The organism is Ignavibacteria bacterium, from assembly GCA_015709655.1.
In the GTDB taxonomy this organism is placed as follows: domain Bacteria; phylum Bacteroidota; class Ignavibacteria; order Kapaibacteriales; family Kapaibacteriaceae; genus OLB6.
In genome coordinates this window covers 288358-403700 of record CP054181.1, presented here as the reverse complement: position 1 = coordinate 403700, position 115343 = coordinate 288358, and the positions used below count along the sequence as shown (strand labels likewise).

The following is a 115343-nucleotide window of genomic DNA, read 5'->3' as shown; positions in this document are numbered from 1 at the left end:
TAAGTTTTTCATACGCCCGATACAGGTCACCAATGCCATGTGGTCGGATATAGGCACAGTCAAGCTGGTAGGTGCCGCGTGCAGCATACACCGTTAATCGTCCGCCCACAACAACCTGCATCCCGTCAGTAGGGACAAAATCCAGTAGCCGGGTTTTCCACATAACGCAGGCAATACTTGCATCACCGTCCTTCAGCGTAAAATACCGATGTCCGCTGGTATGTTGTTTGTAATTACTAATTTCTCCAACAACCAGGAGAGTGCTGAACGTGGTTTCTAAAACACTCTTAACAACCGTTGTTAGGTCAGAAACAGTAAGTACGTCAGTAGGTTCCCATGCGTTTGCCATACACAAAGGTAGAACGAAGATGCCGGTTGATGTCAGCTTTGGTGCAATTTTGTGGTTGCCGGTTAATTTCAAAATAAAGGCAGAGTTATGATTGGAATTGGATTTGATGTTCATAAGCTGGTAGAGGAGCGTCCGCTGGTCCTGGCAGGTGTTACCATTCCCTCGGAAAAAGGGGCTCTGGCCCACAGCGACGGTGATGTGATTTTGCATGCACTCTGTGATGCACTCCTGGGAGCGATGGGGGCCGGTGATATCGGCGATCATTTTCCGGATACCGATCCGCAGTGGAAGGGGGCAAGCAGCTCTGTTTTTGTTCATCACGTAACCTTGCTTATGCAGGAGCGCGGGTTGGTCATTGTGAATATTGACTGTACGCTTGTACTGCAGGAACCAAAAATCGCTGCGTATAAACACGAGATGAAATCAGCGATTGCTGCACTGTGTTCAATTCCTGAATCGAGAGTTAATATTAAGGCAACGACGAATGAACACCTGGGGTATGTGGGACGTAACGAGGGTGTTCATGCCTTTGTTGTCTGTGAATTACAGAAGCTATGACCGTACTTCGGATACCGGCGGTGGTTGTATTGATGGTACTGTGGACAGTGCTCGGTCTAGTGACTGCACGAGCGTATGCAGCAGACGGTACTCCGCTGCAATGGCATACGCATGCAGCTTGGAGTGCACAGGTACAGCCTGCCGGTAACGATTTGCTGGTTCTTCGCTTTCAACCCGCATGGCAAACTGCCGATCCGGTATTGTCAGTGATTAATGTGGAGGGAAAGGTCCTGCAGTCAGCCGGCAAAGGTTCGCATTTCCGCGCAGCCGTATGGAATAACGGGAAGATTGTTGCAATCCGCCAGATCGGACAGAACAACGAAGTTATTGTGTATTCGCAGTCATTCAGGGTACTGTATCGGCAGATTCTTCCGGTTGCATCAGCAACGGATTTCGGCGAGCAGCCCGCCGTTATGTCAGCCGGTACCGTGGTGGTGATAAAACTCGGCAGGCAGTTGTACACAATTCAGCCGCATACAGCAAACCCCGAAGTGCAACTCTTTGAGCAAAATGTTATCGGGTTCGGACCGGCAGACGGCAGGTGGCTTTTTGCTGCCGTCCATGAGGTAGGGGGCTTGGCCTACGTGAGCGTTGTGGATACGGCAATGCGTCGGCGGCTAACGTCGCACATCCCGGTCTCGTCAAGGGCATTTGTTGGCACGGCTGCTGACCGCGTTGTGGTTGTTCAACCGGTTGATGATGAGCACAGCAGCCAGGTCTCGATTGTAGATCCGTACACGTCGGACGTGCGTACGGTCTCGGTTCCGGTTAGGGCAGAATGCGTGACCTGGTATTCATCTGGCGGAATGCTCTACCTGGCTGCCGTCCGGAATAATAATGGACGGGAGTTTTTGTCCGTGGCTGCGCAGGAAGGCTTGGGACGTTTGCTAACATCAGGCTTGCTGTTGCCTCCCGATAATGGACCGGTTGAAAAAATAACGTCGTTTAATGATACGTTGTGCATCCTTTATCCCCGTAACGTTGTGAGTGTTGCTCACGGACGCATCCTGTCCAACGATGATGTTGATCTAGAGCTTGGGCCGGCAGCTTTGGTACAATATACACCCCACGGTCTGCTACTAACCACTCGTGTTGCCTCTGCACTGTTTGTGCAGGAGCCGGTTCCTCTCTGGTGGCTTTGGAGTACAGTCTCAACCGTTGGGCCCTACGTTATTCCCGGGATATTATTATTGGTTATCATCCTATTGGCGGGTAGGCTAAGGCAACAGAAGCGCTTCCTTGGAGCCATGCTCCAGGTTCCGGGTAATGGCCTGGTTCTTGTGCTGGATGATGCAGGCAGGTTACTACAAACAAACGAAAAGGCCGCATCCCTGCTGCGTTTGTCTGCAAAAGTACCTATGGGACGGCTTTACCTTGCCTATATGCGCCATTCCGGTGTACAGGTGCTGCAGCAATTCGTAACGGAAGCATTAGATGCGCGAAAGCCCCTTTCCGAAAAAGTAAGTATTAATGATGACGATGATCTGCGAGATTATATGGTTACTGCACAGCCGTTATGGGGTTCGTTCGGACGATTACGCGGGATGGTGATAACGGGAATTGATATTTCGGAAGAACTGGAACGCCGCAGACTTGTTAACTGGGCCCAGTTGGCTCATGATATGCAAACAAATCTTTCAACAATTCGGCTGAATGCTGAACAGATGGTTGGTGAGTTTGACGGACGTCCGGCAGACAGGATACGCCGAATTTTATTTCAGACTGAGGTGCTGATTCAGCGCGTTCGCGACCTTGTGAGTGTTGGGCGCTCTGAAGCAATTCAGCGCATACCGGTTCACACAGCTGAGTTCTGTACACAGCTTCGGCATGAATTTGATCCGGTAATGTTCCCTCATGTGGAGTTTGTGATGAAACTGCGGGGAACCATGATCAACATTGATCGTCTGAAAATGTCGCGTGCTGTGCGCAACGCAATCGAAAACGCAATCAAAAGTTTGCGCGGTAAGAACGGCACGGTTGAAATATCTACATGGTTTGACCGGTTAAACGTGTATTTTAAGGTCGCTGATACCGGTGTTGGTATGGATACCTTAACATTGGAGAACATGATGAAGCCATACTACACAACAGCGAAAGACGGTACCGGGTCGGGCATTGGTACCATGATTATGCAGCATGTTACGCACTTACATGGTGGCTCGATTCGGGTTACCAGTGAACCCGGCCAGGGAACTCAGGTTGTATTCAGAATTCCACGATAATGGTTGTAGTTATTCACGAAGCAGATGAACACCAGAACAGACCACCTTGCCACACCTGATGCCTTTGCCGGTAAACGCATTGCAGCGTTGGACTATGGTGAGGCACGTATTGGTGTTGCAGTGTGCGATGAAATGCATATCGTTGTGAGTACGCGTCCGGTTGTTGTCAATAACAATGACGTATTTTCCGCGCTAACCCAACGGTTTACTGAAGACCGGATAGATGTTGTCCTGGTGGGCATGCCATATCGGCTTGACGATGTGAAAACTGAAATCATGAAATCAATTGAAGTTTTTGTTGAACAACTTCGGCAATACATCACGCAACCGGTATACGTAGTTGACGAAGCATATTCAACGCAACGAGCCCGACACATAATGGAAGAATCAGGGATGAAACAAAAGAAGCGGAGAAAAAAAGGAACAAAGGATGTTGTTGCGGCTGCGGTGATTCTTCGGGACTTCATCGAGGAGTATCGGTCATGATTGGTTGGCCCCATATAGCCACAGTGTGTGTGTTGCTCCTTTGGCCGATAGTCCTGCCGGCACAATCAGGGAATACGAGGTCAGGAAGAGTATATCAGGACCCGGATCGGCAGGTATATGCCGAAGCATTTGGAGTACCAAAAGCGGGTACCGACAGTACAAATATTTATGTTCTGTTTAAGGTATCGAATGACGTACTTACCTTCACGAAGAACACCGATCACTCTGACCCTCAAGGTAATTTTGTTGCACCGATTGCATTAAACATCGAGGTTCGTGATTCCCTTGGTGTTATTCGCAAACGTGTGCGATGGAGCAATAGCACCTATGCTTCAACGTTTGATGAGACCAATAGCCGCAATCAATATTCTTCGGGATGGCAGATGATAACAGTGGCCTGCGGACTACACACCGTTGCACTTGAAGTAGTACAAAACAAGATAAATCTTCCTACGAAAGTTATTATTGACTCAGTTGCAAGTCCAACATGCCGCGATCAAACATCCCGTCAGCTTATCCTTGGTGTACCGGAACCCGGAGAACCCCGGGATTCCTACCGACCATTTATTCAAAACGGGAATGCTGAGTTTATACCACACGATGCATACGGTTTTTTACCCGTGCGCGACAGCATCCCAGCTCACTATTCGGTTTCGATTCGGCAACAACCCTATGGTGGCAATCAGATTCGCTGGTGGAGTGTTGCCAGCTATGAGTGGCAGGGGATGAGTACGCCTAACGTACGCCTCGACGTTTCAGGCACCGGTGGAGGATCTGAGCCGCGTTTGCATCTTGTACCCGACAGTACGGGAGGGGGCTTTGGATATCTTCAAATTCCGTTTCCGGTTACGGCACTCGTTCCCGCCGAATACACCGTGACCGTTGTACGTGAAAACAGTACCGATTCGGTGCATATTCCGGTACACGTTGTCTGGAATACTATGCCTCAGTCGCTTCGGAATCTCAACGATGCAATACAATTGCTACGGTACACCGCAGCCGAAACTGATATCAGGAACATTGATAACGGGACCGATGTGGAGCGCCGTGAAAACCTGATGGACTGGTGGCGGGGGCAGGACCCTACGCCGCGAACATCCTATAACGAACGATTGTACGAATACTATCGCCGGGCCGACTATGCACGCCTACGATATGCTACCGTTCAGGAACCCGATGGTGCCAAAACAGAGCGAGGGAAAATCTATATTTTGTTCGGTCCGCCAACGTCGGTTGCTACAAAGATGAATGCTCAGAATTCAGCTACGGAGATGTGGACGTATTCTAACAGTGTGGCAAAAGCGTTTGTGTTTGAAGTTGACGAGCGTGGGTACTACAAGCTGGTTGCCATTGATAAAACCAAGTAGGTATGGGAGTATCGGGTGTTTCTGAGTTTCGGGGAGACTACTGTAATGGCTCCCATTCATCACCACCACACGGGGGTTCGTTGGAGGTGACGTGAACGTCAAGGACTGTGCATAACTGATTTGTTGGGTTAAAGTGTCGGCACGACCCGCAAAGCGTGTTTTCCTGCAGTACACGTACGTCCTCGTTAAACCGCCGGTACTGGAGCCAGGCAGGATACGCCCCAAGGCCCCAGGCAGCCAGTGTAACTGCCGTCCACCACCATCCCGTACCACGGTACTGATCGTTGAAAAGCATTGCCAGAAATAAAATCAGCGTAAGCCGAAACAAGGCTGCCGCGACAATGCTGCCGGTTGTGTAGTACGGACGTTCAGTTTCACCCTCGGGAGGCGTTACACGCAGCAGGAAGAGATCTACAATTTCAGACAGCGTTGATTTGGACATAGTGATCTTTCATGTGGACGAAAAAACGACGAAAAACAGGAATCCGGTGGCCATTCAACCGATACACTGACGATTTGGTGGCTCACAAAGTACAGAAGCTGGGCATGAATAGTATTATTTTTCAGGGTGAAACGTTAACAGCACAGTGCAACTTTAACATGAACTCTCGTACAAAACATGGCAATAATTCAACTACTCCCCGAATACCTTGCTAATCAGATTGCCGCCGGCGAAGTAGTGCAACGTCCCGACAGTGTAGTTAAGGAATTAGTCGAAAATGCTCTCGACTCAGGAGCTACGGCGATCAGCGTTGTGGTGCGTGGTGCCGGGAAGCAGGCAATCCATGTGATTGATAATGGGCATGGTATGGACCAGGATGACCTTGCGATGTGCGTGGTGCGTCATGCAACGAGTAAAATCAGGAGTGAGAAGGATTTGCATGCAATCGCTACGCTCGGATTTCGTGGTGAAGCTCTGGCTTCGATTGCTGCCGTTGCTGATGTGGAAATTCGTACCTGTAAATCTACTGAGCCCGGAAGCACCGGGTATAAGCTTATGTCGCGGCCCGGATCACCGCCACAGATTAGTACAGACAATGTTCAGCCGGGGACTCAAATTCTTGTACGTAACCTATTTTACAATGTTCCGGCTCGACGAAAGTTTCTTAAGAGTGACCTTACGGAATTCAGGCATATCAGCGAGGCAATGCAGAGAGTAGCTCTGTCCCGCCCGGACGTACGATTTACGTTTCATGATGCTGATGTTCTTGTGTTTGATGTTCATCCGGCCGATTTGCACCACCGTACCATGGAGATACTTGGGATTGAACACCCCCAAGACCTTGTTGCAGTTCATGGCAGCGAGTGTGGAATTACGATTTCCGGCTTTGTTGGTACCCCCAGAATGGCTCGTCAGAGCAGAAGCGGTCAGTACCTGTTTCTCAATAGCCGGCCAATCGTCAGCCGGCCACTTGCACACGCAGTACTGTCGGCGTATGAACATTTACTGGGAAGCGGACAGCGTCCGGTATTTGTCCTTCATATCGAGGTGGATCCCAGCCATGTTGATGTAAACGTTCATCCGCAGAAGCATGAGGTAAAGTTCGAGGATGAACGCCAGGTGTACCTGGTTGTTCAGCAAGCCGTATCGAAAGCCCTGAAATCTTTGAGCATCATACCAGACTACGTAACCGATCTTCCGCTTGCCTCAAGCCCCTTACAATCACTGTCCGGCGTCACCGATAGGTCAGCGCCCACCTTTGTAAACAGATTTACCGGTGAGATACACACCGCCGGCGTGCCGTCTGGAAGATTTGATGGGATTGGCAGTGGTGCGAAGGCAGCACCAAACCGACCTCAGTGGTCGGCTGAAGCTCAGTCAGCCTTATTCGAAGAGCCTGCGGTATTGCCGTTTCTGCAGTCAGGCGGACAGTACATTGTAACCACGCATTCTGACGGAATCATGATTATTGATCAGAATGCCGCACATCAGAGGATTTTGTACGAACGAGCTCTATCAGCCGAAAAAAAAGAATCTGCTGCTGAGCAGGCACTGTTGTTTTCGGTGCGGGTTAGCCTTGCACCTGCCGAAACCACTGTGTTGAAGGAATATCATGAACAATTTACTCAGCTTGGATTTCGGGTTGAGGTGATTGACTCAACAACGGCTGAGGTTCATGCAGTACCGTCAGAAGTACAACCCGGTACGGAAAGTGAAACAATAAAAAAAATGATTGAATCACTACGGGCATTGGGACAGGTACCGCGTGAGCGGCGTCCGGACGGTATTGCCCTTGTGTATGCAGAATCGCAGGCAATCCGGCGGGGAATTCGGTTAAGTTCCGAAGAGATGCGTTCAATGCATCGCAGTCTGCTTGGTTGTGATGTACCGCATTTAGCTCCTGACGGAACGCCGACCTTTATAATTCTTAGTAACGATGAAATTGCACACCGACTAAAGTAAACACCTGTATGATCATCCGTAATATTCTCGTGCTTTTCATCCTGCTTGTATTCGTTGTGAACGCTGTAGCACAGGATAAAGATGAAGACCTGGAGATTTTGTTTTCATGGTTGCCCGGAATGTATTCTAATGCCTCTCAGGTCCGACATGATACCACGACTGCACCTTCTGACCTGTACATCCGCCGGATTTGGGATCAGCGCACTGACGGTGCCTGGTTCCTGGTTGACCGTTCAGTGGAAGCAGGGCAGTCTGAACGTCAAAAGCTACTATGGATGATTCACCGCGTTGAGGAAGGGATGATCGAGGTACTGGAGTACCAGCCCGCTGCCACTTCCTCTTCAGATGCGTCATGGCCGGATTCGCTCTTTGCAGATACCCTGAATCCCGAGAAGATAACGTTGCAAAGGGGCTGTGAGTTGTATCTGCAGTTTACAGGCGAGGCCTTCACAGGCCAAATACAAGGTCTGGCATGTAGGAACAGCAACACGAGTATCGCATACATTGTGATGGAAATCGATATTCGGTCGTTTGGATCCAGTTTTTGGCAACGCGGTTATAATGCTGCCGGCGAACAAGTGTACGGCAGGAAGAAATCGCCATATTACTATGAGCGACGTATTCATGAACACATCGGAGACGTACCGGACGACGTCCCAGCCCACGGAATACCCGGTCAGCCTCATAAGCAGGACAATTGAATCAAATAAAATTCGGCAACTTGCCCTGCAGTGGCTAACTTTGTTGGTGTTTAAACGAAAAGGGGAGCTATGTCAGTTCAACACTATGCTTTAATATTAGGCGCCTCGAGCGGGTTTGGCAAGGCAACTGCACTAAAACTTGCAAGCCAGGGCTTTGGCATCTTTGGGGTACACCTGGATCGTGCCGCAGGCATGAAGAATGTTGAAGAGCTGAAGCAGTCGCTCACAGACCTGAACGTACCCTACACGTTTTGGAATGTCAATGCCGTCGATCCCGCACAACGTGTTCAGATTGTAGCTGAAATCTCGGATCATTTCAGCAAAAACCCTGAGAGTACAATCCGCCTGCTGATGCATTCCCTGGCATTTGGTACCCTAAAGCCGTTCGTGGCTGCCGATCCGTCCCAAGCCCTAACGCAGAAGAATATTGAAATGACGATGGATGTTATGGCAAATTCGCTGATTTATTGGACTCAGGATGTTGTGCGTGCCGGGTTAATGAAGCCCGGAGGCCGTGTTCTTGGGTTAACAAGTGCTGGCAGTACACGTGTTTTGCCGTCGTACGGTGCGGTGAGTGCCGCAAAAGCCGCCCTTGAAAGCTACTGCCGGCAGCTTTCATTAGAGCTCACACCCTATGGGATTACTGCCAACACCATCCGCGCCGGTGTGACCCATACACCTGCCCTTGAAAAGATTCCGGGTAACGATATCATCATGGCTAATGCTCTCATGCGAAATCCAAACCACAGGCTTACAAGACCGGAAGATGTGGCCCGGGTAATATCCATGCTGGTGCGTGATGAAGCACAGTGGATGAATGGCAATGTTATTGGCGTGGACGGTGGTGAAGATGCAGTTGATCTGACGTGGTGGAAACCCGAAAGTGGTTCGTGATCACCTCAACCGTAATTTCTTTTATAAATCGGTGAGTGTAGTTAAAAATGCCTCAATGTCCCTGATGTCAGCGTCGGAAAGGGGCTTTGGTGTCGGTACATAATACCTCTCACCGTTTTTGTACTGCTGCAGAACGGCATGCAGTGTAGCAGCTGTCCCGTCGTGGAAATATGGTGGGCTAACCGCAACATTCCGTAACGATGGCACCTTAATATCTGTTCTGGCCTGGATACGGTTACGGTGAGCTGCTGATGGAGGTCCCGAGAACACCAGGTGATTGGTGAAGAGTGCATCAGAATGGCATTGTACGCACCCTGCCGATCCGTAAAACAACTTTATCCCCCGCCTTTCCGCCATGCTGAATTCGGAAAAGTTCTTTTGTTGGTATGCTGCATCGAATTTAGAACTAAACGCTGGCAGACTTCGAACAAAAACCGAGATGGCCCGAGTGAGCACCCATGGATCAAAGGGTCGGTCGTAGGCAGCAAGGCTCATTGCCTGGACATCGGGATTGGCATTGAACCGGTCAACAACGTCCAGGATATTCATGTGGAACTCATTTTCTTCCTGGAGCGGGACCAGAACGTGCATTTCGAGTGTTGGGACGGTGGCCGCTCGGAGTAAGCCGGGCTCGAAGGCTGCGTACACAATAGACGGAGAGTTGGATGTTCCGACCCGGCCTAATGTTCCGCGGCTTACGGGGGTTGTATCGGCAAAGGCAAAGTTCTCAAGGTGGCAGCTGGCGCAGCTAACATCGTTGCCTTCGGATAGAAGAGTTGAGTTGAACAACAGCTTTCCAAGCGCAAGCCGCTCCGGAGTGGGTTCGTTATCAGGTGGGTGCCGTAGGGTTGGTATCGTCATCACCGGCAAATACTGCATTGGATCTTCAGGCTGCGTTAACGGTGCACAGGCCGAAATTAATAAGAAAAGTGATATACCGCCGGCGGTACGCACTGCACTATTCCACCTTGATGACAGTTCCACTTGCCATTCGCCTGCCGGATGCGTGCAAGGATACATTGTACATACCACAGGGCAGCATTGCTATTGGAATAGCTGCTCCGCACGTATATGGCTGGTGTACATGCATTATACCTGCAATGTCAGTGATAACGAGTGTGATTTCGTTAGAACCGACGTCCCCGCATAACTCGCTGCCAACCACCACAACATCGTGGGTTGGGTTTGGCCACAGGAACAGTGGCATTGGTGGCACGTCGTGCACTGACTCAGTTGATGGCTTCTCCCAAACGATCGTTGCCATGTTTTCTGCCATCGTACGTGCTTCGCCTTCCGAGCTGTGGTTAATAATACCTTGCTCAGCCGCAATATTCCTGAGTAAACGATGAACCTGAAGACTGAGCGTAAGGACTACGGTGTCGCCAGACTTGCCAACTGATGGTTCAATGGTAACAGTGCGGTACAGCTCATCACCGGCGGCATGAATTTCAAAATGCTTCTCTTCGGAGCCCTGTGACCATGCTGTTCCTTCGAGGGCAATAAACCGGTAACCCGCAGACCAGCCCCAGTGCATTGAAGGGTTCTGGTGTGCCAGCGGGTGGCCAGGCGGATAGGTTGACGGATCGAGGTGGTTCCGGCCGGCAGGAACGCCGATGCCGAACGTTATGCTCCTGATTTGTTCAGTGATGTTAAGGTCAGCAAGATAATATCTTGTTTGTTTTGACAGGTTAAACAGGATTGTTGACAATGGCACGGCAACAGTATTCCCATCCGATGTTGTTATCGAATAGTCTGACGTGTAAAATTCAAAACGTTGAATAGTGGCAAAGCGATTTCCATCCGGTCTGCGGGTTTCACCGTCAGGAAGGTTGAACTGCTTGTCAGTCTCTGCTGAGTCTTGCCAGAATATTGGTTGAAACTCTATTATTACGGGGATGGCAAGAGCGGGAACAGACAGTGCAGTACAGAACAGAGCCAAAAAAAGTCCCGTTACATACCAAAGGTGATTTTGCCTATTCATTGGGTGCATGGAATAAATAGAGGAGTGGATAATTAGTCAATCAATTGATGTTCCGCCAGCCAGTCATCGTTGTGGTGTTTGGTTAGATACCGTTCTCCGGTATCAGCAATAATCACAACTACAACCGCTGAATCGGGAAGTGACTTTGCAACCCGCAAGGCACATGTTACGTTCATTCCGCTGCTTCCGCCGCAGAAGATACCTTCTTCTCTTGTAAGGCGACGTGCCATTGCAAAGCTTTCGCGGTCCGTAATGTTATGAATCTCATCAATGAGCGATAAATCCAGGTTGTGTGGGATACGTTCCTGTCCGACACCTTCAACCAGATAGGGTAAAGGCTCACCGATGACGCCGGTTTCTTTGAACGATTTTACTCCCGATCCAACAGGATCTGCGGCAATCACCCGAATTGATGGATTCTGTTCCTTTAGGTATCTGGCAGTACCTGAAATCGTCCCGCCAGTACCGATCCCTGCAACGTAATGGGTAACCATACCATTGGTATCTGACCATATTTCGGGTCCCGTGGTTGCATAGTGAGCAAGTGCATTTGCCGGATTGTCGTACTGATTAAAAATATGAGCATTCGGCGTCTCTGCTGCCATACGGGTGGCAACGTTCACGTAGTAATCCGGACTATCCGCCGGTGCCAGGCTACTCACGATTTTCACGTCGGCGCCAAGAGCTTTTAGGTAGCGTACCCGTTCCTGCGATGCTTTGTCGGTTGTAACAAACAGACATGGATAACCTTTTTGGGTGGCAGCAAGTGCGATGCCGATACCTGTGTTGCCGCTTGTAGGCTCAATAATCAGATCGCCGGGTGAGAGTTTCCCTTCGCGCTCGGCAGCTTCGATCATCGCGATTCCGATTCTGTCTTTGATTGAACCGCCGGGGTTCTTGCTTTCCATTTTGGCAAGGACGGTTGCGGCAATTCCGCTTGTAACCTTTGTGAGTTTTAAAAGGGGAGTATTGCCTACAAGTTCAAGAATAGAGTGTTTAACGTTCATTGTAAAAAAAAGAGAATAGTGATCAAGTTTGATAGTACATCGACGTTTTAGCTGATAGCTTCCTCCAGAAGCTGTCTGCCATAAACCTGCGCATATTCACCGTTGAGGCTGAGGAGTTCATCGTGAGTTCCGTATTCAGTCACCATACCATCGTGTAAAACCATGATATGATCGCAGTGGCGCAGTGCAGAAACACGGTGTGATACCACAAAAGTAGTGCGGTCACTCATAATGTGCCGTAGCTGCTCAAGGATTTTATGCTCTGTATGCGTATCGACGGCCGACAAGGCATCGTCGAGAATTAAGATGGCAGGATTAGTCAGGAGTGCTCGTGCAAGTGAAGTCCGTTGTTTTTGTCCGCCACTCAGCGTAATGCCACGTTCGCCCACCATCGTCCGGGTGCCGTGTTCCATGTATTCAAGGTCTCCGCTTAACAGTGAACTCATAATGGCACGTTCAGTTTGTTGCGTGTTGGCATCGGGATCGCCAAACTTCACATTATTCTCGATAGTGTCGGAAAATAGGAAGCTTTCTTGCGGGACTACGGCAATATGTTTTCTGAGGACAGCAAGCGGGATTGTTCGTATGTCATGTCCGTCAATCGTTATCGTGCCACTGGTTACGGTATACAGTCGTGGTATTAGGTTTACAAAAGAGCTCTTACCACTGCCAACGCTACCCATAATTCCAAGTGAAGCCCCTGTTGGTACTTCAACGGACACGTTCTTCAGAGCATCACGATGCACATAAGAAGGTGAGAATGGGTTTGGATAGCGGAGCGTAACATTAGAAAAACGAACGTGTCCACTCAGGCGGGTAATCGAGTAATTTGTGTTGTCATCATCGGTGATGTCGGATCCAGAATCGAGAATCACGCCAAGGCGTCCTAAACTTGCAGCACCTCTTTGAATCATACCGGTTACCCATCCAATAGCTCCAACCGGCCAGATTAGCTGATTCAGGTAAATAAAAAACTGAGTCAGATCACCAACCGTAATGGCATGATTAACCACGCGGTAACCGCCGTAGCCAACAACAACGATATAGGAGAGGTTAAAGAGAACAGTCATAGCAGGCATCATCAAGGACTGTACTCGTGCCAGGTTCATGCTCTTCCGATAATAGTCCTTGCTTGTACGTGCAAAATGTTTAGAATCCGATTCTTCCAGTGTATATGCCTTGACTACGCGGATACCCGAAAATGCTTCCTGGGCATGGGTGGTAACATGCTCGTACTGCTCCTGGACAATCTTATATCGGCTATGGATTTTTTTTCCGATACTGAAGGTAGCCCACGAGATGAACGGTACGGGAATAACGATGGCAAGTGTTAGCCATCCGTCAATACTCAACATCCAGCTTAACGCAAAAATGAACGTAGTAACGGTATTGGCCGTGTACATGATAGCAGGCCCGATAAACTCGCGTACCGAGCCGATATCGTTTGAAAAATGTGCCAGCAAAGAGCCGGTGCTTCTGCCATGAAAAAACGTCTGACTCTGCCGGCTGAGGGCGCTCACAAAGTCGTTGCGAAGGTCTTCTTCAACCAGTCGCGACATTAGAATAATTGTTCTGCGTGTGGCGAACATACCAAGCCCGGAGCCGATCGTGAGGAGCAGAATCTGAGCGATGAGAATCAGAATATCAGATTGGGTGTAAGCATCAGCCCGAAGGGCATCCACGGCCCTGCCAACCATGTGGGGAATGGTGGTGCTGCAGATGTTGCTAACGGTAATGAATATCAGACCCCATGCGATCTTTGAGCGATACCGCAGCAGGTAAGGCTTTAACCGTGCCAGATGTGCCAGCATTGCGGCCAGGTCTCAGGCTATGGTTATTTGATTGCAGAGGTACACGTTCTGTATTGCATGGAGCAGTGCAATTCCGTCGTGCATTGGCTTTTGGAATGCCTTCCGACCCGAGATCAGCCCCATACCGCCTGCTCTTTTATTGACAACAGCCGTTGTTACTGCTTCCGAAAGATCGTTACTACCACTTGCACCGCCACTGTTAATTAGGCCGATTTTCCCCATATAGCAGTTGGCAACCTGGTATCGTGTAAGGTCGATGGGGTGGTCAGTGGCAAGTTCTGTGTACATACGCTCGTCCAATTTCCCGTACGAGCTTCCACCCATATTCATTGCTTTAAACCCACCGTTATTTTCAGGAAGTTTTTGTTTAATAATGTCTGCCTGAATTGTTACCCCTAAATGATTTGCCTGTCCGGTAAGATCTGCCGAAACATGGTAGTCTTTGTCGGCTTTAAAGTGACTGTTTCGTAAGTAACACCACAAAATGGTGGCCATTCCCAGCTCATGTGCAAGCGCAAAGGCTTCGGCAATCTCAACAATCTGACGGGAGCTTTCTTCAGATCCAAAATAGATTGTGGCTCCAATAGCTGCAGCACCCATGTCGGCGGCTTGTTTAACAGTTCCGAACAAAATCTGATCGTAAGAATTGGGATACGTTAGGAGCTGGTTGTGGTTGATCTTAACAACATAAGGAAATTTATGAGCGTATTTGCGACTGGTAGCAGCCAGTACGCCAAACGTAGATGCAACGGCATTGCATCCGCCTTCAATTGCCAGCCGAATGATATTCTCGGGGTCGAAGTACAGCGGGTTTTTCGCAAACGAGGCACCTGCACTGTGTTCAACTCCCTGATCAACAGGGAGTATGCTTACGTATCCGGTGTTTGCCAGCCGGCCTGTTTGATGTATCCAGTGAAGATTATGGAGTACGGCCGAGGAGCGATTGCTCTGACCGAATGTGGCGTCAACACTGTTGGCAGACGGAAGGTGCAGTAACCCTTTGTCAATTGTTGTACAAATGTGGTTTAACAGGTAGTCGGCCTGCGTCCCGAGCTGCTTTACGATGGTTTCAAACATGGCTGTGGTATTGATGGTTGCAGTATTAGGAGAGTGCAAAGTTACGGACTACGCGTTTGCCCTGCGTATGGCAAAGCCCCTTACCTGACAATCAGTAGTGGCCGGACTGCATTGTACGGACCACTTTCCATTCGAAGAAAGTAATGTCCGTTTGCAAGGTGCGAAACGTCAAGGGTCAGTTCGTGATCGCCCGGAGGCAGGATGGGAGTTTGCACTTCGAACACCTGGTTCCCTATGTTGTCAGTAATAACAAAGCGGGATGAACATGTAATGCCGGTGCTGTAACGAAGTATGGTACCCCGGTGTACGGGGTTTGGCTGTGGATTCGAAAACGAGAACCGGCTGCCGGCAACTGTGATAATCCGGCCGTCGGGAAAGCAGGTGGCATCAACACGGTATCGGTGGACGCCGCCTTGGGTGTGAACGCAGTTCGGAGTGACGTCGGCAAGAACCCGAATTTCGTGTTCACGCTGCGCTGTGATGTACGGGTCGAAAATGATATTCAACAGAAGCCCGTTCTCCAGGGTTGTACTGGTTGGTGTTCCGTGAAGAGTTACCGAACCGGGTATTACGTTGGTAACATCAAACGTCCACCCGTTCGGAGTTTCACCAACAGAGCGAAAGCCCAGAAACTCCGCAGGATAGGAGACTGTGATATCTACTGCAGTAACCGGAACGCCGTGCATTGAACCCATGCTGCTGTAAACGGGAACGGTAAATGGTGTTCCGACTACAATGGTGCTGCCATTGCCGGGGGTTACTGTTGCTGATGTGCTAAAGCCGCGGCCTAAGGCGTTAACAACAAGGTCCAGATTCTGATTGTTGTTGTAGCGACACGAAAGTGCATATACTCCGTCATCGGGAGGCGAAAAGCGGACAGTAATTGTCTGCGACATACCGGGTGCAAGCCAGAATGGTCCGCCGGGAGTAACAGAAAAGGCATGAACATCACCGGACAAAACCGGCATCAAGCAATATAGCGTATCGGTTGGATGTGGGTTGGTAATTGTTAAACTTTGCGATGAATCCCGACACGAGAAAACAGACTGGAAATCGATAGGTGCCAGACTGCTTTTATCAAATCCTACACCTGTTACAGCAACAGCGGTTTGAGCGTACGGCGTTATTGGCTCGGGACCCGGCTTGGCATCATGCTCGATGATTACGGTATCACGACGTCCTCCGGGTGCCTGTGCCGTAAACGATACTTCCAAATGGAGTTTTTCACCCGGTGGCAGGGTAAGCGGAAACGTAGGCCAGTTAATTGCCGTGAAGTCCGGTACCAGTCCTTCAAGGTGTATGGCAAAGAGTGTTAAGGGGCTTGAGGTATCGGTATTGCTGATGACAACGAAGCCATTTGGACGTGCTGTGCTGCCCACGGTGACTGCCGGGAAGTCATAGCCAGTTGCACTGATTGCGGGTAAAAAGCCATAGCCAGTGGCATTCGAGGTTAGCGGGGCTGTTTGGCCGGTTACGGTGACATTAAGAACTGTAGTATGTAGTCCACGTTCCTGCGGTGAGAACCGCACTGCTATACTGCGCTGTTCACCGGGTTGCAACTCAATAGGGAGCGAAACGCCGTCAATAATATAGGCAATGTTGGGGCTTGCCGGAGACTCCGGCGTAATTGCCATTATCAATGCCGGCTGTGTTGCAAGGTTACGAATAAAAATGCTGTCATAAATAACATTACCAACACGATGTCTGCCGAAGTCAACATTCGTAATTGAGAGCCTGGGTTCCACAACATCGACTGACAGCGTCGTTACCGGGGTTTCGCATTCGGGGGGCAATCCGTACTGTACGGTTAACGTCTGCTGTCCAATCGTTAGCGGGTTTACCGAAATCTCCAAACTCAGACATTGCGAGGGTTTGAGCACAAAGGGACCACCACCCTTTGTAATCGACATGTTATCGGAGCCGGATGCAGTAACAGTTCCGCTAAGGGGAACAGGTCCGTTGTTGCACAGAACATTGGCAACCGAAAATGTACGTGCGCTGATACCAGCAGCGATGCCTCCCAGCAACACCGTAGGCACTGATTCCCACTTGCATGGTGCAATTCCGTCTGCGCTGACGAATAGGGTTGCATGCGTGTTACACGATCCCGTGATTTCAAGGAAGGCTTCCTCATGCCGTATTCCTCCGGGAGTGTAGACCAGTTCAACCGACACGCATTCACCTGGCTGCAGGCGTATGTTCTCGAGCCGGCTTTGGAGTACGAATTGTGCAGAATCGGTCCCGCGGATTTGTGTTGTTACGATCTCTACGGTATATATGCCGGTATTGCACAGTATAGAACTAAACGATTTAGCAGAAGATGCACCATGTGGTGTTGGGTCCATGATCACCGTATCTGTCTGGAATGAAAGCTCGGGCATTTGTATGGTAAAATCGCTGTCTGAGCGTGCTGAATTTGCATGGATTGAGGCATACTTCGACGCAAAGACATCAGTTTTGCCTGAAGCAGTAAGATTTTTGGGTGGTGGACTAAAGCGTTTTGTGTTGTAGAATGTTCCCGCCTGGTAAATATTACCCTTGCTATCCGTTGCTTCCATAGCCTGCATTACAAAACCATCAGGCGGAAGTCCTTCGTTAAAGGTGGCAAAGCCCCTTTCATCATAGATGGCATAGTAATTCCGAATATCATTGGGTTCAAGGTAGTATGGGTTGCTGGCAGCGGGCAATCCGTTGTCCTTTGTGCCCACCCGTAGGTATCGTGAGAATGTACCCGTGACGAGAATCTCGGGTTTACCACCGGAATTGTATCGGATACCAATTCCAGTGGTATTAGCATTAACGGTGTCGGGTGAAGCAAGCGTTTCGTTATACCCGCTGCCAGCACGTTTCCAGACGATATTTAAGTTCCTGTCGAGTTTATAAATAAACATATTTGATTTAAACTCGGAGGAATAGAATATCGGGTCACGGTTGAATTCGGCTCTTGGATTGGTATAGAATCCGGTAACGTACACATTGCCATCAGCATCGGTTACGCATCCCGTGATTTGATCGTTACTGACACTAATCCCCATAAGGTGCATGAGTTTTTGTACCACGCCAAGGGTATCGAGCCTACAAAGGAAGCCATCGATGTTATTGGGTGTAGAATTAAGCGTGGTAGTACCGAATTTAGCCTGACCTTCGAACCATCCGGTAACGAAAACCGCATTGTCATCGGGTGAAACAGCGATTGAAGAAGCAACCTCCGAGCCTGTTCCGCCATACTGGTAAGCCCATTCGTACAGTGGAGCTACAGAGACCCGAATACGGTATGTATTTCCAGGCTGAGGAGGCAGCCAACGATATGTTAGATTGGTGGCATCATTGGTAATCATCTCCCAGCTGTTTCCGCTGTTACTGCTGTACTCTAACCGAACAGGTGTTGTTGGGAGTACACCGCTCCAGCTTATCGTGATTGTATCGCATGCCGAAAATACTTCGCCGCCGATGGGGTGGTTAAGCATAACAAACCCTTGTCCGCCTACCAGTTCGATATTTGGCGGGCACGGGGTTCCGAGCAATGAGAGCCGGGCTTGCCTGAATACCTGTTGTGATCCTTGTGTAAATCTGACCCGTATTGAAGTTTTCTCGCCGGGTTTTAAGGTAAAGGGTGTAAAAATGCTCCCCGTGCCGCGTCCCCAGTCAGCAACAGAAAAGTAGGTATCCGGATCGATAGTATAACCTGTTACGGTTAGCGGCACCCCGGTAGCCTGGACTACAACGTCAGCCTGTGACGTTCGACCGGTGTCGGGATTTCCGCAGAACAGCACTGGGAAGTTGATGAGTGTGCCGCCAACGCTTTCTGGGGGCGTTGTATAGGTTGCTTCAGCGGTAGGGGAACCGTACGTTTTTAATGTGATTGTTGCGGTTCTGTTTCTGTCTTCTGCTTTGCACACAACCGGGCTTACCCATGACAAGGTACACGTTTCTGTTGACTGAGTCTCCAGAGCGAGGTAGCTGAATAAATCAATGAGTTCAGTTTCTTTGGCAACAATGGACTTTCCGCCGGTTGCACTTGCGAAAGCCGCAATGGTAGCGTGAGTATTCCGTTCCATTAGGGTCACGCTGTAAAAGCGAATCCCGCTGGAACGTAGTATAGGAATATTCTGGGTGATAAACTTATTTTCATCTTCGATGACGGGATTCGGGTGACCGTCAGTTAAAAAGAAAACGTAGCGTGGCAGTGACGGCGGGCGCTGCTTGAAGAGTTCGTAAATGTTGTTGCCAGGGTCTTCGAATGGTTTTCTGTAGTCGGTGGATGACTGAGGTTCCATTTTATTCAGGGTGTCGAGGATAACCCGAGGATTATTTGTCCAGGGCGTCGACACTTCAAAATCACCCGAAAACGTTGTCAGCATAACGCGGGTTTCACCCGTAAAACGAATTTTGTTTACGAAGGCCGCAAGAGCCTGTTGTGCATACTTAAAGCGTATCGTTCCATTTACATCGTCCCGCATTGACTGTGAACGATCCAGGATGATCATGATACTGACTTCTGTTTGAGTTTTTGTGGTTGAGCAGTCGTTTGAAATTGTAGCCGACAGATTTGCTGTGGTTCCGGACTGTGTTGACTCGATAATCTGAAACTGGTCTGCCCTTAGCCCGGTAAGAATATTGCCGGAGGCATCGTAGGCGATGTAATCTGCGGTGATGACGGGAAACTTGTCGGCATTCACATTGAAAACAGTTAAGGACTGTGCGTCTACACCCGTGACGTGAGCCATTGTCAGCAGAGCACCAACAATAAATTTTATGATCAGCGGTGTAGCGGCCTGGCGTTTCATCGTATCATTCTTGAGTTCTGAACAGGGGACAGATCATTCGGGATTAAAAAAAGGGGCTCGAATTTACCCGAGCCCCCTACCATGATTACATTGTGAAAGGTTTCATTAGCGAACAACGGAAAGAATTTGTGAACCGACAAACGGACCACTGATCATGCGCAGCGTGTAAAGTCCGCTGCCAATCGTTGACACATCCAGATCGAGAGCATATTCGCCCCCTTCCAGTACAGGCGTTGTTATGCTCCGAACGATATTCCCAAGATAATCCACAACTTCAAACAGAGTGGAGCATTGTACTCCGGTTGAATAGTTAATGACAGCAACATCTGCGGCCGGATTGGGTCTCGGCGTTGAAATCGAGAATGCAGTTCTGCCAATGGTGATCAGCCGTCCTTCGGAATAGCAGACCTGGGTTACCGGGTACGAGTGTGTATCACCTGAGGCGATCACGCAGGTTGGAGTAACCGTTGCTGACACGGTGATCTGATGGCTATGATCTGCCGTCAGGAATGGGTTCATGGTTGCAGTAACGATCATCCCATTCACGAGAGTTGAGCCAACATCAGAAACACCTTCAAGAACGACCGTTCCGGGAGCCTGACCAGACGGTACAAAGGACCATCCAGGCTGGGTTGCGCTTACCGAGCTAAAAGATAAAAATTCAGATGGATAGTCAAGGGTAATCTTAACACCTGTTACCCGGACACCCTGCATGTCGCCAATAGTTACCATCACCGGGATAGCAAATGGTTTACCTACATTAATCGGCTGTGACGGTCCCAGCGTAAATGCTGCATTGGTGGTAATCCCTGTACCCATGGCGTTAACAATCAAGTCGAGTGATTGGTTGTTGGGATAGGTAAAGGTAGCACTGAACACGCCGGCAGATGGAGGAGCAAAATCAATCGTGACAGTTTGGGATTCGCCCGGGTTAATTGTAAATGAACCTGATGGTGAGGCTGTAAAGGCAACCACATCACCCGTGACAACGGGGGAGTTACAGATAAGCGGTGTTGACGGGTTTGGGTTTGTGATTGTAACCGTAACCGATTTTGTTGTACACGTTAGCACATTACCAAAAGCAACAGGCGGAAGAGAACTTTGATCGATGCCGATCCCAATTACCTGAACTGTTGTTGTGGCGTATGGAGGAATAGCATCGGGCCCCGTTTTGGCATCGTGCGAGATTACAACGTCGTCCACTCTTGTTCCGGCGGCCTGAGCTGTAAACGATACTTCAAGCTGGAGATTACCTCCCACGGGAATAGTAACCGGAAAAATCGGCCAGTTCACAGCAGTGAAATCAGGAACCAGTCCTGATAGCTGCACATCGCCAATAAGCAGAGGGCTGTCCGAATCGGTGTTCTCGATGCGGACGTAGCCGTTGGGCGTTGCCGTTTGCCCAACGGTAACTGCCGGGAATGTATGTCCTGCAGCATTGATTGCAGGCAGGAACCCAATCCCAGTAGCTGTTGAAACAAGTGGTGCGCTTTGCCCGGCAACTGTTGCAGACAAGCTGGTTGAATGTGGTCCGCGAGATACAGGTGTAAAGACGACGCCGATAGTTTTCCGTTCACCGGAGTTAAGAACCAGCGACGAGGGAAGTCCTGATATCTGGAATGCAAGGTTAGTATTCGATGCATCGGACGGCGTGAAATTCGTAATCGTAACTGGTTGGGTTGACTGATTCTCAATAAAAATACTGTCATTCACCACCGTGCCAACCCGGTGCCGTCCAAAATCTACACTCGTAATGCTTACCTTCGGTTCAACCACTTCAATTCGGATTGAAGTATTCGGAACACCGCACTCCGAAGCCAGGTTATAAGCAAGCGTAATATTTTGACTGCCCGCCGTGTTGGGAGCAACGGTTACCTGGATTGAATGGCATGCATTGGGTGCAAGGGTAAAGTTGCCGCCTCCGGATGTAATAACAATGTCGGGCGATCCGGTACTTGAAAGAATACCTGAAAGCGGGAGCGGACCCTTGTTGCAAATAACACTATCAATCGTATAAATCTTTTGGGCAGCACCTAGGGCAATCTTTCCAAGGTCAACAACCGACTGAGCTTCCCACAAACATGGAGCAAGACCAACGGCCTCAACCGTAAGGCGTGCCAGCGTATTACATGTGCCACGCACTTCAAGGACAGCAGTGCGTGTGTTGATACCACTTGGTGTAAATACAAATTCCAGAGACAAACACTCACCGGGTTTAATACGTACCTTCTGAAGATTCCCCTGTAATCCAAAGTCAGATGCATTAGCTCCGGTGAACGTGGCCGAGACAATCTCAACAACAAAATTGCCGGTGTTGCACAGGATCGCCGGGAAGGATTTTGCTGACGTTTGCCCTTGCGCTGTGGGCTCCATGGTTACGCTGCCGGCAGAAAATGTTAATTCCGGTGACGAAACTGAGAAGTCTTTATCAGACTGTGCGCTGCTGGCAGGGGTGGACCCATGCTTCGAGAGGTAGGCATCGCTGTTTCCACGGCTTGTCAGCGTTGTTGCGGGTGGGGAGAAGGTCTTGTTACCGGTAAATGATCCGGTCTCGTAGCTGTATCCTTTTGAATCATTAACCTTCATGGACTGCATGGTGAATGCGGCAGGAGGAATACCTTCAGCAAAGGTAGCGTTCCCGCTGGCATCATAGGTTGCGTAGTAGTCACGAAGCGTATTGTTTGTGTACCGGCTACTTTCTGCCCTGCCGCCTCCGCTGGTATAGCCAACCATAACATAGCGGGCAAACTTGCCACGAACTGCAATAAGCGGGTATCCATTTACATCGTACCGGATACCAATACCTGTACTGTTGGCATTTGCAATATTGCCGCCGTATCCTTTACCGGTGCGCCCCCACTCAAGATTGAGGTTCTTGTCGAATTTATAAACGAACATGTTGCGCACGTCGCCAGGTGCAAGATTCAGAGGCAGTCCGTCAAACGTGGCACTGGTGGAGGTGTAGTATCCGGTTACATAGATGTTACCGTCTTTATCCGTTATGCATCCCGTTACCCTTTCGTCGCCTGTACCGTCATTTCCTTTAAGATGCATAAACCTGTTCAGTGAACCATTGGCATCATACACACATAGGTAACCATCGATATTGCCAACCTGATTGTTTACTGTAGTGGTCCCAAACTTACCCGGACCATCGAACCAACCGGTTGTGTAAACAAACAAGTCATTGGGTGCAATTGCAACCGAGGTTGCAGAATCCACGCCGGTACTTCCAATCTGCTCTACCCACTGATATTGCGGGGTAGGGGCCACAGACACCCGAATACGGTACTTGGTCCCCGGACCCGGGGCAACCCACTTATACGTCAGCCCCGTAGCATCATTCGAAATAATCTTCCAGGTTGCACCTGCATCATCGCTGTACTCGATCCGAACAGGAGTAGTAGGAAGGACGCCTGACCAGCCGATGACGACGGTATCGCAGGTTGAAAACAGTTCTCCGCCGGTGGGTGAGTTCAACAGGATGAATCCCTGGCCGCCAACAAGATCAATCGTTGGCGGACACGGCGTGCCCAGCAATTGCAATTGCGATTGACGGAAGATTTGTTGTGTTCCTTGAGTAAACTCAACCTTGACAATAACTTTTTGTCCCGGATTCAATGTGAACGGAGTAAACGTTGATCCGCTACCCCGGCCCCAGTCAACAACTTTAAAATAACCCGTAGGAACGATATTAAACCCGGTTACATTCAGTGGTGCCCCCGTTGCCTCGATGGTCACGCTTGCCTGTGATGACTTCGTCGGTGCCGGGTCGCCGCAGAAAAGCACAGGGAAGTCGATTTTTGTCCCACCGATACTCTTGGCAGGTGTTGTATAGCTAATTGTTGCCGTTGGGTTATTAAACTTGTTTAGTCGGACAACCGCCGTTCTGTTCCTTGCGTCTTCACGGCAGGCGTATGGGCTTATCCACGAAAGCTGACAGATCTCGCGGATCTGTGTTTCTAAGGCAAGGTAATTGAACAGGTCAACCAGTTCAGACTCCTTTGCTACAATTGCCTTACCTCCGGTAGCCTTGGCAAACGACTCAAGGGTTACATGGGTAAATGGCTCCATGAGGGTAACACTAAAGAAGCGGATTCCATTTTGCTGAAGTTTCGGGACATTCTCGTTGATGAACTTAATCTCGTTGGGAATGGTAGGGTTAGGATGCCCGTCAGTTAAAAAGAATACATACCGCGGAATTGACGGCGGACGCTGCGCAAATAAGTCGTAAATAGTGCTGCCTTCATTTTCAAACGGTATAACGTAGTTTGTTACCGTGGTGGGTTGCATCTTGGATAAGGTATCCGTGATGACCTTGGGGTCGTTTGTCCACGGTGTAGAAACCTCGAAATCGCCGGCGAACGTTGTGAGTATTACCCGGGTTTCACCGTTAAACTTGATTTTGTTAACAAATGCAGTGAGTGCTTCCTGAGCGTATTTGAACCGTGCCTTCCCATTCACAAGGTCCCGCATTGACTGAGAGCGGTCAAGCACAAGCAGGATGCTGGCTTCCGGCTCAGTTGTCCGCGTAAAGCAATCATGAGTAATTGTTGGGGTTAGATCTACCGGGGCCCCGTTCAATGGAGTTTCGGTTATCTGAAAATCAGCAGCTGTTAAGCCGGTAATGGCAGTGCCAATATTATCAAATGCAATATAATCGGCAGTGATTTTGGGATATGCATCGGTATTGACGTTGAAAACATTAATCGTCTGAGCATGTACACCGATAATACAGATCAATGCCCAGATCCCCAATATCCCGGTTCGTTGTGCAACGCTGTATAACCTTTTCATCATGATACCTTTCAATTTTTTATTCTCTCTTTCATGTTAGCGCCTGAACAGCGTGGTCCAGCATCCGTAAAGATTTATTCGTTGCATCCAGCTCGGCTCGCACACCTAAGGGAAGCGTGAGTTTGCTTTTTACGTGGCCGAACGGTAAACCGTACACCACGGGAATACCCAGGTCGGCTGTTCGGTCCTGTAGGACACGCATCAGCGAGTGCGGCGGATATGAGATTGACTTTTCCTTTGCCTCGCAGTTACGAAAGTTCCCAAAGGCAATTCCGGCGCACACCTGAAGCTTTCCGGCTAGCCAAAGATGGGTTAGCATCCTGTCTATCTGATACGGTTCTTCGTTGATTTCTTCAAGGAACAGAATTGCGCCGCGGGTATTGATTTCGTAATTGGTTCCCAGTGTAGCAGCTACAACGGCCAGATTCCCGCCGGTCAGACGTCCGCGCGCAACGCCCGGCGTGATTGTTGTGATCTTCGGACTTGAAAATTCTGGCGTCGTTTCGTCTGATGACGCTTGCAAGACTTCCTTGAAAGAGTTGAGTGTAAAGGAGTCAAACGTTGACGTAGCAACTGGTCCGTGGAACGTAACAACATGTCCCAGCTGGTTAGCCGAGATCAATAGCGCTGTAATGTCGCTAAACCCGACAATAGGCTTCCGGGCCTGACCGATAGACTTGTAATCCAACATTGGTAAAATGCGCATGACACCATAACCACCTCGTGCGCAGATAATAGCATCGATTTCAGGATTTTCGATGAACTCCATAAACTCATCAGCCCGATCCTGGTCGGGTGCCGACAGATACCCGATACTCTTCTGAATGTTTCTTCCCATCACCGGTGTGTAGCCTTCACTCAGACACAGCTTCTCAAAAACACGAAGTTCGTTGACAGAAACCCCACTGGCAGGACATGCCACACCAATTCGTGCTCCAGCTTGTAAACCCTTTGGTAATACAAACTTAGACGAGGCTTTGTCAGCACTCTTTGATGCCGGTACAGTAACTCCTGCTGACCCTAGCGCAGGTACAGCAGTCGAAGCCAGAATGGTGGTTATGAAACTTCGGCGTTGCACAAAGAAAACCTAGAAAACATTAGAAGTTACGGACATACAAAATACGAAGAAGTTGGTTATGACCATTCATTAGCACGGTATTAATCCATATACAATAACTCAAATGAAGATAAAAGGTTACGTGTACAGAGCAATACGTTTTCCACCTCTACCAATTGTTTTTCGGCACTCGTGGTACAACTCGTATATTCGTGTTACGGAAAGGTGCAAGAGTGGTTGAATTGGCACGCCTGGAAAGCGTGTGTACCGGAAACGGTACCGCGGGTTCGAATCCCGCCCTTTCCGCTCAGAATATCAAAGATTTGTATGTACAGAGCGCTTCAGTACCTCGGTGACAGTCAGACTGACGGGGCTGATACTCAGCTCTTTTGTGTTGCAGAATGACAGCAGGAAAAAAACACTCTTTCCGGTGGATTGTGGGGCTTGGAGTGTTCGGGCTTGTTGTTCTGATTTTCCTCTTCGCATTTGTGTGGCGCTTACTCAACCCGCCGGTATCGCCGTATGTGGAATCCGGTGAGCAGCACAGCGTTATTCAAATGGATATCGTAAACGCATCCAATGTGAACGGTGGGGCACGAACAACGATGCGTTTCCTGCGTGACAGAGGGTTTGATGTGGTTGACTTAAGTACTCAGACGCCACCGGTTGTATCCTCGATGATCATCGACAGGCTTGGCGACAGGCAGAGCGCTCTGAAAGTGGCACATGTCCTTGGTATTGCTGATTCTCTTGTGGTTAGTAGCATTGACACCATGCTTTTTGTAAATGTGACTGTTTTACTTGGCAAAGATCTTTATAACTTAACACCCTTTCAATGACACAGAGGAAAATAACCAAACCCAGAACGTCAAAAGGCAGGGCAGTACTCTGCGCCCGCCTGGCAGCAGAAAAACAGGCAACAGATATTTTGCTCCTTGATATGTCGGATATCGATTCGTCTCCGGCGGAGTTTTTTGTGATTGGCACTGTAAACAGCGAAACACAAATGCGCGCTGTTACAGACCATGTCCAGCGCCAGCTGAGAGAAGCCCGCCTTGGCTCGCCTCGTGTAGATGGCACGCACGCGTCGTCATGGATGGTGCTGGATTACTTTGATGTTGTTGTTCATATCATGACGCATGAAGCACGTGTACACTATAATCTTGAACGTCTCTGGGGTGATGCTAAGCCGTACGGCATTACCGAATCAGGTGTTGCAAAAGCCCTTAAAGAGATACCGCGGAGGACAGGAGAAAAATGACGTTAAAGAGTTTGGTTGAAAACGATGTTCGCCGGGCCGTTCTCCGGGTGGGTGGGGCTGCCGAAACACCGATTCATTTTGAAATTCCGCGGCAGCAGGGCCATGGCCATCTAAGCAGCACAATTGCCATGAGCCTTGCAAAGGACCTTCGCAAGGCACCGCGCATGATTGCCCAGGAAATAGTAGATGCACTGGGTACGATCCCGATGGTAGAATCTGTACAGGTGGCTGGTGCCGGTTTCCTGAATATCACATTCACTCCGGAGGCATTCCATACGGTTTTAACAGATCTTGCTCTATCTAAAGGAGAGATTGGTCAAAATAGTATAGGAATGGGCCGCACCGTCAACGTTGAATACGTCAGCGCCAATCCTACCGGCCCACTTCATGCCGGCCATGGCAGGAACTGCGCCCTGGGCGATACCATCGCAAACATCCTGCAGTGGTCAGGTTATACAGTGACGCGGGAGTACTACTTCAACAATGCCGGAAATCAGATGAATAAGCTGGGAGAGAGCATTGCTGCCCGGCTGTGCGAACAGCTTGGCAAGCCTGAAGTACTGCCGTTCCCCGAAGATGGGTATCATGGTGAATACATTGTGACAATTGCGAAAGAACTTGCTGATAGGAAGGGCAACGAACTGAATTCCGTGATTGATTCCGGAAATATGACCGATCTCAAAGCGGTTGCACGAAAAGCCGGCGAGGAATGGTGTTTTCAGGCAATAAAGAAAACACTCCAAACTCTGAATATTAATCATGATGTTTACTTTAATGAAGATTCACTCTACTCGTCGGGTCGGGTTGAGCAGACAATTCAGCAACTAAGAAATCGTAATCTTGCTTATGATAAGGACGGAGCAGTATGGTTTGCCTTGTCCGCTCTTCCCGATGACGGCCGCAAAACTGAACGTCAGGATAAAGTGATCGTTAAAAGCTCCGGTGAACCCACCTACCGACTCCCCGATATTGCCTACCACGTTCAAAAGCTGGAAAGGGGCTTTGATGTTCTTGTTGACATCTTTGGTGCCGATCATATTGCTACCATCCCGGATGTTCTGGCAGGCGTGCAGGCACTGGGCTTTGATGCCGGCAGAGTGCGCGTGGTAATCCATCAGATGGTAACGTTCATGGAGGACGGAGAGGTTGTTAAATTCTCAAAGCGGAGCGGAAAGAGTTTTACCCTTGATGATCTTATCGATGAGGTGGGAGCCGATGTTGTACGGTTTTTCTTCGTGATGCGGGCACCCGGTACACATTTGGATTTCGACCTAGATCTTGCAAAGGAAGAGGGCGAGAAAAATCCTGTTTTCTACCTGCAATATGCCCATGCCCGGATATGTTCAATTTTGCGCAAGGCTCCGGGAGGTGCAGCACCTGCTATTACTGGCGTTTCACTCAAAGGACTTACCCATGCCAGAGAAATCGAGCTGATCACTCTGCTCAGCAGATTTCAGGAAGTAGTGGAGCGGGCAGCCGAAAGCCTGGAGCCGCACATCGTTGCTGAGTACCTTCGCGATTTGGCTGCCACATATCATCAGTTTTATCATGACTGCCGCATTCTGGGTTCGGGTGACGATACGGAACCTGCACGACTTATCCTGGCGGATGTTACGCGACGCGCTCTGAAAAACGGACTGACGATACTGGGCGTGACTGCACCCGAGAGCATGTAGTGAAAACAGCAGGTACGGCGTAGAGGGAAGATTCAGCTCCGGACTATCTGCTTTTCCATTTGATCGAACAACCGATTGACGGGAACTGGTCGCCCGAGACCGGCTGTCCATTGAGAAGACTGCTGATAGCATCGTACATATCGGCACCCGTTACAGGCATGCCGTTGCCCGGTGTACTGGCGTCAAACCGACCTCGATATACGCACCGGTTCTCGGCATCAAAAATGTAGAGATCCGGGGTACACTCCGCCTGAAATGCTCGTGCTACGGCCTGTGATTCGTCAACGAGGTACGGAAACCGGAAGCCATGCGCCGTGGCAAATTCCTTCATCTTCTCCGGCGAATCATCGGGATATTGTACGCTGTCATTTGAACATACGGCAATAACCCGTATGCCGCTTTTTTGTGCCAAATGCGCAAAACGTACAAATTCGGAGATAATATGGTGAACGTACGGACAGTGGTTGCAGATAAAGGCAACAACAGTAGCCACAGCGGGCTTGTCCGGCAGCGACACAATGCCTTCGCATAGTACATCGTACAATGCAAATTCCGGCATTTTTGTGCCAAGAGGCATCATTGAAGAGGTAGCAGCCATACCGGAAAAATACACACATACGTGCCACCGGCAACATCTGAATTTACTCCGTGTCGTGGCTGCTTGTGCCATTTTTGAATTCGGCTGACCAGCAAATCTGTTGTACAACTGAAAAACTGAACCACACGAACATCACACAGGAGATACCGATTCTATGACTCGCGATTATTACTACACAGTTGATACCAATGGAAACCTCTGGCTGGATTCTGTGCTGCAGGATGACCCAAACTTCCTTGATTACTTTTTTCGCAGAATTGCGCCGGTTGCAACGGACCACTATCCCGACTTCCCGTATGTGTCACGATGCGGAAATGAAATGAACTACGTGCGGCCTGCTGATACACCAATTGTCTTTAATCGCTTTGATGGAACAAAGCTGTATTACGCCGGATCCCTGAATGTGATGTTCCGGCCTGACAAACTATACTACACCGGTGATGGCGTGCTGTACCACGCTGCCCCTGTTGGCGGTGTTGGAAGGCTGGTCCCGCAGATTGCAATGGACCTTGCAGGAAATATCGAACCCTGGGGACCATGGTATGCATACCGGAAGAACGACCGCTGCGTTGTTCCAATTCTGCGCCTGGATCAGGCAGATAACTACACTGTGCTCTGGCCTAAGGATGAAAGTCAGTGCATTGCCTGCGGTGGCAACAATCCCCACGGATTTGGTCTGACGTTTTTTTTCGATACGTATGCCGGAGAGGTGTTTAGCTTCGTGCGCCCTACTGTTCGGATGCAGGGTTCACTGAATATTGTCCACGGCGGATTCGTGTCGCTCCTGCTTGACGAAACCATGGGCAAGTGTTTAAGCGTTCAGGGTGTACGGGCACCCACGGCACAGCTGAACGTGAGGTTCCATAAGCCTATGCTGATTGGCACCGAGTACAGACTACGTGCCAGAATCACTGAACAACGCGGACGTAAAAATCTGGTTCACGGGGAAATACGACTGGGCGATGATCCGTCGGTACTTATAGCAGAGGCATCAGCCTTGTTCATTACTCTACAAAATTAGCATTGTGAATCAGAATAGTATCCTTGTCTTTTCAGTTGTTGTTGGTCTGATTTTCGTGGTTGCGGACGTTTACGTGCTGTATTCGTTCCGGCAGTTCATTCGTAAACAGTCATACAGTCCGTGGTGGTATCGCTGCATGTGGATGTTGTCGGCGGTTGCCCTGGCAATGTACGTAGTTGTAGCCTGGCGCCGACACCTGTTCAGGATTGACGGAATTGATCTGAAGCTGTTCATGGCTGTTTCCCTATGGTATGTACCGAAGTTACCTGTTGCGCTGGTCATCGGAATAGTTTCCATGGTACGCGGACTTCGGAAGCTGCTCAGGTCAAAGGAAACTCAGGTTGTACCAGATAAGAAGCGGGAAGACATGGTTCTTATTAGCCGGCGCAAGCTGCTTGGCAGCACAGCATGGGGGATGGCTTCGGTACCGTTTGCTGTTATGGCCAATGGTATGATCAGAACTGTTTACGACTTTACAGTTGTTCATCACGATCTTGTTCTGAACTCACTACCTCCCGGCCTGATTGGTTATAAGATTGTTCAGATCAGTGATATTCATGCAGGGTCGTTCCTAAGCAGCGATCCGTTCCAGGAAGTACGTCGAATCGTTGATTCAATCAATCCGAATTTGGTTGTGATCACCGGGGACTTCGTGAACGCCGTACCCGATGAACTGTTGATTGTACAGCAGGCACTGAAGAAAATGGCTGCCAATTTCCCGGTATATGCTACTCTTGGGAATCATGATCATTACAATACGGCTGATGATCACGCCAGGCTTATTCAACGTATTCGAGGCTACGGCATTGACCTCCTGAATAACGAGCACCGGCTGATTGGTGAGGGGGCTGACCGCTTCGTGCTTGCCGGCATCGATAACGTTGGGTTCAGACAGAACTACGGCAATATCGGACGGGCATTACAAGGCGTACCTCCTGATTCACTAACGATGCTGCTGGCACATGATCCTACCTTCTGGGATAAAGCCGTAGTTGGTAAGCAGCCAGTTGATGTTATGCTGAGCGGGCATACTCACGGTGGTCAGGTGGCACTCAACGTTATGGGGTTCACCGTGTCACCGGCAAATTTCGTCTATGAACAGGTTGCTGGTCTGTACAAAAAAGGGAATCAGCTTCTCTATGTAAACAGTGGCATCGGAACAGTAGGCCCGCCGGTGCGGATTGGCGTGCCACCGGAAATAACGGTGTTTACACTGAAATCAGCGTTGAAGATGTCATCAGCAAATGCATAAATTTGCTTACTATGTGTGCAGGTAGGTAATTGCTGTGGAAACCAGCATGCGTACGCCCAGCTCCAAAGCCCCTTCATCCGGATTAAACTGCGGATGGTGTAAGCCAGGCATCTCGTCCTGATGGTGCGGACGTACTCCAAGCATCCAGAAACATGACGGGATTTGCAGAGCATAGTATGCAAAGTCTTCAGCCCACATTTTGGGTTCAAACTCTCGGACATGGTGTTCACCTACAAGGTGCAGTGCTGTAGAGCGTGCCAGCTGAGTAGCAGTCGGATGATTTACTAATGCAGGATAACCGCGGTTAATGTCAATTTCCCCCTCGCACCCGTACAGCCGGCAGTATTCACGTGTATGGTGCTCCAGCAATGCCCACGCCTCGTGGCGCCATTCCTGACTAAAGGACCGCAGTGTTCCAAGCATGGATACGGTTTCTGGTATTACGTTAAAGGCAGTGCCACCATGGATTGATGTTACGGTGAGCACTGTTTGATACAGCGGATTTCGGAAACGGGCAAACACTCCCTGAAGGTGATGAACCAGTCCGGCTGCCGCATACAACGGGTCAGCAGATTTATGTGGCTGTGCAGCATGGGCTCCGCGACCTCGCACCGTCCAGGTAAGCTCATCGGCTGAAGCCATCATGGCACCGTCTGCAAATGACAATACGCCTGCCGGTGAGTCCGGATCGGCATGCTGGGCAAACATCATCTCAGGTCGTGGATTATCCAAGCCACCCTCGGCAAGGATAAGGCTTGCACCTCCGGGAGTTTTCTCTTCACCGGGCTGGAACACCAGAACAACAGTTCCGGGAAGCGTCTGCTCCAGCCCCTTTAATACACGAGCTGCTCCAAGCAACATGGCAGTGTGCATGTCATGTCCGCATGCATGCATCACTCCATCGGTCTCCGACGCAAAATCAAGTCCTGTGGCTTCGGTAATTGGCAATGCATCGATATCTGCTCTGAGGCCAACGCACTTTGGACCGCTGCCGATATAGGCAATGGTGCCTGTTTCGGCAATCGGCCTAAAGGGAATTTCAAGGGTTTCAAGGCGTTTACGGATATAGTCGGCTGTCTTGAATTCCTGAAAACTCAGTTCAGGGTGTTGGTGCAGAATTCGTCGGGTTTGCTGCAGCTCGTACACTACATCGGGAGTGATACTGCCGGCAACCATGGAACTGAACGAGACCGAACTACGAATCATAGAGTGCATCTCCTTGTAAGCGGATACTTGTGATTACGGGGCCATCGTGTTCGATGGTCACATGTAGCAGACGCCTGCTTGGCGGTCTGAGCGTAACGGAGTCCGAGGTACGCCCCTGTCGCCACAACGCTATTGCTGAAGCCACGGCACCCGTTCCGCATGCACCGGTAATTGCTTCAACACCCCGTTCAAACGTAGCGATGTTTACAATGTTGTCGTCGTCAACCTCGATCAGGTTTACATTAACGCCACGCGGAAAGAACTCATGGCGGCGCAGAGCTTTTGTCAGTGTTTCCGCACCAAACTCGGTCATACTCACCACAACATGGTCGCTCCCATTATCAACGTAGTACACGGTAACGGGGATATCCCGCAGAGCACCTGGCGAGAATACGTGTTCTGATACCGGTGGGGGGAGTTTAATAGTAATCGTGGGGCTGCCGTCAGGCACTGCATCGATAGCTGCCATGTATTGGCGTGAATTAAGCGTAAACGGCAGCCAGGTATTGTTTACGCGGGTGTCCATATCGCAGGCAAATCGAACAGCACATCGGGCACCATTGCCACAGAGCATTCCGCCCGAGCCGTCAGGATTGTAAAACACGCAACTAAATGAATCAAGGTCGGGCTGAACAACAATCACGCCTTCAACGGCGGCCCCGTCAGCCCGGCGGTACAGGCTGAGCAGTTGCGGGATGCGTTCGCCGGCGGTATCGGTAGTGAGTCCGTCCCGCAGGGCCACCGTGGACGTTGCAACAAGGAAGGTGTTGCCGGCACCCGACATGTGGTTCCAGGAATCAGGATTTGGTGAGTTCATTGTTGGTAGGGCGCCATAGCGCTGAGATAAAACAAATACCGTTATACAGTTTGCAGGTGTTCAATGAGAGCCGCGTGAATGTGTCCGTTCGTTGCAACGATGCTGTTATCCGAAAGCACGAAGGGGATTCCGTCGTAATGGGTAACCGTTCCGCCTGCTTCCGTTACCAGGAGGACGCCGGCTGCCATATCCCATGTATTCAGTCTGGCTTCCCAGAAGCCGTCGAATCGTCCGGCGGCAGTGTAGGCCAGGTCGAGAGCCGCCGACCCCAGACGCCGGATGGGAATGCCCATGCGCAGGACAGCAGATAGCTGTTCGATGCAGTTCAGCGGATCGTCGGCAACATTGTATGGGAAGCCGGTAACCAACATACTCTCAGGCAGCGTGGTTGTGTCTGATACCCGGATCGGAGTTCCATTTAGCATAGCCCCCTTACCCCTTACCGCAGTGAACAATTCATGGACTATTGGCTGGTGTATAACGCCCAGCGAAATATGACCATCAATAACCGCAGCAATACTCACGCAGAAAATCGGTATTCCATGGGCAAAATTCACCGTTCCGTCAAGCGGGTCAACAACCCAGGTACATGAGTTCCGGGCATTGCTGCCTGACCCTTCCTCGCCAATGAAGCCGCTTCCGGGAACCAGGTTTGAGAGCTCGGTAAACAGGAACTCTTCCACGCGCACATCATACTCGGTGACAAGGTTGTGCACTCCCTGCTTGTTGCGTACCGAAAATGCTGTCCCAAAGCCATCACTCAGGATCTTGCCCGCCTTTTTGATGATCGCCTCTACGGATGAAGTCAGTGTCTGTTCCATGCGTTGCAAAGCTACAGTGCTCCGGCCTTCATAACATCATTGGTACTAAAATCACGTATTTTTGCACCTTCATGAAGCAGAATCGTATTTCAGCTCTTATCGTAATCTTGTTTATTGGTGTTGTCTCGTTCGCCAGTGCACAAAGGGGCTCTACCTTTACCAAGCCGAGATTTATTCCCAAGGGTCCGTATGAATACGACACCACCAATACCGAAAAAGGTATAAAGCTGGCTGAATCGTCGGTTGGACTTCTAACGCGAGAAGTTAATCCCAAGGAGTACCGGATTGGTGCCGGTGATGTGGTAAGCATCTCAATCGGGACGATTTCACCACTCCATTACTCCATTGCAGTCAGCTCAGAAGGTAACCTGGTGATACCGGGTGTTGCCGTTATCAATGTTAAAGATGTAACGCTTGACAGTGCCAAGAAGGCGGTTCGTGAGGCAGCCGGTAAAATTTACGCCGGAGCCTCCGTTGATGTGTCGCTGCAACGTCTCAGGCAGTTTAAGGTGTACGTCCTTGGTGCTGTTGCCATGCCATCGGTTGTTGTTGCTACGCCGGCCGACCATGTTTTTGATGTTATTGAACGTGCCGGAGGTATTCTTGATACCGGTGCAATCCGAGGCATTATGCTCATTCGAGAGGGAACCAGTGAGCCGGAGTACGTAGACTTGCAGCGGTTCCTTGCCTATGGGTACAGTGAAGCCAACCCCACCGTGCAGGGAGGGGACAGAATTGTTGTACCGCTGCGTAATACAAAGGACGTGATCAGTATTTCAGGCGAAGTGGTGGCGCAGGGCGAGTATCTGTATATGCCCGGTGACTCTCTGTCAACACTGATACGAATGGCCGGCGGGCTTCTGGCATCGGCACGCCTGGACTCAGTTGTGGTGGTACGGATGCGTCCGCAAGGCCAGGACTACGACGAAATTTATCTTGATCTTACACAGTGGCGCGACCTGCAGTTCAGTGACACCTCTCTTCCCGGCGATATCGCACTCCATACCGGTGACAGGGTGTACGTACGGGCAATCCCGAAGTGGAACGAACGGGCAGAGGTTGTGGTTGACGGTGAAGTGGTGTATCCCGGTCGATTTGCCATTATTCCCAACGTAACGCGGCTGACTGACGTGATCCGGATGGCAGGGGGCTTTACAGAACAAGCCTCACTTGAAGACGCCGTGGTTATCCGCGTGAGCGAAATGAAGATAGAGGATAAGGAATATGAGCGTCTTAAACCACTCCCGCCATCGGAAATGAGCAAGGGTGAACTTCAGTACTATCGTACCAAGAGCCGGGAAGTGAAAGGTGTGATGTCTGTTAGCTTCCCCGATCTTTTCCTTCGCGGGAACCATGATAATGACCCTGTGATGCGAAATCATGACAGTATTCTGGTTCCCATCCGAAATGTTTATATCAATGTTTCGGGGTCTGTTCGCCGTCCAGGCCGGATTATGTATCAGCCAGGTCTAAAGTATCTGGACTATATTAATCTGGCAGGGGGCTATGGTTTCAGAGCAGATATGGACGCAACGCTGGTTATCAAGGTAAAAGGTGATCAGTTTCCGGCAGACTCGGAAAACTACACGCTTGAACCCGGTGATAATATTCTGGTACTGGATGAACCGGAAATTAAGTTTATTGACGTCTTTACCCAGGCATTGACGATAGCTGCTCAGTTAGTAACGATTGTTGGTGTTGTACTTACCATTGTAAGGCTGCAGTAAGATGGCATCAATCAAACCTGACAACTCATTGGCTTCAGCGTATAGAGCATCATTCTGTTTATACTGGCGTGTTTGCGCCGTTGCTGTTGGCGTTGTATTACTGGTTACGCTTTTTGTTCCGTACCGTTACAGATCGTACACCTCGATTATGCCGTCGGACGAAAAGGAAACCACCACCGGCTTGTCTGCCTTGCTGCAGTCCAGCCCGTTAAGTCTTGGTTCGATGAGTGGCAGCTCAAAGCAGTCGCTGGTTTATGCGGAGCTTCTACAGTCACGATCGCTGGTAGAAAAGGTGGTGGACAGTTTAAAGCTCACGGACAGTGAACTGTTCGCCGGACTTACCCGTGACGAGATTGTGGAGAACATCCAGGACCACATGGATGTTGAAACCAGAAAAACGGGCAGTGTTGTTATTACGGTGGAAGTGGCTTCGGCCTGGCTTCCGCTTTTAAATGGTACCGCCGAGCAGGCCCGTGAAGCATCGGCACGGATTGCAAATGCAGCGCGCCAGGTGCTTGACAAACTGAACCGGGATCGGGCCACGACGAAGGCACGGACAACCCGTGCGTACATCGAGCGTGTTCTTGCCCGGACGAAGCTGGAGATTGACTCCCTGCAAGGGAAGAAACAGGAATTTCAAACTGAAAACAAGGTAATAGCTCTTGACGAGCAGATGGTAGCATTGGTTAATAACGCTGTTACAATCGGAACTGAGTTGGCAACGGCTGAACTCGAATTGTCGTTGGCAAAGCAGGACTTTGCGCGAAATTCTCCGCAAATTGAATATCTGGAAAAGAAAATCTCGACACTGAAGAGCCAATATGACAAAGTTCAGAAGGGAGGCTTGGTGCAGGGAGATGAGTTTTCGATTCCGTTCAACAAGGTTCCTGCCTTAACACGAACCTATACCAATCTGCTACGTGACCTGAAGATAAAGGAACAGATTAATGTGTACCTTGAAACGCAGCGTATGGAGCAGGTTATTCAGGAGGCGCGTGATATCCCGAGTTTGGTAGTCCTGGATGTTGCCGTACCGCCCAAGAAGCGATCGTCGCCGCCAAGGCTCCTGGCCGTAATTGTAACAATGCTTCTTGTTACCCTTGGCTTTGTGATTGCCGTTCCCGTGAAAAACAGTCTTACGGTGCAGCGAGACCAATAGCACCGATCCATTATTAATTCCTGCCTACCCCAGAAACTTGTTTGCTTCCTGACGGATCGCGTCGGCAAGTTTTTTTACATGTAAATTCGATGACTGTTCGGACAGTGGAACGTAGCGTTCCAGCGTGTTTCGCAGGTACACCAGCGGATTGCGTTTCAGGTTAAAGCTCAGGCATCGGATATTGTCAAGTCGTGCGGCAAGTTTGATGGTCAGGCAGTCATCGCTGGCCGTACGCAGTCTTTCTACAAATTCCAGGTCAACCTTGTCGGGGTCAAGAGTCGCGCGATTAAGGTCCTTAGTCAGGGTTTCAACAACGTATGCAACATATCCGCCGAAATTGTATTCAAGGACTCCACGGGTGATGGTGTCACTATCTTCCAGAACATCATGCAGGAAGGCCGAGATCAGCATGTCTTCGTCAAACAATCCCAGCTCGTCCATTAAAATCAGGGCCGTACGGGCACAGTGATTAAAGTATGCCGTCCCGTCATTACGGGTTTGGTGTTCATGAACGCTACGCGCCATTTCGTATGCGTCCAGGACCCTGTTGGTAGCAAGCAGTCTGCCGCGTTCAGTTAAACGGGCAGCGAGCTCGTGAATGCTTAGCCCCTTTTGATTATATGATTGATGTTCCGGCCTTAGCATAGTGTTGCACTTGACGTACGGCAAAATAACCGTTTCTTGACTTATTTGCACTATTGATCGGTTGCAGCAATCAACTCGCGTGCGCTCTGCAATGCTGTTTCGGTAACAGTGGTACCGCTCAGTAAGCGGGCTACTTCAACCTCGGCGTCGCTGCCGTGAATTGATTCTGCAGTTACAGTTGTCTCCACAGTACCTTCGTGTTTTGATACCCGAATCAGGTTATGTGCAAGCGATGCGATCTGAGGCAGGTGAGTGATACAGATCATTTGGGTTGTTGCGGACAGTTGTCGTATAAGGTGACCTACGTGGCGTGCAACCTTGCCGCTGATACCGGTATCAATCTCGTCAAACACGATGGTGCCAACGGCCTGACTGCCGGCGAGCGCCGATTTTAACGCCAGCATGTATCGCGACAGTTCACCGCCTGATGCGGTGCGGCGTATGGGTTTGGGCTGCTCTGTAGCCGTAGGTGCCAGCAGGAATTCAACTGTGTCGCTTCCACTTCGGCCAAGTGCCGACTCCGTGAGGGATACGGTAGCAGTGGCAGAGGTCATTCCCATTTGTTGTACCATTGTGGTGAGGATGGCCGATAGTTTCCTTGCTGCTTTCTGCCGCGATGTACTCAGTTTTTTTGCAGCCCGGGCTGCTTCGGCCAACTTCTCACGATAGAGAACATTTGCATCGGCAAGCTGCTGATCTACGTCTGCAAGCACCTCAAGCTTTGATTCGGCTTCCTGCAGCAATGCAAGTGCCTCCGGTACAGAGCCGTACCGCCGGACCAGACGTTGCAGTACTGCCAAGCGGTTTCGCTGCTGTTCGATAAGAGCAGGGTTAAGTTCAAGACCCTCCACAATGTCGGAAAGTAAACCAGCTGTTTCCCTGCAGCTGGTGAGAGCCGATTGCAATTCGGGCATCATTTCGGCAATGCGAGTATCGAAGTCACTCAGCCGCGTAAGATGTTCGATAGCGGTGTGCAGCGATGATGCAGCCGAGCCGGCATCCCCGTCAAGGGCTTCTTTTGCACCGGCAGCAAGGCTGACGATGTGTTCTCTGTGTTCGAGTTTGTTTAAAACTGCTTCAAGTTCTTCGGTTTCTCCTGGTACGGGAGCTATAGCACCAATGTGCTCGATAATTTCGGTACAGCTCAAACGAACTCTGTCGGCATCCTGCTTGAGCTGCTCCAGCCCGGCAACACTACGCTTTGCGGATTGCGCTGCTTCCCAAGCCACATACATTGACTCTAACAATGCTTCGTGCAGTGCAAACTCATCCAGGATGCTGGTATGGTGCTGAGGGCTGAGCAAACCCTGGGTATCGTGCTGACCATGAAACTCCATCACGATGTTGCCAAATGCTCGCATGACCGCGGCCTGCACAGGAGTATCATTGATAAAACACCGTGATGAGGTTGCGGTAATTTCACGGCGTGTAATAACCGATTCTCCCTGTGAATCGAGTTCGTTGTTGCGCAGAAATTCTTCAACAACCGGAAATGTGCCAACCCGAAACACTGCTTCAACAACAGCTTTCTTCTGTCCTACTCGCACAGTATCGGGCGATGTCCGTTCACCCAGTGCGCAGAGCAGTGCGTCAATAATGATGCTTTTTCCCGCACCTGTTTCACCGATAAAGGCCGTAAAGCCGGCCGAAAACTCCAACTCGATATGGTCAATAAGAGCAAAGTTGCGTACGGAAAGACTCTGAAGCATAACGCAACATATTTAAATGCGGGTTATTCTGCGCTGAAACAGCTTGATTGCACCATAAATGATACCGGCGAACAATACAAAGCCAACAATGGGATGGGTTTCCTGTCCAATAACGATAGCAGAAATTGTCAGCACAAACGTACAAACCGTTAACAATGAAATCCACACAGCAGCCATAGTATTCTCAGGGAGTTGGTTGAGTAGTACAAATTACGGGATCACACAGATACTGCGAATATCGCTGATTAAACGTTGCAAGCATCTCCGGAGTAAGTTTTACCTGGAGAGTTGTTCCGTTCTCATCGTCGGTACGCAATAAAACCTCTGAATCGCGGTACAACTTTGCAATATAGGCAGCATCGGAATATGGGATGCAGACGGTGCGGGTAACGCTGAGTGTGTCTGCAACGCGCTGAATCGCATCAGTAAGTGCATCCAGGTTAAATCCCGTTAGTGCCGACGTAAAGACGGCATCGGGGTATGAAGCCTGCAGGTCCATGAGCGCATACGGATCAGTTATGCAGTCAATTTTATTGAATACCAAAATCGTGGGATGATGAGTGATGCCAATATTTTTTAACGTTTCGTTTACTACCATGATATGGTCAGCAGAATGGCCCGCAGCAGCGTCCACCACATGGATGATGATGTCAGATTCAATCGCTTCTGCCAGGGTGGTCCTGAACGAAGCTACCAACTGCGGGGGCAGCTTCCGGATAAAGCCAACAGTATCCGATAGCAGGACTCTTTTACCTGACGGGAGGTCAAGGGACCGCACCGTGGTGTCGAGCGTTGCAAACAATCTGTCTTCTACCAGCACATCAGCATTGGTTAACGCACGCATCAGCGAGCTTTTCCCGGCATTGGTATAACCCACCAGTGCACACCGAGTGATGTTTTCACGCCCCTTACGCTGGACGGACCGTTGGACGTTGATCTGTGCCAGCTTTTCCTTCAGGCGTTGTATCCTGGTCCGAAACATGCGCCTGTCGGTTTCAATCTGGGTTTCACCCGGACCCTTGGTGCCAACGCCACCGTACTGTTTGGACAGGTGCGTCCACATCCGTGTAAGGCGTGGCATCAGGTATTCGAGCTGGGCCAGCTCTACCTGTGTTCTGCTTTCAAGGCTTCTGGCGTGCGAAGCAAAGATGTCCAAGATCACCCCGGTACGGTCGAGGATTTTAACATTCAGCTCCTTCTCCAGATTCCGTACCTGTACGGGTGACAGCTCGTCGTCGAACACAACCATCTGCACGTTTTCATCGTCAATCAGACCTCGCAGTTCTTCCAGCTTACCCTTTCCGATGCATGTTGCACCGTCAGGCCTGTCGCGTTCCTGATACATCCGTAGTGCAACATCGGCACCCGCCGTGTCGAGCAGTAGTTCAAGCTCGTCAAGATGCTCCGAAACCACGTCGGGATCAGCCCCTTTCCGTACCACGGCAATAATGATGGCACGTTCGCGGGGAGCATTTCCAATATCGTGAAGAATTGCAGTCATAGCCTGGAGTGAGCAAACCTACCAAACCGACCGTAGTTTTGGATGTGTTGCGAATGAATCATAGTGTGCTTTTCTGCTGTTTTGTTGTTGTTATCGTCAGCCTTTGCCATCCGGCATTAGCCCAGCGCGAACCAATCATCCTTGAGTATGCCGACAGCTTGGTTGGCTCGGGTGGCCCCGGTTACGGTATTCGGGAGTTTTGGGGAAATGTACGGTTCCGACACGGAAATGTGACGGTTTCGTGTGATCATGCCATTCATAACCCGGCCTTGAATAGCGTGATGCTTAGGGGCAGAGCCGTTATCCGGCAGCAGGATTTGCGTATCGAAGCTCCTGAAGCAAAATATGACGGGAATACTTCAATAGCCACGGCATGGGGCGGTATTGCCGTTTTTGATGGTAACCGTACCATCCGGTCACGCTCCGGTGACTATGCAATGAAGTCAACCATTGGTGTGTTTCGTGATAGCGTAGTGGCGTGGAATGACAGTGGTGTTGTGTGGTCTGACATTGCCTGGTTAAACAGGAGTACAAACCGCACCACAGCATCCGGACACGTTGTCCTCATCGATACCGTATCACGCTTTATTGCCTGTGCCGACAGTCTGGACAATAACCTGCAGGCGCAATATTCACGGCTGATAGGGAATTCAACGGCATGGACATGGAAGGAAGGGGGCTCTGACACCATGCAGATTGATGCTGACACCTTAAACCGATCCATGGCTGACAACAGGATAACGGCCCGCGGACGAGCGTCAATACTGGGGGCATCGGTGGCAGCACGAGGGAATTCAATTACTTATGCCGCAGCCGATTCTGTAATCACAATCGAACATGACCCTGTAATCTGGGCAGACAGCTCACAACTGTATGCGCACATCATTACGCTGCATATACTGCAGCAACATCTTGACCGTGTGGTTGGTTCCGGTGAGGCTTTCCTTGTTAGCAGGACGGACACGCTACGACCAGACCGGTATAATCAGGTTGCCAGTGACTACATCACGTTGCTCTTTACGGATGCTGAACTCCGTGAGCTTATTGCCGTTGGCAATGCCCGCTCGATAACCTTTGGAGGCGAACAGGAAAACGGTGATGGAGTAGCATTGTTCCAGGCAGACACAATAAAGGCCTATACCCGGGATAACGAACTCAGTGATGTTTTCTGGCTGGGCGCTGTTGAAGGTGAACACCATCCTGAACCGGTGATACAGCAGAAACCTGAACCCTACCGCTTGAATGATTTTCGCTGGCGTACCGATGTTCCCGTGCCCAAGCCCCTTCCCAGACCCATTCTTGAGCTCAAGCACCGCAGGATCACAGGTACACCACCATTGCTGAACGGTACTGCCGCAGAGAGAAAATAAAATTGCGGGGATCGGTAACCTAAATAGCATACTTATGGTTATCATGCTATTATTGCCATTACTGAATAAACAGGAACTGCATGTGATTTGGCGGTATTGGGGAAGTTTCGTTCTACTGTGGTGCTGTCTGCAGGTGGCTGTGGCGTCGGCACAAGTTGAGCGTGTACTGCCACGTAAAAATGCGGGGACTCTGGAGGGAACGTCGTTCGTTGTTGGTTTTTTACAGAACGAAGTACTCCTGAACACAACAGCCCCCCTGCTGAAGATATTTGTCAGCTCCCAATACGATGCCAAGGTAACGATTACGTATCCGACGGGTTTCGTGGAAACTCTGTTTGTGAAAGCCTTTGGTGTGGGCTCGGTTACACTTCCGTTTATGTACGAGAACGTTGCGAGTGAATCTCCACAACGGCTTGGTATTTTCATTTCCAGCGACGTACCAATCGTGGTGTACGCCTTAAATACCCGGGCTGCATCTACCGATACCTACACGGCAATACCAATTAAGAGCTTGGGTAAGAACTACTATTCGGTATGCCAGCCCAATGACCGGTACTCAAACGCCTACATCGACCCGTCACTGGCTGCCATCCGGACCGGCGAATTCATGGTCATTGCCACCGAAGACAATACCACTGTTGAAATTACGCCCGCTCAGATGACCGAACTGGGTCGGCAGGCAAGAAAACCCTTTACCGTTACCCTAAACAAGTCAGAATGCTATCTGGTGAAAGGGAAGCCAACGCCGCTCGGAACCGGTGACCTTAGTGGCAGCAGGGTGAAAGCAGACAAGCCTGTTGCTATGCTATCCGGTCACGTTAGGGCAAGCATCCCTACGGTTGAAACCAACAGCAAGGACCATCTTGTTGAAATGCTGCCACCCGTAGAAGTCTGGAATAGCGAATACGTAGCACAGCCGTTTTCAGTCGTGCGGGGTACCAATCTGGTGCGGCTTATTGCGGGCACCGATGACGTTGACGTAACAGTAACAACATCGAAGCGGACGTTTAGCCAGAAGCTGGCACTGGCTGGTGACTGGGTGGACATTACGCTGGACGAACCCACATACTACGCCAGCAGTAAGCCATTCCTGGCAGTACAGTTTATGCCCAGTAAACAGGAACTGCTTACCCAGCCTGAAACTGCAAACGGCGATCCGGCCATGGTTGTGCTGCCGGCGGTTGGACAGTACCTGAGCAGAGCAACGTTCCGTTTTCCGGAACTCATTACACAAACCGGTATCGAAAACCAGCAGTTTCATTATTACGTAAACATTGTTGCCGAACCTGAAGCACTGGCTACTCTGAGGATTGACACACGTCTGGTTACTGAAATCGAACCGATGATACAGTGGCAGACCGTGCCGGGAACATCATTTCACTGGGCCAATATCAGACTCCCGATGGGAACCTACACCATGTCGTCGGATGAAGGACGCTTTGGTGCCATAATGTACGGTATGTCGTACGCCGACTCGTACGCCAATATTTTGGGTGCGTTGTACGATAAGGAGCCACAGGATGAGCTGACACCGCCCCAATATGCCTTACAGGTTGAATGCGGTACCCTTCGCGGATCGGTGACCGACGTGGGAAAAAAGTTCGGTCCAAAGCTTACTGAAGTTAAGGTGCAGACTGACCGATGCGTAAACTATTCCTGGGCTCTGAGTCCGCCAACCGATGACACTGGAACAACACCGATCGACGCCTGGGTTCAAGATCCGTGGAAAGACGGTCGGTTTGTGGTTCATGCGTACGACAGTTTGGGAAACGGTAAGGAATGGCTGTTTGACTACGAAGCTCCCTCATTTATCCTGCCGGACAGTATTCTGGTCGAGGCAAGACAAAAACCAATTGACTGTGTTCGGGTGCCGATTATCAATCCCGACTCTACAAAACAAGTTATAAAAAACATTGTTATTGCTGGTGACCCTGCGCTGGCAATCCGTACCAATTACGTATGGCCTGACACAGTTCACGGACCCGACACCCTGTGGGTGGAAGTGTGTTACCAGGGTAGTGTTGCCGGTCATTCAGCAGCAGCCCGCTTGATTGTTGAGTTTGACTGTTCATTAAAAAAGGAGATCCCTGTTACAGGATACCCCTTGGCTGACGTTCAGGCTTCAGGCCACAACTTTGGCTCTGTGCGCATAGGAGATACAAGCTGTGCCAGGGTGGCAATTGTAAACCCCGGAGCTGTTGACATAGTTGTAACCGGCTATCTGCCCGGGCAGCCAGCAGGCGATTTTACCATTGACACAGCCGGTGTATTTCCGGCAACCATTGCGCCCGGTGACACCCTTTGGCTACGTGCCTGCTTTACGCCTTTGCGCGGAGGTATGGCCCAGCGTACCGATACAGCCCTTGTACAAGACCTTCCAAAGCAAACCATAACCGTTATTGGAAAGGGCACAAGGCCACGTGTTCCGCCCATTATTGTTGATTTTGGGAAAGTTGGTGTTGGCACTCAGGCAGATACGACCGTCATGCTTATGAACACGGGCGACGCAACCTGCCGGGTCCATGCCGTGCTGGATTCAGCCGCAACTGGCTTTAGCTTCCCCGGACTACAACTGCCGGCCTTCCTGAACCCGTCGGCCGCACAACCGTTGCTCATCCGGTTTCAGCCCCTACGAGGCGGACTGTATCGTGACTCAATTCCATTGCAGGTTAACTGGAACGGTCATGAAGCCACCTATATCCTTGTTATGGGTGAAGGCGTCGGCCCGGAAATAACCACATACAATGTTGACCTGGGAACGATTACCATAAACACCGTCAAGGATACTACAGTAACAGTGCTTGTTGCCGCAGGAACAGCACCGTTAATAGTAACATCAGTTAATATCGTTAGCTCAGGTACCAGTGATATCTATCCCAATTTCCCTCCGTATCCAGGAACATATCAGCCGGGTGAACGTCAGGCCATCTATGTTGAGTTCCGCCCAACCCGTACCGGTTATCACGAACAGATTTTCGAAGTACGGAGTAATGGTTTTGCAACCCCAGGAACGCCAAGTCCGAACATCAAAATTTACGGTGTGGCAGTTGACCCGCAGGTGGTTGAATTGCAGGGACAGCTTGATGCAAACCAATCGATTGAAGCCTGTACCAATGATACCGTAGCCGTGCGTGTGACCAATACCGGGACCCAGCCTGTACAGGTGCAATCGTTCCGGGCTACACTTGACGGTGATGTACTTGTGGATACTTCATACGCAGGGTACGTAATTCTCCCCGGAGCCAAGGATACCATTGCCATACCGCTGGTTGTTTCAGCAGACAATGCAGGTTTGCTTGCTTATACGCTCATGTATGACGGCGGGAGGGTACTGGCAGACACTCAGTTGTTAACCATTTATGCGGTGCCCCCTACGGTTGATCTGTTCATACCCAAGAACGTCAGTCCCGGTCAGAGCACACCCGTTACGATTAAAATCCAATCATCAGTTGTTAGAAGTCTTGCAGAGCCCCTTACTGTTACCGTGAAATACGAAGCAGACAAGTGGCAGACCGCAACGGCGACCGTAACTGCAGACATTACAGATGTAAGCGGTATCAGGCAGGTCACTGTGCCTGTGATCGACTCAAACAGTACACTCCGGCTGGAAGTTCCTGACAGCGTGCTATCGCCCTATACCGTAACAATTGAGCTTAAGGGGCAGACGCTCTGGAGCAATCCCGCACCGTATGGGTTTGCAGTATCCGCCGAAGCCAATCACTGTGCCGATGCAAAACAACAAGGCATAGCCGCAACAATAAACGTTTGTGCCGGGTCGCTACGAATGGTGCGCATCGGGGCGCTCGGGCAGGCAGTTATTCAGCTGGACGAACATCCGGTACAAAATGAGCTCCGCCTGAACATTGATGCATCAAAAACAATGATAATTGGCCTGGATCTCGTAGATTTACATGGAGTTCGAACACCACTTGTTTACAATTTGGCGTTGGAAAAAGGAAAACATCATTGTATATTTTCAGTTGCCCGACAGACAAGTGGTTTGTATGGCTTAGTTTTGAAGCACGAGGTTGGGGAAACGATGCTCCCAATCTTGATTGTTAAATAACATCACGGAAGTTCACATGAGAATTTTTTGGGGTACTGTTTTAGTTCTGGTAACTCTTACCACAACGGCCTGGGCGCAGAACGAGCTGGCAAATCCGCTTATACCTGCTAAATCTAAACCGCGTATTTATATAGGACCGGTAGCAGGGGTAAACAGGTCTATGCACGCCTCCGGTTTTCAGTCAGTTGCTGGAGATGTATTGTGTCCGGACTTTACGCACGGTTCAGGAAACGGTTACTACTTTGGGCTTAGCGCCGAGTACCTCCTGGGCTCCCCGAAAGATAGTAAGTCATCGATTATTGCCCGTGTTGTTTACAGCTACTTACCGGCGTATTACGAAGAGCAGGGCGACAATCTCCCGTCACTCTCTCCCGACGGACAGGTTGTAAATTCATCGGTGCGGCACGTAGCTGAAATCAACTATACCGTTGTTGACTTGGAGGCGATTTACAAGCTGAACCTGTTTAATTCCAATTTTGGGATTGTTGTTGGTCCCACGGTTGGCATGGTTCTCAGTGCAGACAGGGAACAGCGTATGGAGTTGGTAGAACCGATTACTAGCGTATTTGATTCATCCCTGTTTAATCCCGGTGATGTGGAGTACATCAATAATGGCCGGGCTATTATTACCGGTCGGGATGATATTCCGGATAAGTCGTCAATCCGCGTAGCTGTTAAGGCCGGAGCACAGTATGAACTGCCAATTGGCCGATTACTGCTGGTTCCCTGCATCTACTACAATTTTGGTATTACCGAGGTAAGTCCGTCGGCCAACCTTCGCATTAATGCACTCCAGGCAGGCATTGATCTGCGATTTGCTATCTAGTAGTTGGAGCATTTGTGGTCACCATGGCGGTCAGCGTACGTTTTGGGTAAAACCAGGACCGACGGGTGTTTTTTGTGTACTGCAGCCTGCTGTGACCAACCATCAGTGGAAAATCTTGTTATTGGTGTAACAACGCACACTGTAGCGATGTTGAACCGATATCCCTACAATGCTGGTCACCTTTTGATTGCCCCGCGACAGCACTGTGCCAACATAGCAGACCTGGAGTCAGAAGCCGCAGCCGACCTCATGAGCATGCTTCAGTCCTGTGTGCAGGCAATTCAAAGTTCAATGCATCCTCATGCTGTGAACATCGGAGCAAATCTGGGCAAGGATGCCGGCGCCGGAGTACCGGATCATCTGCATTTTCATATCGTTCCCCGTTGGCATGCTGATACGAATTTTATGACGGTGCTGTCAGAAACCAGGGTTATCAACGAATCGCTAGCCCAAACCTGGGCTATACTGCACGAGGCTTGGGAAAACGGCAACCGCCGTATCGAGCCGTAGGCGGCCCTCCCAGTTGTTCGTTTATGGCAAAAGGAATTGCACCACGACGCAGGTTTAGCCAGAATTTTCTGACAGATGTGCGCGTTGCTCAGCGCATTGTGTCGGAGCTTACTATCACGCCCGATGACACGGTTATCGAAATTGGTCCGGGAACGGGTGCCCTTACAAAGTGGCTGGCAGCCTCACCCGCTAAACGGATAATAGCGATTGATGCCGATGAACGTGCGATTGAGCATTGCAGCCGGCAACCCTGGGTTACGCCACGTTGTATGTTCATACAGGCAGACGTACGTTTGGTAAACCTGGCTGACCTGCTGTCAGGAGAAAAGGCTGTCCTGGTGGGAAATCTGCCGTATAACATCACATCTGAACTGGTTTTCTGGATCCTTGATAACCAGGAGCACCTGACCCGTGCCGTCATCATGGTTCAGCTTGAAGTGGCCCGCCGCCTTGTAGCGCCAGAAGGAAGCAAGGAGTATGGAATTCAGAGTGTGGCAGTAAGGCAGGGGGCTAAGCCAAATCTGCTGTTTACCGTTAAACCCGGATCTTTTTTTCCAGCACCATCCGTTCAGTCTGCCGTTGTTCGATTCCTGCTCCATCCTCATCCTCTTCCCGATTCTCTTATTCCCGGGTTTCGAGAATTTGTTCGGGCGGCATTTAGTATGCGACGAAAGCTTGCTTCAAATACTCTTAAACACTGGCTGGCTATCCAAAATATCAAACAAGATCTCCAACGCGATGTAATTAAAGAGTTTAGGCTTTCTGAGAGGCGTCCGGAAACAATCTCTCCAGTTGAGTATATCAAGATTTTTTGTCGGCTCGTGGGGGTATCTTTAAACACATAAAACAGGTCTTCCGGCTGTCAGGAGAGTGGTATTCTTGCCAGGCTGTGTAACAAGGACCGTAGACTTGAGAAAAATAACTTTTTTATAAACTGTAACTAAATACCTTTACCATGTAGTTTATTGTGGGATACAGAAAGGAAAAACGCTGATCAAGGTATCAAGGATTTTGTTGGGGGAATTGAGTGATACAACGGCAACCGAGTTAAATGGAATTTTCAACAAGTACTTGAAAAATGTGTACGTACGGATTATTCGTGTACATTAGCAACTAGAATACTATCGAGTATACCACAGGTTGTAAACAAAGTAATAAGCATCTGCATTTTCATAATACGTGGAAAAATTTTCATGGTTTTATTTGTAACCACAATACGGGTATTTCTGATTGCCCTTATAACTACAACCGCCGGACTCCGGGTGGCTGCACAGGTTCAAGATTCAGTGAAGGAAAGTAGTCCGCTTATACCTGTTAAATCTCAATCGCGTATTTATGTTGGACCGGTAGCAGGGGGAAACAGGTCAATGTACGCCTCCGGTATTAAGTCAGTTGCTGGAGCTGTATTGTGTCCGGGCTTTACGCACGGTTCAGGGAACGGATACTACGTTGGGCTTAGCGCCGAGTACCTCCTGGGCTCCCCGAAAGATAGTAAGTCATCGATTATTGCCCGTGTTGTTTACAACTACTTACCGGCGTATTACGAAGAGAAGGGCGACAATCTCCCGTCACTCTCTCCCGACGGACAGGATGTAAATTCATCGGTGCGCCACGTAGCTGAAATCAAATATACCGTTGTTGACTTGGAGGCGATTTACAAGCTGAACCTGTTTAATTCCAATTTTGGGATTGTTGTTGGCCCCACGGTTGGCATGGTTCTCAGTGCAGACAGGGAAGAGGGTATGGAGCTGGTAGAACCGATTACTAGCGTATTTGATTCATCCCTGTTTAATCCCGGTGATGTGGAGTACATCAATAATGGCCGGGCTATTATTACCGGTCGGGATGATATTCCGGATAAGTCGTCAATCCGAGTAGCTGTTAAAGCCGGAGTACAGTATGAACTGCCGATTGGCCGATTACTGCTGGTTCCCTGCATCTACTACAATTATGGCATTACCGAGGTAGGTCCGTCTGCCAACATTCGCATTGATGCACTCCAGGCAGGCATTGATCTGCGTTTTGTACTTTAGCGGTTGGAGCATTTGTGGTTACCATGGCGGTCAGCGTACGTTTTGGGTAAAACCAGGACCGACGGGTGTTTTTTATGTACTGCAGCCTGCTGTGACCAACCATCAGTGGAAAATCGTGTTATTGGCGTAACAACGCACACTGTAGCGATGTTGAACTGCTATCCCTACAATGCGGGTCGTCTGTTCGATTGTTGCTTCATCCTCATCCTCTTCCCAATTCTCTTATTCCCGGGTTCCGTGAATTTGTTCGGGCGGCATTTAGTATGCGACGAAAGCTTGCTTCAAATACTCTTAAACACTGGCCGGCTATCCAAAATATCAAGCAAGATGTCCAACTCGATGTAATTAAAGAGTTTAGGCTTTCGGATAGGCGTCCAGAAACAATCTCTCCGGCTGACTATATCAAGATTTTTAGCCGGCTCCTGGGGGTATCTTTAAACTCATAACGCAGGTCTTCCGGCTGTCAGGAGAGTGGTACTCTTGCTCAGGTTGTGTAACAAGGTCCACAGGTATGAGAAAAAAAAACAACTTTTTTCAAAAAAACTGTAACCGAATACCTTTACCGTAGTTAAAGTTAAATAGGGTACAGGAAGTAAAAAACAATGATTAAGTTATCCAGTATTTTGTTGGGGGAATAAAGTGAAACAACGGCAACCGAGCTAAATAGAATTTTCAACAAGTACTTGAAAAATGTGTACGTAAGCATTTTTCGTGTATATTAATAACTGGATTACAAACGAGTGTAATACAGGTTGTAAACAAAGTAATAAACATCTTCATTTTCACAATACGTGGAGAAACATCCATGAAATTTTTTGTAATCACAATACGGGTATTTCTGATTGCCCTTATTGCTACAACCGCCGGACTCCAGGTGGCAGCCCAGGTACAAGATCAAGTGAAGGAAACCAAGGGGACGATGGGGCTGGTAGAAGGCAGGCGTTACATGGTGGCATTCCCTCAGGTATGGGCCAGTCCATCTGAGAAACCAACACCAACGCCTATGCTTCTGTATATTTCATCCAAGGTGAAGGCAACGGTCACTGTTTCCACTCCGTCGGAAATTAATTCTGCGGTTCGGATACAGCGTACAATTACGCTTAAGCCGAACGAAGTGTACAAGCTTTCGATTCCGATATCACTGATGAGTGAACAGAGTGAGATGCGGACCGGATACGGTATTCAGGTGGTTGGTGACAAGCCGATTTCGGTATATACATACCAGGCCTGGAACGGTAACGGTGAATTAGCCCGTCATCTGCCGATTGAAGCATGGGGTAAGAATTATTACACCATGAACTTCTATCAGGACAAGTATGCAACCGGTTATGAAAAGATGCGTCCAAGCCAGATTCTGGTTATTGCCGCATACGACAACACAATTGTAAATTATACGCCCACCTGGGATACCGAAGGTGGCATGGAAACCCCATCGGTTCCGGCAAACTCATCACAACAGATAGTTTTAAACCGTGGTGATACATATTTGATTAAAGCACGTGTTGTTCCTGAACTTACCAAGGAATTTAAGTCAGACCTCAGTGGAACCTGGATTCGTGCAACCCGTCCGGTAGGTGTTATCTCGGGTCACACCAAGGTAGCAATTATGCGTTATCCTGACGTATTACCGCCAACCGGTATGTATGCAACCGAAGCACACTTTGTGCGGAACAACGTACATGATGCCATGCTGCCGTTTGAAATGGCAGGGACGAAGTTTGTTACAATCCCCTGTATGTACACCTCGACCCGTGTAACCGGCAAGGCTGCATCTGATATCGGGATTGATGATGACCGTGGTGATGTTATCCGCGTGATTGCACTTGAAGATGGAACCACAATTTCTGCAATGCGCCAGGATGGTTCCGGACTGATGAAGAAATGGCTGATAAACCGTGGTGAAACCCGTCTGGAAACCGCACTTGAAGTTGCAACCTATTGGGAAAGTGATAAGCCGATCCTGATGGGACAGTATGGAAAGTCGTACGCTAAAGTACTTCCACCTGCGATTCAGCAAAAAGGTGATGCCACACAGGGTCACCCGACTGTAGAAAGCGGTATGCCCATGTTGCAGTACATTCCGTCAGTTGACCGCTGGGCCAACTACGGCGTGTTCTCTTCTCCTGAAGGAATGGATAACTTCTTTAACATCGTGTTTAAAACAACCGATCTTGGCAATATTAAAGTTGACGGGCGCGCTCTGGCTTCGGCTTTCGGCGGTGCAATGCGTCCGCTCCAGGGAACCGAATACTCCTATATCCGTACCCCGATTGCCGTCGGTGATCACGTTGTTGAAAGTGTTAATGACAATGTTAAATGGGCTGCATGGACCTATGGCTCACTTGACGGTTTAGAGCAAGGTCGTGCATATGGCACACCGATCACTGTTGACCTGGCCATTGCCTGCGACGATTCACTTGCAGTAACCGAAAAGCTCCTCTGCGGTGATGTTGATGGTGTAGGAAAAATCCTTCCTGAAGGTATCACCTGCGGTTCGATTTTTGCCGTGTATGCTGATAACCTAGTGAACTATGAATTCATTGAAGACCCAGAATTTTCTTCCGGCGATAAAGAAGTTAAATTCACACTTAAGGTTATTGATAAAACAAAGGATGCTTCCGGTACGGTTCGCGTTGTTTCCCGCTCTGGTAAATACGTAGAAAAAACCTATACCTATGTATCTGACAAGTTTGACTTCTCACCAAAGAAAATTGACTTCGGGACGATACCGTTCAATACCCCTGCATGCAAAGATGTTACAATTCGTAACCTCAGACTGGATGCTCCGCTCACGGTTGTTGATCTGCGGACAAAGTACTTCCCGGGCGTTTACAGCATTTCACCAAAATCGTTTGTGATTCCGCCAGGCGGCGAACAAGTGGTTAACATTTGTGCCACCATAACGGATACCCGAGAAAAACTGGACACCTTGCTGGTTAAACTTGAATGCTACGAGGCTCCAGCTACAGAGCTACGTGTTCGTGGTGATGAACCTACGATTTTTGTTACCGACCAAACATGGGTTAACGTTCCGTCAAGCCATCCGGGTATTCCGAAGGAAGTTGAAATTATTAACGGTGGTAAGGTTGATCTGATTATCACAGGCTACGATGAAGCCCTGGTCGCCAGCCAGAACCACTTCTTCAACTTTGAAACAAAGCAAGGCGCTCCGCTCAAATCGGTCTTCCCACTCACACTGACAACGGGTCAGCGGTATGCGTTTAATGTTACCTATTCGCCACAAGGTGATGCCGTCAGTCAGCACACCCTTGACGTACCGTTCTTCTCGAACGCCCTGGTTGTTGACTCGATTGCAGTTCTCAAAGGTAATGGCGTAACAACTGATATTTATGCAACAGCAACGCCTTGGAATGTTCGTGTTCTGGATAATGTACAGAGCAACCAGGGAATCACTCAGTACACTCAGGAAGTTTCCTTCTCGAACGCAGGCTCACAAGCCGTAACGTTTGATCAACCGTATATCGAAGGTCCGGATGCTGCATCGTTCAAGATCGTTGACAACGGTAATACGGGTGGCTTCCCGATTCAGTTGATTGGATCAAACCAAAATCAGAAAGAACGCTATATCACGATTGCATTTGTTCCAACCGAACAGGCAAACCGTGGTGCCGAACGCAACAATTACGCTGCAACCCTGGTATTCCCCAATAGCAGCAGTAACAGCAAGTATGAAGTAGCACTGAATGGAATTGCATGGCAGCCACACGTAAAGGGTGCCGATCATGACTACGGTTCGTTCCAGGCCGGCGATCCGGTGGCTACCGCAACAATTACGCTGGTAAATGAGAACTATCAGGATGTAACCAACCCAACATCGGGCGATACAAAGGGTACACATGCCGTTACCATCACCGGTATTCGTCTTCTTGACCCAGCAGCTGGATTCGTGGTTGACTACGGTCCAACACCAGCAACACCGTTCATCCTTCAGCCGGGTGAAACACGCGACATTACCGTTAGCTTTAACCCGGCACTGGCAGGAACGTTTACGACCAACTACGAAGTTCTCACACAACCGTCAGATATGACTGATGGAGCAGCTCCATATACTCCGTCCTACAAACTCACGGCTGTAGTTGCCGGAGGCGACTTTACCGTACAAGGCAGCAATGCCGAACAGTATGTGTTTAACGCTAAAGACATGACGATTACAATTCGCCATACCGAAGCAACAACACGTCGCTTTAACATTGCTACGCCTTCCGGTCTTGATGGCTCACGCTTTACGGTTGCCGAGCAATATATTGATGTACCTCCGGGTGTTACCGGAACTGTTCATGTTACCTTTATCCCTGATTACATCACCAAGCTGCGCAATGGTCAAGATCCGTCGTACCTGCAGTCACCAAAGGCACAAAGCCAAGGTCTGAAACTGCGCGGAAATGCGTTCTCGACTGACGTTGAAATCACGGATGCCGTTAATGGTAAGAAACAGGTTGCCACATTAACAGGTGATGGTCTGTTCCTTGAAACAACAAACTTTGTTGGCACTACGTACCAGGTATCAGTAGCAAAATCAATTGATATTCCGATCGAACTGAAAGCCGTACCGGAAGCCCTTGATGTTGCAAACCTTACTGAACTGCGCATCAGGATTTCCTACGATGCCAACATCGTTCGTCCGCGCCTGAATGCAATCATTACCGATGGTACGCAACTGCAGGGTGGCCGAGTCCTTACCGCAACCCAGGTTCTGCCCAATATGATTGAGCTGGATATCGAAACGGCTCAGCCGATTACAAGCGCCGGCGGACCACTCTTCAAGCTTACCTTTGACTCGTACCTTGGTAAGAGCGCAGATCCGGCAAATCCGTTTATCTCGCCAATTAACATTTACACCTATCCTGTAGACTTCAACAACTCAGATGGCGTTGGCAAGAGTGATCAGTATGTGCTCTTCCACGATGAACCGGGTAAGTTGGAAGTTCTGCAAGACTGCGCCAAGAACCTGCGTCTGGTACAACTGTCATCGGCACGCTTCTCAATCAAACCGATTGCCCCCAACCCAGTTAGCGGTTCGGCAGTCATTAACTACTCGATTGGCTTGCCGGGTGCCACACGCATCGCTCTCTATAATGCGTCAGGTGTCCATGTTATGGATCTTGTAAACGAAAATCTTGCCGCCGGTGAATATGAACTCACACTTGATGTTACGGCACTTCCCGCCGGCACATACTTCTATCGTGTGATTTCCGGACCATATATCAGCGATGACCAAGTGCTGACTGTAGTGCGGTAAATAAGCATACAACTCGAAAACCAAGCCCCTTTCCATTTCTATGATGGAAGGGGGCTTTTCTTTAATGGGCAGATAGGCCGATACCGCACGATACACCTTGTAAACACAAGGTGCGATATGCTAATTTGCATGTATGAGAATGGTATCAGCAGTTGCGTTGCTTTGTCTGGCATTGGCCTCCACGCAGCTAACGGCTCAGCAGATTAGCTGGACACCTGAAATCCCTGGCAACCTGGTTAGGGTGTCGGTTGATGTGAGCCCACGATTCGCCCGACTCGGCCTTGTTGCAGGTACGCATGACCTGTTTGTTCCGCCAGGGTGGACGGCGCGTATCTTTTATGCCGGACAGGAGCTTAAAAAACCACGGTTCCTTGCCTGGGGACCCGACTCGGTGCTGTATGTAGCCAATATGTCGGGCAGTACGGTGCTGGCTTTTCCTGACCTGGATCGCGACGGCCTTGCCGATACGTGCATCGTTGCCACAAAGGTTCCCGGCAGTACCTCTTCGATAACATTCTACCGTGACACTCTTTTTGCAGGAAGCGAATCAGGAATAACCAAGTATTGGCGTTCCAAAGCCACAGGCTATGTTTTTGATAAAAGCACAGTGATTGTTGATAAAACCCAACAGCCTAATCAGCTGGGCGGAAATCATAAAACCCGGACCGTTGTTGCCGATACTAACAATTATTATCTCTACTTAAGCGTAGGCTCACGCGGTAATGCCGATAGGGAAGCAGACCGGGCACTGATCGAACGGTATAACTGGGACGGGTCAGGTCGGAAAGTAATAGCCACCGGTGTACGCAATGCTGTAGGCCTTACCTTGCATCCCCGAACAGGAACGGTGTGGGCTAATAATAATGGGAGTGACCAACAGGGGAATAATATTCCGCCGGAATTTATCGATATCGTTCGCGATGGCGGTTTTTACGGGTATCCATTTGCTTATCACGATCATAACTGGATGGATTTAACACATTCAGCCTATAAAGATATCCTGCCGGTTACGGCAAACGATTCTGCCGCCGTTGCCTCAATGGTGAAGGCAGCAGCCCTGATTACGGCTCACTCTGCTCCTATGCAAATGCAGTTTGCTCATGACGGGATGCCTGAGAATTATCGTAACGGACTCTTTGTAGCACTCCGCGGTTCGTGGAACCGCACTCCGGTTAGCGGTACGAAGGTGGTTTTTCTGACGTTTGACGGCGATGCCGATACGGTTGCCAATAGCGTACAGGATTTCTGCACCAACTTTATTCTTGACTCTACAAAATCCGATAGTCGCTGGGCACGCCCCGTAGGGCTTGCTCTGGCAGCAGACGGCTCTGTTTTTATTACAAGCGATGATGTAAAACAATTTATTGTCAAGCTTACACCACCACAAACATCCTCTGTGCAGGACACGTGGAATAACTCTGACCTCCGGATCAGTCCCAATCCTGCCGGAACCTTGCTTCACATTGCATCCCCAATAAAAACCGAACAAATAGTATCAATATTCAGCTATGTTGGGACGCTTGTGCTTCGTTCGGTCATAAACAGTGATGGCGATATCAATATCTCCGGTTTACCGGCCGGACACTATGTTGTTATCAGCCAGTCTGGCGGCCAAATCCGCAGAGCGATACTATCTGTTGTGCGGTAGTCATCGCAGACCCCCGCCGTTGTTCCAACTGATGTCGTAATCGGGCACCGATTGTCTCCCGGTAGCTGCATTGATCGAATACATCGGTTAGCCATTCGACTAACGCACCTGGCGTTTCTGTTACGCGCAGTAGGCCCATGGTGTGAAACTGTACGGCGTCGGCAGACCTGCTGATATTAGGGCCGCATGCGATAGGCACGCCAAACGCTGCAGGCTCGGTTACGCTATGTACGCCGGCTCCGAAGCCTCCGCCCACGAAGGCAGCATCAGCTATTGCATATAAACCAAGCAACATACCAACCGAGTCAACCACAATGGCGGACCTGCTGTTATCGGTGACAGCCGATAAGGGGACGGCATTAAACCGCTGACACAAGCGTTTCACGGCATTTGGCGTTGGCTCGTGGGGAACCAGAATCAGCCGAAGGCTGGATGTCCAGTCAGGTCTGCGGCTACCGAGTGTGTCTAGTGCACTTAGCAGGAGATCTTCGTCGGCTGACCATGTACTGCCTGCAATCAGCGTAATCCCCGACCACTCCTTATCCAGAAATTGAATCCCGACAGGATGCTCTGCGCGCTCCAGCACGACGTCGGTCCGCGTGTCGGCCACAACCCGAAGCTCCGTACTACTGTCCTGCAGCATAGATGCAAAACCATCGGCATGGTGTTGGTTTACAGCGTTGATTTGAGTGAAGTGGCAGTAGGTATCTTTTATCCACGACCTAAGAATTGCTGAGTTCCACGCAGATGGAATAGTTGCATTAACGAGAAGCATCGGCACGGATTGCCGCGATGCCTCTACCACCATATTACGCCATACATCGTAACGATTTATAATAATGCATTGGGGCCTGAGAAGTCTCATCCATTGTCGCATACGCCGCGATGAATCTGCCGGCAGAAGATACACGTCGTCAACATCCCGGTGACGTCGGGCCCGATCGTACCCTGATGGCGACCAAAGGGTAACAACTACTCTTACACGGGGGAGTTGCTTTCGCACCAGCGGTATGACTGCGGCAAGCTGCTCAAACTCTCCCATCGAGGCGGCGTGAAACCAAATTGAACGGAGTCCTGATGACGCTGGTTCAGCAAGCAGTGACCGTCGTTTTTTTAATTTGGGATGTACTGTGCCCAGAATGAACAACCCTAACCGTACAAACGGAATACACACCGTGTTATACAGTACATCAACCAGAAAAATCGGCATCTAGGTACCTGTAAAAGAGGGCTTGCGTTTGTTCAGAAATGCTCCCGTTCCTTCTATAAAATCATTCGTTCCGCAAAGCTCACCAAATAACTCAGCCTCCAATGCCTGACCGTCAGCAACCGGAAGCCCCCTTGATGCAAGTACAGCCATCAACGCTGCCCGTACAGCCAGAGGCGCTTTTGATGCAACCATCTGAGCAAATGTTACAGCCTCACGGAGTAGTGCCTCTGGCTCGGTAACTCGTTGTACAAGCCCCAATTGCAATGCAGTAGAGGCATTAACCATCTCGCACGACAGGATTAGCTCCAAAGCACGGGCTGGTCCTACCAGCCTGCCTAAACGCTGAGTTCCGCCGTAGCCTGGGATTACGCCCAAACTGATCTCCGGCAAGCCAAGCATGGCATTGGATGACGCGAAACGGATATGACATGCCATCGCGAGTTCGCAACCACCGCCAAGTGCAAAACCGTTTACAGCAGCGATAACGGGAACCTGAAGTGCCTCTATCATGTCAAACACTCGCTGACCCCGCTGCGAAAACTGGCCACCGGTTTCAGCCGTCTGCGAATGTAACTCTGCAATGTCGGCACCTGCAGCGAATGCCTTCTGTCCGCTCCCGGTGATAATAACGGCACCAATTGTTGAGTCTGCGGCTACCTGACGAATGAGTTCTTCCAATTCATTCAGCAGTTCTGCGTTCAGTGCATTTAATTTGTCGGGACGGTTTAGCGTGATATATGCTATACCGTCAGTAACATTGTAAAGAAGTGTGTTCATAGAAGCAAAGCTACAAACTCTCGGTATTGTATCCCGATGATCTCGAACGTAAAAAATGTATTTCTGATAGTACTGCTGTGCTGTTCTGTAATAGCTGCTGCCGGACGTAAGCCGGTCAAAAAAAGTCGCCCCAGCCATCTGGTGGTGGTATCGGAACAGAAGCTGGCGCCGGGCATCCGCTACACCCACTACCGAACCAAGTCCAGACGCTCAACGCATATTCACGAGCTTCGGTTTAACCGGACCGAGCAGGGAGGAGCATTGTGTATCCTAAAAGGCAGAGACTGGATAAGCGGACGTGAGCCCCTTGCCAGTTTAACCAGGCGCTACAGCGATTCGAACGGACGTGAGGTGTTTGGTGCTATCAATGCCAATTTCTGGTCAGGCGGACGCAGCATACCGATTGGACCGCTGGTTGCCGACGGACAGGTTGTGCAGATGCTTCCGTATAAACAGTGGTCAAGTGCATTCTTTGACAAAAGTAATGCAATGGTTATTGACACGTTCAGACTGCGTGGAATTTTGGTAAGGGGCTCAGACACACTTTCAATTTCAAGCGTCAACAGCAGATTCAAACCATTTGATATTGTATTTTATAACTTATACGCAGGGCCGTCAGTTCCGTTTATCCCGGATGACTGGGTAGAATCAGCTCTGCATGAAGCAATGGTTGATACTACATTGCTTGGGAACGACAGTACGGAGCAGGTACTGGACACTGCCCAAATGCGCGAAGACCTGCGTAAAATGATGGTAGAAACCAATCGTGAGCATGCAACTAAGAAACTTGTTTTTCGGTACCTTCATTCTCCCTGTGTTAATGCACCCGTTCCTGCTCTGCTGATCGCGGTGGATACGGGCGTGGTTGCTGTACCTGACAGCGGATTTATCATTACGGTGTCTGATAGCGTGTACAAGCTCAGCCCGCTTGCATCATGGAGTGTTGGTGACACTACGGTTGTGCACTTTAGCACCAACGTGCATTCAAAACAGGTGTTTGTGAATGCCGTAAGTGGAACACCGCGACTGGTAAGAAACGGCAAAGCAAGTCCAGAGGCAGCACGAGAAGGTGTTACATCGAAACGTTTTATTAACCGGAAACTGGCACGCACAGCCATTGGTGTGGATAAAAGCGGACGTGAGTTGATCTTTGCCGTCATCGAACCTGGAAGCAACGGCAACGCTCAGGAGGGCGCCACCTTACTGGAAACGGCTCGATTTATGAAGATGCTTGGAGCATACCAGGCAATGAATTTAGACGGTGGGGGATCCAGCGGAATGGTTGTAGAAAATAGTCACGTATTTTATAAAAACGAAGATCCGGTTACTCGTTCAATTTCCGTTGCTCTTGGATTAATCCGTGCAATAACCGAAACGCCTTAGTACAACAGGAAAGCAGTACGCAGAATAATGAAATCTGCTACGCCGCTCTCGGAGAGTGACTCAATGTCAGTGACTGACATTTGGCGCTTAAACACATCCAGGTATTTTTCTGATCCGCAGGCGCGTACAAACAAGGATTGAGGCGACGGCACTGAAGCAGTGTGATCAGGATAGGTGCTCCGTAATCGTGATATCAGCATCATTGCAGCCGTAAACGGACGGTAGGCTGCGCCGGGAGCTCTGGCAATATGGTAGCCATTGCATACCTGATCTTTATACATGCCTGTCTGTGGCACAAAACGTCCATACCGTAGTAGTATCCCGTATCGCTTCATTCTGTGTTCGATGATGGTATCACGCACCATCCAGGGAGCACCAAATACAGCAAATGGCATTGTTGTGCCAATACCAATCGAGCACCAGCCCAGTTCACCCAGCAAACCCAGGAAGGGGTAGTAGGTTGCGCTTTCTGACGTTGGGATATTGGGTGACGTTGGGTACCATGCCAGCATGGTCTTGCGCCAGGTATCTGAACGACTCCATCCTTTGCAGCGGACAACAGTGAGCGAGCAGGTCTTGGGAAAGCCGTTTGATAGTTTTCCAAGCCATCCCAGCTTATTGGCCATGCCGGCAATCTCGCCCAGAGTTAAACCGTGAATGTAGGGTACGGGAATTCTGCAAACAAAACTTTGGTAGTTTCCTTCCGGGATGGCGCCGTCCACATCTTCACCACCCAGAGGGTTTGGTCTGTCCAGGATAATAACCGGTATGCCGTTCTCTGCGCAGCTCTGGAGTACTTCAATCATCGTGCTAACGTAGGTATAGCTTCTGGTTCCGATATCCTGCAAATCAATAACTACAACATCGGCACCCTGCAGATGCTTCAGTGTTGGCTTACGGTCCTTTCCATAGAGCGACATCACAGGTATTGTATCGCTCACGCCATCCGAAACAGCAACGCCGGCCTTGGTTATTCCATCATAGCCATGCTCGGGAGCAAGCACTCGCAGGATGCGTACAGTTCCGGCGCGCAGCATCTCCTGAAGTGTTGTTCTGCCGGACAGTGAGCGCGCTGCTGCATGAGACACCAGAACAACATTCTTTCCGGCAAGCACATCAAACTGGACGTCGATCAGGTTGTCCACGCCGGTTTTTACAACAGCAGAATCAGATTGAGCTGTTGCTGCTAAACAGCATAGTGTAACCAGAAGGACAAAGAGTTTAATCATGTTCGGATTTGTTTCGTGGGTGAAACAGAGTATGAACCTCTCTGATATACTCACGATCGACGTGGGTGTAAATCTGTGTTGTTCCGATATCGGCATGACCAAGCATTTCCTGGACAGCGCGGAGGTCTGCACCGCCTTCCAGAAGATGGGTAGCAAAGCTATGTCGGAAAAGGTGGGGGTGAACATGAGTCTGGATGCCAGCCTTCCCGGCAGCCTGCTGAATGATGTTCCATACACTCATCCGCGAAAGCATGGTGCCGCGCTTGCTTAATAACAACACATCGTCTGTTGGCTTCTGAGTTATTAGCTGCGCCCGGGCTTCGTTCATATACTTTTTTATCCAGGTTATTGCAGTCATTCCAATGGGAATCATTCGTTCTTTTGACCCCTTGCCAATAACCCGGATCAGCTCCATATCGAACAGTACTTGTCGCTGACGTATTGCGGTAACCTCTGAGACCCGTAGGCCGCAGGCATACATAAGCTCCAGCAGAGCGCGGTCTCGAAGCTCGTACTTGGTGGGCGGAACGCCGGCAATGGTTTCGCCCACAGATTGCAGCAGCCGTACCATTTCAGCAACAGACAAGGTTGAGGGAAGATGCCGTGTTTTGGCAGGTACCTGTATCGTCTCGGTTACATCGGCCGTGGCTCGTCCGGCCGAAACCAGGAACCGGTACAGGTGTCGGATCGATGACAAGTAACGGGCCCGACTGACTGGAGCAATTCCAAGGTTTGACAGGACTACAAAAAAACCTGATAAATGATGTCTGTTTGCATCCGAAAATTTATCAATATTGCAACTATCAAGATGTTCTGCCAATCTTGTCGTATCATGCAGATAAGCATCAAGTGTAGTTGTGCTCAAGCCCCTTTCCAACGAAATGTAGTCCTTGAATGCAGACAAGTCAGCGGCAAATCCCTTGGGAACATTACTGTGCATCGTGCTGAGCTGTTGGCGTGTTTTTGTAACGAACTCTCTGGTGTGATGAGCCAAGCAGGTTTTTCACGAAGGCTTCCTGAATCAGATCAAGGTCGTGTATCGTAAGCATGGTATTGGTAAGCTGTCCGTCGAACACGCGGTCCATAATGATCGAGTGCACTGCCGATTCGATTTCCTGGCGCTGCGACGTATCTACCAGTCTGGACAATGCTTCGGCGGCATCAGCAAGCATCACGATGCCTGCTTCGCGCGAATCGGGTTTAGGTCCCGGGTACCGAAAGTCCTGTTCATCCACTGCAATGCCGGTTTCCGTACTCTGTTCCATTGCCTGTGCATGAAAATGCTTAATCAGTATGGTGCCGTGATGCATTGGAATAAACTTGGTAATTCGTTCCGGCAGCTTGTATTCCTTGGCCAGCTCGATTCCATCCTGAACATGTTGTCTGATGATGGCAGCGCTTCGTTTTGGCGGAATGTGATCGTGTTTATTATGTGTGTCGATCTGATTTTCGACAAAGTATTCACTTTTTTCAATTTTACCGATGTCATGGAAATACGTACCAACGCGCGTAAGCAGGGCATTGGCACTAATGGCATCGGCTGCCGCCTCTGCAAGCCTGGCAACGGCCATGGTATGCTGATACGTCCCCGGCGCCCGTTCATTGAGCAATCGCAGAAGCGGATGATTAACGTTGTTGAATTCTTCAAGTCGCAAGTCAGTGGCAACGTTAAAGGTGCGTTCAAACAACAGGATAACGGCAAAGGTGAGAAGGGGGCTTAGAATTGCATTGGCACCCGCCATAACCAGCTTGGGCCAGATAAGCTCTACCTGTGCCGAGCGCTCCAGGTCGATTGCAAGAAGTGCGATAGCCATGCCGCTGAAAATTGCAACGATGGCGGTAAAAATCTGGGTTCTGCTGTGGATATCCCGGCCAGAATACACGCCCATTATTCCGCCCACCAGAAGCACGAGCATAATTGCATAATCATCGCCGCGTGCCGCTCCCACAGAGATACTCATTGCAACGGACAGCATCAGTGCAGTCCGCTCCTCATACAGGATGGTGACAATCATTGCAAGTGCCGGAATGATTGCAAGGTATTCAAGCGGCAGAGCAGTATCGATACGGGCACTAAGCCAGCCCATCAATGTACTGAGCACCGGCAGTGCCAGCAAGGTAGCCAGTTGATATACGCGGTGGTAACTGACGGGGCGGAGAAATCGCAGGAACAGTACAACAAAGCCAATGATGACCATGGCGTGGCCCAGGCTGCCAATAACAGCAAAGTAGCTGTACGTAATCGTGGAGCGCAGCAGTTCAGCATTACGGTACGCAAGTAACCGGCGCAGTGCCAGATCATCTACTCGCTGCCCCTTACGGATAATAACGTCAGACTTTCGCACGATCTCCTTTGTTGTCCCCACCGAAGTGGCAAGATCCTCACGAAGTTTACTTGTGGCCGTGACATCAGGTACCAGGAAAACGACGTTTGCCGACGGCTGGCGTCCGAACTGTACGGCTTCGGCACGCACCAGTTTATCGGCTCCCGAACTGTCGCGTATAACGATAAAATCGGCTTTAACGCTGTCCTTGTTCAGTACGGTAGCATACTGTCCCGGATTATGCGCTGTTTGTTTTGGTAGCAGACTGTCCGGCAGGGTAGTTTTTACCCTGAAAACAATTGGCGCTGCATCTGCTGCCGAATCGGAGGCCTGCCTGATTTCGTGCGCAGTTTTCAGGACAGGGAAGGTATAATCTGCATAGACAGATTCCTGGCTCCAGACCGTACCCAGTAATGACTGGCTGTAGGTAGCATGGTTTTTTTCTCCACCGCTCCCTGGCAGCATGGCAGTTACCGATGCTATGGCAAGCACGATAATAACCCAACGGATAATCCTCATGGTTAGCGTATGTTGCTGCTCAGCTACGTCTGACTCCGTCCGCAGCTTTTTATAGAGTGTGGGTTGCGAAGCAGCCATGATCAAGACCCGGTGAATGCCGGTGGTCGTTTCTCGATAAAGGCGGCAACACCTTCGGAATAATCACTGCTGTCACCGGCCCGTTGTTGATATTCTTTCTCCATTTCCAGCATTTCGGCCAGAGGGCGAGTAGCTCCCTGCTGAAGGAGTTGCTTCACGAATCCATACGTCTGCGTTGGACCAGACGCATATTTTTTGGCTACGGCACCGAGTGCAGCATGAAACGCCTTGGGATGTACCACAGAATTAACCAGGCCAAGACGCTCGGCATCGGGTGCGGAAATTGGCTTATTCAGCGTTGCAAACTCGAATGCCTTTGCGTAGCCCATCATTCGGGGATAGAAGAAGGTAGCACCACTGTCAGGAATCAGTGCGATACCAATGAAGGCTTCAACCATGCGTGCTGCTGAATTCATGATTCGAATATCTGCTGCCAGGGCAAGTGAAAGACCTGCTCCAGCCGCTACACCGTTGATGCCGGCAATAATGGGTTTGGGCATTCCGGTGATTGCCCGGATGATGGGGTTGTACCGGCGTTCCAGGGAGTCGTACAGACTGCGTTTGCCGCCACCCGTTGGTGCGTCTTTCAGATCCTGTCCTGAACAGAATGCTTTCCCTGCTCCGGTTAACACAACACAGCGGACTCCTGCATCGGTTTCTGCCTGAGTAAGCGCGTGGAGTAACTCGGTGCTTAACTGCTCGTTGACGGCATTGTATGACTCCGGTCGGTTCAGAGTGATTGTGCAAACACCATCGGTGCTATCGTAAAGAATTGTATCCATAGTTGCTATTTGTCGGTAATTCCCAGGTCAGATGCAGAAAGCGGCTCCAAGTTCTTTGCAGCCAGGGCCAGGAAGTCACCCATAAGCCGGATGGTAATCATCACTGCCTCACGTCGGGCAACGGGCGACATTCCGTTGAGTGTTTCCTGAAAGCGATCGTATAATTCCTTATCAGTGAAGCCGGCACCTTCAGCACAGCTTTCAACGATTTTCTGAGCATCAGCAGGTGAAAACCGTGTCCTGAAGTATTCTGACAAACGTCGTTTGAACAAGGCTTCAGGTTTTAGAGCTTTCTTTGCTGCTTCCATTGACTGTCGTAAAACATCGGCACCCCGCTCGCTGGGAACCATACTAAGGAACCCGCTGATCAGAGACTCAGTTTTAAATGCGTCGGCAATCGAGCTGAATGCCACCGGAGGCAGGGCACAGTCTACGATCTTCATATACAGCGAGTCGGTATTCATGGTGGTTTCACCATGCGCAGGTCGTGCATCTGCAGAGCGAGCTTCGGCAGTGACAAAAAGGCTACATGCAACAAGTACTGCAATGGCAGCACACAGGTTACTCATTACTCTCATGAATTTCTCCAGTTAGGTTTACGTTTCTCAACAAAGGCAGCCATGCCTTCCTTCTGATCGTTCGTGGCAAATAAAAGATAAAAGTTCTTCCGTTCGAATTCCAAGCCCCCTTCCAGTGTTGAACTATGAGCTTTAAGGACGGCTTCCTTGGCAAGGCGCACAGCAATTGGAGCCTTGGTCGCAATTTCGGCAGCAAGGGCAATAGCCTCATCCAAATAGTATTCAACCGGTACCACACGATTAACGAGTCCGGCATCATGAGCATGCCGTGCATCAATTGTTCGTCCGGTTAACACTATTTCCATGGCAACAGCCTTTCCAACAGCACGGGTCAGACGCTGAGTGCCGCCCGCTCCCGGCATTGCACCAATATTGATTTCGGGCTGTCCGAAGACTGCGGTTTCACTGGCAACAATCATATCAGCCAACATTGCAAGTTCGCAGCCGCCTCCGAGTGCATAGCCACTGACTGCGGCAATGATCGGCTTTTTTATATTACGAATTCGTTCCCAGCGTGCAAACTGATCGCGATTGAGCATGGTAACAGCGTCTGCATCAGCCATCTCGGTTATATCTGCGCCGGCTGCAAAGGCACGATCGTTACCGTGAAGTACAATACAGCGAATAGAATCGCTGACATCAAGAAGCTCAAACGCTTCAACAAGTTCTACCATGGTTTGTAAGCTCAGGGCATTCAGCTGCTTTGGTCGGTTAATTTGAATGGCCCCCACACCATCTGTTGGGTGGTGAACACGAATACAAGTGAATTCAGAATCTGTCATCTGCTGCTTCAGGGTAAGTTTGTGTTTCTGCGGATTACGTGAAATTACCAACCGAATGGACAACCTCTACGATTCAATTCCTGAAAACGATGACCTGCTGAAACCGTCGGCTGATACAATACAGCATCTTAAGTCGTTACGGCTCAGGTCGGGAAGCACGGTTCAAGTGCTCAATGGTAAGGGGCTTACGGCATTGTGCAGAATCGAAACGCCAGGTGTACTTCGGGTTATTTCTCGTACTCTGGCTCCGGAGCCGGTGGTTACGGTACTGTGTTTGGGGATTACCGACAGTAAGAGTAGGATTGAGTTTACTGTTGAAAAGGCAACTGAGCTGGGCATAACTCACATTGTACCAGTCCATACCGAACGGTCACAGTTTTTCAGAACATCGGTTGAACGGTTGAGGCTAAAGTGCGTGGCAGCACTGATGCAGTCTGGCAACCCCTGGCTTCCGCAGATTCACGAACCTGTAGGTCTTGGCGAGGCCACAGCGTTTTGCCTGCAGCATGGTGCTAAACTTATTTATGGTAGCCAGAATGCCGAAGATTCAAACGTGGACCATGTACGGTCAGTACCGGTAGCACTGTTTATTGGCCCGGAAGGGGGCTTTACTTTAGCAGAGGAAGCACACCTACAACGTTTGCATGCCACAGCAGTACGATTAGGCAAGTACCGGTTACGAACAGAAACCGCCGCAATCGCAATGATGGCGGCGGTGCAGAGGATACGGATTTGAAGTCGTAGTTCCGGTTACCGGGCAATCACAACCGGGGTAGTGGTAATCGAACCATTGATATCAACAATAAGCCGGTACACGCCGGACGATAACGTTGCAACCGGAATGCGTACGAGTTTTATCTGCGGGGCACAGTGGTCCTGCAACAGTGTGGTTGTGATACCTTGCTGGTTGGAGAGAGCAACGCGGACGTAGCCGGGAACGTTAATTGTAACCTCCGCCATGCCGTCAGTAGTTACCGGGTTGGGTGCAACTCTCACGGTATGGTTACTGTAGGCGGTCTCAGTCACAGGCGACTGACCACTGACGAAGAGGCGTGTGGTTACGGGAAGGTGGTCACTAACCGTGCTTCGATACGAGCTTAAGTATGCCTGAGGAGCTTCCAGAATTACTCTGTGCAACGAATTCTTGATGTCACGACTAATCAAACAATGATCAATAAAACTCCGGTCAAATCCGATGTATGACCCCAGACCGCGTTCTTCAAGGCTGAGTGTTACCGGAAACCAGCGGGTTGAATCGTCAGTGAATACTTTGTACGGACTGGGCTTTGCTTCGTCTACATTTGTTCCAGTGAGTCTGTCGTTAAAATCGCCGACGATCATGAGCGATGAGTCGGAATAAAAATCATGAAGGTAGGCATGGAACGTTTCGGCATCGGTCTTTCTGCGCTCATAATCGTCAAGTTCGGTACCAGCACCGGTTGCCTTTGCATGGATATTGAACAGGACGTACCGCTTCTTCATCCCGTCGATTTCGGCATCAAACGTCACCCTGTATGGGAAACGTCCGCCAGCCCAGGCTTGAGCGCCGCCATTTACGGCAAGACCGTTGGTAATCGGGGTAATTGTGTTTTTGTTGTACAGGTAGCACATAGCCATTTCGGATGGCATCTCGGTGCTGTACAGGACGCCGTACGAGCCTTGTATTGAATCAGCAAGTGCCTGGGCAGCACTGCTTCCGATCACTTCCTGAAGTGCCCAAATATCTGCCTGTATGGTATCCATCACCTGCCGGATACTGCGTCGCTGACGCTGTTTATCGGAAGGCCCCATGGTTGTATCGGTAGAGCCATACCAGTCCAGATTCCATGATGTAATGTCGAGGGTACGGTTCTTGGGGACAGTGTCGGGTTCGGCGGGCTGAACACCCACATCAGCTCCGAAGCGAGGCAAAATCTGATATCCTCCTCGAAACTGGCTTACGCAGCCCACGATGTCAACTTCGTCTTCTGGGATTGGCAGGGCTTGTACGGCGATCTCAGTTGAACCGTCGATGCGCACTGCAAGGTCATTACCCTGAGTGTCGAATGCAGTGTAATTGTTTTCTCCCTGGAATGCTCCTTTCTCCGAAAACTTCAGTCTTCGGATTCGCACTAACTGTCCCTCGAGTCCTTCACCCAACAGCGGGACCGACGTGTTTCGGGGCGTTGGAGCCACGCGGGGTACAGGAACAACCGTGAACGTCATGTTGGTTCCAGCCAGCTCCAACAGGCCGGTTCCCGGCTGACCGGTTGTTGCCTGAAATTCAACAATTTCTGCGTTCTCGATAATAACGGAGTCGCCGATTTGTACGCCCCTGGCGAAGGCTGCGTTAAAGACGGCAATACCTGCGGTGCCATCCTGAATGTACGCCGGGTTTCCAAATTCATTGGCTGCACTCACACGCCCTGCAACTTTTACAACAGTGGATCCAAGGTCCTGCTTTCTGACATCAATGATGGGAGTGGGATCCTGTGCAGATGCTGCGATAACTGCACAAAGTGAAAAACAAATAAATGTATAAACGTTTCGGAGCATAGAATTTACCTTAGGGTGCTGGTGGTCAGAAAATTGACAAGTTAACGGAATCTTCGGCATTACTGCTGGCATCCCATGAATACAGCATATACGAGGTTCCTGCGGAGATAGTAACGTTCTCAATGACGGCAGCAACATTTGTTGTCCCTGCTTCGCGTAACTCAAAACTGTAGGTGCCTGGAGGCAGCGTTGCGTACGAACTGCTGAAGCCCGGATCGAACTCTTCGGAAAACAGTTTGCCGCCGCCGCGAACCCACACCTCAACAGTAAAAAACTTGTTGACGGCTTCAGCCATGTGCGTAAATCGGAGTACCGGGCTGGCAGTTGCCGGGAGCGTGGTATCCTGAATTGCCCTCCGAAATTCAACAACCTGGCTTGCGGACCCTCGGGCAAACAAGATAACGTTTGCAGAGCCACCCAAGGTGTAATAGAGTGTGTCGCGTAACAAGGTTGAACCGTTTTTAAGGACAAAGCCAACGGGCCTTCCGGCATCACAGCGAATCAGCGAAGAAGCCTTGCCTCTTGAGATGGTCACCGAGTCAGAGGCTGCTACTACACAGCTAAGTGAATCAACATCGCGGATAACGTGAACAAACCGAACAGTGGCAGGCGTTGGCTGAGGAAACGTGAGGACCCCGTCATCGCATGCTCCGATGAGCAGTGCTACTGCCAATGATAAATAAAGCAACTTATGCATAGTTAAAAAGTATACCGTATTCCAAGCTGCATTCGCCAGCGTGAATAAAAGTTGTCTGTAATATAAATACCCGGGCGTCCTGCAGTTACCGGTGCAGAATAGGTCATTCGCAATCTTCCCTGGGCATCAAACGGGTTGTTTCCCGTAGAACCCAGGCCGAACAGGTTAAAACTTTGAAAGTTTACGTACTGTACCAAACCCCACGATGAGTTTAAAAGGTTAAGAAGGTTCTGAACATCGCAGGTGAGCGTAACTTTTTGATCTGAAATCAACAAATCCTGGCTGATCCGCAGATCAATTTTATTCCGCCATGGTTCACGAACAAAATTTCTGGGGAGGATTTTGCCCTGATACTCCTTTAGAATCGGGTTTGCGTCTACAAGCTGCATGATCTGCTCCCACACCTGTTCGCGTGTACGCAGGTCAGTGCCGCCCGGAGGCTCGATCACAATTCGGGTGTTGTAGTCTTCCGGACGCGGGATGTAGATCAGGTCATTACCGCCGGAAACGTTGTCGCCATTGTAGTCCTGGACGTAACTCAGCGAGTATGGCCGTCCGCTGGATCCGTCAAAAAACAGTCCAACAGACGTAGAGGTTTTTTCTGACCATGAAATTCTGTAGGAGGCGCTTACGGCAATGCGATGCGGTACGTCGAAGTTGGAACGGCCAACGGTTGCATTGTTAGGATCTACAACATCGTTAAACTGATAGAGTGATGACGCAGTAGAGTTGAGAGAGCTGTTCAGATCTTCGGAACCTCCGTAGGTATATGACAGCATGGCCGACAGTCCGGGCAGAATATCGTTGTTCTCATCAACCACAAGCTGGGTCATAACCGAATACTGGTATCCAGCATTCCGTGACCGTAGCAGCAAAACCTGTGTGAATTCCGGCGCCTGCATAGAGTCAGGCTGGGTTCCCGCGTACAGCGGACGTCCGTCGAGCGGACTCACACCCCGCACAGTATCGCCGTTAAGAACCCATGAACGGTTGCTTTGTTTAAGATTCAGGTTTGAATAATCAACCTGATTCAGGAATGAGCCATACATACCTTCCACCGTTAGGGTAAGCCCCTTCCCAAACTGAATATCGGTACCAAGTGTGCTTCTCCACACCTGGGGCATTTTGAAATTCTCGTCAGTAATGTTAATAGCTGCCGTATTGATTGCAGAGCCCGGATACCCGGTATCACCGGGGTGTGGTGGTGGAATGGTCAGATCCCACTTCATGGGCAGTCCTGTTGCAGGATCAGTAATCAGCAGGGTAGAGTTGTATGCACCTAACTGAGCACGGAACAAATCCACACCTGTGTTCGAATATTGGTTGGACAGCCATACAGCCGCAACCTTGCCCGTAAATAGCCCAGTGCCACCCCTAATCTGGAAGGTTCGGTCGTCACTGATGTCGTAATTAAAGCCAATCCGGGGCGACCACATCAAAGCGTCCGATGGGACGCGAGAGGTTGAGTATCCGGGGAAGCGTTCTGCAAACAGGGGGTTATAGTATGGTGTGCTGATAAAGACCGGAATGTCTAATCGTATCCCGCCAATCAGACGGAGGCCGGATGTTACTTCCCATTCATCCATGGCGTAGAATCCTGTTTGAAGCATCCACCAGTCAGCCCTGGGCGCTGGCGTTCCCGTAATGGCAGTGTTAGCATAACTTACCTGATAGTTGTTAGCCGTGCTATCTGCGAATGATTCGATATTGGGATACTGATAGGTACCGAAATAATCAGGAATGTATAAGTTGTCGAACCCGTACAGTTCGTTGTTGGTTCCAAGCGTTATCGAGTGACTACCTTCAAAAATCATTACGTCGTTGGTAATGGCAAGAACGGTTTGATTTAACTCGTTAGCCTGACTGTTGCGTTCCTCGCCCAGAAGAACAGATTGTCCGCTGCTGCCCACAGTTATCCGAACCTCGGGGAAGTTGGATCCAAGGATCCGGGCATCAGCAGTATTTGTGAATGATACCCGAAGTTGATTGCTTGCCCACGTGCCAATAATAGCGTCCCACTGTGCAACAATCTGATTGCTGACACTCCGGAAAACGTTGGCACGATTACTTAAAGAAAAACTCGTGGTATTGCGGGTGAGGTTTCTGTCCTGAATGCCATAGGAAAAGTTATGCCGCAACTGAATTTTATTTGATTCGTTAATATTCCAGTCCAAACGACCTATGAGGTTAACGGTATTGTTGCGAATATTAAACGTATTGTAGGAACCCGGATCGTATCCGTACACATCCTTACTAATGCGGATTATGTTGTCGATTATGGATGATGGTACCGGAAAGTTGTTAAGCGCATTCGGGTCATTCAATGCTACTTCGAGCGGGGTTGACCGTAGTCTTACCTCACCGGTAAAATGATAAAAAAGCTTATTGGTAGCAATTGGACCACCTATTCGTCCTCCAAACTGAACATCCTGAAAGTTTTCGAAGGGGGCTTTATACACGTCGGGGCTTGGTCCAACCAGATCCTGGTTGCGTCCGTACATAAACACGGACCCCCGAACGGTATTTGTACCACCCCGGGTAATGGCGTTTATCAGTCCTCCGGTAAATCCGCTCTGGCGAACATCGTACGGCGAAACATTGACGGTAATCCGCTCGATGGCGTCGAGTGACACCACGTTGGAGTTTGTCTGTGAGCCGGCAGTGCCTGCACCGCCAATAGCAAAAACATCGTTCGCAACAGCTCCATCAATCTGGAAGTTGTTAAATCTGCTGTTAACTCCCATCACGCTCAAGCCGGATAAACCGTCACTGCCGGGTGTCTCGGTGGACTGGGTGTAGGGGTTCATTCGGGCCATATCGCTGATACTGCGGTTAATGGTTGGCGCAGCACTTATTGCCTGCTCGCTGATGGTAGATGACGAGCCAGCCTGTGAGCCGTCAAGTCCGGAACGTTGTGCAACCACGGTGACCGTTTCGGCTGACCGGGCCTGAGTGTTAAGCTTTACCGATACCGTTTGAGTTCTTCCAACCTCAATAGCCACGTCAGCAATGGATACCGTACGGTAGCCCAGGTATGAAAATGTTAGGGTATAGAGCCCGGGACGCAGGCCTGCCAGGTGGTAATGTCCACCCCTCTTTGAATACGCACCATACACTGTTCCGGTTTCGGTATGAGTTGCCTTGATCGTTGCACCGGTAAGTTTTTCGTACGTGTCGGGTTTATCGGCTACTTCACCCGTAACGATGCCGGTAAGCGAACCGGTAGTGACGCCCTGAGCTATCGCCAGTGGGCTACACAGTACCGTGATCATGAAGAGGAAAGCGAAACGCAGGGTCATAGGCATCACATTCTTGAGTTTGGCAAAAGTACGTGATGTTGGCAAAGCAGGTTGCCCGGAGAGTGACTAAACCGGTCTATTGGACGTTTTCTAAAGCCCATCCAAACAGCGTGATGTATTCTTCCGCAGTTCGGTCAATAGAGTTGTTACATTCCATTGCATTCTTTCGAATGGCTGACCAATGCGGTTCTTTACGGTACAGGTGAAGGCCTTGCTGAATGGCGTGAGTCAGGGCGTCCGACGTAAAGCGGTCAAAACGAATTCCGTTTCCGGTGAAGGCAACAGGGTCATACGAAAACACTGTGTCATTTAACCCGCCAACTGCGTGGACAATTGGTATGGTTGCGTAAGCAAGGGCAAACATCTGGGTTAAGCCGCAGGGTTCGAATTTTGATGGCATCAGATAGAAGTCAGATCCCGCCTGTATCCGGTGTGACAGTGGCTCGTTATAGCCAATTCCCAGAAGTACATGTTGCGGATACCGGTGCTGCAGCTCCCGGAACCGGTCCTCGAATTCTGTCTCGCCACTGCCAAGGAGGATAAAGCGAGCTGATTTGTTGCCAATGATGTGCTCCAGGGCGGGAAGCACGATGCTGATGCCCTTCTGCTCGGTCAGACGTGACACCATACCCAACAGGGGAATTTCTTCCGATGCGGTTTGCAGGTCAAGCCCCATCTCCATCAGCAATGCCCGCTTCGCTGCTTCCTTCTTCTCAATCGTCTGTGCCGTGTACCGAACAGGCAGGGCAGCGTCGGCATCCGGAGACCATACGGTAGGATCAATGCCGTTGAGCACACCAATCAGATCGGCCCCCCGGGTTTGCAGAGCATCCTGAAGCCCCATACCCTCCTTTGTCCACCTGATTTCCTGAGCATACGTCGGACTAACCGTCGTTACCTTGTCCGCAAACATGATCCCGGCCTTCATGGCATTAAAGGTGCCGCCATGTTCGAACCAGCATCCTGTATAAAAATCATCGTGTTTAAAACCGCACAGGCTCATTGCCAGTGATGGTTCGTACACACCCTGGTAGGCCATGTTATGAATTGTAAAAACTCCTGCGGTGCGCGAGAAGAACGGATCGTACCGGTAATGAATCCGTAACATTGGCATCATCGGTGCAGTGTGGTAGTCGTGTGCATGGATGACGTCGGGTTGGAAATTAAGAATCTTCGCAAGCTCGAAGGCTGCCCTCGACAAAAAGATAAACCGGCGGTCGTTATCAGCAAAACCGTCGTGATAACCGTAGATCCCCGGACGGTCAAAGTACTCGGCCGACCGGATGAAGTAGACGGTAACGGTGCTGCCCGGCAGCGTACCAGTATAGACAGTTGCATATTCCTGCCAGTGCCCCAAGGGTACCGTTAACATAATGTCGGTTTCCGTAATCCGGTACCGGTCACGATCTATTGTGCCGTACAGCGGAATTACCGCCAACACCGAGTGTCCCTGTTTTGTCCACGCAGCTGGCAACGCACCGCACATATCGGCAAGACCGCCAACTTTAGCATAGGGAGCCATTTCGGCCGATACCTGAAGAATGTTCATCGCTGGGAGGTGGTTAGTGGTTGGCAAATATACGTGTTAAAGTCTGGCAGGCTTGCTGCCGCATTCCTGGCTTCGGCTTCCGTAGCAAAGAGCCCGTACACCGCAGAGCCACTACCGCTTAACGATGCGTGTATGGCACCTGATGACAACAGGCGTGTGGATATCATGTGTACAACAGGATACTCTCGGCCGATGACATCGTGGAATTCATTGGTGAGGTTACGGCCTGCAACTTCATTGAATAGATCGTACGTAAGTGCTTGAATGTTAACAATCTTGCTCAATATGTCCGGCAAGGTTTCTGAGTATCGTGGCATCTGTGTGCGCTGATCGATCAGCGCGTAGGCGGCCGCTGTGGAAATGTGGATTTCGGGTTTTACGACAACGATATGCCACGGAAGATTCAGGTATAGAGGAGTTACAATTTCGCCTTTGCCGCTGACAAAGGCTGGCGACGAGTGGAGGAAAAACGGAACATCGCTACCCAGGTTTTCTGCCAGCATCTGAAGTTCTGAATCCGGCAATGGAGAACCGTGTAGTGTGTTAAGTGATGCAAGTGTGGTTGCGGCATTGCCTGAGCCCCCTCCCAGCCCTGCACCGGTTGGTATGCACTTTTCAAGGTGTATCTTCGCACCATAGGCAATACCGGCAGTACGGAAGAACGCGGAAGCGGCCTTGAATACCAGGTTCTCCTCGGGTGTTCCGGTAACGGGTGGAGTGCAGTGTACCAGTAGAGTTTCAGATAGAGTAATCGTGATTGTGTCTACAAGATTTACGGCAACAAATACGGATTCGATGGAGTGGTATCCATCGGGACGCAGCCCGGTGATGCGGAGGCCCAGATTGATTTTTGCCGGAGAGGAGAAACGAACTGAGTGTATCATGGGATTACGGAGATCGGCGAAGTTACTATGACAGGAGAAACCAGACAGATTTCGTACAGAAGCGAGCTAACCCGGAAGACGATACATCTGACGTCGCTGCTCATACCGATTTTGTACCTTCGTGTCCCGCACAGTACCGGAATTCAGATTCTACTGACGATGGCCGGCATCTCGCTGTTTATTGATGTCCTGCGCCACTATCACACCGGTACCAGAGCTATCCTGGAGCGGTATCTTGGAGCTATCCTGAGAACTCACGAAAAAACAACCACCAGGTTCACATTAACCGGCGCAACGTGGGTGTTGCTGGCAGCCGTTTTGTCATTTAGCTTATTTCCGACCGTTGTGGCAGTAACGATATTTACTGTTCTGATAGTCAGCGACTCGTTTGCAGCCTTAATTGGTCGGCGCTTTCCCCGGAAACCGTTTTTCGACAAATCGGTAGCCGGAACAGCAGCCTTTATTGTTAGTGCATGGTGTGTGGTTACCGTGTACGCACTGGTATATTCACTGCCTTTCACCTATTATGGCGCCGGTGCACTCGGAGCGATTGCAGCAGGGATTGCAGAATCAGCGTCGGTGCGTTTAAAGGCTGATGACAATATTGTGATTCCGCTCAGTATGGCAATTGTGATGCTGGTTGTGAACGAGCTCTGTGTTCTCCTTGGCTACGCATCGTTTTATCATTCCATCCCCTGATGACCAGAAGAATCTATAATGGCATTGTTATCCTGGTGCTACTGACGGTAGCAGTGGCTGTTGTGATGTTCCTGGTGCGGTTTTGGGACGGACAGGCAGGAGAGTATGATGTAGTTGATTCGTTTGCCGACAGCAGTACGGCGGTAACGGCAAGCGTCTACTTTATCCGTGTTGATTCGTATGATTCACTTGCCATGCTCGGGATTGCTAGCGATGTTTATCATCAGGTAACCCGTGACGGCGACGTTGGAATGCAGCGTGACCGTGATTTTCTGTTTTATTTTTTCAGGTCTGATGATAAACAGGAGCTTACTGCCGAGGTGGTGGAAGAGCTGGCATATACCCACCCGCAACTGAAAGACCCCAGCAAGAAACTGGTTGCCGTTATCGGCGGCTACGTTGTGCGTGCGCAGTACAAAGCACATCAGGACCAGCCGACATCGGTTATCACCGGAAGACAAACGTTTTACATGCCCAGGGAAGGCGTAAAGGCTACTGACATTCGGTAGGTACGGTACCGGTTATTTTGAACGGATACACCTATAGTCGGCAAACAGATGGCGCACCTTATTGCGCTGATGTTTGCCGGTACTTGTAACTGGAAGTTCTGTGGCGAACAAGACCACCTTTGGGGCCTTGTGAAGGGGCAGGTTCTGCAAACAGAACTGCCGGATTTCATCAGCATTGGCATTTTCCTCTGGCACTACAAGGGCACCAACCTCTTCACCGTACATATCATGCTCAAATCCAACTGCAATACCTGCCTTAACACCCGGCGCTCGGTTTATCACTTCATCAATTTCTAAAGGGGCAATGTTAACGCCTCCTCTGATGATCAGTTCTTTTAGTCTTCCCGTGATAAAGTAGTAGGCAGTCCCTTCGGCATCATGTAGGTAAAACCCCTCGTCGCCGCTGCGAAACCAGCCATATTTAAACGCGTGATCATTGGCTTCTTTGTTGTTATGGTATCCTTTCATGATATTGGACCCGCGGGCAACGATTTCGCCGCGTTCTCCCGGGGCAACAAGCTGTCCCAGATCGTTATGAATTGCCATCTCGTTGCACGGAAGCGCAACACCAATACTGGGGAAACCGTGGTCACGCATCCAGGACGCATGCTGCTCATCCGAAAGATGAACCGGCAGAAAACAGGTGTAGCACGTTGTTTCACTTAAACCATATCCGTGGATGATTCTATACCCGAACCGACGTTCAAACCGTGATGCCAGTTCGCAGGTAAGAGGTCCGGCGCCACAGATAATGTGAAATGATTCAGGAAGCTGAGTTGTTGAATCGGCAGCATCGGCTTCCAGGAGATATGCCAGCAGGGTAGGCACAACGCTGACGCCATGGATGTTCTCAGCGATGACGATGTCCCAGAATCGGGATGCAGAAAACTTGCGGCAAAGCACAACACTTGCGCCCATCAGAAAGGGTGTGGTATGTGTAACAATCGTGCCGTTAACATGATGCACGGGCAGCACACACATCATCCTGGTTTCCGGGGTGATCCCGTGCCACCTTCCAATACTCCCGGAATCGGCGAACATGTTTCCCTGTGTGAGGACGACTCCTTTGGGATTTCCGGTTGTACCACTGGTGTACACAATCAAGCTTTCGTCGGTCAGCATCGGTTCTGCACGATCAAGGCTGAACAGTGGCTGGTCCCGGAGCAGTGAGTAGAATACGGGATCCCCGGCATCAGTATCAACCTCGATAACCTGAGGATGATTGATTCGTACAAGATATTCCGTCCTGCACAACACCAAACGGGTTTCGCTGTTGGTAAGAATGTATTCAAGTCTGGCATCGTCTTCCAACATGTTCAGCGGCACGGCACAAGCTCCCAGTATCCAGCACGCAAAGTATCCCAGGATAGTATCGGGGTGATTATGGCCGGCAATTGCCACCTTGTTTCCGCGGACGATACCGTTGTGCCTGAGCAGTGATGCCAGGCGCTGTGCCGTTTCGATGAAGACAGCGTATGACCATTGAGTGCGCTTCCCGTTGGCATCGTAATAAATCAGGAACGGTTTCTCACGATAGGCAGAGTGGTTGTATTCCATAAGCTCTGCCCAGGAATTAAAAGCTGGAGCTGAAGATGCGGCTGTCATTTCACATTGCTGGACTAATACTACATGTTTTTTTACTGGTTCGGGCAATCACGTCAAGGCTGAACCCGGGTTCACCATACGCAGCTTCATGCCAAAACAAAACGTGCAAATTTGTACATAATTCGCCACACAACCGGCGTAGGTTTGCATTTATGATCGACTTACGAAGTGATACGGTAACGGTACCTACCGACGGGATGTTGGAGGCAATCAGCAGAGCCAGGGTCGGTGATGATGTGTACGGTGAGGATTCTACCGTAAACATGCTCCAGGATAGATTGGCTTCGCTGTTCGGAAAGGAAGCGGCACTGTTTGTCCCATCAGGGACAATGGCTAACCAGATCTGTGTGGCACTTCATGCCGGGGCAGGCGATGAAGTCATTGTTGATGCAAACGCCCATATTTTTCATTACGAAAATGGTGCCACCTCCGTAATCTCAAGGGCGCAGCTTCTTGGAATCGAAACCGAGAATGGCGAAATCCCCATAGCATCGCTGCTGCAGGCACGAAGGTCACCGGCATACCACAACTTGAATACAGCACTGGTGGCATTGGAAAACACTCATAACCGGCTGGGTGGCCTTGTGCTCTCACTGCCATATTTGGCAGAACTCTCGGAGTTTACATCAACCACGGGGATTCCTCTCCACTGTGATGGCGCCCGGATCTGGAATGCTGCGGTTGCAACAGGTGCTTCGTACCGCCAGTTGGCTGAACCGTTCTCAACGCTCAGCGTGTGTTTGAGTAAGGGGCTTGGGGCACCGGCAGGTTCGGTAATCCTTGGATCAGCCGAGAATATCCGGAAGGCACGGCGTTGGCGGAAGCTGTTGGGGGGAGGAATGCGCCAGGCAGGCATACTGGCTGCTGCAGGACTGTATGCTCTGGATCATATTCTGCCGTCGATAGGCTCAGATCACTACAATGCACAGATCTTTGCAGAATCATTATCAATTGAACAACAAATTCTGGTGAATCCCGAGGCGGTACAATCAAACATCGTGTTGTTTCAGGTGCCGATACCTGACGATGAGTTTATCGAAGCAATGTCGCAATACGGTATTAAAATCCAGACAATCCGTCCTGGAATTATGCGGGCCGTATTCCATCACCAAATTCACATGCTCGATGCCGTGTTTGCCGGTGAGTCGGTCTGCAATATTGTCAAAGGTGAGTTGTAGTTTTGCATCATGGTACCCGTAGATACAAACGAAGCCACGATTGACCGTGGTCCGACCGAGATTAATGGAATCATTTTTAACCACCGTTTGCACAGCAGAGTGCGCTCGTATGATGTAGACCGGTTGGGCATTGTCCATAACGCTGTGTACTTGTACTGGCTTGAAGCTGCCCGCATCGAATATTTCAGAAATCTTGGTATTCCGATCGACCGACAGTCATTTGTCACAAAACATAGGTTCGTGGTAGCCAAGACGGAGATTGAGTACTTTACACCTGCCCAGTTCGATGATGTGTACACCGTGTTTACGCGGGTTTCGTTTGTAAAGAAATCATCGTTCGGATTTGATCATAGTATCCGACATGAGAATGGAACTCTGATTGCATCAGCAAAGAGTATTCTGGTTCACCTGAATCCTGCAACGCATCAGCCTGAACGGATTCCGGGATCTTACCGTGATCTGATTCTGCAGTTTGAGGGTGATGCACCGTTTGCGGGCGAATCGGATAAGGCTTAATACTCCATGGTTATTAAACCATTATAGTTTCGGCTGATCTTTGTTATCGGATCTGCAACCGAAATCAGAACCCGTCCTTTGATCAGGTTTTGTTCGCTGGGCTGTATCCATGCCAGCAGAATTCTGTTTATCGTGTTGTCGGCATCCCAACGGAAAGGGACGGGGGTGTATGCCTGGTCCAGGTATTCACCATCAACCCAGGCGTTCGACCCTACGCACGACCGGTAAATTCCGTCGATAATATATTTTTCGCATGACAGCGAAAACGAGCGTACCAGAGGCGTGGTTGTCGGCGTTGGATGAATAGTATTTGGCAATTCAAAGATGAACTGGGGTACCGTTACCGTCCATGGGGTTTGTGACCGCTCAATCAGAATCTCATGAAGGTAGGTGGTATCAGAAACGATTGCTTCGTAAGCACTGTCGGCAAAGTAGTAAAAAAACGAAAGCCGCTTTGGGTGCACACTGCCGTCAACGTTGACAATCGTTCTGTCAACGTTGATTTCCAGCGGTGAGGTGCACGACGTACTCACTGCTATCCACGTGATCATGATCAGCAGGGACTTGCCTAGCCGCACGATGGTGTTACGGGATGTCGATTCCGATACCATAGGTAAACCCAATATTACTGCTTGTAAACCAGGTGTTCTGATGCGAGTACCCCAGAATTGATGCGTCGATACCGGCATAAAAGCGAAGCGGACCAACAGGCATGTAGCTTAGACCAACAGAGCTTCGTGCTACAGGCCCTTGCCCGTATGCATACGCGAGCGTGGCCAGGCCATACGGTGAAAGACCAGGTATCAGCATGGTAGAGCCCACATATTCGTAGGTTCCTCCAAACCATAACAATACTGGTGTCTGGGTAATCCTCTGGAGCTGTCCTTGATCATTCGTTCCGGTAAACTGCTGCCGAAAGCTCTCGGTACCGATTTCAACACCAACATGATGATGATCGGAAAGTGGCGTCACAAGAGCGTACGACGTGTTTGGCAGAAAGGCCTGCTGAACTGAAGAAGGTACAGGGTTGGTTGATGTGATTTCCTGAGCCAGCGAACGAACTTTAAAAATCGCATTGGGGATTTGGGAGACCGGATTCAGAAGGTGTGCCGGACTTCCAATAGCGTTCATCATTGTACTGCGTGCAGCCTTCGGGAGGTGTGCCGTTAGTACGGCAGGTGTGATTTCATCCTGAACGGTTGCGTCAGCCGGCAGTTCTGGAACGTCTGCCTCGGCCTGGTTGTGGTCCACCGGTGTCAGGCTTGGTTGTACTGTCCTGGACGTCAGATTGCCGGAATGGGAAGGATCTAACGGGCGGTCAGCCTGCTGCTGACCCTGGTTTCGGTAAATCACGCGAACCGTGCGTATTGTGTCAGTTGGCGTTGATACCAGCAGCGATACCGGCGGTTCGTGATGAAGACCCGCAAGTCCGTTGGTGCGGTCAGCACCCGACTGCCGAAGAGTGTCACCGCCGGTTGTGCCTAATAGAAAGATAGCAATCATCAACCCGGCAAGAATGCCGCCAGCGGAAAAGAGCATCGGGATGAAGAGTCCGCTACTGCCGGCAGCAGACGCACCGGAACCTGCAACCCCCGTCATTGCTGCAATCTGCGGCAGCTCAGTAATTGCCGGAGCAGCTGCAACATCGCGCATAACGGCATTCCGCAGCGTAAGCACGTCCTTCATTTCATTCCGTAGTGACGGGTTGGCTGCCAGTTCGTTAAAAAGTTTTTGTTCGTGGGTTGGTTCCAACTCGCCATCCATAAAGGCATGGAGGGCTTCGCTCGGTGACGGGTCTGAGTAAAATAAATCTGACATGAACTATGCCTTTTTGTGTAAATCTTCTAAGTAGGGGGCTAGGATATCGCGCAGCTTTTGCTTTGCCCGGAAAATTCTGACCTTGACCGTCTCCAGGCTCACGCCTACAACCTCTGCAATTTCGTTGTACGATAGACCGTTGTATTCGCGCAGCACAAAGGCTTCCCGGTATTCGTCAGGAAGTAAATCCAGTGCAGTCTGAATAAGCTGAAGCAATTCCTTTTGCTCGTAGGGTACGTCGCGGACGCTAAGGTGAAAATCTTCAAATTGGACGTACTCACGACTGATCCGGCTTTTGTAGGTCAGACACAGGTTGCGGGCAATCGTCATAAGATAGGCCGGGAAATTCTCAATAACGGCTGCCTGCTTACCTTTATTAAATAGTTTTACAAAGGTTTCCTGTAGGATGTCCCTTGCCACTTCGTTGTTGCCGGTGATTTTGCGGCAATAGGTATAAATGCGCTGCGAGTATCTGCGGTAGAGTTCAGCCAAAGCCTGTTGCGCTATGCCTTCGCCCTTTGCCAGGTTGGCAAACAGGTGCAGATCCGAGGGATCAGGCACAGCGTGCGTGCTTTGCTGTTGCATAGTGGTTGTGGCCATAATAAACCGATATCTTAAACTCTACCCAAAAACAAGAGTGCCGATACGGTTGTAGTGACGCAAACAAACGCGAATGGTTACAGGGTAACCACGTGCAGTGACGTAATTTAGCTGTATTATGACGTTAAGTCAGCGCGTATCCGGAATTATCATGCCCAGGCTTGACGGTGAACACTGGGCTAACCAGGCGTACAGAGATAACACCTACCGTTTGCTGGACCTTGGAATCAGAAGCTTTGGGGTTTTTAAAGGCGAGTACGAACAAACCGTTGCCATGATTGAAGATTTGCAGCGGCGCAGTGGCGGACAACTGCTGTTTGGCGCTGATTTCGAATTCGGGCTCCCAATGCGAATCACCAACCGGGGCATTTCCATGCCCCGCGCAATGGCCCTGGGACGCTGCCAGACCACGATTACTGAACGAGTGGCTCAGGCAATTGCTCAGGAAATGCGGGCAATGGGTATTCTGTGGAACTGGGCTCCTGTAGCCGATATCAACAGTAATCCGGATAATCCCGTGATTAATACCCGGTCATTCGCCGAACAGCCCGACACCGTGAGTATGCATGTTAAAGCCTGGATTGCAGGAACAAAAAAGGGACATGTTCTCTCTTGCGTAAAGCACGCGCCGGGCCATGGCGATACCGCAACGGACAGTCACCTGTCGTTGCCGACAATAAAAATCAGTGCCGAGAAGGCTGTCCGCAGGGAGTTTGCCCCCTTCAGAGCAGGTATTGATGCCGGGGCTGAATCAATCATGGTTGGTCACCTCCTTGTGCCGTTTTTAGACGCACGGAAACCGGCTTCGCTGTCACAGGTTGTGGTGACCGGGCTAATCCGTGATTCATGGCAGTACAACGGAGTGATCATCACGGATGCCCTTGACATGGGAGCGATTACCACACAGTACACCGCTGATAAGGCGGCAGTGCTTGCATTCAGAGCAGGATGCGATATTCTGCTCATGCCGCAGGATACCGAAGCTGCAATAAAGGCTCTTGTACGGGCAATCCAGAGGGATGCACTTACCGAGGCACGACTCGTGGCTTCGGAAGAGAGGATTGCAGCCATGCGTTCCCTGTTACCGAATAACAGCCCGGTGCCAATTATTAATGAAAATGATCATGCAGCACTCGCACTTGAAGCAGCTCAACAGGCAGTAGTTACCTACGACGCAGACAGCGTACTTCCAATTTCCAGATACCGGCACGTTGCGGCGTTTGCTGTTGTGGATAATCATCAGCCGGAGCAGGCTACACAATGGCTGAACTTCCTTAGTCAGGCAACCGAGATGAATATTGACTGTGGTTTTATTGATGCGTCGGTGCAGGATGCCGAGATTAAGGACCTGCTGAAGGGCATTGCGGATGCCGAGATTGTGGTGTTCGGGTTCTTCCTTCGTGGCAGCGGGGAGACGAGTACGGTAGCAAGTGCCGAGAAATATGCGTCGATCGTCCATCAGCTGTCCGCCGGCCGCCCTTCGGTTGTTGTGGCCTGTGGCAGCCCGTACGGTATCGGAGCCATGAAAGCAACAGCTACCATCTACACGTTTTCGGATACAACACCGTCGGTGGCTGCTTCGGTTTTCAGGCTTACCAAGGCCTGAAAGCGTGACTGCTTGAGTCTCAATGGTATTTTTGCTGTTTCATGAACATCCTTGTAACCGGAGCTGCCGGATTTATCGGCAGCCATTTTGTCGATGAAGTACTTGGTGCCAGTAAGGCGTTGGTCGTAGTGCTTGATGCACTGACCTATGCTGGGAATATGGCGCACCTGCGCACGGCATCCGGTCATGCCAATTTTAGGTTTGTGCACGGATCGGTTCTGGATAGGGGGCTGATGGTAGGCCTGCTTGGGCAGTATGAAATTGATACCGTTGTTCACTTTGCTGCTGAAACACATGTTGACCGATCGATTGCTGCGTCTGTTCCGTTTGTTGAGACCAATGTTCTGGGAACGGCCCAACTCCTGGAAGCAATCCTGGAGCAGAAGAAGGGTGGGCGCGAAATACCATTGATTCACGTAAGCACCGATGAAGTGTACGGAGCTTTGGCGCCTGCCCAAGCCCCTTTCAATGAAAGCTGCAAACTCAATCCAACCTCGCCGTATGCGGCATCGAAAGCTGCTGCCGACTACCTGGTGCTGAGCTTTGTTCGTACTCATGGAATTTGTGCGACGATCGTGAGGTGCTGCAATGTGTACGGACCCCGACAGTATCCTGAGAAATTTATACCGGTAGCAATCACCGGGATAGAGAACGGACTGCCTGTTCCGGTGTACGGTAATGGTACACAGTCGCGAGAATGGATGTACGTTACTGATACCGCAAAATCGATTTGGCGAGTTGTACAGCAACCATTAGCAGGCGAGATAATAAATATTGGCAGTGGTTTTGAACTGCAGAATTTTGCCCTCCTTTCGCATATTGCCCGAGAAATGAAGAAAGAGGTTGAGAACGTGTACCAGTTTGTACAGGACAGACCTGGACACGACGTCCGCTATGCAATGAACTCCGGCAGGTTCCGTGAGTTATACGGCTATACTCCTGCCGTTTGCTTCGATGACGGGATTCGAGAAACGGTGAAATGGTACAGAGCAAACAATAAAAGTAATTACTCAAAGGGATTAGTATGAGTGCACCCGGACGAAGAAGTACGGGAAAGAAAACCGATAAAACGATGTTGAGTAAATCGCTCCTTGCAGCCATCGAAAACAAGTCAGTGACTGTTGGCGTGGTTGGCCTTGGCTACGTTGGGCTCCCGCTTGCGTTGGAGTTTGCAAAGGCAGGTATCCATACACTCGGTGTTGATACGAGCGCCACGAAAGTTAAACTGTTGTCGGCCGGAAAAAACTACATTGCAGATCTTGACGATGGCGACATTACACGGGTGGTAAAGAAAACAAAAACACTGCGTACCACAACTGACTTTGCCGCCCTTCAGCAGGCTGATGTTGTTTTTATTTGCGTCCCGACTCCGTTTACCGATAATAAAGAACCGGATATCTCGCACGTTATGGACGCAACGCGAAACATTGCACGCTTCCTGCGGGCAGGACAACTGATCATCCTGAAGAGTACAACATTTCCGGGAACAACTACCGAGTACGTAAAGCCAATTCTGGATTCTGCCGGTTTGCAGTGTGGTGTGGACTATTTCCTTGGGTATTCTCCGGAGAGGATCGATCCCGGGAATAAAACCTGGACAACTGCGAATACTCCGGTCATTGTCAGCGGGGTAACAACGGCATGTGCCAACGTTACTATTGCTATAAACAAATGTATTATCTCGGAAATTGTTCCCGTTAGCACTCCCGAAGTTGCCGAAATGGCTAAACTGCTTGAGAATATTTTCCGGAGCGTCAATATTGCACTTGTCAACGAACTTGCTCAGCTCTGTGACCGTATGCATATTAACGTGTGGGAAGTTGTTCAGACTGCCAGCACCAAGCCGTTCGGGTTTATGCCGTTTTATCCGGGACCCGGTATTGGCGGACACTGCATCTTTATTGACCCGTACTACCTAAGCTGGGCTGCCAGGAAGTTCGATTTCGTCACCAATTTTATTACGCTTGCCGCAGAAGTGAACGAAAGCATGCCGTTTTATGTACGAAGCATGATTGAACGGGAGATCGCAAAGCAGCCAACAACACTAAAGAAAGCAAGAATATTGCTTCTTGGGATGGCATTCAAACGCGATGTTGATGATTTACGGCATTCACCGGCTCTTAAAGTTGCCGAGCTCCTCTGTGACGATGGTGTTGAAAACATACAGTACTATGACCCATACATCCCACAGGTTGAAATCGGCGGTCGTACGATTACATCCGTTCCTGCACTCAATGCGGCCGTGTTACGGCGTGCAGACGTTGTTGTGATCACAACTGATCATAGTGCGTTTGACATTAACCTGATTGTACAACATTCAAAGGCAATCGTTGATACACGAAATGCAACACAGAAGTATGCAGGCACTGCAGGCAACATTACGCTTCTTGGTGAGGGCCGCTAAGCTGCATGAGTAAATCAATACCAAAGATCTTGTCAGTTGTTGGTGCACGACCGAACTTCATGAAGGTCGCCCCCATTCACAGGGTCTTTCAGACGATGCATGACCGGTTTATTCATCAGATTGTGCATACGGGGCAGCATTACGATGCTCAGATGAGCGATGCTTTTTTTAATGATTTGGAGATGCCGCACCCCGCGTATTTTCTTGGCGTTGGAAGTGCATCTCATGCCGAGCAGACGGCGCGCGTTATGCTGGGATTTGAACAGGTGTGCATCGAGGCACAGCCAGACTATGTTATTGTTGTTGGCGATGTGAACAGTACAGTAGCCTGTGCGCTCACAAGTGTGAAGATGGGAATCAGAACCGCACATGTAGAAGCTGGGTTACGATCTGGTGACCGGGACATGCCTGAAGAAATTAACCGTATTGTGACTGATGCAATTGCCAGTGATTTGTTTGTGACCGAACAGAGTGGCGTAAACCATCTAATTCGTGAAGGGGCTTCGGCCAACTCGATCCATCTTGTTGGCAATACAATGATAGACAGTCTGCTGTATGCCTTACCGAAGGCAGACCTCAGTACGGTACAGGCTGACCTTGGCCTTCTTGGTAACAGCTACATACTTGTTACTCTGCACCGGCCGAGTAATGTTGACAACTCGGAACAGCTGCGAATGCTGGCTGGTGTACTAACAGAGCTCTCGCAGTTGATGACGGTGGTATTCCCGGTTCACCCGCGTACACGCGTACGCCTGCAGAACTCCGGTATAACCTTTCCGAACACTGTAATTCTGTGTGACCCGATGGGCTATGTACACTTCCTGGCTCTCATGAAGAATGCGGCAGTCGTACTTACCGATAGTGGAGGTATCCAGGAAGAAACCACTGCTCTTGGCGTACCATGCGTAACCGCCCGTACGTCCACCGAACGGCCGAGTACAACGGAAATCGGTACAAATCTTCTCGTGGTGCCTGAACATGATGCTATCCTGAAAGGGGTACAGGATTCAGTTGCCCACAGTCGGAAAACTGGTGCAGTGCCACCCCTATGGGATGGAAAGGCATCGGAAAGAATAGTAACGACGATCGCCTCGTTTTTTAACTCATGAAAATGCAACACCTGCGAAAGGTACTATGACAACAGTTAAACGTAGCTATAAATGGTTATTACTTTTGGTTGTTGGTATTTATAATTCCCTCAGCGGAGTTTCGCAGAGTCAGTCCTTGCTTGATCTTGACAAGCTGAGTGCGAAGTCTGCCGTCGGCTCATCGGCCATGCTTACCGGTGAACAGGTGCCAACGGATGACCGGGTAATACCGGAAGCATACATGATTGGTCCGGGTGATGTTCTGTCATACCAAACTACAGGTCTGGATTTCTCGGAAAAACATACCGTCGTAACACCGGAGTGCAGTGTTCTTATGGAACGGGTAGGGCTGATCAAGGCAGATGGATATACCTTGGCCCGGCTTCGGGATACTATTCGTGCCGTTATTAAACGAAATGCCCCCGGACTTGAGATTTTTATTACACTCCGGCGTCCGCGGTTGGTGTATGTAAGCATCGAAGGCAATGTTCCGTATCCCGGGACCTATGCCGTGCCTGCATCAATGCGTGTGAGTACGCTGGTACGGGTAACGCGGCAGCCCTGGCTGTTGCGCCGAGATGCTGCCGTGGGTGAGCAATTGCGAATGCGTGGCACGAAGAGCCCAGCGGTTGTGCCAGAGATGAAAGCAGCCGGCACAGAAACGGTAAGTCCGTTTGCAATGCGCAATATCGTTGTGCGGCACCGGGACGGTACAACACTCGTAGACCTTGCCCGCGCACATGCAGATCAGGGGTGGTTGTATGACCCTCATTTACGTGAAGGTGATGTTGTAACCGTACCGTATGACACCGAGCCTTTTTCCTCAATCAGTATTGTTGGTGCAGTTGCCACACCGGCAACGATTGCGTACAAAACGGGCGACAAGGCGTCAGTACTGTTGTCAATGGCAGGCGGAGCGCTGGATGATGCCGATCTGAATAATGTAACCTTAATTCAGGGTGTTGATAAAACAGTGATAAAGCTTGGTGTTAGCCAGGACCTTCGTATTTCAGGGACGGATCCCGAACTACAGCCTGGAAGCACAATTGTTGTTGAGAGAAAAAGTATTGCCGGAGATGCTGTACAGCAAGGTGTGGTAGAGGTTCGCGGTCAGGTGAACTCACCAGGGGCTGTTGTTATCACGCCTGGTGTAACCCGTCTGTCGGAAGTGATTCATAAGGCCGGTGGCATAACGTCAAAAGCCTCACTACCACTGAGCTACGTGGTACGCCCCTTCTCTGATAGCCCAACGGACAGAGAGGTATCAGGTATCAGCTATCGCAATTTCATGTACAGTGATTTGAAGTTAGAGGATACACTGCGGTTCCAGTTAGATCAGTTTTACAGGGTTCCATACGTGAGTTGTTCAATTGAAACTGCACTGGCGGATACAAATTCCAGTCAGAATGTACCACTTGAGAATGGTGACATCGTAGTTATTTCCGAAGCACAAAATCAGGTATTTGTTTATGGTCAGGTAAACCGGCCGGGTTATGTACCCTATACTGCCGGTAAAACCCTGGAGTGGTACGTTAACCAGGCAGGTGGTTATGCCGCCGGCGCAGCAGAGTCACGATCACGAATCGTCCGCGCAGTGAGCAAGGTATGGGTAGAGGACGATGACGGGGTGTTTGTGCAGCCGGGTGATGAGGTGTATGTGCCGCGTCCGCCGGCTGTTCCCGCTGGTGTAGAAATGCAGACATACGCCATGATAGGAGGTATTCTATCGAGCGCCGTGGCAATTATGGCAACGTTTATTACATTGCTACGGTAGTATTCTTTACACTGTAACGGTATGCCTCAGACACTCGTTGGCGTTACCCTGTACGTCCTTTGCGGACTGTTGATACTGTATCCATTTACAGTCTATCCTGCTATTCTGTGGGTACTGGCATCGATGAAGCAAAGAAAGGTGTCCGATGCTGGTAATACTGCCAATCCGGAAATCGACATTGTGATTGCTGCTTTTAACGAAGAGACGAACATCGCACAGTGTCTTCAACAAATCCTTACAATGGAATATGAGCCTGAAAAAGTACGGATACTGATTGCTAATGACGGCTCGACGGATGCGACGGCATCGATACTGAACAGACTTGGTGCGGCTGATGGCAGAATCACGGTTTTTCATTTACCGCGCGGTGGTAAGAATGCGGCGCTTGACCATGCATGCCGGTATCTGCACGCTGAAATAACAGTATTTATGGATGCTGATGTCGTTCTTCAGCCATTCAGTATTGGTACCTTGGTTCAGCCGTTTTCAGATACAGACATTGGCGGGGTATTATCAGTGATTGCACCAAATCCGGCATCAGATGCCGCTCCGTCTGCACATGCAGGTGAGTCAGTTTACCGGATTATTGACCGGACTGTTAACCAATTAGAATCACGCGTAAACAGTACTGTTACCTCGAATGGTGCACTGTATGCTATCCGAAGATCACTGTATCGCAACATCGGAAACAGTCGTTCTGCTGATGACCTCGCGCATGTGCTTGCGGTCTTGCACGCCGGTAAGCGAGTAGTTGTGAACCCTCGGGTTCGGGTACAGGAGCAAAGGGAAACCAATGAGCAGGATCTTAATATCGAAGCTGCACGAACAGTACGCACTGTATCGTCGGGCATGGCTGCAATCTGGCAGTACCGCACCCTGCTGCAACCCCGGTTTGGCATGACGGCATTTTCCTTGTGGTCGCACAGAATCGTTCGATATCTTAGTCCGCTTGCGTATGGAATGATGATCATAGCCACTTTCTTAACAATTCGGAATCCTACCGTTTTTGCAATTCTCTTGTACTCTCATCTTGTTTTTATTGGTCTGGCCTTGCTTTCAAAGACTGCCGGAAGGATGGGTATAACAATTCCAGTAATTTGGATTGCTGAGTACTTTATAGTAATGAATTATAGCTTATTTCGTGGGCTTGTTTTATTTCTTCGGAAGAGGTCGTACGATAAGTGGACGCCCGGAGCTTCATGACACCGCAGGTAACCAGCAAGCGACAGATATTTCGGGGTGGCGGCGTCATCATTGCCTCTCAGGTAATAACCATGGGGCTGATGTTCTTTGCACAACGCACAATTCTATCTGTTCTAACAAAGGAAGAAAACGGTTTTCTGTTTGGTGAGCGCAGGATTATCGACTTATTCCTGATCATCCTTGTTGATGTAGGGATCAATATCATTGCCATGCGCCGCTCGATCCTGAGGCCTGACGAAGGCCACATCGTGTTATCATCAGCGGTAGCATTACGTCTTGCACTGTGGATTCCATCCGGTGTTCTGGCAGTTGGTTACGGTGTAATATCTGGTTTTCGGCTTGTGGATCTTGTACTGCTTTGTGTGTTACAGCTTATGTCAGCAAAAACCACATTACTGCGGTTCTTATTGGAAATCCCATACCGGAATAAGCTCAAGTTCGAAATTCCTGCCCTGCTGTCCATTCTTGAAACTGCCTTTTACCTGGGTCTGGTTTTATTCCCGCCACGGCAGTTAACGGTATCCACAGTAATAGCATATTCGATCGTTGCGGCAGTGCCATCGTTTATTACACTGCTTCTGATTGACCGCGGTCGGTATTTTCACTGGAAGCACATACGAATTCCCGAAATGAAGTCACTGGCCAGGGAAAGCATCCCGGTAGCTATCATGATAACACTGATTGCGTTGCATGATAAAATGGATGCAATAATGTTGAACTGGTGGAGCACAAAGAAAGAGTTGGGAGGTTTTGGTGCTGCCTATGTTTCGCTAGCACCACTTACTACAACAATCCCGATAGCGGTTACACAAGTCGTAATTCCGCTTGTAACACGTGCCTTTGCCGTGAGCATGAAGCAGTGTGCGCAGTATGTGCTTGGCGCACTCCGGGTCTTAGTTCTCGTCTCTGTACTTGCAAGTGTTGTTCTTACGAATTTTACACCTGAGGTCATTGAATTGGTGAGTAAGGGACAGTACCTTGAATACGTGAGGCTATTCCAGTTGTTTTTATGGATGTCGGTACCGATTTTTATTCTTGTGTATTCGCAAGAGGTTATCATTGCTCTAAACCAATCAAAGTTATCATTTATTATCGGTGCAGTTCTTGCCGCTACAACCATCATATTTGGCTGGGTGTTAATTCCGGCCTACCAATCGTGGGGGGCAGGTGTGGCCAAAATGCTAAGTGTTTCCAGCGGAGCCGTTGTATCGCTTGTTTTGATCGACAAAGCTCTTGGAAGGTATGCTGACAGGAAGGTGTACTGGGCAATGGTAATTCCGGTGGCAGCAGCCATTCTGTGGAGTACACAGATGGGGATGTTTTTTCATCGGTATGTTGTTGGGATATCGGGAGTTGTAGTTGTTGCGGCAGTATCGGTACTTTCAGGCTTAGCCAGGAAGTCAGAAATTAGAATGGTGCTTGGAATCCTGAAAAAGGGGAACAGGTAAGGGACAATGGGAATCAGTCGCGTCATGGTTCAGCCCCGTTGGATTCAGGCAGCGTTTGATCTGCTTGCACTGGTGTGCAGCTTTGCCGTTTTCTTGTTGGTACGAACAGTTGCCATCTCCGAGCCCCTTGCTCCGTTCACCGTGTCGGACGCGATTCTTGTAGGTGTTGTTGTAGCATTGATGTGGATGGCTGTGTTCTGGCTTGCCGGACTGTACCGGAACTACTACGTCCGGTCTCCGTTCGAAGAAGCGTTTGTTGTGATGCGGACAGTGTTTGTCTGGTCGGTCCTGTTTTATCTACTTATTTACATCGACAGCCCTGAGCACTACCAGAATTCGCCACGGTACATTTTTATTGTCTACTGGTTACTGGTGAGTGCAAGCGTCACGAGCGGACGCCTGGCTGCACGAATACTGCAGCAGAGGCTTTTTCAAAGCGGCAGAATGTCAATTACGACCGTGGTCGTAGGATCCGGGTATGCTCTCAAACACCTTCAGTCTGCCATTGCTCATTCAAAACGCTACCGTTACAAAGTATTGGATGTTGTTGAATATCCACTGTTTTCACAGGGGAAGCAGCAGTCAGCAGCCCTTACGGTGCAGCTGCGCTCAACACTTGAAAACCATCGGCCGGAAGAACTGCATATTTCAATGGAAAAACCCGACCATGATGAGCTGCTTGCTGTAGTTGCCGAGGGGTCGAATGCCGGGTGTAACGTGATGATTGTACCTGACATGTATGCCATTGTGAGCGGACAAACCAGAACTCAGTTCAGGTACGGCTCGGAACTGATTCATGTGAATCCTGAACTGATGAAACCTTGGGAAGAAGCTGCCAAGAGAATTACCGACATCACCATAAGTCTGCTAATCTTGCTGATTGGTCTTCCCGTGTGGATGTTGCTTGCCATTGGAGTACGCCTAAGCTCGCGGGGTCCCGTTTTCTTTATGCAGAAAAGGGTTGGACGCCATGGTCATATATTTACCATGCTGAAGTTCAGATCGATGGTTGTGGATGAAAACAGGGGAGAAACATGGACGGCACACAACGACCCGCGCGTTACCCGGTTCGGATGGCTGTTACGGAAAACCCATCTGGACGAAGTGCCGCAGTTTTTAAATGTACTGCGCGGTGAGATGAGTCTGGTTGGTCCCCGCCCGGAACAACCCGCCTATGTTGAACGGTTTTCGAAAGAAATACCTTATTATAAGCGACGACTTAAAGTGAAGCCCGGAATTACCGGCTGGTGGCAGGTGAAGGCCAAGAGCAATGACGAGTCACGTGAGGAGATTGAGTCACGCCTGCGCTACGACTTTTATTACATCGAAAACCTGAGTTTTATGCTGGATATTGAAATTTTGGTTCGAACAGTTTTTGTCTTGGTTTCGGGGCACGGAAGAGCATGAAATCAATCGTGTGTATACCAACTTATAACGAGCACCAGAATATTGCACGGATGCTGGATAGCCTGCATGCGGTTTTACCTGAACTGCACATTCTGGTTATTGACGATGCTTCGCCTGATGGTACTGCAGCAATTGTAAAACAGCGCATGGAAACCGATAATCGGATTCACCTTATCGAGCGAAGTGGTAAACTGGGCTTGGGAACAGCATACTGCAGGGGCTTCGAATATGCACTGTCACAAGGGTATGAGGTGGTGTATCAGATGGATGCTGACTTTTCGCATGATCCGCCTGACCTTTTGCGCTTTGAAAAAGAATTACAAGATTTCGACCTGATCATTGGGTCGCGCTATGTGCAGGGGGTAAACGTGGTTAACTGGCCAATGTCCCGCCTGCTTCTCAGCTGGTTTGCCAACCTTTATACGCGGTGTATCACGGGCATGCCCATCGCCGATGCAACGGGTGGTTTTAAAGCATACAGGGCCACCACACTAAGCAAGATCGATCTTACAAAGATTCGCAGTAACGGGTATGCATTTCAAATCGAGATGAATTACCGGGCATGGCGGTCAGGTGCCCGGATTAAGGAAATACCGATTATCTTCATCGACAGAGTGAGCGGCGAAAGTAAGATGAGCAAGAATATAATCTGGGAAGCAGCTTTCCTGGTGTGGAAACTGAAACTTAACACCCTGTTTACGTTCGGCGCAAAGTGACGCTTGCTGAACACCATCCTGGAACCTCGGCAGATATGCCTCTGGTTAGCGTCCTGATTGTAAACTATAATGTAAAAGATTATCTGATCCAGTGTCTGCGAAGTATTGAGCTGACCGACCATGGGATTCCGTATGAAGTTGTTGTTGTTGATAATGCATCGGCTGATAACAGCATGGATGACGTTGTCCCCCTGTTCCCATGGGTGAAATGGATTCAGCTGTCGGAAAACATTGGATTTGGCAGAGCAAACAACAAAGGACTGGAGTATTGTTCGGCACCGTATGTGCTGTTCCTGAATCCTGACACGATTATTGCCAGGGATACGCTTCTGGTGATGGTGAGGTATTTAAAGGAGCACCCCGAAGTTGGCCTGGCCGGGTGCAAGGTGCTGAACCCTGACGGTACATTTCAGTTGGCGTGCAGGCGGGGTCTGCCCACGCCATGGGCTTCGTTTTGCAAACTGTTTGGCCTGCAATCGTTGTTTCCAAACAGCAGGGTATTTGCAGGATATAACCTTACCTACTTATTAACTAACGAAACATACAATGTTGATGCCCTGATTGGTGCGTTTATGATGGGGCCTCGTGACCTCATTCTGAATATGGGAGGATTCGATCCCGAGTACTTTATGTACGGTGAGGATCTTGACCTGTGTTATCGGATTCAGAAAGCCGGCTATGATATCCGGTATGTGCACGAGACCAGTATCATTCACTTTAAAGGTGAGAGTACCCGACGCAGCTCGATTAACGAAGTAAAAGTATTTTATGATGCCATGGAAATCTTTGCGCGCAAGCACTTTGGCAGCAGCGCAATCTTTTTGTGGATGATGCGGATTGGCATCTCACTGCGGTCGGTCCTTGAACGCATTTTCAGGCGTCGCATCAACGCCCTCATGATGGTCGCCGATGTTGTCAGCATCCTGATTGCCCTCCTTACCGCTACATGGATCCGTTTTGACAGTCCGTTCGGCTTCCCTGAATACGCCTACCCGCTTGTACTGTTTGCCGTACCTGCCGTTATTGTTTTTTCATTGCTGGGTGTAGGCGAATACGTAGAACATACGCCAACCTTCCGGAGAAGTTTACTGGGCTTACTGATTGGCTCGTTTGTGCTGAGTTCGCTGACATATTTCTTTAAGGAGTATGCGTTTTCACGGGGCGTACTGCTGATGACGATAGCGTTTACAGGCTGCTCGATGCTGCTTTCGCGAGGGATGGTACAGTTGTACGACAGCTGGCGCGGCCGTAACCGAATTCGGTACATCGTTGTGGTTGGGCTTACAGAAGAAGCATCGGCAATTATCAGAAAACTGCAGACGGTTGAACACCGGTATGCTGCCGTTGTGGGTATTGTGAGTACAGAACCATTTACCGAATCATCATTCTCAGGGATACCAATCGTTGGAACCGTTTCGATGTTGAACAAAATCGTTCGTGACCTGAAGGCTGATGAGGTTATCCTTGCCGATCCAGCCTTTACACGAGATCAGGCCATGGTGCTGATGCAGCGCTGTGCCCAGTCCGGTGCGCGCTTTCATCTGGCTACCGACTATTCATCGGTCATCACAGCCCGGATTATTAACGATGTTTCAGGCATTGAACCTACAATTATCCAAGCCCCCTTACTCAATTTTCGTAATCGGATTGCAAAACGGATCTTTGATATCTGCCTTTCGGCCATTGCGCTGGTCGTGATTCTTGTTCGTATATTACTGGTACGGAAAAGGGCTGTACAACAGTGGAAGCGTATGCTTGGTGTTCTTCAAGGTAAGGCGTCGGTTGTTGGTCTGTTTCCGGATGGCAAAAATCGTCCGGCAGGAAAGCCCGGTCTTACCGGCCTGGTTCAGCTGGCAGGTCCTGACCGGTTAGATGCCGCTGCGATTGAATCACTCAATGATTACTACGTAGAACATTACACGTTGGCACTCGATGCTGACATTGTTATCAAACACTTACTCGGCAAACATCGTGGCAAGTATAGTTCTTGATTTTGAAAAGCCAATCGTTGAACTGGAGCAAAAAATCCAGGAAATGAAGTCGCTTACCGATACCCTGGATATTCAGCCGCAAATCACAGTTCTTGAAGACCAGGTTGAAAAACTACGGCTGGAGGTGTACCAAAATCTTACCCGGTGGCAGCGGGTTCAGATTGCACGTCACCCGGAACGGCCGTACACACTGGATTATGCATCACATTGCTTCACTGATTTTATTCAGTTGCACGGAGACCGTGGTTTCCGTGATGACCCTGCAATCATTGGCGGTATGGCCACGCTGGCCGGCAGATCGGTGATGATACTTGGACATCAGAAGGGTCGTGATACAAAAACCAATGTGTACCGGAATTTTGGCATGCCCAATCCCGAAGGTTATCGCAAGGCGTATCGGCTTATGAAGCTCGCTGAGAAATTTAACCTTCCTGTGATCTGCTTCCTTGATACACCGGGTGCGTATCCCGGGATTGAAGCCGAAGAACGCGGACAAGCCGAAGCCATTGCACGCAACCTTGTCCTGATGGCCGGCCTCCGGGTTCCTATCGTTGTCTGCATTGTTGGAGAAGGGGCTAGCGGCGGCGCGTTGGGTATTGGCGTGGGTGACAGAATCCTGATGCTTGAAAATGCCTGGTATTCGGTGATTGCTCCGGAGAGCTGTTCCTCGATTCTGTGGCGCAGCTGGGACTTTAAAGAAACCGCTGCCGAAGCGTTAAAGCTGACGGCGACCGATCTGTCAGAGGTTGGTATCGTTGACAGGATTGTTCCGGAGCCTATCGGAGGTGCACACAGAAACCCGCAGGCGATGTTCGAGGAAGTACAAAAGGTTCTGTCAGAAACCCTTGACGAACTTGCTGCACTGACTCCGGATGAATTGGTGGTTAAGCGTCGGACAAAGTTCTACGCAATGGGGGTATGGACAGAATAGATAAACAAATTATTACCAATACAGAAACAGGAACAGTGAAATACGTCACTATTATTGTAACATAACTTTCTATTTTGTTGGAGGTTAGCGTATGGGATTATTATCAGGAATACTTGGTAATGCAAGTGCGATTAGCAATGAGGAATTAACAAAGGAATACGCACAGCTGTTGTGCGATGGTGAAGAGATTGAACTGGGGTTTAAGGTAATCCGCGACATGTTCATCTTTACGAATAAGCGACTTATCCTGATTGACAAGCAGGGGATAACAGGAAACAAGACCGAGTATAAGTCAGTTACCTACAAAAGTATTACCCGATTCAGTGTAGAAACGGCTGGACGGTTTGATCTCGATGCTGAACTTAAAATCTGGATTTCCAGTGAGGTTCAGCCGAGCATCAGTAAGCAGTTTAACAAGTCAGTCAACGTGTACGAGGTGCAGCAGGTGCTGGCACAACACGTGCTCGGATAGTACCTGCTACATTCACATCTTAAACACGAGTGTTTTCAAACTGTAGCTTATACAGTTTTGCATACAAACCATTAGCCTGTAGCAGCGCATTGTGGGTTCCAACCTCGGCTACCTCGCCGTGATGGAGCACCACAATGCGGTCTGCCCGCTGAATTGTGCTTAACCTGTGAGCAATGACAATGCTTGTTCTGCCGGTAAGCAAGGTGCTGGTTGACTGCTCGATGATATGCTCGGAATTGGTGTCGATGTTTGCCGTTGCTTCGTCAAGAATAAGGATTTCAGGGTTGGCAACCAGTGCTCTGCAAAACGAGATGAGCTGCTTTTGACCAACACTCAATACTGCACCACGTTCACGAACATGGGTGTTGTATCCGTTGGGCAGGGCACTGATAAAATCGTGTGCTCCTAACGCCTTTGCAGTGGCAATGACCTGCTCGGTAGATATTCCCGGACGGTCTAAGGTTATGTTTTCAAGGACTGTCCGCGAGAATAAAAACACGTCTTGCAGTACGATAGCCATCCGTTTCCGAAGACTCTCCTGGGAGTACTTCCTGATGCTTTGACCATTAACGAAAATCTCACCACGCTGATAATCGTAAAACCGGCTCATCAGACTGATTACGGTACTCTTGCCGGCACCCGTGGCCCCCACCAGTGCAACTGTTTCACCCTTCTGCACGGTGAAGCGTACATTCTGTAAAATCGGAGTAACACCGTCGTATGAAAACGACACGTTGGCAAACTCAATTCCCGTAACCAGGCCGGTGAATTCAACGGCACCGGGTGTGTCAGGCACCGTATCAACCGTATCAAAAAGGGTAAAAATCCGCTCGGAGGCAACAATACTGCTTTGCAACGTATTGTACTTTTCGGTCAGATCCCGCACAGGCCGAAAAAACATTTCAGTGAACTGTGTGAACGCAATAAGAATCCCAACCGTCATAGCACCACCAAGTATGGTACCCGAGGCATACCATAAAACAATACACAGGCTGATTGCACTCAGTAACTCCACCACAGGGAAGAACGTAGCATAGTACATGATGCTTCGATCCTGATACTCCTTGTGCAGCCTGTTGATACCGGCAAACATATTCGTCATACGTTGTTCCTGACGGAACAACTGAACAATACTGATCCCTGTGATAAATTCATTGATAAAAGCATTCATCCTGGCAACTTGCTGACGGATATTATCGTACACCTTACGCACCTTGAACCGGAAGATGAAGGCTGCCGTAAGTAAAAACGGAAGAACCAGGAAGGTAAGTAATGTTAGTTCGACGGAAGTTTGAAACATGAAGAATAAAATCCACAGGATGATCATGATGTCGGAAATCATCATAACCACACCCTGTGAAAATAGTTCGTTCAGCACCTCAACGTCACTGGTAACGCGCGTGATGATGCGTCCTACCGCATTGGTATCGTAAAAGTGAAGTGACAGTCGCTCTACATGGGCATACAGTGCGGTTCGAATATCATACAGAACCTTCTGACCAATCCAGCTCATGACCAGGGTGAGGACGTATTGCAAAGCCCCTTGCAAGAGCAGGAAACCAAAAATGAGCAGTACCAAGACGAACAGTCCGTGAATGTCGCCGGTTGCGATATGCTCATCAATTGCGATTTGGGTAAGGTAGGGGCGTAACGGACCTAATGCCGAGGAGGTAAGAGTAAGCAGAACAGCACCGGCCAATACAAAAGTGTACGGCCTCAGAAATCTGAACAACCTGCGCGCATGCGATGCCTTCCGTGGTTTATCATTGCCTTGTGTCACAACACGAAACTACGTCAGACGGCACGTTCCCGAAACAGAGGGTTGGCTGGCGGCAGGGGAGCATGGAGCGCCGTTATCGTATTTTCGGTCATGTTTTCGATTACCCCCTATGGTGCCGCCGGCGAGGTTACCGGCTCGGCATACCTTGTACGAACCAAGCGATGTACCGTTCTGGTTGATTTTGGAATGTTTCAGGGCGATAAGGAAGATGATGCACGAAATGTTGTCCCGGGTGACATTCACCGAGCCGATATAGATGCGGTATTGCTCACGCATGCACACCTGGACCACTGCGGACGTTTGCCGCTGCTGGTTCGTGACGGATATCGTAAGCATATTTATGGTACCGAGGCAACCAGAGATCTGGTTGAACTTGTCCTTACGGATGCGGCTCACATTCAGGAGATGGACTTTGAGCGTAGGCAGCGGCAGGCAAAAAAACGAGGTCATAAGCTTCCGCGGACAGAAGCACCGCTGTTTGATGCGGACGATGTTAGAAAGGTGTTAAGCCTGTTCAGACTGGTTGAATATAACCTGCGTATAGAAGTTGCACCCGGTTTACATGCCGAATGGATCGAGGCTGGACACATGCTCGGGTCTGCCAGTATCGTCCTTGAAACAACCAACGAAAGAGTGGTCTTCAGTGGTGATGTTGGCCACATCGGATTGCCATATCTGCGTGACCCCGAACCCCCTTCGGGTCCGTTTAATATTGTTGTGTGCGAGAGTACCTATGGAGACCGCAATCATCAGGACAGAGAACAGACCCTGAAGCAGTTTTCCAACATCATGGTTGAAGCTGTCCGCACGAACGGTAAGGTGTTAATACCATCGTTTGCAATTGGCCGGTCACAGAACATGCTGTACCATCTGGCGGAGCTGTTTCGTACCAAGGTGATTCCCCGAATACCAATTTACCTTGACAGTCCGATGGCAATAGAGGCTTCCGAAATTTACGCCATCCATGCCGACCTGTTTGATGATGAAAGTACAGAGCTGATAGAACAAGGAGAAATGCGCAGAGATCTACGGACAGTTCGCTTTGTGTATGACGCTGATGAAAGCAGGGCAATTAACGATGCAAAGGGCCCGTATGTTGTCATTGCCGGTGCAGGTATGTGTAATGCCGGCAGAATTCTTCATCACCTTCGTCACCACATCAGCGATCCGCTCACCCACGTTGTTATTACCGGTTATCAGGCACACGGTTCGCTTGGTCGTAAACTTGTTGAGGGTGCAGAGCATATCACAATCATGGGTGAGCATAAGGAAGTGAATGCTACCATCCATACATTAGGCGGATTGAGTGCCCATGCCGATCAGGCCGGTCTTATGCGCTGGCTAACAGCAGTGCTGGCAAACCGTGACGGTCGTACTCCGCACGTGTTACTTACCCATGGCGAGGATGATGCCCGGGATGCTCTGGGCACAATGGTTGCCGAAACTTTTGATGTTGATGTTGTTTTACCTTTTTATGGAATCAGTCTGGAGCTGCAGGCATGAGAGTTGAACATGATTTCTTAGGCGAACGGGAGATCCCCGCCGATGCGTACTATGGTGTGCAAACGCTGCGCGCCAGCGAGAATTTTCATATCACCGGTATTAAACTTGGTTCACTTCGCAGCTTTATTGCTGCCCTTGGATACGTAAAAAAAGCTGCCGCACTGGCGAACAGGGATCTTGGCGTAATCCCCGCCGATATTGCTGACGCAATCGTGCAGGCATGCGACAGTGTGATTAACGGTGAATTAGATGATCAGTTTATTGTTGATGTTATTCAAGGCGGTGCCGGTACCAGCACCAACATGAATGCAAACGAGGTGATCGCAAACAAGGCGCTGGAAATACTTGGACATCCAAAGGGGCAGTATTCCATTGTGAGTCCCAACGATCATGTGAACTGTTCACAAAGTACCAATGATGCATATCCAACAGCGTTCCGGCTGGCTGTCTGGTACGAACTTCATTTTCTGATTGATGAGATCGAGAGGCTGAGTTCGTCGTTTCAAACCAAATCTGCAGAGTTTAAGGATGTCCTGAAAATGGGTCGTACCCAGCTTCAGGATGCAGTGCCAATGACCCTTGGACTGGAGTTTGGGGCCTTTGCGGTGAATATCAGCGAAGATGCAGCCCGTTTGCGAGAAACACGCAGCCTGGTCACCGAGATCAACCTTGGCGCTACCGCTATCGGTACCAGCATTAACGCTCCGGAAGGGTATCCCCAGCTTGCAACTGCATACCTAAAAAAAATTACCAAGGTGGATGTTACACTTGCCGAGCACCTTGTGGAAGCTACCTGGGATACCGGAGCTTACGTGCAAATCAGCGGAGTGCTGAAAAGGGTTGCCGTGAAGCTATCAAAAATCTGCAATGACCTTCGGCTGCTGTCATCCGGGCCCCGTGCAGGTTTAAACGAGATTAATCTTCCTCGGATGCAGCCGGGTAGCAGCATCATGCCCGGGAAAGTGAATCCCGTAATTCCGGAAGTTGTAAACCAGGTTTGCTACCGTGTTATTGGTAATGATGTTACTATCTCGTTTGCGTCAGAGGCCGGTCAGCTTCAGCTTAACGTCATGGAGCCTGTTATCGCATTTTGCTTGTTCCAGAGTATGAGTATGCTTACCAACGCCTGCATTACACTTCGGGAGCGGTGTGTGGACGGCATCACCGCAAATGCAGAGCATACAAAGAGCATGGTCCTTAAGAGTATTGGCATTGTTACTGCCCTTAACCCAATCCTTGGTTACGAGGTTTCTGCAGAAATTGCGGCCGAAGCTATGCAGACAGGTGAAGCCATCCCCGACATCGTGCGGCGCAAGGGACTCTTATCCGATGAAAAACTTGCCGAAGTGTTTTCAATTGAAAACCTGATGAGACCAAAGTTTATCCGGTAACGGAAAGCGGCGAAGCAGATTCAATGGCGTAGCCTACCTGGAGCACGATTAGCCTTCAAGGGACGGGTAAAGCGGGAACTTTTGGCAGAAGTTGCTGACGTCAGCCTTAACCTGGTTGTGCACGGTAGGATCGTCCACGCTGGTAAGAACCGTGTCGATAAAATGAGCAATGGTTCGCATATCGTCGGCAGTCATGCCTCGGCTTGTCATTGCTGCCGACCCCAGCCGAATCCCCGATGTAACCAGCGGCGGCTGTGTGTCATACGGCACCGCATTTTTATTACAGGTAATGCCCGAGGCATCAAGCGCAATTTCTGCTTTTTTACCGGTAAGGTTTTTATTGCGCAGATCAATCAGCATCAGGTGGTTGTCGGTTCCGCCGCTTACCACGTTGTAGTCCATTTTCATCAGTTCGTCGGCAAGTGCGGCAGCGTTCGAAATCACGGTATCAATGTAGGTTCCAAAAGCATCACTCAGAGCTTCGCCAAAGGCCACGGCCTTGCCCGCTATCACGTGCATGAGTGGGCCTCCCTGGATGCCGGGCATCACCATGCTGTCAATCAGTTCACTCATCATCTTCACGCGACCACTCTTGGGAGCTACCTTCCCAAACGGGTTCTCGACGTCTTTTCCGAGAAGGATGAGTCCGCCACGCGGACCCCGTAATGTTTTGTGAGTGGTGGATGTTACTACGTCGCAGTATGGTACCGGACTCATAAGCCTGCCCTTAGCGATAAGGCCGGCAGGGTGGGCAATATCGGCAAGTAAAAAGGCACCAACCTTGTTGGCAATTGCCTTGAATGCCGCAAAATCAATTTCACGGGAATAGGCACTGGCGCCAACGGTAATCATCTTTGGCTTGTGCTTAACCGCCAGGTCTTCTACAACGTTGTAGTCAATACGTCCGGTTTCACGGTTAAGTCCATACGGGATGAAATTGTAAAAAATACCACTAAAGTTTACGGGTGAGCCATGCGTCAGGTGGCCGCCATGCGAGAGGTCCATACCCAGGACGGTATCGCCGGGCTGCAAGTACGTAAAGTACACGCCCATATTGGCGCCACTGCCGCTGTGAGGCTGAACGTTTGCATATTCCGCACCAAAGAGTTGCTTAACCCGGTCGCGAGCCAGGTCCTCGACAACATCCACCCACTCGCATCCTCCGTAATACCGTTTACCCGGGTACCCTTCGGCATACTTATTTGTAAGTATGCTGCCTTGTGCCTCCATAACTGCCAGCGAGGTAAAGTTCTCGCTGGCAATTAACTCAAGTTTGTCTCTTTGGCGCTGATATTCGTTTGTAAGGACGGAGAAAACCTCCGCGTCTGTCCTGGCAACGGTTTCGTACATGTTGTAAACGTAGTAAATGGTGTGTAGAGCAATGATAAACTAAGTTGGTATCAGGCGTCAGGCTATTTGCTGACAACGATCCGGGTGACACGTGTTTCGGAGGTGGTGCGGGCAACCAGCGTCCACAATCCTGCCGACAGCTGTGAGGTTTGAATTTGCACCGGCAGCATTGTAAATCGTGAATCGAATACCCGTACGGACTGTCCCGCCGGGTTCACCGCATCAACAACCAGCGGTTGTGTTATCCAGTCGATGGGTACCTGGAGATATGCTACGTCGTTTGTCGGGTTGGGAAACGCTGTAAGGTTTGAAACCTGCGGTGTGTTTTCGGTAACGTTATCCACGGTATTGCCAATGCAGACAGTTTCACCGGAGGAAGCATTAACAACGCACATAAAACCAAATTCTTCATTCTCGGATGGCCAGGAAAAAACCCATGCCGGTGTATTCTCAGGAAAGCCCAGGACTTCTTCTTCGGTTGTTCCTAACACAACTATTCGCGGTAAGCTGTCGGGATATGAAGCTTGAAACTGCTGGAATTGCTGATTACTCTTTAGCTTACCCATAAGGTCGGTGCCTTGCAGAAACTGATTTGGCACCGGAATGAGCGGAAGTTCCATATCATCGCCCAGATCTTCTGACGGAACGTCGATCGGCAACTTTGAGCATGACCCCAGGGCACGTGTTATCGGTACGGTGTACATTGAGTCGGTAGCGGTGCTATGGACCAAGTACAGCCATACCGGAGCCTTGCCGTCATCAAGACTCATTCCCAAATCTATCTGAGATGTTCCCAGAGGCAACGACACACGAACGTTTAAAATGCCAACCACCTTGCCATCACTGACACCATCAACGATGGAAGGCGCAGCAGACTGACAGTCTCCCGGCAGGTATCCCGGGAAGCTGAACTGAGCACTGGCAAGTGTTGCCACGAACAAAAACGGAAGTATTAATTTCTTCATAAAGCCCCCTTAAAAACTATTGTTGGTAGATGGGAAACCCTGATGCAAATGTACGATGCTATTCGTTAAAAAAGTGATTGGTAACGCATTGACAAAAACTGAGCTTAGTAGATTTGTACCCATGACCAAAAGTGAATGGCTCGAAGCTGCGCGCACCGTGTTGGCTTCACGTATCATGGATACAATCGAAGAAACAGAATTTGTCCCCAAGGGATTAGCCTCATATCAGTTTTCCGCTACCGGACACGAGCTGTCGCAAGTGCTTGTAGCACGCTGTCTTACGCATGGACGCGACGGATCCACGGTGTACTACCGGTCTCGTCCGTTTGTGCTGGCTGCCGGTATGACACTCGAAGAAGGATTTGCCGGTCCACTGGGCCGAGCGGGCAGCCGAAACGGTGGACGTGACATTGGGGTGGTTCACCATTTACCGAACCGCCGTGGTGTTACGGTGCTTCCGTCCAGTGGCGACGTTGGGGCGCAGTACACCCCTGCTGTGGGATGGGCCCAGGCCATCGTGTACCATACCAAGGTTCTTGGCAATGAGCAGTGGAAAGGGGCTGTGGCCGTTGCCCATGGCGGTGATGGTTCTACTGCATCAAACGGCTTCTGGTCGGCGTTAAACATTGCCACCACAATGCGGCTTCCCATGATTTTCTATATTGCCGATAACGGCTGGGGGATCAGCGTTCCCAGTACAGCACAGACTCCTGGCGGCAACATTGCCGAAAATCTGGCTTCGTTTACCGGACTTCGGATCGTGGATATCGACGGGACCAATCCCGAAGAAGCATCGCGGTTGATTGAAAAGAGTGTCGCACATGTACGCGAAACCAGTACACCCACGCTGATGCGGATTAGGGAGGCAAGAATCTGCGGACATTCCAGTGCTGATAACCAGTCGTATAAGACTCCCGAACAGCGCACTGACGAACTCAACAAAGACCCAGTCCCGCGCCTGAAAGAATTTCTGATCAGGAAAAAGTACCTCGACGAAGAAGGGTGGAACTCACTCTATACGGAGGTCGAAGCAGACGTGCGGGCTGCTGCACACAAGGCTTTGGAGCAACCGGAGCCGGTACCCGAAGATGCGTTCTCAAAGGTATTTGCAGAGCCCGCCTTGGTTCCAAAGCACGGAGGGATGGCAGCAGACGGACTTGTGCCTCCTGCTGGATCTGATGTCCCAGATGAACAGGGCGTCCGTATCAACATGATTGACGGAATCCGAAAAACACTTGATTCAGAGCTTACGGTAAATCCCAGGGTTCTGGTTTTTGGCGAAGATGTGGGTGTCAAGGGCGGTGTGCATGGCGCAACCGTTGACCTGCAGCGGACGCATGGTCCAGACAGGGTGTTTGACACATCGCTATCCGAAGAAGGAATCATTGGTCGCTCTATTGGCCTTGCCATTGCCGGCTTGGTTCCTGTTCCCGAAATCCAGTTCAGGAAGTATCTAGACCCCGCAATGGAGCCCATTAACGATACCGGAACACTGCGCTGGCGCACGAATGGTGATTTTGCAGCACCGTATGTTGTACGGATTCCCGTAGGGTACAGCAAACGAACAGGCGACCCGTGGCACAGCGTGAGCGGTGAAGCCATTTTTGCACATACGATCGGGTGGCGGGTGGCATTCCCGAGTACTGTGGCTGATGCCGTAGGATTGCTCCGAAGTGCCATCCGGGGCAACGACCCAACGTTTTTCCTGGAACACAGGGATCTTCTGGATACCAGACCGGGCAGGGGAAAATATCCCGGTGACAACTATGTTGTTGAGTTTGGCAGAGCGCGGATGCACCGATCCGGCACCAGGGCAACCATTGTTGCATGGGGCGAGATGGTTCATCGTGCCACGGAAGCGGCCGATCGTACCGGGGCCGATGTTGATGTGATTGACCTGAGGACTATTGTTCCGTGGGACAAGGAGATGGTCTTTGAAAGTGTTCGCCGCACCGGACGCTGTTTGGTTGTTCATGAAGACACCATTGCCTGTGGCTTTGGTGCAGAGGTCTCAGCATCAATTTCACAGGAGCTTTTTGCATGGCTGGATGCCCCTGTTATCAGAATTGCCACGGCCAACGTTCCCATACCGTACAACAAGGGAATGATGAATGCGGTTCTACCCAGTGTTGATGCGATTGCCAATCAGCTTCGGAACCTGATGGAATTTTAACCCTTTCCTTGTGTGGCAGCAATGGCCGCGTAGCGCGACGTGTGTACGGGTGTCACAAACACTGTGGTATTGCAGACAGTATGAGCATAATTCCGGTTAATGTGTAACGTAGTACTGTCCACGCAGTGAACTCTTGTGACTAATGAAAAAACTTGTTCTGAAACGAAGCTCTAACCCTCCGTCAGAAAAGCGTTATGCAATTGCGTACCGTGATGTTCTGAACGAAGCGCAGTACAAGGCTGTAATGCACACCAATGGTCCGGCCCTTGTCCTTGCCGGTGCGGGTACCGGTAAAACGCGCACACTTACGTATCGTGTGGCACGGTTGGTAGAGGACGGTGCAGACCCTACATCAATTCTCCTGGTGACCTTTACCCGAAAAGCTGCAGCCGAAATGATACAGCGTGCAGGGGCACTGCTTGGGAAACGCTGTGACAGGATTGCTGGTGGCACCTTTCATGCCTTTGGATACAAGCTTCTGCAGCGTTTTGGTAAAGCGCTCCCGGAGTTTTTCACAACCAAGAGCATTACCGTGCTTGATCAGATGGATGCAGCCGATGCAATGCACCTGGTACGAGCTCGCTTTGACCTGTCAAAGCCAAAGAGCCGTTTTCCGCATGCATCAACACTGTTAAACTTGGCAAGTAAATCAATCAATACAATGACGCCACTGCGGGACATTATCGCAACAGATCTTCCGCGGTTTGTAAAACAGACCGATGAAATTGCTGTTGTTATCCGCGAGTACCAGAAGTATAAACGAGCCAACGCATTGGTTGATTACGACGATTTGCTGTTGTTTACACTGAGTCTTGCCCAACATGAAACGTATGGCACCATGCTGCGAAAGCAATACAAATTCATCATGGTTGACGAGTACCAGGATACCAACGTGCTGCAGCATGCAATCATTACAGCCTTGGCTGGCCGCACCGGCAACGTGATGGCAGTTGGCGATGATGCTCAAAGTATCTACTCGTTTCGCGGTGCCGATATCGCCAATATTCACGCCTTTGCACAATCCTTTGACCACTGTGAAGTTATCACGCTTGAGCAGAACTACCGCAGCACCCAACCCATACTAAACATCTGTAACACCATCATTAGAAACGCTCCCGGTATGTTCAATAAGGAGCTGGTAACATCGCGCGAACACGGCGACCTACCGATCCGGGTAGCATGCGCCACCGAACGTCAGCAAAGTGAATATGTAGTGCAGACAGTTCTTGAACAGCGTGAGCAGGGGATTCCGCTGGGATCGATTGCGGTGTTATTTCGGAACGGGTATCATTCGTTTGATCTCGAGATCGAGCTGGACAGAGCCAACATCCCGTATCGTAAATTTGGCGGCATCCGTTTTGTTGAATCAGCGCACATCAAGGATATCCTGGCCCTGCTCCGAATCACGGAAAACCCGAATGATACCCTTGCATGGTACAGGGTTCTGATGCTCCTCCACGGTGTGGGTACACAAACAGCGCGAACCATTATTGACGGATTTGCGGCTGCTCCCGACCCATTGAATTGCCCCCTTCCCAATCTCCCCGAAAATGTTTCTCACAGTATTACCCAGTTACGGGATATCCTGAAAGGGGCTCAGGCAGATGCACGTCCCGGCAGCCGGACCCAGCTACTGGCAGAATGGTATAAGCCTGTGATGAACCATAAACATGATGATGCCCAGAAACGATGGACGGATATTGAAGTACTGACCAATATCTGCTCCCGGTATGACTCTACCTCGAAATTCCTGGCTGATATTGCACTGGAGCCCCCCAGCCATACGGCTGAAGCACGATCAGCCGACGGTGATGACGAGGAATTTTTAACCCTGAGCACCATTCACAGTGCAAAAGGACTCGAGTGGAACTCAGTGTTTGTTATATCTGTTAATGAAGGCAATATCCCATCGGCACGTAGTCAGGGCAGCAAAGGCATGGTTGAAGAGGAACGGCGTCTGCTGTACGTTGCCTGTACCAGGGCAAAAGACACGCTCATTCTTACCTATCCGCTGGTAACCTACCAACGAGAGCACCATGACGTGCTTGGCATGCCCAGCAGATTCCTTGAAACGGTTTCCGATATGGATTGTTTACAATACATTCTGACGGATTCCGACGATGAAATGTCCGGTTCGGATAGTCGTGGTATCAGCTGAACTTCCTAATTTTGGACTTTTTATGAGCCGGCAGATTAAATTCGGCCAATCCAGAAACTCAATCAGGCATGCACATACCAACTTTGCTGGAACTTGGTGAGGATGTAAAAGCCACGGCGCGGGGCATAGAACGTGCCCCTGACCTGCGTGCCGGGCGGTTGGCAACAACTGTTCTGCTCATTGCAAATGACGCGTTTGTTATAACTGCCGTCCTATGGCTGGCATTAATGATCCGCTCTTTCAGCATCCCAACATCGATCCCGTTTTCTGGCTACGCCCTTATTGGGGCAGCCCTTGTGCTGGGTAACACGCTCGCATCGGCCTGGCGGGGAAACTATCCCGGTTATGGTACGTGTGCAATTGCTGAGCTCAGGAATACATTTTACACGATAACCGGTGTTTTTGCCCTGGTTATAGCGGTTTCGTTCTTTAGCAGAGACTGGCCGCCATACGTCCGTTCTATTTTGCTTGGCTCGTACCTTGTTTCGGTTCCTACGCTTGCCATGGCCAGAATGGCCTTACGACGGTGGCTGGGACGATTCGACTGGTACGGTATTCCGGTTTTAATTGTCGGCGTAAACAGTATGGCAAAACGGACGGTGGATGTTCTTAGAAATCACCGCCAGCTTGGCTTGCGGCCCATGGTCATCGTTGAACCTGATAGCGAAACTGCCGAGTACGGTTATCATGAAGGAGTTCCGGTGATTGGCGGCCTGGAGACGATTGAGCCGATTTGTACAACCTACCGGATAAAGCATGGTATCGTAACGATGCCGCATAAACGTATTGAAAAGGTTCGCTCAATCATTGATGAGTACTGCCAGCACCTTGACCATATTACCGTAATCGGTGAAAACGTAAACCCTTCGGTAATCTGGATTTCAAACACGACTGCCGATGCACAGGCGATTGGAGATGTAGAGCAGCGTCTGCGATATCCTGCCCTTCGGCTCAAGAAGCGACTGTTTGACATAGCGATGGTAATACCGCTGCTGATGCTTGCTCTGCCGATTATGCTTGTGGTCTCGGTTTTGGTTTTGGTGTTGAATGGAAGACCCATCCTGTTCCGTCAGGAGCGGATCGGCGAGAAAGGAAAGAAGTTTACCATCCTAAAATTCCGGACGATGCATAATAACGCCGAGGCCAGGCTTGCGGCAATTCTTGCGGAAGATAGTCGGGCCCGTGAAGAGTACAAACGATACCATAAGCTAAAGGAGGATCCCCGCGTTACCAGGCTTGGACGAATTCTGCGTAAATACTCACTTGATGAACTTCCCCAGCTGTTCAACGTTATCCGAGCCGATATGTCGCTTGTGGGAACACGTCCGCTTGCAGAACGAGAATTTGGTGATCTCTCTGCAGACACCATGAAGCTTGTTGCCAATTTGCAAGAGTACACCAAACCCGGGCTATCTGGACTATGGCAGATTTCAGTTCGAGCTGACGGACCGTTTGAAGAACGCCCGCACATTGACCATTACTATATGCGCAACTGGTCGCTCTTCCTTGACCTGTACATTGTTATCCGAACAGCAGCGGCAGTACTGGGCGGACGAGGCGCATATTGAACACGGTGCTCTTTTTATCACCCAGGTTTCCCTGGCCTCTGATTGGCGGTGACCGGGTAAAGGCATTTCATCTTCTTCGGCTTCTTGCCGATAACAACAGGGTCATCGCCGTGGTTTTTAATCAGTCGGCTGATCTCCCGGCCGAGTATATTCAGGCTATCACCCGTTTGGGGGTTGAGCTCCATGTGGTTAGGCTGAATCCGTTAACAGCCGGTATCGGGTGCATTCGCTCGTTGTGGACCAGCCTTCCGTTGGAAATAGCATACTACACCCGTGATTCGTTTAACGTTGTGGTGGACAACATTCTGAGGCAGGAATCCATAACCGACATCGTTAGCTTTTTCATGCGTACGTCCGAGTATGTGCGCCATACCACGGGCCCACGGAAGATCCTGGTTGCCGAAGACTGCCGGACATTGTATCAGACACGTTCGGCCGATGCAACAGGGTCACTCCTACAACGGCTGGTTCGGTGGTGGGAAGTTCGCAAACTTTCAGGCTACGAAGCGTCGGTGATGACCGATTATGATGCGGTTACGTTTGTAAGCACCACCGATCTTGAAGCTGCCCGCAACCTTAATCCTAAAGGAAGATACCATATTGTTACCAATGGTGTAGATCTGCAGCGGTTTCCGTTTCAGGCACAGCAGGCACATCGAATGAACATTGTGTTTGTGGGAAAACTTGACGTAGAGGCAAATCACATTATGGCAATGCATATTCTTACTGATATCATGCCGCTTGTATGGAACCAGGAGCCGCAGGTTGAGATGCACTTTGTTGGTGCAAACCCAAAGAAGGAACTGCTGAATCGAATTCGTGGTACCGGCGCCAAAGTGTTTGCCAATGTCAGCGATACCGTACCGTACCTGCATCAATCAGCCGTTTTCCTTCATCCTCATCGCGGTGGGTCAGGAATCCAGAACAAACTCCTTGAGGCAATGGCCACCGGATGTCCGGTGGTTACTACTCCAAGTGGTCTGCAAGGCATCAATGCACAACACGGGCAACACTGTCTGGTTGGGACAACCCCATCTGAACTGGCTGCTCATACAGTACAACTGCTCGCCTCCGCTGAACAGCGTGCCAATCTGGCACGAAACGCCTATGAAGTCATTCAGCAGGACCACAATTGGGACCGAATCGGCAAACAGCTGGGGCAGCTCCTGACGCACGAACCCCGATTAACAAGTGCAGTGCAATGAAGGCTTTGTTTGTTGACCGCGACGGTGTAATAAATAAACTGAAAGTTGGTGGCTACATTACCACACCGTCGGAATTTATCGTACTCCCCGACGTGTTCCCATTGCTGACTCATGCTCATCAGCATGGGTATCTTATAATCGTGGCTTCGAATCAGCAGGGAGTAGGTAAGGGGCTTATGACCGATGCTGACCTGCAGGCAGTGCATACCTTCATGCAGGATGAGTTGCGCTCAGCCCTGGGCTTTGGTGTTGATGCAGCCTACTACTGTACTGATCTTGCCGGTACCGGAAGTGTCCGCAGGAAACCAGCCCCCGGTATGCTTCTGGATGCTATCCGTGAATACCAGCTCCAGCCTGTACATTGCTGGTTTGTTGGCGACTCTGTTACCGATGCTGCTGCCGGGCATGCTGCCGGCGTTCATACTGCGCTGGTTGGACCGCACAATCCAACCGATGCAACCATCGTTGCACCCAATCTTAACCTCCTGACATCAGCCCTAATCCCGCATCTGAGGTAAGAGCATCGGCAAAGAGGTATTGGGATACCATCATTAAAATGATTGTTTGCTGCACGGAAATTTTTGAATTGTCCTGTTCTTGCTTAATTTTGTGACCGGTGGTCATTAAAAGACCATCAGTCAGTCAATCAGGATTCTCCTATGGTTAGAAAACTACTTACAGCCTGTGTGCTGCTATGCACGATGTACGTGCCTGCCTTACGATCTGCCGTCCCGGTAACATTGGATGAAGCTATCCAAACCGCCATCCGGAAGAACCAGAGTATTGCCATTGCCCGGTTGAGCATTTCAAAAGCACGAGCCCAGCGTACCGAAGCACTATCGGGTGCGCTCCCGTTTGTAGGTGTGAGTGCAACGTACAACTACAATGTGGAAGCCCCTGTGTTTTTTGTACCCAACTTTCTGAACCCTCAGGAAGGCGGCATGCAGCCCATGCGATTTGGGTTAAATAACTCGTATAACGTGGCCGCAACCTTTAACCAGGTGTTGTTTAATAGTGCGGTGTTTACTGGTATTGGCGCAGCAGCTAAGTATGTTGGAGCGGCAACAGACCAGTACAGGGCGGCTGTGGCGGATGTTGTTACCGAGACGCGACGCAGATTCCTGGCTGCTCTTGCAGCCAGGGAGATGGCTCAGATTGCTCAGTCTGCATATAACCTGGCCTCTGAACATCAGAAAACAGTTAAAACTCTATTTGAACAGGGGATGGTTGCCGAGTACGACCTTATTCGGGCAAATGTTGCGCTCGAGAATATCCGACCGGAACTTACATCGGCCCGTGTTGGGTACAAAAACGCAGTTGCAGCACTCATGACGTATATGAATGCTGACCAAACGGATACCCTGGAGCCGCAGTCAGTGGAACTCCCCGAACCAGGAAGCGTTCCTGACGTAAATGAGAGCACTGAGAGCGCCCTCAAGCATAATTACCAGCTGGTTGCAATGGAATCGCAGCTTGCGGTGTCAGATAAACTCATTGATGTGTACCGGTCTGGTTATTATCCTACGGTATCGCTCATCGGACAATACGGAAACTCTGGACAGAGCGATGATTTTAAAGACTGGGTGAGTGCTTCGCAGGCATTTATCGGCCTCAATCTGAGTCTCAATATTTTTAACGGCATGCGAACGGCATCGCAACTGGATCAGGCTACAATAGACTATCAAACGCTTGGCGAGCATGTAGACCAGCTGAAAAACCTGCTGCGCCTGCAGGTCAGCGCTTCCATTAATGAACTTACGTCAGCCAGGGAACGGATCATTGCACAGGCCGGTAATGTACAGCAGGCTGAGCGGGGATATGAGATTGCCAAAATCAGATATGCCGAAGGAACCGGCAGTCAGCTTGAAATAAACGACTCGCAGAGTGCTCTTACTCGCGCTCAGGTGAACAGGCTTGGGGCACTCTACGACTATTACATTCGGCTGGCAGACTTTGAAAAGTCGATTGGCAAGGTACCAGACAAGTACATTCGATATGCGGAGGAGATTCATGGGGATTCGTGAGCGAAAAGCACGTGAACGTGAAAACCGCAGAGATGTGATCCGTGATGCAGCCAGGACGGCTTTCCTTGAGGTGGGTATCCAGCAGTGTTCCATGGAGCGAATTGCCAGTACTGCTGAAGTGGCAAAAGGAACACTCTACTTGTATTATAAAAATCGTGATGAGTTAATCCTGGCGATTCTTGCGGAAGACTTTAACAAAATAGTAACGAAAATTGAAAAGATAGCTGCTCGGAAGATAGAAGCTGATAAGAAACTGCACCGGTGTGTTGATGTGTTCTTACAGTATACTTCAGAAAACAATATTTTTTATAAAGAACTGGTGCGTATCGGAAATGAACATTCCTCTGCTGAGTGCTGTAAGGCAGATCTGCCGTACATGAAAGAATTTGCCGAAATCGACAGTCGCATATTTACGGCAACTCTTAACATTGTTCAGGAAGGCGTTGATTCCGGTCTCTTTACGGTAAAAACGAAGATTCATCAGACCGTTCTGGACCTGATGCTTGCAACCCGTGGGGCGATGCTGCTCTGTCAGAGTTCGGTGCTACCCCCGCAATACGGTAAGATTAACTGCGAACAAGTGGTGCGCAATGTAACCTCTTTGCTGATAAAGGGGCTGATGCACTAGCCTAAATCTACATACTACAATGATTATTACAACAATGACTAATAACTACTTGAAAGCCACATCAATGTTCCGAATGGTCGGAGCCTTCGCAATCGTCGTGATCATTGCGGTGTCGTGTACTTCTAACGAAGGGCACGAACCGTCACGAGAGCTTTTGGAAAAGTACAGAACCGAGCGCAATGCTCTTGATGACAAAATCCGGCAGCTCGAAGAGCAGTTGGGTGTGAATGCGGCAAATGGCCAAATTCCGGTTGGGGTTTACACCGTAAGTCCCGGCCCCTTTAAAAAGCAGGTTACCGTGAAGGCAATCGTCGATTCACGGTCGTCAATTGCGGTAGCCCCCAAAACGTCCGGACAGCTTGTGAGTCTGCGCGTTGTCAATGGCCAGGCCGTTGCCAAGGGACAACTGCTGGCTGAACTCGATGATGCTCTGATTCAGCGCGGCATCGAAGAGGTGACCACTCAGCTTGAGTTTGCAACAACACTGTACGAAAAGCAACTGCGGATTTTCGAGCAAAAAGCAGGAAGCGAGGTTCAGTACCTGCAGGCAAAGAATAACAAGGAGTCACTTGAAAAGCGTCTGGCATCGCTTAGAGAACAGTTGGACATGACAAAGATTAAGGCTCCTACATCTGGTATTGTTGACGGATTGCGTCCCAAGGCCGGCGAGATGGTCATGGCCGGCATGCAGTTGATGACGATCGTTAATACGTCCGACATGCGGGTTATAGCAGACCTTGCTGAAACCTATGCCGGTACCATACGTGTTGGTGATGTGGTCACGGTGCGCTTTCCCGATACCGGTGATACAATCACCTCCAGGGTGGGGATCGTATCAAAAACAGTGAACCCTGTTAACAGGTCGTTCCGGATTGAAATACCACTGCGCTCCGTCTCGCCAGGACTAAAACCAAACGCCACCTGCGATATAACGCTGACCGAAAAAGTATTTAATGAGGCCCTGACGATTCCGCTCGCGTCTGTTGTTCGCGATGCAGACCGTACCTATGTATACAAAGTTGTCGGAGGGAAGGCTACAAAGGCACGAGTGGTTATCGGAGCGGTGAGCGGTGAAACGGCAATGGTAACTGATGGTGTTGGGGCTGACGACGTGATTGTGCACAATGGCGTTACGCTGGTATCTGACGGACAACGCGTGCGGGTGGTTGAATGAGTAATCATAAAAACTTCCCGATAACAGCTTGGGCTGTTAACAACCGTACAACCGTGTATGTACTTACGGTGCTGATTTTTATTATCGGTGCAGTAGTCTATGTCCGATTACCGAAGGAGCAGTTTCCCGATGTTGTTGTGCCAACGATCCTTGTTACCACAATCAATGCCGGCACGGCACCAGTTGACATGGAGAATCTGGTCACCAGGCAGATCGAAAAGCAGATCAA

At 50.0% G+C, this 115343-nt stretch carries 89 protein-coding genes and 1 tRNA gene (2 of these 90 only partly in view); 52 read left to right on the top strand and 38 right to left on the bottom strand.

Translation table 11 applies throughout. The annotated features are described in order from the left end of the window. Window positions 1–349, bottom strand: partial view of an exodeoxyribonuclease VII large subunit gene (gene xseA, locus HRU79_01615; GenBank protein ID QOJ25413.1) — the start only. 875 nt of this gene lie to the left of the window's left edge; 349 of the gene's 1224 nt are visible here — the first part of the coding sequence; it begins with the start codon at window positions 347–349; its stop codon lies beyond the left edge, outside the window. Between the two features lie 87 nt (window positions 350–436). On the opposite strand from xseA, the gene HRU79_01610 reads away from it, so the two are divergent. From HRU79_01610 to HRU79_01595, 4 genes are read left to right on the top strand one after another with little or no spacing between them, the layout of a single operon-like run. Then, window positions 437–907, top strand: a complete 471-nt coding sequence (locus HRU79_01610) for a 2-C-methyl-D-erythritol 2,4-cyclodiphosphate synthase (GenBank protein QOJ25412.1) — start codon at window positions 437–439, stop codon at window positions 905–907. Further along, window positions 904–3129, top strand: a complete 2226-nt coding sequence (locus HRU79_01605; protein ID QOJ25411.1) for a HAMP domain-containing histidine kinase — start codon at window positions 904–906, stop codon at window positions 3127–3129. Before HRU79_01610 ends, HRU79_01605 begins: the two co-directional genes overlap by 4 nt. A gap of 24 nt (window positions 3130–3153) precedes the next feature. Then, entirely contained in the window at window positions 3154–3615 is a 462-nt protein-coding gene (gene ruvX / locus HRU79_01600; protein ID QOJ25410.1) for a Holliday junction resolvase RuvX, read from the top strand. Next, complete coding sequence (locus tag HRU79_01595; protein ID QOJ25409.1) at window positions 3612–4982, top strand: GWxTD domain-containing protein; 1371 nt, start codon at window positions 3612–3614, stop codon at window positions 4980–4982. The genes ruvX and HRU79_01595 overlap by 4 nt, the downstream gene beginning before the upstream one ends. A 37-nt stretch (window positions 4983–5019) precedes the next feature. Here the strand turns inward: HRU79_01595 and HRU79_01590 are convergent, their stop codons facing one another. Continuing rightward, the gene (locus HRU79_01590) at window positions 5020–5424 is read right to left on the bottom strand and encodes a hypothetical protein (GenBank protein ID QOJ25408.1); all 405 of its coding nucleotides are present in this window, start codon (window positions 5422–5424) and stop codon (window positions 5020–5022) included. 177 nt (window positions 5425–5601) lie between these two features. Here HRU79_01590 and mutL point away from each other — a divergent pair, with 177 nt between their 5' ends. From mutL to HRU79_01575, 3 genes are all read left to right on the top strand, one after another. Further along, window positions 5602–7386 carry a DNA mismatch repair endonuclease MutL gene (gene mutL / locus HRU79_01585; protein ID QOJ25407.1) on the top strand — a complete coding sequence of 595 codons (1785 nt, stop codon included), beginning with the start codon at window positions 5602–5604 and terminating at the stop codon, window positions 7384–7386. A gap of 8 nt (window positions 7387–7394) precedes the next feature. Beyond that, window positions 7395–8087 (top strand): hypothetical protein, encoded by a 693-nt coding sequence (locus HRU79_01580; GenBank protein QOJ25406.1) that lies wholly within the window; start codon window positions 7395–7397, stop codon window positions 8085–8087. Window positions 8088–8156: 69 nt separating this feature from the next. Next, entirely contained in the window at window positions 8157–8981 is an 825-nt protein-coding gene (locus HRU79_01575; GenBank protein QOJ25405.1) for an SDR family oxidoreductase, read from the top strand. A gap of 21 nt (window positions 8982–9002) precedes the next feature. Here the strand turns inward: HRU79_01575 and HRU79_01570 are convergent, their stop codons facing one another. From HRU79_01570 to HRU79_01535, 8 genes are all read right to left on the bottom strand, one after another. Continuing rightward, a complete protein-coding gene (locus HRU79_01570; protein QOJ25404.1) occupies window positions 9003–9935 on the bottom strand; it encodes a c-type cytochrome in 933 nt (310 codons plus the stop codon). 4 nt (window positions 9936–9939) lie between these two features. Further along, window positions 9940–10920, bottom strand: a complete 981-nt coding sequence (locus tag HRU79_01565) for a hypothetical protein (protein ID QOJ25403.1) — start codon at window positions 10918–10920, stop codon at window positions 9940–9942. Window positions 10921–10994: 74 nt separating this feature from the next. Then, complete coding sequence (locus HRU79_01560) at window positions 10995–11969, bottom strand: cysteine synthase family protein (GenBank protein ID QOJ25402.1); 975 nt, start codon at window positions 11967–11969, stop codon at window positions 10995–10997. 47 nt (window positions 11970–12016) lie between these two features. Continuing rightward, window positions 12017–13780, bottom strand: a complete 1764-nt coding sequence (locus HRU79_01555) for an ABC transporter ATP-binding protein (GenBank protein ID QOJ25401.1) — start codon at window positions 13778–13780, stop codon at window positions 12017–12019. Window positions 13781–13792: 12 nt separating this feature from the next. Then, window positions 13793–14857, bottom strand: coding sequence for a class I fructose-bisphosphate aldolase (locus HRU79_01550; protein QOJ25400.1), 1065 nt, complete (start codon window positions 14855–14857; stop codon window positions 13793–13795). Between the two features lie 80 nt (window positions 14858–14937). Then, window positions 14938–19644, bottom strand: a complete 4707-nt coding sequence (locus HRU79_01545) for a choice-of-anchor D domain-containing protein (protein QOJ25399.1) — start codon at window positions 19642–19644, stop codon at window positions 14938–14940. Between the two features lie 105 nt (window positions 19645–19749). Next, on the bottom strand, window positions 19750–24444 hold the full coding sequence (locus tag HRU79_01540) for a choice-of-anchor D domain-containing protein (GenBank protein QOJ25398.1): 4695 nt from the start codon (window positions 24442–24444) through the stop codon (window positions 19750–19752). Between the two features lie 28 nt (window positions 24445–24472). Beyond that, window positions 24473–25519 (bottom strand): LD-carboxypeptidase, encoded by a 1047-nt coding sequence (locus HRU79_01535; GenBank protein QOJ25397.1) that lies wholly within the window; start codon window positions 25517–25519, stop codon window positions 24473–24475. A 198-nt stretch (window positions 25520–25717) separates the two neighbouring features. Between HRU79_01535 and HRU79_01530 the strand changes: the two genes are divergently transcribed. The 4 genes from HRU79_01530 to HRU79_01515 all read left to right on the top strand — a co-directional run bounded on the left by HRU79_01530 (window position 25718) and on the right by HRU79_01515 (window position 28435). Then, a tRNA-Ser gene (locus tag HRU79_01530) sits at window positions 25718–25804 on the top strand. 95 nt (window positions 25805–25899) lie between these two features. Then, window positions 25900–26337 (top strand): LytR C-terminal domain-containing protein, encoded by a 438-nt coding sequence (locus HRU79_01525; protein ID QOJ25396.1) that lies wholly within the window; start codon window positions 25900–25902, stop codon window positions 26335–26337. Beyond that, entirely contained in the window at window positions 26334–26759 is a 426-nt protein-coding gene (gene rsfS, locus HRU79_01520) for a ribosome silencing factor (protein QOJ25395.1), read from the top strand. The genes HRU79_01525 and rsfS overlap by 4 nt, the downstream gene beginning before the upstream one ends. Continuing rightward, window positions 26756–28435, top strand: a complete 1680-nt coding sequence (locus HRU79_01515; GenBank protein QOJ25394.1) for an arginine--tRNA ligase — start codon at window positions 26756–26758, stop codon at window positions 28433–28435. The genes rsfS and HRU79_01515 overlap by 4 nt, the downstream gene beginning before the upstream one ends. A gap of 43 nt (window positions 28436–28478) precedes the next feature. Here HRU79_01515 and HRU79_01510 read toward each other — a convergent pair whose 3' ends face one another. After that, a complete protein-coding gene (locus HRU79_01510; protein ID QOJ25393.1) occupies window positions 28479–29033 on the bottom strand; it encodes a thioredoxin family protein in 555 nt (184 codons plus the stop codon). A 154-nt stretch (window positions 29034–29187) separates the two neighbouring features. On the opposite strand from HRU79_01510, the gene HRU79_01505 reads away from it, so the two are divergent. After that, a complete protein-coding gene (locus HRU79_01505; protein ID QOJ25392.1) occupies window positions 29188–30054 on the top strand; it encodes a DUF4505 family protein in 867 nt (288 codons plus the stop codon). Window positions 30055–30058: 4 nt separating this feature from the next. Next, a complete protein-coding gene (locus HRU79_01500; GenBank protein QOJ25391.1) occupies window positions 30059–31306 on the top strand; it encodes a metallophosphoesterase in 1248 nt (415 codons plus the stop codon). Window positions 31307–31315: 9 nt separating this feature from the next. On the opposite strand, the gene HRU79_01495 is transcribed toward HRU79_01500, so the two are convergent. Genes HRU79_01495 through HRU79_01485 form a run of 3 tightly spaced genes read right to left on the bottom strand, consistent with a single transcriptional unit; the run spans window position 31316 to window position 34150 of the window. Continuing rightward, window positions 31316–32512, bottom strand: a complete 1197-nt coding sequence (locus HRU79_01495) for an amidohydrolase (GenBank protein QOJ25390.1) — start codon at window positions 32510–32512, stop codon at window positions 31316–31318. Further along, the gene (gene dapF, locus HRU79_01490; GenBank protein ID QOJ25389.1) at window positions 32502–33329 is read right to left on the bottom strand and encodes a diaminopimelate epimerase; all 828 of its coding nucleotides are present in this window, start codon (window positions 33327–33329) and stop codon (window positions 32502–32504) included. The genes HRU79_01495 and dapF overlap by 11 nt, the downstream gene beginning before the upstream one ends. Before the next feature lie 41 nt (window positions 33330–33370). Then, window positions 33371–34150 (bottom strand): inositol monophosphatase, encoded by a 780-nt coding sequence (locus HRU79_01485; protein QOJ25388.1) that lies wholly within the window; start codon window positions 34148–34150, stop codon window positions 33371–33373. Window positions 34151–34221: 71 nt separating this feature from the next. Here HRU79_01485 and HRU79_01480 point away from each other — a divergent pair, with 71 nt between their 5' ends. Next, window positions 34222–35877 carry an SLBB domain-containing protein gene (locus HRU79_01480; GenBank protein ID QOJ25387.1) on the top strand — a complete coding sequence of 552 codons (1656 nt, stop codon included), beginning with the start codon at window positions 34222–34224 and terminating at the stop codon, window positions 35875–35877. 1 nt (window position 35878) lies between these two features. Further along, window positions 35879–37036, top strand: coding sequence for a hypothetical protein (locus tag HRU79_01475; GenBank protein QOJ25386.1), 1158 nt, complete (start codon window positions 35879–35881; stop codon window positions 37034–37036). A 24-nt stretch (window positions 37037–37060) separates the two neighbouring features. Here HRU79_01475 and HRU79_01470 read toward each other — a convergent pair whose 3' ends face one another. Genes HRU79_01470 through hflX form a run of 4 tightly spaced genes read right to left on the bottom strand, consistent with a single transcriptional unit; the run spans window position 37061 to window position 40891 of the window. Further along, a complete protein-coding gene (locus tag HRU79_01470; GenBank protein ID QOJ25385.1) occupies window positions 37061–37681 on the bottom strand; it encodes an HD domain-containing protein in 621 nt (206 codons plus the stop codon). Between the two features lie 50 nt (window positions 37682–37731). Continuing rightward, window positions 37732–39390 (bottom strand): DNA repair protein RecN, encoded by a 1659-nt coding sequence (gene recN / locus HRU79_01465; protein QOJ25384.1) that lies wholly within the window; start codon window positions 39388–39390, stop codon window positions 37732–37734. 12 nt (window positions 39391–39402) lie between these two features. After that, window positions 39403–39567, bottom strand: a complete 165-nt coding sequence (locus HRU79_01460; protein ID QOJ25383.1) for a hypothetical protein — start codon at window positions 39565–39567, stop codon at window positions 39403–39405. A gap of 7 nt (window positions 39568–39574) precedes the next feature. Continuing rightward, window positions 39575–40891, bottom strand: a complete 1317-nt coding sequence (gene hflX, locus HRU79_01455) for a GTPase HflX (GenBank protein ID QOJ25382.1) — start codon at window positions 40889–40891, stop codon at window positions 39575–39577. A gap of 53 nt (window positions 40892–40944) precedes the next feature. Between hflX and HRU79_01450 the strand changes: the two genes are divergently transcribed. The 8 genes from HRU79_01450 (at window position 40945) to HRU79_01415 (ending at window position 56604) form a co-directional block, all read left to right on the top strand. Beyond that, window positions 40945–42261 carry a hypothetical protein gene (locus HRU79_01450; protein ID QOJ25381.1) on the top strand — a complete coding sequence of 439 codons (1317 nt, stop codon included), beginning with the start codon at window positions 40945–40947 and terminating at the stop codon, window positions 42259–42261. A 34-nt stretch (window positions 42262–42295) separates the two neighbouring features. Further along, entirely contained in the window at window positions 42296–46327 is a 4032-nt protein-coding gene (locus HRU79_01445) for a choice-of-anchor D domain-containing protein (protein QOJ25380.1), read from the top strand. A gap of 16 nt (window positions 46328–46343) precedes the next feature. Next, complete coding sequence (locus tag HRU79_01440) at window positions 46344–47153, top strand: hypothetical protein (GenBank protein ID QOJ25379.1); 810 nt, start codon at window positions 46344–46346, stop codon at window positions 47151–47153. Window positions 47154–47156: 3 nt separating this feature from the next. Beyond that, window positions 47157–47663, top strand: coding sequence for an HIT domain-containing protein (locus tag HRU79_01435; GenBank protein ID QOJ25378.1), 507 nt, complete (start codon window positions 47157–47159; stop codon window positions 47661–47663). Between the two features lie 23 nt (window positions 47664–47686). Beyond that, window positions 47687–48508: a ribosomal RNA small subunit methyltransferase A gene (gene rsmA / locus HRU79_01430; GenBank protein QOJ25377.1), complete on the top strand. Its 822-nt coding sequence runs from the start codon at window positions 47687–47689 to the stop codon at window positions 48506–48508. Between the two features lie 348 nt (window positions 48509–48856). Next, window positions 48857–49696: a hypothetical protein gene (locus tag HRU79_01425; protein QOJ25376.1), complete on the top strand. Its 840-nt coding sequence runs from the start codon at window positions 48857–48859 to the stop codon at window positions 49694–49696. An 805-nt stretch (window positions 49697–50501) separates the two neighbouring features. Then, window positions 50502–54956: a T9SS type A sorting domain-containing protein gene (locus HRU79_01420; GenBank protein QOJ25375.1), complete on the top strand. Its 4455-nt coding sequence runs from the start codon at window positions 50502–50504 to the stop codon at window positions 54954–54956. Between the two features lie 133 nt (window positions 54957–55089). Then, window positions 55090–56604, top strand: a complete 1515-nt coding sequence (locus tag HRU79_01415) for a PQQ-dependent sugar dehydrogenase (protein QOJ25374.1) — start codon at window positions 55090–55092, stop codon at window positions 56602–56604. Here the strand turns inward: HRU79_01415 and HRU79_01410 are convergent. Together HRU79_01410 and HRU79_01405 are read right to left on the bottom strand one after the other, a co-directional pair. Next, window positions 56552–57814, bottom strand: a complete 1263-nt coding sequence (locus HRU79_01410; GenBank protein ID QOJ25373.1) for a hypothetical protein — start codon at window positions 57812–57814, stop codon at window positions 56552–56554. The two genes, HRU79_01415 and HRU79_01410, sit on opposite strands and share 53 nt — an antisense overlap. After that, window positions 57815–58591: an enoyl-CoA hydratase/isomerase family protein gene (locus HRU79_01405; protein QOJ25372.1), complete on the bottom strand. Its 777-nt coding sequence runs from the start codon at window positions 58589–58591 to the stop codon at window positions 57815–57817. A gap of 36 nt (window positions 58592–58627) precedes the next feature. On the opposite strand from HRU79_01405, the gene HRU79_01400 reads away from it, so the two are divergent. Further along, the gene (locus HRU79_01400; GenBank protein ID QOJ25371.1) at window positions 58628–59974 is read left to right on the top strand and encodes a phosphodiester glycosidase family protein; all 1347 of its coding nucleotides are present in this window, start codon (window positions 58628–58630) and stop codon (window positions 59972–59974) included. Here HRU79_01400 and HRU79_01395 read toward each other — a convergent pair. From HRU79_01395 to HRU79_01370, 6 genes are read right to left on the bottom strand one after another with little or no spacing between them, the layout of a single operon-like run. Further along, entirely contained in the window at window positions 59971–61203 is a 1233-nt protein-coding gene (locus tag HRU79_01395; protein ID QOJ25370.1) for a DUF1343 domain-containing protein, read from the bottom strand. The two genes, HRU79_01400 and HRU79_01395, sit on opposite strands and share 4 nt — an antisense overlap. Then, the gene (gene xerD / locus HRU79_01390; protein ID QOJ25369.1) at window positions 61196–62143 is read right to left on the bottom strand and encodes a site-specific tyrosine recombinase XerD; all 948 of its coding nucleotides are present in this window, start codon (window positions 62141–62143) and stop codon (window positions 61196–61198) included. Before xerD ends, HRU79_01395 begins: the two co-directional genes overlap by 8 nt. After that, window positions 62133–64124: an HDIG domain-containing protein gene (locus HRU79_01385; protein ID QOJ25368.1), complete on the bottom strand. Its 1992-nt coding sequence runs from the start codon at window positions 64122–64124 to the stop codon at window positions 62133–62135. Before HRU79_01385 ends, xerD begins: the two co-directional genes overlap by 11 nt. Window positions 64125–64126: 2 nt before the next feature. Further along, window positions 64127–64906, bottom strand: coding sequence for an enoyl-CoA hydratase/isomerase family protein (locus HRU79_01380; GenBank protein QOJ25367.1), 780 nt, complete (start codon window positions 64904–64906; stop codon window positions 64127–64129). A 5-nt stretch (window positions 64907–64911) separates the two neighbouring features. Then, window positions 64912–65484, bottom strand: a complete 573-nt coding sequence (locus HRU79_01375) for a hypothetical protein (protein QOJ25366.1) — start codon at window positions 65482–65484, stop codon at window positions 64912–64914. Further along, the gene (locus HRU79_01370; GenBank protein QOJ25365.1) at window positions 65481–66266 is read right to left on the bottom strand and encodes an enoyl-CoA hydratase/isomerase family protein; all 786 of its coding nucleotides are present in this window, start codon (window positions 66264–66266) and stop codon (window positions 65481–65483) included. Before HRU79_01370 ends, HRU79_01375 begins: the two co-directional genes overlap by 4 nt. A 55-nt stretch (window positions 66267–66321) precedes the next feature. Between HRU79_01370 and HRU79_01365 the strand changes: the two genes are divergently transcribed. Then, window positions 66322–67002 carry a 16S rRNA (uracil(1498)-N(3))-methyltransferase gene (locus HRU79_01365; protein ID QOJ25364.1) on the top strand — a complete coding sequence of 227 codons (681 nt, stop codon included), beginning with the start codon at window positions 66322–66324 and terminating at the stop codon, window positions 67000–67002. Between the two features lie 14 nt (window positions 67003–67016). Here the strand turns inward: HRU79_01365 and HRU79_01360 are convergent, their stop codons facing one another. From HRU79_01360 to ispE, 5 genes are all read right to left on the bottom strand, one after another. Then, complete coding sequence (locus tag HRU79_01360) at window positions 67017–68801, bottom strand: hypothetical protein (GenBank protein ID QOJ25363.1); 1785 nt, start codon at window positions 68799–68801, stop codon at window positions 67017–67019. Between the two features lie 25 nt (window positions 68802–68826). Next, on the bottom strand, window positions 68827–69498 hold the full coding sequence (locus HRU79_01355) for a DUF4397 domain-containing protein (protein ID QOJ25362.1): 672 nt from the start codon (window positions 69496–69498) through the stop codon (window positions 68827–68829). A 2-nt stretch (window positions 69499–69500) separates the two neighbouring features. Further along, window positions 69501–72797, bottom strand: coding sequence for a TonB-dependent receptor (locus HRU79_01350; GenBank protein ID QOJ25361.1), 3297 nt, complete (start codon window positions 72795–72797; stop codon window positions 69501–69503). A gap of 76 nt (window positions 72798–72873) precedes the next feature. After that, on the bottom strand, window positions 72874–74346 hold the full coding sequence (locus HRU79_01345) for a glycogen synthase (protein ID QOJ25360.1): 1473 nt from the start codon (window positions 74344–74346) through the stop codon (window positions 72874–72876). Further along, window positions 74343–75230 carry a 4-(cytidine 5'-diphospho)-2-C-methyl-D-erythritol kinase gene (ispE, locus tag HRU79_01340; protein QOJ25359.1) on the bottom strand — a complete coding sequence of 296 codons (888 nt, stop codon included), beginning with the start codon at window positions 75228–75230 and terminating at the stop codon, window positions 74343–74345. The genes HRU79_01345 and ispE overlap by 4 nt, the downstream gene beginning before the upstream one ends. Before the next feature lie 27 nt (window positions 75231–75257). Between ispE and HRU79_01335 the strand changes: the two genes are divergently transcribed. Beyond that, window positions 75258–75929 (top strand): dolichol kinase, encoded by a 672-nt coding sequence (locus tag HRU79_01335; GenBank protein ID QOJ25358.1) that lies wholly within the window; start codon window positions 75258–75260, stop codon window positions 75927–75929. Further along, window positions 75929–76438 carry a hypothetical protein gene (locus HRU79_01330; protein ID QOJ25357.1) on the top strand — a complete coding sequence of 170 codons (510 nt, stop codon included), beginning with the start codon at window positions 75929–75931 and terminating at the stop codon, window positions 76436–76438. The genes HRU79_01335 and HRU79_01330 overlap by 1 nt, the downstream gene beginning before the upstream one ends. Before the next feature lie 12 nt (window positions 76439–76450). Here HRU79_01330 and HRU79_01325 read toward each other — a convergent pair whose 3' ends face one another. Continuing rightward, a complete protein-coding gene (locus tag HRU79_01325; GenBank protein QOJ25356.1) occupies window positions 76451–78043 on the bottom strand; it encodes an acyl--CoA ligase in 1593 nt (530 codons plus the stop codon). A gap of 152 nt (window positions 78044–78195) precedes the next feature. Here HRU79_01325 and HRU79_01320 point away from each other — a divergent pair, with 152 nt between their 5' ends. After that, a complete protein-coding gene (locus tag HRU79_01320) occupies window positions 78196–79221 on the top strand; it encodes an aminotransferase class I/II-fold pyridoxal phosphate-dependent enzyme (GenBank protein ID QOJ25355.1) in 1026 nt (341 codons plus the stop codon). 9 nt (window positions 79222–79230) lie between these two features. After that, complete coding sequence (locus HRU79_01315; protein QOJ25354.1) at window positions 79231–79737, top strand: acyl-CoA thioesterase; 507 nt, start codon at window positions 79231–79233, stop codon at window positions 79735–79737. Here HRU79_01315 and HRU79_01310 read toward each other — a convergent pair. Genes HRU79_01310 through HRU79_01300 form a run of 3 tightly spaced genes read right to left on the bottom strand, consistent with a single transcriptional unit; the run spans window position 79734 to window position 82155 of the window. Further along, a complete protein-coding gene (locus HRU79_01310; protein QOJ25353.1) occupies window positions 79734–80348 on the bottom strand; it encodes a hypothetical protein in 615 nt (204 codons plus the stop codon). The genes HRU79_01315 and HRU79_01310 overlap by 4 nt on opposite strands. Next, complete coding sequence (locus HRU79_01305) at window positions 80323–81555, bottom strand: hypothetical protein (GenBank protein QOJ25352.1); 1233 nt, start codon at window positions 81553–81555, stop codon at window positions 80323–80325. Before HRU79_01305 ends, HRU79_01310 begins: the two co-directional genes overlap by 26 nt. A 3-nt stretch (window positions 81556–81558) precedes the next feature. Further along, a complete protein-coding gene (locus tag HRU79_01300) occupies window positions 81559–82155 on the bottom strand; it encodes an RNA polymerase sigma factor (GenBank protein ID QOJ25351.1) in 597 nt (198 codons plus the stop codon). Window positions 82156–82273: 118 nt separating this feature from the next. Here HRU79_01300 and HRU79_01295 point away from each other — a divergent pair, with 118 nt between their 5' ends. The 12 genes from HRU79_01295 (at window position 82274) to HRU79_01240 (ending at window position 97195) form a co-directional block, all read left to right on the top strand. Further along, window positions 82274–83761 (top strand): hypothetical protein, encoded by a 1488-nt coding sequence (locus HRU79_01295; protein QOJ25350.1) that lies wholly within the window; start codon window positions 82274–82276, stop codon window positions 83759–83761. Window positions 83762–83802: 41 nt separating this feature from the next. Beyond that, entirely contained in the window at window positions 83803–84789 is a 987-nt protein-coding gene (gene rfbB, locus HRU79_01290; GenBank protein QOJ25349.1) for a dTDP-glucose 4,6-dehydratase, read from the top strand. After that, window positions 84786–86165 (top strand): nucleotide sugar dehydrogenase, encoded by a 1380-nt coding sequence (locus tag HRU79_01285; protein QOJ25348.1) that lies wholly within the window; start codon window positions 84786–84788, stop codon window positions 86163–86165. Before rfbB ends, HRU79_01285 begins: the two co-directional genes overlap by 4 nt. A gap of 5 nt (window positions 86166–86170) precedes the next feature. Continuing rightward, entirely contained in the window at window positions 86171–87274 is a 1104-nt protein-coding gene (gene wecB, locus HRU79_01280) for a UDP-N-acetylglucosamine 2-epimerase (non-hydrolyzing) (GenBank protein ID QOJ25347.1), read from the top strand. Between the two features lie 25 nt (window positions 87275–87299). Further along, the gene (locus tag HRU79_01275; protein ID QOJ25346.1) at window positions 87300–89027 is read left to right on the top strand and encodes an SLBB domain-containing protein; all 1728 of its coding nucleotides are present in this window, start codon (window positions 87300–87302) and stop codon (window positions 89025–89027) included. A gap of 21 nt (window positions 89028–89048) precedes the next feature. Further along, a complete protein-coding gene (locus HRU79_01270; protein QOJ25345.1) occupies window positions 89049–90230 on the top strand; it encodes a glycosyltransferase in 1182 nt (393 codons plus the stop codon). Then, a complete protein-coding gene (locus HRU79_01265; GenBank protein ID QOJ25344.1) occupies window positions 90227–91678 on the top strand; it encodes a hypothetical protein in 1452 nt (483 codons plus the stop codon). Before HRU79_01270 ends, HRU79_01265 begins: the two co-directional genes overlap by 4 nt. Before the next feature lie 6 nt (window positions 91679–91684). Further along, window positions 91685–93085, top strand: coding sequence for a sugar transferase (locus HRU79_01260; protein ID QOJ25343.1), 1401 nt, complete (start codon window positions 91685–91687; stop codon window positions 93083–93085). Next, window positions 93082–93801 carry a polyprenol monophosphomannose synthase gene (locus HRU79_01255; protein ID QOJ25342.1) on the top strand — a complete coding sequence of 240 codons (720 nt, stop codon included), beginning with the start codon at window positions 93082–93084 and terminating at the stop codon, window positions 93799–93801. The genes HRU79_01260 and HRU79_01255 overlap by 4 nt, the downstream gene beginning before the upstream one ends. Next, window positions 93798–95792, top strand: a complete 1995-nt coding sequence (locus HRU79_01250; protein ID QOJ25341.1) for a glycosyltransferase — start codon at window positions 93798–93800, stop codon at window positions 95790–95792. Before HRU79_01255 ends, HRU79_01250 begins: the two co-directional genes overlap by 4 nt. Further along, window positions 95734–96723 (top strand): acetyl-CoA carboxylase carboxyltransferase subunit alpha, encoded by a 990-nt coding sequence (locus HRU79_01245; protein QOJ25340.1) that lies wholly within the window; start codon window positions 95734–95736, stop codon window positions 96721–96723. The genes HRU79_01250 and HRU79_01245 overlap by 59 nt, the downstream gene beginning before the upstream one ends. A gap of 91 nt (window positions 96724–96814) precedes the next feature. Continuing rightward, window positions 96815–97195, top strand: coding sequence for a PH domain-containing protein (locus HRU79_01240; GenBank protein QOJ25339.1), 381 nt, complete (start codon window positions 96815–96817; stop codon window positions 97193–97195). A gap of 19 nt (window positions 97196–97214) precedes the next feature. Here HRU79_01240 and HRU79_01235 read toward each other — a convergent pair whose 3' ends face one another. Beyond that, on the bottom strand, window positions 97215–98975 hold the full coding sequence (locus HRU79_01235) for an ABC transporter ATP-binding protein (protein QOJ25338.1): 1761 nt from the start codon (window positions 98973–98975) through the stop codon (window positions 97215–97217). Window positions 98976–99065: 90 nt separating this feature from the next. On the opposite strand from HRU79_01235, the gene HRU79_01230 reads away from it, so the two are divergent. Both HRU79_01230 and aspA read left to right on the top strand, forming a co-directional pair. Next, window positions 99066–100478, top strand: coding sequence for an MBL fold metallo-hydrolase (locus tag HRU79_01230; GenBank protein QOJ25337.1), 1413 nt, complete (start codon window positions 99066–99068; stop codon window positions 100476–100478). Then, window positions 100475–101869, top strand: a complete 1395-nt coding sequence (gene aspA, locus HRU79_01225; protein QOJ25336.1) for an aspartate ammonia-lyase — start codon at window positions 100475–100477, stop codon at window positions 101867–101869. Before HRU79_01230 ends, aspA begins: the two co-directional genes overlap by 4 nt. A 48-nt stretch (window positions 101870–101917) precedes the next feature. Here the strand turns inward: aspA and HRU79_01220 are convergent, their stop codons facing one another. Further along, complete coding sequence (locus tag HRU79_01220; GenBank protein ID QOJ25335.1) at window positions 101918–103219, bottom strand: serine hydroxymethyltransferase; 1302 nt, start codon at window positions 103217–103219, stop codon at window positions 101918–101920. 62 nt (window positions 103220–103281) lie between these two features. Continuing rightward, window positions 103282–104184 (bottom strand): hypothetical protein, encoded by a 903-nt coding sequence (locus HRU79_01215; GenBank protein QOJ25334.1) that lies wholly within the window; start codon window positions 104182–104184, stop codon window positions 103282–103284. Between the two features lie 55 nt (window positions 104185–104239). On the opposite strand from HRU79_01215, the gene HRU79_01210 reads away from it, so the two are divergent. From HRU79_01210 to HRU79_01170, 9 genes are all read left to right on the top strand, one after another. Continuing rightward, on the top strand, window positions 104240–106357 hold the full coding sequence (locus tag HRU79_01210) for a pyruvate dehydrogenase (GenBank protein QOJ25333.1): 2118 nt from the start codon (window positions 104240–104242) through the stop codon (window positions 106355–106357). 142 nt (window positions 106358–106499) lie between these two features. Then, on the top strand, window positions 106500–108515 hold the full coding sequence (locus HRU79_01205; protein ID QOJ25332.1) for an ATP-dependent helicase: 2016 nt from the start codon (window positions 106500–106502) through the stop codon (window positions 108513–108515). A 68-nt stretch (window positions 108516–108583) separates the two neighbouring features. Continuing rightward, window positions 108584–110083: an exopolysaccharide biosynthesis polyprenyl glycosylphosphotransferase gene (locus tag HRU79_01200; protein ID QOJ25331.1), complete on the top strand. Its 1500-nt coding sequence runs from the start codon at window positions 108584–108586 to the stop codon at window positions 110081–110083. 5 nt (window positions 110084–110088) lie between these two features. Beyond that, window positions 110089–111288, top strand: a complete 1200-nt coding sequence (locus tag HRU79_01195) for a glycosyltransferase (GenBank protein QOJ25330.1) — start codon at window positions 110089–110091, stop codon at window positions 111286–111288. Beyond that, the gene (locus HRU79_01190) at window positions 111285–111806 is read left to right on the top strand and encodes an HAD-IIIA family hydrolase (protein QOJ25329.1); all 522 of its coding nucleotides are present in this window, start codon (window positions 111285–111287) and stop codon (window positions 111804–111806) included. The genes HRU79_01195 and HRU79_01190 overlap by 4 nt, the downstream gene beginning before the upstream one ends. Before the next feature lie 141 nt (window positions 111807–111947). Then, window positions 111948–113312 carry a TolC family protein gene (locus HRU79_01185; GenBank protein QOJ25328.1) on the top strand — a complete coding sequence of 455 codons (1365 nt, stop codon included), beginning with the start codon at window positions 111948–111950 and terminating at the stop codon, window positions 113310–113312. Beyond that, window positions 113299–113940, top strand: a complete 642-nt coding sequence (locus HRU79_01180) for a TetR/AcrR family transcriptional regulator (GenBank protein QOJ25327.1) — start codon at window positions 113299–113301, stop codon at window positions 113938–113940. The genes HRU79_01185 and HRU79_01180 overlap by 14 nt, the downstream gene beginning before the upstream one ends. Before the next feature lie 19 nt (window positions 113941–113959). Beyond that, window positions 113960–115114, top strand: a complete 1155-nt coding sequence (locus HRU79_01175; GenBank protein ID QOJ25326.1) for an efflux RND transporter periplasmic adaptor subunit — start codon at window positions 113960–113962, stop codon at window positions 115112–115114. Further along, on the top strand, window positions 115111–115343 hold the 5' end (the start) of the coding sequence (locus HRU79_01170) for an efflux RND transporter permease subunit (GenBank protein ID QOJ25325.1). Its footprint extends 3121 nt past the window's final position; only the first 233 of its 3354 coding nucleotides appear in the window; it begins with the start codon at window positions 115111–115113; the stop codon falls past the right edge of the window. The genes HRU79_01175 and HRU79_01170 overlap by 4 nt, the downstream gene beginning before the upstream one ends.

Bases quoted from the DNA above. Each gene is read 5' to 3' on its own strand.
- HRU79_01605 (QOJ25411.1), top strand. From the start codon at position 904: ATGACCGTACTTCGGATACCGGCGGTGGTTGTATTGATGGTACTGTGG.
- HRU79_01525 (QOJ25396.1), top strand. From the start codon at position 25,900: ATGACAGCAGGAAAAAAACACTCTTTCCGGTGGATTGTGGGGCTTGGA.
- HRU79_01445 (QOJ25380.1), top strand. From the start codon at position 42,296: ATGGTTATCATGCTATTATTGCCATTACTGAATAAACAGGAACTGCAT.
- HRU79_01460 (QOJ25383.1), bottom strand. From the start codon at position 39,567: ATGGCTGCTGTGTGGATTTCATTGTTAACGGTTTGTACGTTTGTGCTG.
- HRU79_01245 (QOJ25340.1), top strand. From the start codon at position 95,734: ATGCTGACATTGTTATCAAACACTTACTCGGCAAACATCGTGGCAAGT.
- HRU79_01540 (QOJ25398.1), bottom strand. From the start codon at position 24,444: ATGATGAAAAGGTTATACAGCGTTGCACAACGAACCGGGATATTGGGG.
- HRU79_01370 (QOJ25365.1), bottom strand. From the start codon at position 66,266: ATGACAGATTCTGAATTCACTTGTATTCGTGTTCACCACCCAACAGAT.
- HRU79_01270 (QOJ25345.1), top strand. From the start codon at position 89,049: ATGCCTCAGACACTCGTTGGCGTTACCCTGTACGTCCTTTGCGGACTG.
- HRU79_01575 (QOJ25405.1), top strand. From the start codon at position 8,157: ATGTCAGTTCAACACTATGCTTTAATATTAGGCGCCTCGAGCGGGTTT.
- HRU79_01295 (QOJ25350.1), top strand. From the start codon at position 82,274: ATGACGTTAAGTCAGCGCGTATCCGGAATTATCATGCCCAGGCTTGAC.
- HRU79_01315 (QOJ25354.1), top strand. From the start codon at position 79,231: ATGGTACCCGTAGATACAAACGAAGCCACGATTGACCGTGGTCCGACC.
- HRU79_01285 (QOJ25348.1), top strand. From the start codon at position 84,786: ATGAGTGCACCCGGACGAAGAAGTACGGGAAAGAAAACCGATAAAACG.
- HRU79_01345 (QOJ25360.1), bottom strand. From the start codon at position 74,346: ATGAACATTCTTCAGGTATCGGCCGAAATGGCTCCCTATGCTAAAGTT.
- xerD (QOJ25369.1), bottom strand. From the start codon at position 62,143: ATGCACAGTAATGTTCCCAAGGGATTTGCCGCTGACTTGTCTGCATTC.
- HRU79_01555 (QOJ25401.1), bottom strand. From the start codon at position 13,780: ATGCTGGCACATCTGGCACGGTTAAAGCCTTACCTGCTGCGGTATCGC.
- HRU79_01400 (QOJ25371.1), top strand. From the start codon at position 58,628: ATGATCTCGAACGTAAAAAATGTATTTCTGATAGTACTGCTGTGCTGT.
- HRU79_01505 (QOJ25392.1), top strand. From the start codon at position 29,188: ATGACTCGCGATTATTACTACACAGTTGATACCAATGGAAACCTCTGG.
- rsfS (QOJ25395.1), top strand. From the start codon at position 26,334: ATGACACAGAGGAAAATAACCAAACCCAGAACGTCAAAAGGCAGGGCA.
- HRU79_01610 (QOJ25412.1), top strand. From the start codon at position 437: ATGATTGGAATTGGATTTGATGTTCATAAGCTGGTAGAGGAGCGTCCG.
- HRU79_01595 (QOJ25409.1), top strand. From the start codon at position 3,612: ATGATTGGTTGGCCCCATATAGCCACAGTGTGTGTGTTGCTCCTTTGG.
- HRU79_01485 (QOJ25388.1), bottom strand. From the start codon at position 34,150: ATGGAACAGACACTGACTTCATCCGTAGAGGCGATCATCAAAAAGGCG.
- HRU79_01275 (QOJ25346.1), top strand. From the start codon at position 87,300: ATGACAACAGTTAAACGTAGCTATAAATGGTTATTACTTTTGGTTGTT.
- aspA (QOJ25336.1), top strand. From the start codon at position 100,475: ATGAGAGTTGAACATGATTTCTTAGGCGAACGGGAGATCCCCGCCGAT.
- rsmA (QOJ25377.1), top strand. From the start codon at position 47,687: ATGGCAAAAGGAATTGCACCACGACGCAGGTTTAGCCAGAATTTTCTG.
- HRU79_01335 (QOJ25358.1), top strand. From the start codon at position 75,258: ATGACAGGAGAAACCAGACAGATTTCGTACAGAAGCGAGCTAACCCGG.
- HRU79_01425 (QOJ25376.1), top strand. From the start codon at position 48,857: ATGGTTTTATTTGTAACCACAATACGGGTATTTCTGATTGCCCTTATA.
- HRU79_01230 (QOJ25337.1), top strand. From the start codon at position 99,066: ATGTTTTCGATTACCCCCTATGGTGCCGCCGGCGAGGTTACCGGCTCG.
- HRU79_01375 (QOJ25366.1), bottom strand. From the start codon at position 65,484: ATGAGAGTAATGAGTAACCTGTGTGCTGCCATTGCAGTACTTGTTGCA.
- HRU79_01355 (QOJ25362.1), bottom strand. From the start codon at position 69,498: ATGCATAAGTTGCTTTATTTATCATTGGCAGTAGCACTGCTCATCGGA.
- HRU79_01255 (QOJ25342.1), top strand. From the start codon at position 93,082: ATGAAATCAATCGTGTGTATACCAACTTATAACGAGCACCAGAATATT.
- HRU79_01510 (QOJ25393.1), bottom strand. From the start codon at position 29,033: ATGGCTGCTACCTCTTCAATGATGCCTCTTGGCACAAAAATGCCGGAA.
- HRU79_01415 (QOJ25374.1), top strand. From the start codon at position 55,090: ATGAGAATGGTATCAGCAGTTGCGTTGCTTTGTCTGGCATTGGCCTCC.
- HRU79_01200 (QOJ25331.1), top strand. From the start codon at position 108,584: ATGCACATACCAACTTTGCTGGAACTTGGTGAGGATGTAAAAGCCACG.
- HRU79_01380 (QOJ25367.1), bottom strand. From the start codon at position 64,906: ATGGATACAATTCTTTACGATAGCACCGATGGTGTTTGCACAATCACT.
- HRU79_01180 (QOJ25327.1), top strand. From the start codon at position 113,299: ATGGGGATTCGTGAGCGAAAAGCACGTGAACGTGAAAACCGCAGAGAT.
- recN (QOJ25384.1), bottom strand. From the start codon at position 39,390: ATGCTTCAGAGTCTTTCCGTACGCAACTTTGCTCTTATTGACCATATC.
- HRU79_01210 (QOJ25333.1), top strand. From the start codon at position 104,240: ATGCTATTCGTTAAAAAAGTGATTGGTAACGCATTGACAAAAACTGAG.
- HRU79_01545 (QOJ25399.1), bottom strand. From the start codon at position 19,644: ATGAAACGCCAGGCCGCTACACCGCTGATCATAAAATTTATTGTTGGT.
- HRU79_01405 (QOJ25372.1), bottom strand. From the start codon at position 58,591: ATGAACACACTTCTTTACAATGTTACTGACGGTATAGCATATATCACG.
- HRU79_01475 (QOJ25386.1), top strand. From the start codon at position 35,879: ATGGCATCAATCAAACCTGACAACTCATTGGCTTCAGCGTATAGAGCA.
- ispE (QOJ25359.1), bottom strand. From the start codon at position 75,230: ATGATACACTCAGTTCGTTTCTCCTCTCCGGCAAAAATCAATCTGGGC.
- HRU79_01320 (QOJ25355.1), top strand. From the start codon at position 78,196: ATGATCGACTTACGAAGTGATACGGTAACGGTACCTACCGACGGGATG.
- ruvX (QOJ25410.1), top strand. From the start codon at position 3,154: ATGAACACCAGAACAGACCACCTTGCCACACCTGATGCCTTTGCCGGT.
- HRU79_01260 (QOJ25343.1), top strand. From the start codon at position 91,685: ATGGGAATCAGTCGCGTCATGGTTCAGCCCCGTTGGATTCAGGCAGCG.
- HRU79_01215 (QOJ25334.1), bottom strand. From the start codon at position 104,184: ATGAAGAAATTAATACTTCCGTTTTTGTTCGTGGCAACACTTGCCAGT.
- HRU79_01190 (QOJ25329.1), top strand. From the start codon at position 111,285: ATGAAGGCTTTGTTTGTTGACCGCGACGGTGTAATAAATAAACTGAAA.
- HRU79_01310 (QOJ25353.1), bottom strand. From the start codon at position 80,348: ATGGTATCGGAATCGACATCCCGTAACACCATCGTGCGGCTAGGCAAG.
- HRU79_01360 (QOJ25363.1), bottom strand. From the start codon at position 68,801: ATGCTCCGAAACGTTTATACATTTATTTGTTTTTCACTTTGTGCAGTT.
- HRU79_01495 (QOJ25390.1), bottom strand. From the start codon at position 32,512: ATGATTCGTAGTTCGGTCTCGTTCAGTTCCATGGTTGCCGGCAGTATC.
- rfbB (QOJ25349.1), top strand. From the start codon at position 83,803: ATGAACATCCTTGTAACCGGAGCTGCCGGATTTATCGGCAGCCATTTT.
- hflX (QOJ25382.1), bottom strand. From the start codon at position 40,891: ATGACTGCAATTCTTCACGATATTGGAAATGCTCCCCGCGAACGTGCC.
- HRU79_01300 (QOJ25351.1), bottom strand. From the start codon at position 82,155: ATGGCCACAACCACTATGCAACAGCAAAGCACGCACGCTGTGCCTGAT.
- HRU79_01440 (QOJ25379.1), top strand. From the start codon at position 46,344: ATGAGAATTTTTTGGGGTACTGTTTTAGTTCTGGTAACTCTTACCACA.
- HRU79_01220 (QOJ25335.1), bottom strand. From the start codon at position 103,219: ATGTACGAAACCGTTGCCAGGACAGACGCGGAGGTTTTCTCCGTCCTT.
- HRU79_01395 (QOJ25370.1), bottom strand. From the start codon at position 61,203: ATGATTAAACTCTTTGTCCTTCTGGTTACACTATGCTGTTTAGCAGCA.
- HRU79_01515 (QOJ25394.1), top strand. From the start codon at position 26,756: ATGACGTTAAAGAGTTTGGTTGAAAACGATGTTCGCCGGGCCGTTCTC.
- HRU79_01205 (QOJ25332.1), top strand. From the start codon at position 106,500: ATGAAAAAACTTGTTCTGAAACGAAGCTCTAACCCTCCGTCAGAAAAG.
- HRU79_01330 (QOJ25357.1), top strand. From the start codon at position 75,929: ATGACCAGAAGAATCTATAATGGCATTGTTATCCTGGTGCTACTGACG.
- HRU79_01590 (QOJ25408.1), bottom strand. From the start codon at position 5,424: ATGTCCAAATCAACGCTGTCTGAAATTGTAGATCTCTTCCTGCTGCGT.
- HRU79_01175 (QOJ25326.1), top strand. From the start codon at position 113,960: ATGATTATTACAACAATGACTAATAACTACTTGAAAGCCACATCAATG.
- dapF (QOJ25389.1), bottom strand. From the start codon at position 33,329: ATGAACTCACCAAATCCTGATTCCTGGAACCACATGTCGGGTGCCGGC.
- HRU79_01480 (QOJ25387.1), top strand. From the start codon at position 34,222: ATGAAGCAGAATCGTATTTCAGCTCTTATCGTAATCTTGTTTATTGGT.
- HRU79_01385 (QOJ25368.1), bottom strand. From the start codon at position 64,124: ATGGCTGCTTCGCAACCCACACTCTATAAAAAGCTGCGGACGGAGTCA.
- HRU79_01550 (QOJ25400.1), bottom strand. From the start codon at position 14,857: ATGTTTGAAACCATCGTAAAGCAGCTCGGGACGCAGGCCGACTACCTG.
- HRU79_01265 (QOJ25344.1), top strand. From the start codon at position 90,227: ATGACACCGCAGGTAACCAGCAAGCGACAGATATTTCGGGGTGGCGGC.
- HRU79_01420 (QOJ25375.1), top strand. From the start codon at position 50,502: ATGAAATTTTTTGTAATCACAATACGGGTATTTCTGATTGCCCTTATT.
- HRU79_01365 (QOJ25364.1), top strand. From the start codon at position 66,322: ATGGACAACCTCTACGATTCAATTCCTGAAAACGATGACCTGCTGAAA.
- HRU79_01560 (QOJ25402.1), bottom strand. From the start codon at position 11,969: ATGAACGTTAAACACTCTATTCTTGAACTTGTAGGCAATACTCCCCTT.
- HRU79_01450 (QOJ25381.1), top strand. From the start codon at position 40,945: ATGAATCATAGTGTGCTTTTCTGCTGTTTTGTTGTTGTTATCGTCAGC.
- HRU79_01350 (QOJ25361.1), bottom strand. From the start codon at position 72,797: ATGACCCTGCGTTTCGCTTTCCTCTTCATGATCACGGTACTGTGTAGC.
- HRU79_01470 (QOJ25385.1), bottom strand. From the start codon at position 37,681: ATGCTAAGGCCGGAACATCAATCATATAATCAAAAGGGGCTAAGCATT.
- HRU79_01580 (QOJ25406.1), top strand. From the start codon at position 7,395: ATGATCATCCGTAATATTCTCGTGCTTTTCATCCTGCTTGTATTCGTT.
- HRU79_01185 (QOJ25328.1), top strand. From the start codon at position 111,948: ATGGTTAGAAAACTACTTACAGCCTGTGTGCTGCTATGCACGATGTAC.
- HRU79_01325 (QOJ25356.1), bottom strand. From the start codon at position 78,043: ATGACAGCCGCATCTTCAGCTCCAGCTTTTAATTCCTGGGCAGAGCTT.
- HRU79_01240 (QOJ25339.1), top strand. From the start codon at position 96,815: ATGGGATTATTATCAGGAATACTTGGTAATGCAAGTGCGATTAGCAAT.
- mutL (QOJ25407.1), top strand. From the start codon at position 5,602: ATGGCAATAATTCAACTACTCCCCGAATACCTTGCTAATCAGATTGCC.
- HRU79_01410 (QOJ25373.1), bottom strand. From the start codon at position 57,814: ATGCCGATTTTTCTGGTTGATGTACTGTATAACACGGTGTGTATTCCG.
- wecB (QOJ25347.1), top strand. From the start codon at position 86,171: ATGAGTAAATCAATACCAAAGATCTTGTCAGTTGTTGGTGCACGACCG.
- HRU79_01305 (QOJ25352.1), bottom strand. From the start codon at position 81,555: ATGTCAGATTTATTTTACTCAGACCCGTCACCGAGCGAAGCCCTCCAT.